This window comes from Sodalis sp. dw_96 (assembly GCF_018449575.1).
In the GTDB taxonomy this organism is placed as follows: domain Bacteria; phylum Pseudomonadota; class Gammaproteobacteria; order Enterobacterales; family Enterobacteriaceae; genus Acerihabitans.
In genome coordinates this window covers 1-115343 of sequence record NZ_JAAVUT010000003.1, presented here as the reverse complement: position 1 = coordinate 115343, position 115343 = coordinate 1, and the positions used below count along the sequence as shown (strand labels likewise).

The following is a 115343-nucleotide window of genomic DNA, read 5'->3' as shown; positions in this document are numbered from 1 at the left end:
CCGCCCACCATGATTTTGTAATAGCCCGGCGCCTGGGTATTGACCAGCGGAACGGTTGCCGTGTCGGCATCCGGGGCCAGCACCACTGCGGCCAACAAGACAGCGGCGCGGGTAAGGTTTTTTATCGTCATGTTCTTTTCTCCGGCATAGATGTCAGCAGCCTGATTAATAGCATACAAATATGCTGACATCATGACGAATCAATATCCTGCCCGCACCCTCAGTCGCTTTTCTGAACGGCATCACCTTTTTTGTCGGGGATCAAACTTCGGCGGCGCACTCTTCCGCCAGCAGTCTCGCCAACAGATTTTGACCTGTAATCAGCTGCGCCGCGGTAGCGATATCCGGCGCCAGCCAGCGATCCACCGTATAGGGCGCGATATGTTCGCGCAACAGAGACCATGCGCGGACGGTGCCGGCGCCGCATTTTTCCGGCCCGATAAATTCCAATGCCTGCGCCGCCAGCAGGTATTCGATAGCCAATATCTGCGTGAGGTTTTGCAAAGCGCGATCCAGCTTCAGCGCCGCGCCGGTACCCATGCTCAGATGATCTTCCTGCAAGCCGGAGGTGACAAAATTATCCACCACCGCCGGCTGCGCCAGCTGACGATTCTCGCCGGTGAGTGCGGCCGCCACATATTGCGCTATCATCATGCCGGAGTTGACGCCGGGTTCACTGACCAAAAACGGCGGTAAACCGCTCACCAGCGGATTCACCAGCCGATCGATACGCCGTTCCGCCACACCGCCCAATTCCGCTACCGCCACCGCCAGCAGATCGGCGGCCATCGCCACTGATTCGCCGTGGGGATTGGCTTGTGATACCACCCGGAAATTCTCAGGCGTACCCAGCACCAGCGGGTTATCGGTGGCGGAGTTAAGCTCGATGGAGATATGCCGCGCGGCATGGTCGATTTGATCGCGGCAGGCGCCGTGGATTTGCGGGATGGAACGCAGGCTGAGCGCATCCTGGGTACGCAGGTTAACACTCTCCGCTATGTTTTTACTGTGGCGAAGTATAAAACGCAGATGGATACCCACCTGCTGCATGCCGGGATGAGGCTTTAGGGCCAGGATTTCCGCATCCAGGGCATTGGCCTGACCCCGCAACGCCTCAAAGCTCATGGCGCCGATAACATCGGCCCAATCCGCCAGACGCACGATGTCATCCAGCGCCAGACTGCTTAGACCGGTCATGCAAGGCGTGCCGTTCACCAGGCACAGGCCGTCTTTGGCCCCGAGTGTCGGCGGCGTCAGCCCCGCCGCCGACTGCGCTTCGGCCGCGCCGCACCGGCGACCGTCATAGTCCACCTCCCCCATCCCCGTCAGCGCCAGGCCGATATGGGCCATATGGGTCAGATACCCCACCGAACCCTGGGACGGCACCAAGGGGGTGATATGCTGATTGAGCAGATCCATCAGCGCCGTCACCACCTCGCGCCGGATGCCGGACTTGCCCTGGCTGTAGTTGGCGATAGCGGCGCAGATGATGGCGCGGGTCTGCTCGTTGCGCAGCGCCGGGCCGACGCCGCAGGCATGGCTCAGCAAGGTATTGCTGGATAGCGTAGCCAGCTGATCCTCCCGCAGCACCACGTTGCATAACGCGCCGAGGCCGGTATTGATACCGTAGGCGCGCTCGCCGGTCGCCACCACCCGATCGACGATGGCCCGTGCGTTATCAATACGCGCCCAGGCGGTATCCGATAGGGCAAGCACCGCGCCGCGGCGGGCTATGGCGGTCAGATCGCGCCAGCTTAGCGGCCCATCGCCGTAAACAATCGTTTTGGGTAATGCCATAAACCGCTCCTGGTGTTTAACCGCTCTGGATGAAAACGGAGAACGTCGATATTAACCCGTTCGCTCCCCCGCCCCCCGCGAATATCCAACGCCCGTTAATGATGGCTGGAGATAAATTGACGGAAACGCTCGGAGCCCTGCTGGGTAAACATCGCCTCCGGCGTACCCTGCGCCTCGATATAACCCTGGTGCATAAAGACCACCCGGTTCGAGACGCCGCGGGCAAAGCCCATTTCATGGGTCACCACCAGCATGGTCCTGCCCTCTTCCGCCAGGGCACGCATGACCTTAAGCACCTCCCCCACCAGTTCAGGGTCCAGGGCGGAAGTGGGCTCGTCGAACAGCATCACTTCCGGATCCATCGCCAACGCGCGGGCAATAGCGACGCGCTGCTGCTGGCCCCCGGACAGCTGCGACGGATAATATTCCCGCCGGTCATACAGCCCCACTTTCGCCAGCAGGCGTTCGGCCTGTTCCAGGCACTGTTTGCGCGGCTTTTTCAATACATGCAGCGGGCCTTCCATGACGTTTTGCAGCGCCGTCATATGCGACCACAGATTGAAACTCTGAAAAACCATGCCCAACCGGGCGCGGATGCTGTCAATCTGGCGCCGGTCGGCGGGGAATTGTCCTCCCGACTCGTGGCGCTTCATGCGGATGGTTTCACCGCCGATGGCTACAGTGCCCTCGTCGGGAATCTCCAGCAGGTTGATGCAGCGCAGAAAGGTGCTTTTACCGGAGCCGCTGGCGCCCAGTATTGAAATAACCTCTCCTTGCCGGGCATCCAGCGAGATGCCCTTAAGCACCTGCTGGTCGCCGAAAGATTTACGAATATCAATCATCGACAGGGTAATGGGGGCGGGTTTGTTCATTCTCTCTCCCTTAGCAGGGTATCACTATTATTGGGCAGCATGGGACGGGGACGCAAATGGTGGGAAAGCCGTTTTTCCCAAGCGGCGAACAGGCGTACCAGGATAAAATTCAGCAGCAGATAAATCACCGCCGCACAGACAAACACCTCCATCGTCCGGTAGGTGCGCTGAATAATCTGCTGCGCCACGCCGGTAACGTCCCAGACGGTCACCAGACTGGCCAGCGCGGTGGATTTCACCAGTAAAATCGCTTCGGTGGAATAGGCCGGCAGGGCGTAACGCAGGGCAATGGGACCGACAATCCGGCGAATCAGCACCCAGCGCGACATGCCGTTCGCCAGTCCGGCTTCGATTTGTCCATGGGGGATGGACAGCAGGCCGCCACGGATAATCTCGGCGGTATAGCCGGCGGTGCACAGCGCCAGCGCCAGCACCGCGCAGGAATAAGGGGAACGCAAGATCGGCCAGAACACGCTTTCCCGCACCAGGGAGAACTGTCCCAGGCCGTAATAAAGCAGGAACATCTGAATCAGCAGCGGCGAGCCGCGAAACACCATCATATAGCCGCGGGCAAAATAGCTCAGTACCGGATAACGGCTAACGCGCAGCGTCACTATCACCAGCGACAACAGCCCCCCCAGGATAAAAGAACAGATAAACAGTCCCAGGGTGGTGGGCAGCGCCGCCAGCAGCTTGAGCATGGTATCGCTGAGAAAAGCAACATCAATCATTTTCGTATCCCCGACTGGAATATGGCTTAACGGGAAGCAAAAGGCGTTTTCCCCGATCGGCCGAAGCGTTTCTCCGCGCGGTTGATTAACGGGTTCGACAGACCGGTCAACACCAGATAACACAGGCCGCCGATAATATAGAACGTGAAATAGTGCCGGGTAGATCCTGCCGCCACCTGGCTGGCTCGCATCAGCTCGACGATACCGGTCACTGAAACCAAGGCCGAATCCTTCAGGCTCATTTGCCAGACATTCGCCAGGCCCGGCAGTGAATAGCGCAGCACCTGCGGCAGCAAAATCCGCCGTAACACGCAGGCTTTACTCATTCCCATGGCATATGCGGCTTCCAGCTCCCCCGACGAAACCGCCATCACCGCGCCGCGATACACTTCCCCTTGATAGGCGCCGGAAATCATGCCGATGGCCAGGGCGCCAATCAGGAATGCCGGAATTTCAATATAGCCGTCCGCGCCGAAAAACCGGCCGATCATGGTTAAAAAGCCCGATCCGCCGAAATAAAAAAGATAGATAATCAGCAGTTCCGGAATACCGCGGAATATCACCGAATACCCGTCGCCGAAAAATCGCCACAACCGCCGGCGCGACAGCTTGGCGCCGGCGACCCAGGCGCCGAACACGGCGCCCACCAGCAGCGCGGCGAAAGTCAGGCCCAGCGTGGTCAGGGCAGCCACCAACATCATGCCGCTCCAGCCCTCACTCGAGAATCCCAGCATTTCCAACATGTTCACCGCCCCTTTTGATATTATCGTTGAATCAATCCCGGCTGCGATTTATGGCTCAACGCCCGGGGCTAAATCAAGCCCGGTTGCGCTTTACGGCTTAACGCCCTGGCCGTAACCTGTCCTTTAGGGCGTCACATCGGTTTTAAACCATTTTTCGCTAAGTTTTTTCACTGTACCGTCCGCCAGGGCGGTTTTAATCGCCACATCGAACTTGGCTTTCAAATCCTGATCGCTCTTACGGATACCCAGGGCTTCGCCCTGACCCCAGATCGGACCGGCGATTTTCGGCCCGTCAAAACCGAGATCCTTGTTCTCCGGCCTGGCCATGATGGAGGTAAAAAAGGTCACGTCATCAAATACCGCATCGATACGGCCCGCCTGTAGATCAAGAATAGCGTCCGCCGACGCGTTGTATTCCCGCACCGTGGCGATATCCTTGAAATATTGATCGATAAACGGCGTGTACACAGTGCCTGAGGCGATACCGATAGTTTTGCCTTTCAGCGCGGCGCGTAAGCCGGCAATGGCGGGATTAATGGTGGCGGGATCGTTGGTCAGTTTGATAATGGCGTGATCGCCGGTGGTTTCCGGCAAGATTTTCCCGCCCACTGAAACAAAACTGGCGGCGGTGGCGGCGTAGGGCACGGTAAAATCAATGACTTTTTGACGATCCGGGGTGATAACGATGGCATCCATCAACACATCGAACTTGCCCGCCTGCAGACCGGCTATCATGCCGTCCCAGTTTTGCACCACCAGCTTGCACTGTATTTGCATCCGTTCACACAGTACCGTCATCAACTCCGGTTCAAAGCCGCTCAGCTTGCCGCCGGGCAACGTCAGGTTCCAGGGCTCGTAGCTGCCCTCGGTGGCGATGGTGACGGATTTCCACTCTTTCCCCTGCGCGGGCAAGGCCGCAAGAATTGCCGCCCCCAGAACGCTGGCCACTAACATACCGGTAAAGCGATGATGATATTTCATAGCGCGGATTCCCTTATAAGAAGATTGATTCTGTACATGTATATACAAGACCAAGCAATTAAAGGGCCAATACCGCAGGGAATGAAAAGAAAGATTGTACCGGCGTTGCATCGCCGGCCGAGGGGATAAAACAACGAATTGCCATACGCCATAACGCAAATGGCGCTCATTTTGGTGCAGTGTTGAATAGCCCGGCACCAATGTGAAGCAAAAGCGCCTCATGGCACGCTAGGCCCGCCATCACCGAACCTGAAACGAGCTGGTCAAAGCATGCTGGTTGAAGGGATCGCGTGTTAAAGGGAGAGCGCGCCAATGAGGTCGAATCGGGCGTGGTTTTTCCGCCCGACCGAGCGCCTCATGGCACGCTAGGCCCGCCATCACCGAACCTGAAACGAGCTGGTCAAAGCATGCTGGTTGAAGGGATCGCGTGTTAAAGGGAGAGCGCGCCGATGAGGTCGAATCGGGCGTGGTTTTTCCGCCCGACCGAGTGCCTCATGTCACGCTAGGCCCGCCACCGAACCTGAAGCGAGCTGGTCAAAGCATGCTGGTTGAAGGGATCGCGTGTTAAAGGGAGAGCGCGCCGATGAGGTCGAATCGGGCGTGGTTTTTCCGCCCGACCGAGTGCCTCATGGCACGCTAGGCCCGCCACCGAACCTGAAGCGAGCTGGTCAAAGCATGCTGGTTGAAGGGATCGCGTGTTAAAGGGAGAGCGCGCCATATCGGACGCTTCCCTCAGCTCATCTGCCGATCGTCAACGTAACGACGCTTATCCGGCGGCGGCGGAAAATACTGATATAGCCAGGTCTCGCTCAGGGCGGTCACGCCGGTGCGCAAAAACATCCGCAATTCCACCGGATCGGTCTTGTCGTTGTCCGGTATCCAGTCAAACAGAATACGGTAACCGTCCATGGGTTCGACAAACAGTATCTCGATATTATCTATCTTGCCGGCGGAAGCATTAATCACCGGCTCAATGCCCTTGGGCGCCGCCGCTTTAATGTCGCCGCCGACAAAATCGATGGCAAAACGGCGGGCCCATTTTTCAGGATAATGCTCCCCCGGCGCCCAGCCTTCCGGAAAACCGCCCATGCCGGTGCGGGTAGCCACGACACGCGCCATCGGACTGCTCACCGGCGGTTCGCCGCTCCAGTAAAGACGGTAGCGATAGGTATATTCCCGCCCCGCCACGATAGGCTCGGCCGGCTGCCAGAAACAAACGATATTATCCAGGGTCTCACCGGTTGTCGGGATCTCCATCAGATTCACCGTGCCTTTGCCCCAATCGCCCACCGGCTCCACCCACAGGCTGGGCCGCTTATTGTACCAGCCGATAACATCCTGATAATCGTTAAAATCATGGTCAAGCTGCAGCAGACCGAACCCTTTGGGATTCTCATCCACAAAAGAATTGAATTGCAGCTTCTGCGGGTTATTCAACGGTCGGCATATCCACTCGCCGTTGCCCCGCCACATTGCCAGCCGATCGGAATCGTGGATTTGCGGATGGATGGTATCGCAGGTCCGACGTTCGTTGGTGCCGCAGCTGAACATACTGGTGATCGGAGTGATGCCCAACTGTTTGATGGCGGTGCGGGGATGGATATGCTTCTCGATATCCATCACCACCCGCTCGGCCTGGCAATCGATAACAAAACGATAGGCGCCTGTGGCGCTGGGGCTATCGAGCAGTGCGTAGACGGTAAAAACCGTATCCGTCGCTGCCGGCCGATCAAACCAGAAAGCGACAAAATCGGGGAACTCTTCCGGTTGGCCGGCATAGGTATCGATAGCCAGGCCGCGGGCCGACAGCCCGTACTGGTAGGTATCGTCAACCGCCCTGAAATAGCTGGCGCCGAGGAAAGAGACCACGTCGCGGCGGGTCAGCTCCGGGGCTTTGTTCACCTTGAAACCGGCAAATCCCAGATTGTCCCGGCCGACAAGCTGCGCGGTATCCACCCCGGCATGGTGGTAATTAAACAGCTCCGGCCGAAAATGGATTTCCCGGGCCTGATGTGACGCGGGATCGACGGAATACATCCGCACCCGCCGTTTAAACCCCATACCCACATGGAACAAATGCACATCAAGCTGACGACCGCCTATATCGTGCCAAAGAGAATGACTGGCATCGTACTGAATATCGTTGTAAGCCTGCGGCGTCAGTTCCGCCAGGGTTTTAGGCAGTTCCGCCGGCGGACCGCCGAAGGGTTGGCGAGACAAGTCCACCGCCATGGTTTGTAACAGGGAGAAGTTGAAAGGAGTGGCGCTGCCGTCGGCAATCTCCCCTGCGGCCAGCGCCGAGCGCATAAAAAACGCCGTCGAACCTGTGGTGCCGCAATAGGCGGCCAACGCGAGTGACGCTTTAATAAACTTTCTTCGTTCCATGCCGGAAAAGGTTCCTGTGCTGGCGATGTGTTATTCACATGGAGCCGTTTGCCTGTCGGCGGCACACTTGACAGCGGGCGCGAAACTCCAGTGCGATTCGAAATTGTTGTTCATCGGCCGCGGCGAAAAGGCCGGGCGCCAATGGCAACCTAAAAAGTTTAAGTCAATATCCGTTAACTGCAACGGCATCCGCCGGCGGCGGCAAACACGGTTTCCGGCACACAGCCCCCTAAGAAGGCAAATAACCGGCCAAGGCGCGGCTCTCGGCGCCAACATATTGAATTATCAATTTAATCCGGCAATATCTCTTTAAGCCTGCATAGGCTATTCAGGTAATATATTGCGAAATAGATCACATTTTACCATCATCGCGCCTAATTGATAAAAATGTTTTAGTCCGCTATGGCACGGGCAGCTCAGCTTACCGAATCCTTCCGATAATTTTTGAAAGGGCAGCGGGCGCTACCCTGAAATGCAATTCTGATTTATTCTGAAAATCCACATTTCTTTCAGGGTAAAATACGTGTCCGTTCCAGAGATAGTTATCGACGATGCCGCCGAGGCAGATATGGCCGCCATACGGGAAATCTACGCCTGGCATGTAATTAACGGTATCGCTTCCTTTGAAACCGAACCGCCGAGCCTTGACGTCATGCTGGCCCGGCGGACGTCTGTTTTGGAAAAAGGCTTGCCCTGGCTGGCGGCGAAACAAGACGGGCAGGTGCTGGGTTACTGCTATCTGGGCTTATATCGCACGCGCTATGCCTACCGGTTTACCGTGGAAGATTCGGTGTATATCCACCCTGATCTCGGGGGACAAGGCATAGGTTCCCGGCTGTTGGCCGACGTCATCAAACGGGCGGAACGGGGGGGATGGCGCCAGATGCTGGCCATCATCGGCAACAGCGAAAATACGGGCTCAATCCGGTTGCATGAGAAACTCGGCTTCAGTCAAACCGGCATCATGACCGCGGTGGGGTTCAAGCATGGCCGCTGGATCGACACCTTATTGATGCAACGCACGCTGGGGGACGGTCAAACCACCCTGCCCGGACACTAAGGAGATCGTCGAGTAGCCATCTTCATCGCACGGTCGGGTCAAGGACTTCCGCCGCCGCCGCGGGCGCGGGCGGAGAGCTTTCGAAGATCATCTTCTGCGGCATCGATAGCGCGATGCCCGCTTCCCGCAGCCGTTTAAGCATCTCGAACAGCAGATCGCTTTTGACATTGGCGACAATGCGCGGGCTGTTGACAAACCCCGTGACGCTCAGCACGATGCCGTTGGAACTCAATTGACTGAAAGTCACCGACGGCATCGGCGCGTCCAGGATCAGCTCATGATCGCGATAGGTCTCCAACAACAGGTTGCGCACCTGTTCGGGATCGATATCCAGCGGGAAGGTCAGCAGGATGGTGACCACCCCCTGGGCATTGCCCATGGTGGCGTTACGCACATTTTGCGAGATAAACTGGGAATTCGGGACAATCACCGTGGACCTATCCCCCAGCTGGATTTCAGTGGCGCGGACATTGATACGCCGGATATCCCCTTCGATACCGCTGATGGTAATCAAATCCCCCACCTTCACCGGGCGTTCAATCAGCAGGATCAAACCGGAGATGAAATTCTTCACGATTTCCTGCAGGCCGAAACCGATACCCACCGACAAGGCGCTGACTATCCAGGCCAGATTGTTCCACTGAATGCCAAGGGTCGACAGCGTCAGCAAGGCAATCAGGATATACCCCATATTGCTGAACAAAATCACCAGCGACGCCCGCATGCCGGTTTCCATCTTGGTTTTCGGCAGAAAATCCTTATCCAGCCAGCGTCGCGCCGAGCGCAGGACATAAATGCCGATCGCCAGGAAAATCAGGGCGTTCATGACATGGGCCGGGACGATATTCAGTTTTTCCAGCCCCTTGCCTCCCCACATATCCACCGCCTTGTCAAACAGCGACATCGGCGTGGTGGAACCGAAGGTACCGTTCAGTAAGGCCACCGCCGCCAGCAGAATCAGCACGGTTTTACCGATGGCGGACAGCAGGGTGGCGGCCTGCTCCAGATGGCGGTCATCAAGGCCCAGGGAGTGTTTGATGCGCTGCCCCACCACCGTGTGGGGTGAAAACAGGCTCTCGCACAGATCCACCACCAGATGGATCAGCATGTAGAGGCAGGCGAGGACCACCCCTACCCATACCAGTTCATAGCTCAGAAACCGCGCCAGGGCGATATAACCGATTAATAGCGACAGCAGTATACCGATGGAGACCACCGTGGTGCTCAAATGGATTAAACCCGCCACCGTGGAACGCGCCTCGGGTTGCCCCCCTTCGGCCATCATCTTGCGGCGCACCCGGTTGGTGCGCAGCGCCGCCATCGCGGCGGTTAACGCCACCAGCAGCGATAAAATACCGTTGCCGAAAATCGTGGTGGCCAGGCTGGTGCCCACCATGCGGTTCATTTGCTCCACCGCGCCAAAAATCAAAATAAACGCGGCCAGCATCGGCGGCAGCGAGCGCATGGCCAGCGCCACCGGATCGGCGATGGTGGCCAGACGCCAGGACGGACGCTGGTTTGACAGGAACGCCCGCCCCAGTCCGGCGATTAACGCGGAAAACAAAGTCAGGTGAAATAATTCATCGGCAAAATCCTGCACCTGCTGCGGTACATCGGGATGGCGGGTAAACAGCAAATAAATCATCTGGGCCCCCACCCCCACCGACAATACCGTGGCCATGGCGGTGGAGCACGCCAGGAAACTGCGCCGCAGCCGCCCCTCGGGCAAGACATTAATGCTGAACCACCCCAACGGTTTATCCAGCAGACGGGAACCAAATGCCCAGATGATCAAGGCCAGCGCCAAAAATATTCCGGAACCCAAGCGCCATCCCGGCTCCCAGGCCGCCTGCCAGGCATCTGTGACGTCTTGAAAAAAATCGTCCAGCCGGTCCTTGTCTTCAGGCTGGGTAACAAACAAAGGCGACCAGAAACCGGGGGAAAGAATGCTGCCGGAATTCAAGGCCATCTGGGTCCGCAGGGCGTTACGACGGATATCGACGATTTGTGCCGCGAGGATGGCCGCGCTCTTGCTGATGGTTTTGGCATGCTCTACCTGCGCATCCACCATGGCCTTGTGGGCGTTCAAAACGGTTCGCTGCTGGGCGACGACGGCGGTTTCCGGCATCGCGCCGGCGGCCGGCGGCGGCCCCAGGATGGCCAGCTGAGCCTGGATCTGGGCTTGCTCCGGCTGCAGGGCGGTAGCCAACGCATCGGCATCGGCAGCCAGCTTAAGGGTGTCGTCGTTTAACTCCCTCAGCTGATTGTCCATGGTGGCGGTGGAGACTTTCTGCTTCATACCGTCAAGTTGTTTTTGCAGCTTGACCAGTTCAACGGCGGCATTGATTTTTACCGGCGCGGCCGGAGAGCTGTCCGACGTTTGATCGGCTGCCATGACGGGAGCAAGGGAGGAAAGCGTCGTTGCCGTGAACACCAGCAACAGCGAGGAGAATAAGAGCCGTACAAATCTACTCATAGAATGATTTATTCCGAAAATCAATGATATCGAGGCCGCTACGCCGGATGATCCCATCCTGCCGGTAACTGGGCAATAATTGTTTTATCCGCCAGACCTGTCGGCTTTTACCACGCTACCGTAGGTGACCGGCTAATATTACACTTATTCATAAAAAACGTTACAACAACCACACCTTCTGCGTTACAGGTAAGTTAACAAGCTTATAGTATTACTATTCATTAATAACAGAAGAGGTTATCGTCATGAGTGATTTCATTTTTTCATCTCCCGGCAAATATGTTCAAGGCCGGGGCGTCCTGGATGAGTTAGGGAAATATCTCTCTTCCATAGGAAGTAGCGCTCTGTTAATCGCTGACGATATCGTATGGGAAATTACCGGCAAACGCGTTAAGACTTCTCTTGAACGTGCTGATATCGGTTGCCGTTATGAACGTTTCAACGGCGAGGCCTCCGGTAACGAAATTGTTCGCCTTGCCGGCATTGCCCGCGACGCCCGGACCGATATCGTCGTCGGACTGGGGGGCGGAAAAACGCTGGATACGGCAAAAGCGGTGGCGGACGAGTTGAAACAGCGGGTGGTGATAGTTCCCACCGTGGCCTCCACCGATGCGCCTTGTAGCGCCCTTTCGGTGATTTATACTGATCAAGGGGTGTTCGAAACCTATCGTTTTTACAACAAGAATCCCGATCTGGTCTTGGTGGATACCGAAGTCTGCGCCCAGGCGCCGGTTCGCCTGTTCGCTTCCGGCATCGCCGACGGCCTGGCAACGTTTGTGGAAGCACAGGCGGTCAAGCGCACCAATGCGCTTTCCATGGTGGGGGGCAAGCCCACCATAGCCGGTATGGCCATTGCCGAGGCTTGTGAAAAAACGCTGCTGGCTTACGGCTATAGCGCCTATAAAGCGGTTGAACAGCATGTGGTGACGCCGGCGGTTGAAGCGGTGGTTGAAGCCAATACCCTGCTCTCCGGCCTGGGGTTTGAAAACGGCGGCCTGGCGGGAGCCCATGCCATTCATAATGGCTTCACCGCCGTTAAAGGCGATATTCATCACCTGACCCACGGAGAAAAGGTGGCCTACGGCACTCTGACTCATATGATGCTTGAGCAGCGGCCGGATGAAGAAATCGCTCGCTATATCCGGTTTTATCGGCTGATAAAAATGCCCACTACTTTAAAAGATATTCATTTAGAAAACGAAACCTATGAGAATCTGGTTAAAATCGGTGAACTGGCCTGCGCCGAAGGAGATACGTTAAGGAACCTTAATGTCAACCTCACCGCCGGGGAAGTGGCTGACGCCTTGATTGCGGTGAACGCCTTCAGTCAATCCGTCAGGGATTGACTGAAGGCGCTGTTACGGCGGCGCTGTTTGTTGCCAGGCGGTTGCCTGGCGGCTTGCCCGTCAGGACATCTCGGCCTATGCCCATAGCCGCCGGGCGAATAAGGCGGCCCTCTCATTATCCATCCCCGGCGCCGCGCGCCGGTCTAAGCCGTTTACAGACTGTATAGATGACCAAACAGACCGAACTGAAAAGCATTAAACGGGTGGCCCTGCTGTTATTGACCTGTGCCGCGGGTGTATTTATCGCGACCCTGTTTATTCCGCCCGGTTTCTGGCGCGATGGCGTCAAGGCGGTTGCCGAAGCATCGATGGTGGGCGCCATGGCCGACTGGTTTGCCGTCGTTGCCCTGTTCAGACGGGTGCCGATCCCGTTTATCGCCGCCCATACCGCCGTTATCCCCCGCAATAAAAATAAAATTGCCGATAACCTGGGAATATTCATACAGGAAAAATTCCTCGATACCGCTTCCCTGGTGGAGCTTATCAGACGTCAGGATCCGGCGCGGACCATTGCCGGCTGGCTAGCGGACCCTGTCAACGCCCACCGCCTGGGACGCCAGCTCTTACAGGTGATGCGCGGTTTTCTCGACTTCACCGATGACCGGCGTATCCAGGCTTTTATCCGCAACGCCCTTGATGCCGTTATTGATAAAATCGATTTGTCCGCCACCGTCGGCGCCATACTGGACAGCCTGACCAAAGACGGCCGGCATCAGGATTTATTGGACGCGGGACTGCGTCAACTGATTACACTGCTCAACAAACCTTCAACCCGCACCCTTATCGCCAATCAGATAATACAGTGGCTTAAGCGCGAGCATCCGCTTAAAGAGAAGGTCCTACCCACGGAATGGCTCGGAGAATACAGCGCCACCGCCGTGGCCGATGCGGTAAATACCTGGCTCGATGAGATTGGTCGCGACCGCGGCCATGAGCTGCGACTCCGTTTCGATCGGCTGGTGTTACGGCTTATCCAGCGACTGAAACAGGATCCCGCCGCCGCACGCCGGGCGGAGGAAATCAAGCTCTACCTGAAAAACGATGCCGTGTTGAATACGTATATCAGCGGCTTATGGAACGATTTGCGCGGCTGGCTCAAAGAAGATTTGGATCGGCCGGACTCGGTCTTGCACGGCAAGGCGGCGGAGGCGGGCCTATGGATGAGCCAGGCGCTGGCGCGGGATGAAGGACTCCGCGCCTCGCTGAATCAGCATCTTGAGCAGGCGGCCCTGCGCATGGCCCCCGATTTTTCGGCGTTTCTTACCCGGCATATCAGCGATACGGTAAAAAGCTGGGACGCGCGGGATATGTCGCAACAAATCGAACTCAATATCGGCAAGGATCTGCAGTTTATCCGCATCAACGGCACGCTGGTGGGCGGTTTCATCGGTTTAGGACTGTATCTGCTATCGCAATTACCCATCCTGCCGGCCCTAGCGCGCCTCTGGCTGCAAAAGCCCTAAACGGCGTAAATGCTCTAAATTCTTTGGCAAGCGGCTTTTTGTTAATACTATTTTAAATACACTTACACTGCCTTTTTATTATCAAGATGTTTCAATAAAGCCCCAACCGCCGCCATAAATAGTTTCTGACCAGCAAGTCGTCATTATAAACGATTATCAATCCCGTACCGAAATATTATTTTATTGGAGATATTATCTTGAACAATACCATTGATTCTCGCGATAGTTATTTAAAAAATAAATGCGATATTACCTTTAAAGAAAATAATGTACTATTAAATATAGGAAATCATTATAACAAATTAAATAACATCCAAAATCAACATGACGTCCATTTTTCATCAAGTCAAGGATCGGCTTTTCAAAGGCAGCCTGGCGAAGATGATCCGTATGAAAACGCCGATGAAAAAGCGAGGGCGGACCGATTATTCGACTGCGTGGGATTATTTAAAAAAAATTCTGAAAGCTTCTCCTCCGCGGCGCCTGGAAAGAACATCGCCATCACGATCGCCGATAAATGCCTTAATATACTCACGAGAAAAATTATTCTGCCGAACGGCTATTCCATTTATGTCGGTGTGGTGGCCGATCGGTGGGTTATCTCCGACGGCGAACTATATCATATTGACGACCTCGTCCGCCCGCCAGACACCTGGCTCGACAATATGGCCTATTTGCTCCACCAACTCGCAGGGGTATTCCAAGGATGCGACGCGGCACGAATTTTCTCCATGGCGCCCCGCGCCATGCCCGCGCCGAACGCGGCATTGTTCAAGGCGTCCCAACACTTAACCCCGCATGGACATTCGCGACCCATACCGGCTCGCGTTCCGGACATAAGAGCGCAGATTATTGACTCCGCCCCGCTGTATCCCTCATCCTGGTTTTTGCCGGGCGCTCAGGGGGCAAGGGTAGGCATAGCCGGTTCGGCAATGCTATCTCCTTGGTTTCGGTTGTCAAAAAACTCGCCATCAGCCGCCTTAAAACGACAGCCCCGCAATGCCGATACGGCCACAAGCGAGCTGCCTTCCGCCCCGCAGTTACTGTTCCAGCGATCAATAACAGAAGTTGGATTTGATAAATCCAAGTTTATATGTGAGACAAATTTGCATATTGCAAATCATGCCGCCAGGGAGTTATATGCAGCCATAAAACAAGAATTTATTTCTCTGACCAGAGAAAAAATCTATACCCTGGGGTGGATGTCGGAGTTAAACGTTTATTTATATGATAAATTATCTGAAATATATAACGATGCGACTTACCTCAATAATAAAATTCAGTTTGCTGACATTATCATGATTAAAAAAAATGTTGAAAAAAACATTGATGAATGTATAAGTTCCAATATTAAAAAAACTACGGAAGAAAATTTTATCAAAGATAATTTCAGCGAACAGAGGACAATAGTTGATTTTTTTCCATACTTTACACAGCAACTTGAACAGGCCATGAGTGGAATTGATTTCAAAACATTTCGCGAGCTGATAGATTTTAAGAATGGCATATCCTATGCCGATGCCAAAAAAAATTTGCTGCAGCTTATCAAAGAATCTCCAACGGACAACGCAACGATATACAAAGATCAACTTTACATGCTGGGTATCATGCAGCAAGCCCAGCATACATATGAAAAATTATTAGTCAGCGACTCAATACCTTTGATAGACAGGCTTATCTATTTCAATCTTCGAGAAATATATCTTGCCATACTCGACGAGCATCCCAATCACCTTAAGAGGATCATCATTAAACGTTTTTATTATAATATATTTGAGTATAGCAGGAATAACGGACTTAGCATTCAAGGCAATTATCTCATCACGCCTGGAGAACTGACTGAGTATAGAAGTCTTTTTGACCGGTCGGAGCCGCCGCTAACCGAAGAGGAAATCGCCGAGCTGGTGGCCAACCAGATCGTGGATTATATTCACGGTAGCGATAAGTATCATCCCCATATCGATCGTTTAAATAGCGACATTGAATTCTATCGCATTCATCCGGTCAACAGCTCAAGGGTTCCAAATTGGCAAGATACCAGCATCCAGCCTTACAAAGATACCTTGCACTCACTTGATAAAAGCGTGGAAACCAATCTTGGGCGGATTGAGAATCCCTATTATCAACAGAATCCACAATGGATAAACAAACTCGTTGATCAAGTAAAATACGATAAGGAATGTATTTTACTCCTGAGCTTTCTTGAAAAGCTGCAAAGCTATCTTATTGCCATCGTTGATGAACATCAGCACGAACGGGTCATGTTAGGCAGTAACTCGGGCGAACAGCGGCTGGCGGAAGCGAAAATTCAGGCCATGATAATGGCATTCCCCGGTGATACGCGCCAGATGTCCCATCAGGACATTCTCACTCAGTATTTTGCCCGCGTTACCTCAGGGGATGTTGAACTGCTGTTGCGAGCGGCCATCTATTGGTACATAGATTATCATAATATTGGGCCAACGCGGCTAAGCGGGTTGAATTCTTTATTTATCATCAAGCAATTCCACGAGGCTAAAAAGCAGATTGCCCTGGCCTTCGAGACTCGTTCCGCTGAGAACTTCAAAAAAATATTCGAGTTGAAAACGTCAAGCGAATTTGATTCGGCTAAGGAATTTTATGATCAATTCATTCACTACAAGGATTATTCCTTACAGCAGGAAGCCCGGCAGTTTACCTATAAAACCATCTCCCGATCTGAATTGGATTATATGGATATGATCTATCCACCCAAAGAGGTTTACACCTTTAAAATTTTCTCTAGAAATTATGTGGCAAATTCTTTGGCCCCCAATACGGACATTTATTCTCCAAATAATAATTTCGGTACTTTTTCTTTAATTAAAACCTACAGCCATAAAATTATTATTGCCTGCAATCTTTTTAGCGCACCGTTTATCAAGGCGATCTCTTTAAGCGAGGGGAACGCGCTCTTGAAGCGCATAATACGTGAACATAAAAAAACCAATTTTAATCTTAATTGGATTAATCGTCATAAAATCCCCGTCGCGGCCGATGATTTATTAATGCTTTTTGATATTCAATACGTCAAATCAAAATTAAGCATGTCGCCGTTGAATCTTTTCCTGATTGAGCCAGAGGAGTTAATTACCAGTTTGCCTAAGCCGGATTATGTTCTGGTGGCGGGTGACGAGAAGGAAGAATACAAGACGTTAATAGATTTAATGGATTTTTGGAATACACAAATGTTGAAAGAGATAGTAGATCAGTTAAAAATATCATTAAGAGAAAAAAAGTGGTGGCAGGAACTTCTTGCACTAATACCGTTTTATGAGATTTTATGGAAATATTGGAATGATGCCGGCAACAAATTTAATGGTATTGAAATTATATTTGACACCTTTGATCTTGCAATAATGTTAGGGCAATTAACCACCAGCGCGGCCAAAGGCACGGGGGTGATATATAAACGATTATTGGATATCGCAGATATTGATACCCTGCCAGTAAAACAATTGAATCGTGTTATCTCACAAAAACTGGTGGAAGAACTGCCTTACATAGCAAGGAAAAGTTCTGGCTCTATCGTTAATAGCCTTTTCGGATATTTAAATCCATTACCGATACATGCTATTTTCTCAAGAAAAATAAAGAGCCATTTTTCAGAAAACATGACGACCATGATTACCTGGATGAGCAATTTCATCTTGAACAACATGGAACAAAAAATGACAAAATTTATTCAATGGTCTTCTGATATTGATAAAAATTTATTATCACAAATGAATAATGATGGCACTTTTACCCTGAATCAAGGGCAAGGTACCACACAGAATTTCATAGAGATAGACGACTATTTTTTTCAGGTTATCTGGGATGCTGCAGTAAAATCTTGGCGCGTGGTTAAACCCACCGAAGTCATGAATTTAAATTACGCAGTGCCAATGTATAAAAATGAAAAAGGTAAGTGGACTGCCAGCTATTTCTTAGATGGAGATCGATTTTCTCTTACAACCCGTTCCGGTCGCCGGACGAGACATGTCCATGAAGAGATTGACGTTCTGAAAATGGAGCCATTGAGGTCTATTACACTTCCTAAAGACAACTATAAAGATAATAAATGGATATATATTTTAATGTTGGAACTTATGATCAATGATTATACCCCATATATGGAAAGCTTATTTACTAATAGCAGTGATATGAGTAAAATGCTATCCGACTTTGTCACCTGCCTCATCAATGAATCTAAATTCCGGGAAGTATTCGCTCGTGAGACCGAGGATGACATCAATATGCACTTAGCCCATTTTGTTGCCGGGTTGAGAGAGGGCGGGGGCGTGCACGCCGCCTATCGTATGTTGCGCTTATGGCGAAATGAACACGACAGATCCCCGGTGGATCATATTGTCATCATCTTGAAGATCGATAAGAATGATTATATCGTCGATATGATGCACCTTCGCCCCTACGGGGCCGGGCTTGTTACGGAACGACAGGTTTTCAATGAACCAGAGTGGGCTCTTTTGATTAAAAAGGATATTAGCAATGACTTCCCCCTGATAAAATATAAGGACTTTATAAAAATAAATTCCGCTATCGCCTTTCCCTATCGCGAGGCGGGACATCCCGGAAGATACGTTAAAAGCGCATTATTATTGCGGGAACCCATATGGTATAAAACCGCAGTGATTAAATATCACTATCGATATGTCAAAAAAGCGCTGCCCTCCGCCTATGAATCCCCTTCTATTTTGTCAGCGGCACGGACCATGATTTTTTCATATGATCATCTTTATAGCACACAAAAAAAATATAATTTGAATATAACCTTCCCTTTTTTGATTCTAAACGAAGCAAAATTACTGGATGCGTGGGAATCGGAAGAGATTCAGCAGAAGGTCACACTGGCCCTAGGCCAGAATTATCCTACCCAGGGGTATATGTCCTCAATGGTTGAGATCATCGACAGCATCGAACTGTTAAAAATAAAGCCCGGAAAATTGCTGGGTATATTTTACGAAGAGGTTTTTTTAATCCATTTATTGCTCAGCGTGGGGGACGGTCGCTTCGCCGGCGTAGGCAATAATTTATTCAATCCTCAGTTCGATGCCGGGCCTTCTATCATATTGGCTGAAGAAATGGGCACTTTTGCCGACGGCAAGCTCACGGTGAGAGACACACACGAGCAATATAGCGTGATAGCGGGAAATCCCGTTAACGCGCCGGTAAATGAAACCGTAATGTCAGATAGATTCGCCCTGCAAACCGTGGTCTACCCTTCAGCGGATGAGGGGGAAAACGCTGGGGCAATATCCTATGCCGCGCGGGAAAGCATTCTGACACAGGATAACTGGACTTTGGCAGTGTCGCCAGACAACGAGAAGGTGCTGACGTTAAAAATGGAGGCCGTCGCCCATAATCTTTATCCTGTCTATAGCCGGGAAATGTCGCATATTATCCGCGGATTACTCTATGCCAATAGCCGGCTTCCCGACCTGGCGGATGTGCTATCTATAGAATTCATCACTCTCTTTGACGGTTTTGCAGTGGTTTCACACCGGGGACAAATCCTGGCCGATGACCTGCGTCTGGACATTCAATTGAATCCCTATCTAAAAACAGACAGTATAATGCAACGCCACCCACAATGGTTTACCCGCTTCTCGCCGGCGACTGACACATCCGAGGCTTCAGTGCACGCCCTGGATACCCCCCCGGGGGTTAAAGAAGGCGATCGGGGACATAAAAAAATAAAATGCCTCGCCGATATGGTGGAAATGCTTATCACGGTGAGAAAATCGCTAAATAGTGCCCGCATCAAACGAAACGTAAATTTATTACCCGCCATTTTCAGCGATCTTGCGCGGCTTGTCATTCGCGATATGAATTTTTATGATTTTACCGGGCAGTATCAGCATCAGCTGGATAAAGAATCAGAAGAGAAGATATATCATATATTGCGTGAATATCAGGATTATATTTCGGAAGGAGATGAATATTACCTGCAGTGTTATTTTGATATCCTGCTTTCCGTTGAGCAATTCCGGCGCATGGCTGAATCCATTTACCCCATGCCGCTGACAACCCCTAACGAAACGCTGCCGTTATGGCCATACATAAATTGAATGTTCACACCTAGGGAGCGTTCAACGCCCTGATTTCAGGGCATGACGCCCGGACATTCCTCTATGACCGGGCCATTGCCATGCGGGCAACCTGAGTCCTATTTGCTGTTAAAACACGCTGCCGCTAAACCAAGCCTTGGCCCATCGCGGAAAAAAACATTGTCACGTTAGCGTGGATGAGCGTTTTTTTAAAGTAATCACCATTTTTATGATCTAATAATCATGCATATTATTAATATGGTATATAAGTTTATTGAATATAGTTATGAGTTAAATAACTAAAAATCAATGTTATATGCATAGATCTTATAAATGCAACTTATTTACCACTTCACCCAGACGGCGCTTTCCACCGGCAAAATGCGATTTTGTTTGGCTATACGCGGTGTTAACGACAGCCCATGAATAAAGGCAGCATTGTGACATTTGAAGAATTGTTAAACTCTCTGGCTCTTGATACGCATTTAGATATTCGTGATGCAACAAAAAGTGGCGGATGCACCATTCGTTTTGATCAGCATATCAACATCACACTGGAACGTCATGATAAATGGGTTTATCTGTTCTCTCCCGTCATGTCGATACTTAATTCTTTGCCTGAGGATTTTTTCTCATCTTTGCTGCAAATCCATCTTTTTGGCCTTGCAACACATCATTGCTGGTTTGGCTATGACGCGGGAGGGCAGCGGGTTTTATTATTCTATCCGCTGGATCTCGAGTCAAGCACTTCGGAAACTGCCATGGACCGTATTGAAACCTTTGTAGACCAAGTACAGTATTGGCAAGAGAATTTACCGAATATCGCCAGTGCATTGAAACCTCCCCAGGAAGCGCGGATGGTGGCGGAACGTTTTAAAAGGAAATGGTAGATGAAAAGCGTGTCAATTCCCGCTTTCGGCATGCGAATAGCGGCATATGCAATTATTGATAAACGTAATAATCTCAATAGGCTGGTCAACCGTATATCCGGAGGCTCAGTCAATAGAGATACCTTGGCCAAGAAAATAGTCTCGGATATGATTACGCTGGGACAAGACGTCGTCGTTAATAGTGAACTATTAGGGAAGCGCAGCGCCGACATTGTTAATTTGAGTCGTAGCGTAACGTTTGATAATACCTTTCAGCAGGTGGAAGCAGGCGTTGCACCGCTTATTAAGTTAATCATGCAATCGAAAGGCCACTCTGTATTCGCTCAACGGGTGGCATCGGATATTATGTCATTCCTTGGTCCCTCTTTGCTGAAAGACCATGCCTTGGAAAGAGTCTTGGCGGCGTTGGCAAAACAAGAGGGAGGTGAAAATGTTCTTAAACTCGCTCTGGATAACGTTCTCTCGGGTTTTACCGGAGGGAAGATTCTCTCGTCCCCGCTCATGTCAGCCCTGAAACGCGCCATATTGGATAATACTGAATTTCAGGAAACATCTTATCTGCATACTATGGCGGCCTGGAAACTGCACCAGTTCCTTACGCCCGATTCCACGTTATTGCCCGACCCTCCCCTGGGATTGACACTCGCGGAAACGGCCATCGAGACCGGTATTTTTGTTGCTACCGAGGCCTGTCGGCAATTGGATAATCTGCAAAAGGCATTGAACATAACACCGGGAACTCAAAAAGCCACCGATCTCTTCACCGAATGTTGGCCCAGTGATTTAGCGGTTGCCGAAAATATCACGGCCAAGAATTTTGCCAATATTGTTATTGCGGCCAAAGCGACAAATCAGGAAAACATTCTTGACACTCACCTTGCCGCGTTACCGGACGGCGTACGCACCGCGTTACAACAGCAATGCAATGCGCTGAGGGGTTTTTTGGCCCGATTGCCGGCTGCGGAAATCAAGGTCGCACAAAATTGGTCCGGAGGCCTGGAGTTCATCATCTTGGACCAGACGAGTCGCCACCCGCCCTCCGCTGATTTAATAAAATATGGTGAGGAACTCAAGGTTCCGGTTCATATGCCGGCGGAACATGAGGGAACCATGTTTGATGAATCCTTCCTGAATGCTTTCAAGTCAGGCATCGATTTCAATATTGATGATAGCCAGCAGGGTTATACTCAGTGGATCAGGGATTTCGGTGCCAGAACAATTTATACGGCCAAAAGCCATCTCGGGTATCAGGGTGAGTTCACGGAGCACCAGAAGCAACAATTGCATAAGCTGTCGTTGATGGTTGATGGCAATCCCATGAGTATGTTGGCAATGACCCGATATTTAATCCCGGACAGCATTGCACATTCACTGGAGGATCGGCTATTAAATCAGTTTGAGCGCCAACTACCCGATCTCGTTTATGCCGATAATTTATGGATGAAAATAGACAAGCCCAAAGTGAGCTTTAGCGTCGATAAGGATAATACGGTCAATATCAACGCTACGCTTACCTGGCCGATATCGCACTACGGCCGGACCACCGAGGTGCTGCGGCCGGTTGAGGAAAATGCCGGAAGCATTACTTCCACCGTTCAAATCCGTCTGTTATGCAATGAAAAAGGTGTTGAGAATCAAGATATAATTATCAAAGATACCCGTATTGATTTAAAAGACAAATGGACAGTTGAGGCCTCGCCTAACCTCACCCTGACCGCCGGTCATGACTCCATGCCGTTAGAGTTGCAGGAGAGTTCTGCTTAAACCACACAACCCACTCCCATTCCCACTAGAATGCCGTTCAAGAAAGAACGGCATTAGACAATAACCGAGTTGGCGATTATTCACTTCTGAGCGGTGTAAGCAGGTCTTCCAGTCCGATACGCCGGAACAGTTCGGCGCGTACCCGGTCCGCCACGCCGTTTACCACTTCACAACCATCCTGTGAGGGGTCGATATGGCTGCGGAAGGGACGCGTGCCGAACGGCATATCCACCACCCGCACGATGGCTTTCGCCACCTCGGCGACATCGGCATCGGCCGGTTCCAGGGATGAAAGCCCCTTCAGGCTTTGTTCCGCCAATCCGGCATAAGGCCCCTGGTGATACTCCTCGGCGCGGGCCTGGTCGGCAGGAGAGCCTGAGTGGGCGAAATGGTTCGTGCCTTTAGTGAAGGCCCCCGGTACGATAATATTGGTTTCAATACCCCAGCGGCTCAGCTCGGAAGCGTAGGAAACGGCCAGTGAATCCATAGCCGCCTTGGCGGCAAAGTACGGCGACAGGTAAGGCGGAGTACCGCCGCGGGCGCTGCTGGAGGAGATCCAGACCACCAGCCCCCGTCCCTGCTTGCGCAACTGCGGCAGGGCGGCACGGTTTACCCGCTGGGTACTGAGTACGTTGATATCATACAGTTGGGCAAATTGTTCCGGGGTAAACGCTTCCGCCGGGCCGAAAGACATATGCCCGGCATTGTGGATAACCACATCCAGACGCCCGCAATCATTGATGATGTGGGTTATGCCGGCTTCAACCGAGGCGTCGGAAGCGACATCCAGTTCCACCGCCCGCAAATCCACACTGTTCTCGGAAGCGTAACGTTTGACGTCGTCCACCTGCGGCGCGTTACGCCCGGTTGTTTCACGCATACCCGCGTAAACGGTATGGCCGGCGTCGGCCAAGGCGCGTGCGGTGAGGGCGCCGAAACCGCTGGAAGCGCCGGTAATAACGATGACATTTTTCATGATGTTACCTGCGTATAGTAGGAAAATTCTGGAAATTTAAATCAAGCCGCCATTGGCACGTAATACCTGGCCGTTGATCCAGCTGCCGTCGGGGCCTGACAGGAAGGCCACTACGGCGGCAATATCTTCCGGCGTACCTAATCTTTCCAGCGGCGCCATTTTGGCCATGCGATCGATCACTTCCTGGGGTTTACCTTGTAAAAACAGATCGGTGCCGGTGGGTCCGGGAGCCACGGCGTTGACATTAATGGAGCGGCCACGCAGCTCTTTGGCCAGGATAGCGGTCAGGGTTTCCACCGCCGCTTTGGTGGCGGCATAAACGCCATAGGTTTCCAGCCGCAGACCCACTACGCTTGTGGAAAAGTTGACGATGCTGCCGCCGTTGCGCAGGCGACGGGACGCTTCGCGCATGCCGTTAAAGGTGCCTTTGAGATTGATGGCCATTTGACGGTCGAACAGGTCGTCGCTGCTGTCGGCCAGGCTGCTCAGATTCATGATGCCGGCATTATTCACCAGGATATCCACGCCGCCAAAAGCCTCATCCGCCCGGTCAAACAGTTTGGTAAAGGTCGCCGGGTCGCTGACGTCCCCCTGGGCGCTCAGGGCACGGCCGCCGGACTGTTCGATGCGGTTCACCAGCGCATCCGCTTCGGCCTGCTGACGGGAATAATTGATGATAACGACATGGCCGTCACGGGCCAGGCGTTGCGCGACCGCGGCGCCGATGCCTCTTGATGCGCCGGTGATTATGGCCACCCGCTCCGTTGATTGATTCATGTTGTTCTCCTGCCTTTTTTACGGCCGCACACCATTATGGGCCGGTAGAAACAGTATGGACCTTTTTATTAGCCGGATAATCGCCTATTATTCGTCAACACCATGCGAAAATAGCGAACAATACCTTGGACAGATACGATGCGATGAAGATCTTTACGCGGGTAGTGGAGCAGCGCAGTTTTACCCTGGCGGCGCAGGACTTGAGGGTTCCCCGTTCTACCGCCACCGATGCGATAAAACAGCTGGAGGCCCGGCTTAAGGTACGTTTGCTGCACCGTACTACCCGCCATGTCAACCCGACGCTGGACGGTGAAGCCTACTATCAGCGCTGCCTGATGATCCTGGCGGCGGTGGAAGATGCGGAGACCGCCTTTGCCGGCGCCAAACCCAAGGGCCTGTTGCGGGTGGACGTGCACGGCACCCTGGCCCGTCATTTTTTGTTGCCGGGTCTGCCGGCTTTTTTGCAACAGTATCCCGACATCGAGTTTTTTATGAGCGAGGGGGATCGGCTGGTGGATTTGGTTCGGGAGGGGATAGATTGCGTACTGCGGGTCGGCAAACTTAAAGACAGCGACATGGTGGCGCGGCGCTTGGGGGAACTGGCGGAAATCACCTGTGCCGCGCCGGAATATGTCAAACGCTATGGCCGGCCGGCATCACCGACGGATTTGGACGGACATCAAATGGTGGGCTTTCGCTCCTCGGCCACCGGCGCACTGATGCCGCTGGAGTTCAGCGCCGGCGGCGTATCCCGACCCTACCTGCTGCCCGCGGCGGTATCCGTCACCGGTGCGGAGAGCATGGTGACGGCGGCACGGCTGGGATTGGGTATTATCCAGGTACCCCGTTACCATGTCAGCGACGATCTGGCCCGCGGCACCCTGGTGCCTTTACTAACGGACTTTACCTCGTCATCCATACCGGTATCGGTGCTTTACCCCCGCAATCGCCAGCTCTCCCCCCGGGTGCGGGTGTTTATCGACTGGCTCGGGCAGGAGTTCGCCAGACGCAATATTTGACTCGATATCTGGGCCGCGTCATTGGCTAAACCGGTTCAAGCCTCCTCAACCCAGACCCGCATTTCGCCCTCACCACGGTTGGCCCAGCAGAAATAGGGGATAAACAGCAACGGTCGCGGCCGGCGCCGGGGGAGCTCGCCGTCATAGCGATAGAGCGGCTGTTGTCCGGCATCGGCATCTTGCAAACCATCCCCCGCGGCCTGGATCACTATTTTCCCGGTCAATATCCCCTCGCCGGGCACCAGGGAAAAATCGGTACCGGCGGCCAAACGCAGTTGATGTAAATTAGCGCCGTTATCGGCCTGTTCAAGGCAGTACACCAAGGGTCCTCGTTGCAAGGCGACCTTGCCCAGGTTCTGGCGCACCAGCGGATTGCTTCTGACCCGGCGCACCGGCATCGGCAAGCTCAACTGGATGCTGTCCCCTTCCCCCCAGGTCCGGGTGAAATAGGCATATCCCTGGCGAGAGCGAATCTCTACCGGCTCGCCGTTCAATACCGCGCTTGGCGCCGGGCACCAGCCCGGCAAACGCAGCGCCAGGGTGAACGCCGACGGAGAGGGAGAGGCCACCGTCAGTTGAATCTGGTCGTCCCAGGGATAGTTACCGGTTTGACGCAACGTCAGGGACCCTTCTCCCACCGGTACCGTGACTTCGCTGCCGATATAGAGATTAACAAACAGGGTATCCTCGGTTTGGCTATAAATATAATTGCCGAGCGAGCCCAGCAGCCGTGCAATATTGGGCGGACAGCAGGCACAGCCGAACCACTGCTGACGTTCCGGTTTAACATGATCGTAAATATGGTTGCATTTTATGGCGCCTGGATGGACCTCCAGCGGGTTGACGTAAAAAAAGTGTTTGCCGTCTAAGGCCATACCCGCCAATACGGTGTTGTAGAGCGCCCGCTCCATGACATCGGCATACTGGCCGTCGGCCTCCATTTGCAGCATGCGCCGGGCGAACATCATCATACCGATGGAGGCGCAGCTTTCCGTGTAGGCGGTGTCATTGGGCAGATCATAATCCGAGGTAAAGGCCTCGCCGTGGCTTTGGGCGCCGATAGCGCCGGTGATGTACATTTGGCGCCGGGTCATATCGTCCCATAAACGACGGCATGCGCGGCGTTTATCCTCATCCCCGCCGATGCGCGCCAGATGGGCGACGCCGGCCAGCAGATAAACAAATCTCACCGCATGGCCCACCGCCGTTTCCTGCAGCGCAATGGGCTTATGCGCCTGGCTGTAAGCCTTGTCTTTCACCATCCAGGCGGTGCCGTAATTTTGCCAATAAGATGTGCGGCCGCGACGTTCATATTCAAGATCATAAAAATGGGGTTCGGTGCCGCGCTGCTCGATAAAATAGCGTGCCAGGGAGAGATAACGCGTATTGGCGGTGGCGTCATACAATTCCATCAGCGCCAGTTCGATTTCCGGATGGCCCGGATAGCCTTGCAGCTGCTGCGGACCGGGGCCGAAAACCCGATTGATATGATCCGCCAGGTCGCAGACCACGTTGAGCAAACGGGTTTTCCCGGTGGCGCGATAGTAGGCGACACCGGCTTCAATCATGTGCCCCGCGCAATAGAGCTCATGGCATTCCGCCAGATTGGTCCATCGCTGTTCCGGCGCTTTAACGGTGAAATAGGTGTTTAGGTAGCCGTCGGGCTGCTGCGCGGCGGCAATCAGCTCAATGGTTTCATCGGCGGTGTGTTCCAACTGCGCATCCGGCTGCTGGCAAAGCATCCAGGCCACCGCCTCCAGCCATTTCGCCACATCGCTGTCCTGGAATACCATGCCGTAAAACTCTCCCTGGCTGCGCCCGGCCGCAATGCGGAAATTTTCAATCGCATGGCTGGGTTCCGCGTCGGCGACGCGATCGTTTAGCGCCTCCCACTGATAGGGCAACACCACATCCCTGACCAGTCGCTGATAACCCAGCCAAAAGGGATCCGTCAGCTTGAGGTGATGCAGGTCGATTTCGGATGTTTTTTCCATCTTTGATTCCTTACTCAACGTTTATGACAACTGACGATCCCGCAGATCGCTGGATATACGGGCCATGCTGGTATTATCCAGCCGGCAATAGCGCAGCGCCACCGCCAGTAATAAATGAAATATCGCCGGCAGGAAGGTTTCCATCATCCGGATGCCGTGCAGCGACGCGGGCGTTTGATTACCGATGCCGGGGGTATAGGCCACCAAAATAAAGACCAGGCTGATAATACCGGCGCTGGAGGCCCAGGAGAGTTTGATAAAAAACAGGTTAAAGGCGAAGCTCATGCCGGAAGAACGAATACGGGTTTTCCAGAAACCATAATCATCGGCAAACGCCATCAGGGAGAAATGCAGCGTCAGGGTAAAACCGAGGATGATATCGTTAATGAAAATGACCGCCAGCCAAAGGGTTTGATAGCGTGGCCCGGTGGGAATAAACCACATCAGGATACCCAAGACCGCCAGTATGATGTTGGTGTAATAATAAAGTTTGACCGTATCAATACGCCGGGATAAACCGTTGATGATCACGGCGCCGATAATGGACGCCACCGTGACGGCGGTGAAAAACAGCGACGCATAGCCGGACCCGCCGTGCAGCACATAGGTAATGAAATACATATAGCCGCCGCCGCGAATATTGAAGACATTTATCAGCAGAAAAGACATCAGCAGCATCAGCAGCAACTGGTCGTTTTGACGCAGCCCCCGCAAATGTTCCCGTGGTGAAAACTTACCCATTACGGTTAAGGGAACCCGTTCACGCACCCAGAAAAAGCAGCATAAAAACATAGCTACCGCAATAATGCACAATACCGCCACCCCGCGTTGGTAGCCCTGGGCGTTATTGCCGTCCCCCAAGCTCGCCACCAGCCAGGGTAATCCCACGGAAACCAGGAATCCGGCGATACCGCACAGCACGAAACGCCAGGCCTGGCAGGAGATCACCTCGCGATGGACGCCGGTCATGGTATTGATAAGCGCGCAATACGGAACATTGATGGCGGTATAACTCATGGAAAGCAGGAGATACGTGGCGAAGGCCCAGAGGATTTTGGCATTGGGGCCGACCTCCGGCACCGTAAAGGTCAGCACGCCGATGATGCCGATGGGCAGCGCAATCCATAGCTGCCAGGGACGAAAACGACCCCATCGGCTGACGGTCCGGTCCGCCACCACCCCCATCAGGGGATCGGATACGGCGTCCACCACCCGCAGCACAATAAACATCGTCCCCACCAGCGCGGGGGTGAGGCCGAAAATGTCGGTATAAAAGAATGTCAGGAAATTCATGATAAGGCAGGTTATTACGGTGCCCCCCGCATCGCCCAAACCATAACCGATTTTTTCGCGGATGGATAAATAACCGCCGGCGGTGATGGCCTGGTCGGCATTATTTGGTAGAGAGGTGGTTGTCATTATTTTCTCCTCGCCGATATACCCGTCATCTTTCACGTTACAGGTGCGTTGGCTTGCCGAAAGGGTTGAGAAATTGAACAGGCAATATATAAATATTTTTTATTGTTCCTACGATTAAAAGTCGCACACTAACCCTGTGGCAACAAGGTGTGGAAAAGGCAGAAAAAAGGTACGATTCCGACATGAATTTAAATTTGTGAAGCAGATCAATAGTGCGGACAGATGGGCTGACATACCTGGTGATATTTGCTAAGGTTAACAAAGTCAACGACTAAAGTAACTAATTATGCTAGAAATATCAGTTGATTATCCCATAAGGATTGAAAACGGCGGCCTGTTTATTTCACGGGGGTTAGGCCATCATCCCACTCGCATCCTGGAATCCTATGAATTGATTTTCATAGAACAGGGGATATTAGCGATTTGTGAGGACCAGCATGATTTTTATGTCAAAGCCGGCGAATCACTCCTGTTATGGCCGGGCAGAAAACATGGTGGGATCGGCAATTTTCCACCGGATTTAAAATTTTACTGGCTGCATTTCGGTATTATCGCCGCCGGTTCCGCGATACGGGAAGCCCTAAAATTACCCATACCGCAATACAGTAAAATACGCGATCCTCATCGGTTTATTACGCTGTTCAGACTGTTCCTCAGCGAACAGGAGAACCGTTCACCCGCTTCCTCATTGGAATTAATTCTGCTGTTACTGTTGCAGCAGGTGGCGGACGGCTGGACCGAAAGCACTGAACCGGCGGAGCCGGGTATGGCATTGGCCTGGAAGGCGCAACAGTTGATCGGCACACAGTTTCATTTGCCTCTCACCGCCTCGGGGTTGGCGGCACAATTATTCTGCAACGCCGATTACCTCGGGCGGGTATTTAAAATGACCTTCCGAATGACCCTCACCGAGGCCATTCATCGGCGACGCATCGGCAACGCCGAAAAGATGCTGGTGGCCGACTGCGGCGCCATTGCCGATATTGCAAAACGCTGTGGATTTCAGGATGTTGCCTACTTCCGGCGTCTGTTTCGCCGTCTTACCGGTTTAACCCCGCTGGAATACAAAAAACGCTACTGCAAGGAACATATCAATTCGGACATTTAGATTCTATTATCCTCATCCTCCACCAGCATCAGTCCGGCCCGTAAGCCCATTGCCACATTCGGGTTGGGGAAAAGCACCCACTCCCTGGCTTCCTGGACCCGATATTCACGCCCCGTCTCCTTTGCCAACAATTCGCCCCGGTTAAAAACGGTAAAATTCAGGGCGTCGGCGGGGATAGTCAAGGCGAAGTCCGCCTGGGTACGGTCAATCTGCTGGCTAACCCGGTATTTCTTCATAGGGGGCCCGAGACGCTCGGGTAATCGCCCGCCGTTGATAAGCGCCCGCAAAGCGGCTTGGACACGGCTGAATTGATCCAGGTCATTTGCGCCGAACGGCAGTGCCTTGCCCAGTTCCAGCGTGACGCTGGCGGCGGAAAATTGCGTGCTGCTGTAATGGGTAAAGGTGGAACCGGCGGCGCGATGCCTGACCAGGGCGTCCAACTCAGCGGCGTTGAGCCAGTGGAGCAGTGCGGGGTCATCGCCGGCGGGCTGATAGGGCAGTAATCCGAAACGTACGTGATACGATCCCCGAATCGCCGTATGCAGATCCAGGTGCCAGCGGGCGCGGTCCTCTGGCCGAAAGAACCGGCCGAGATGCCCTTGCAACAGCTGGCAGCGTAAGGTTTCGTTATTCTCCGCCATGGTCGCGCCCTTGTGGAGTACCGGGCCGGCATACCGAGGATCTGGTTGCGCGTCGGTGCGCCGCGAAAGGCCCTGGTCTTTTTTTACCGCGAGGTCCTGGCCGGCGGCAGGAACCTCACCGCAGGTTTTGTCCCTGGTAGCGCCGCCGGCGAACAGCCGGTTCATATCGTAATCAAGATAACGTTTTCCGGCCCGCAGCGCCTGCGGGTTGCCGAATATCACCAGTAAACGCGGTGCCAGCGGCATTCGTCCGGCCATGAGCTCCGCCAACAGAATGTTGACGAGCTCCACCGGCGCGGTTTCATTACCGTGAACACCGGCGGACAACACCAGGGACATCTGTGCCGCTCGGCGAGGCAATAGCTGGATAACCCCTTCGTCCAGCCATTCCCAGGTTAGCCACGGCGTTTCTCCCCGATGCTCAATCGGCGGGTGGCCGGCCAGCGTCAAGGCAAGAAAGTCAGCATCAGTCAATGAAACCTCCCCTGTTCAATCAGACGTCTTTTTAAAGCTCAGGCCCGGCGTCAGGGTTTCCGGCAGGGTCAACAGTTCGCTTTCCAGCGAGGCCATGGGCCAGGCGCAGTAATCCGCCGCATAATAGGCGCCGGGACGGTGATTGCCTGAGGCGCCTATTCCGCCAAAAGGCGCATTGCTGGCGGCTCCGGTTAGAGGTTTGTTCCAGTTGACAATCCCGGCACGGGCCTCCAGCAGAAGCTGTTCGAACTGCCGGCGATCGGGGGAAATCAACCCCATGGACAGGCCGAAACGAGTATGGTTCGCCAGGGCAATGGCCTCATCAAACCGGTCATAACGAATAACCGTCAACAACGGACCGAAATACTCCTCATCGGGGACATCCGCCATCCCGCTGATATCGATAATGCCCGGTGACAGCAGGCTGCTGTCGGGCAGCAGATGCGTCATTAACAGCAGCGGCTTGCCGCCGAGCGCCTGGAGCCGTTGTTGCGTGAACAGCAGGTTGGTGGCCGCGGTGGTCGTTATCAGGCCGCCCATGAAGGGCGGCGGCGTGCTGTCCCAAGGACCGACACGCAATGTCCCGCTCACCTCCACCAGACGGCGCAACAGCGCATCCCCCTCGGCCCCGCGCCTCACCAGCAGGCGACGGGCGCAGGTGCAGCGCTGGCCGGCGGAAATAAACGCGGACTGGATAATCACATTTACCGCCGCGTCCACGTCCTGCGCCTGTTCCACAATCAGCGCATTGTTGCCGCCCATCTCCAGCGCGAGCATTTTTTCCGGCCGGCCGCCCATATATTTGTGAAACCGATAACCGGTCGTGGCGCTGCCGGTAAACAGCACCCCGTCGATTTCACCGCTCATGCCCAGCGCCGCGCCGGTATCCGGCCCACCTTGCACCAGGTTGATCACTCCCGGCGGCAGCTCCGCTTGCTGCCATAACCGTACCTGGAACTCGGCAGTCATGGGCGTATGTTCGCTGGGCTTGAACACCAGGGTATTACCCGCCAGCAGCGCGGGGACGATATGGCCGTTGGGAAGATGTCCCGGGAAATTGTAGGGACCGAACACCGCCATGACGCCATGGGGACGGTGGCGTAGCGTGGCCCGGCCGTCGGCCATGGGCGTATCGCTTTCACCGGTACGGACCCGGTAGGCTTGTACTGAAATGGCCACCTTGTTGATCATGGACTGCACTTCTGTCTGGCTCTCCCAAAGAGGCTTGCTGGTTTCCTGGGAAATAATGGTGGCCAGTTCATCTTTATGCTGTGTCAGCAGCGCGGCAAAACGCTCAAGAAAACGGATCCGCTCAGTCAGCGGCAACCGGGCCCAGCCGGGAAACGCGGCACGGGCGGCTTGGCAGGCGGCCTCCACCTCTGACTCATCCGCTTCCTCACCTATCCATAAATGCTTACCGGAGACCGGGCAGCTTTTACTTAATAGCATGCCGTGACCATACAGCCAGTTACCGTTGATAAAGTGAGTCATGGGTATTTCTCCTTGGCGATTGAATGACCGCTGTTTATATTACCGCCGCGAGAACAGCGGCCTCCCGTCAGAGAGTATCCTACCTTGATGATAGGGCCGGAACGTTGACAAATGTCCCAACGGCTATGCCCTCTTGCTAACATGCCATGGGTCTGCCTGCGCAAAGAAGCGACGCTTAGAGCGCCCATAGCGAACACACCGGTTATAGGCTCAGTGCGCCACCCGCTTCAGCTCGTCATCGGAAAGACCGGTCACTTCCTTAATCATGATAAAGTCCAGGCCGCGCATAAAAAGCTGCCGTGCGACCTCTTGTTTACCTTCTTTTTTACCTTCTCTTTTACCTTCTCTTTTACCTTCCAGCCTACCCTCATCTTTCAATTGCTGCGCTATGGTCATCATTTCTTCTTTCTCCAAAAAAAGCGGCGCTTGTTCCGTTAATTTATCAATTAATAACTGGCTATCGAGTGTTTTACCCGTCTGCAAGATATAGCTAAACAGACTCTTGCGCAGCTCATGAGAAGGTTGCCAATGGTTTATCAGGATGCCGAGATCCTCCACCAACGTCCCTATATCCCGGATACGGATATGTTTTAGCACCAATTCCAGCATGGCAACCCGACCGTGAGTCTTGATTTCATCATCCGACATCATGGAGAGATCGATTACCGGAAATGGGCAGTTGTATACCTGTCGGGCTAATGCATTGTTGTCAAAACAATCAAACCAGTCGTTTTTGTAGGGATAACCTTTTCGGGTTCCATGATAAAACAGCAGCGGCACCACCACCGGCAAAACTTTATTCCCCATATCGAGATGCTGCTGCATGGCCGCCAGACTGTAACGCATCAAACGAAAGGCCATCATTTTTTGCGGGCTGCTTTGGTGTTCAATCAAACAATAGATATAACCCTTGCCTCGTCGGGTCCGCACCGAATACAACATATCCGAGCAGTGATGGCGCATATTGGGGTCTATAAAAGAGCCTGAACACAATGAGAGTGTATTAAAATTGCACTGTTGGCGTAAAGAGGGCGGCAAATGATTATTAAAAAAATCTCGAGCAACGGCGATTTCGCCAAGAAATTTCTTGAATAAAGCATCATGATGAGAATAATTTATTATCATATAGGATATCCTTATCACTAATTTTATATTAATAAGAAAGGTTAATTAATCAAAAAAAGAGATTATCTACGAATTATGCCAAACATCATAACGAGCCTAAATAATAAGTCGAACAAAAAAAGCAGCTCGATACAGCAAATAAATTTCGTATTAAACCGTATATTAGATGTTATTCATTTAAACTATACCCTCTTACCTGACGGCACAGCATTGTCGCAAAAACGCCTATCAATGATATTAATCCCATAGAATACACCGGCCGGCGGATGTCCCGCCGGGCCGGTCGTATTCACACTGACTATCGCCTTCAGGGGGCGGCTTTTATCGGCGGCTTGATGCGAAACCAGGCGGCGTAAAGCGCGGGCAGGAAAATCAGCGTCAGTACCGTACCGCCTACGGTGCCGCCGATAAGGGTAAACGCCAGCGAACCCCAAAAGACCGAAAAGGTCAGCGGGATAAACGCCAGTACCGCCGCCAGCGCCGTCAGGATCACCGGGCGCGCCCGCTGCACCGTGGCCTCCACCACCGCATCATAGGGGGTCAGTCCTTCATGCTGATTACTGTGTATCTGGCCGATGAGGATCAGGGTATTGCGCATGATAATCCCCGCCAGCCCGATCAGGCCCAGAATGGTATTGAACCCGAACGGCTGGTTAAACAGCAATAGCGTCGGCACCACCCCCACCAACGCCAGCGGCGCGGTGAGCAGCACCATGGCCATGGCGGACAGCGAACGCACCTGGAAAATAATCACGATCATCATCAGGATCAGCATTAACGGGAAAATAGCGGCCAGGGCGGTGTTGGCCTTGCCCGCCTCCTCCAGCGCGGCGCCGGTTTCGATGCGGTAACCCACGGGAAGTTTTGCCACGATCGGCTGTAGGCTTTTGATGATTTGCAGCGCCACTTCCGGCGGCTGTTGGCCGTCGGCGATATCCCCCCGCACGGTGATGGCGGTCATGCGGTCCCGGCGATGAATAATCGGATCCTCCATGCGGATATCCACAGCACCGATTTGTTCCAGGGGTATCCGCTGCCCCTGGCTGCCGGTGAGGGTAAAGTCCTTAAGCTTTGCCGGGTCCAGCCTTTCGCCGCCGGCGCTACGGGCTACCACTTCGACGGTGCGAATATCCTCGCGAACCTGGGTTACCGACACCCCGTTCAGTAAAAATTGCAGCTGTTGCGCGGCGTCTTGCGAACTGAGGCCGAAGGATTGCAATCGATCCTGATCCAGCACGAAATGGACGTTGGGCACCCGCTCGCCCCAGTCGGTATTCACCTGTCGCATATAGGCGTTATCCAGCATCACCCGCCGGACCTGGCGGGCAATGCCCCGCACGGTTTCACGATCCGTGCCCATGACCCGGAACGCCACCGGAAACGGCGAGTAGGGACCGAATACCAGCTGCGTCACCCGCACCCGCGCCTCGGGGGCCAATCCGTCCGCCACCGCCTGCCGCGCATGGTATTTCAGCGTTTCCCGGGCCTGTTCATTGTCGGTAAGCACCACGATCTTGGCGAAGGAGGGATCGGGCAATTCCGGCGACATCGCCAGGTAGAATCGCGGCGCGCCCTGGCCGATGTAGGAGGTGACCAGTTTGGCTTCCGGCTGCCGCTCCAGCCACTCCTCCACTTTAGCCGTCGCCGCGCTGGTGGCTTCGATGGCGCTGCCTTCCGGCAACTGCACTTCCAATAACACTTCCGGCCGGTCGGAGACGGGAAAAAACTGCTGTTTCACCGCCCCCAGGCCGAAAAACGCCACCAGGAAAAACACGCCCACCGCCAGCACCACCTTCTTGTTATGGGCCACCGCCCGGGCAATCAGGGAGCGTAGCTGTTTATAACGGGGCGTACCGTATATCGCCCCGTGCCCGCCCGGAATAGGCTTGATGTCAGGCAATAACTTCACGCCGAGATAGGGCGTAAACGCCCCCGCCACCAGCCATGAGGTAAGCAGGGCAAAGGCCACGATCCAGAAGATATTGCCGGCGTATTCACCGGCGCTGGAGGCGGCGAAGCCCACCGGCATCAGGCCGATGGAGGTCACCAACGCCCCGGCCAGGCGGGGCGACGCGGTGCTGACCCAGGCCTGGCCGGAGGCGTGGATCCGATCAAACCCCTCCTCCATGCGCACCACCATGGTTTCAATGACGATGATGGCGTCGTCCACCAGCAGGCCCAGAGCCAATATCAGCGCGCCGAGGGTAATGCGGTCGAAGTCGCGACCGGTGGCCAGCATAATCACAAATACCCCGGCCAGGGTCAGCGGCACCGCCGCCGCCACCACAATCCCCACCCGCCAGCCGAGGCTTATCAGGCTGACGGTTATCACTACCGCCAGGGCGACGAAAAATTTCAACATGAATTCGTTGTAGGATTCCTTGATATTCACCGCCTGATCGGTGACTTTGGCGAACGTCAGGCCTAACGGCATCCCGGCGGAGATGGCCGCCGCTTCGTTCTCCAGCGCCTTGCCCAGCACCAGCCCGTTATAGCGATCGCGCATCACGATACCGAGCAACAGCGCCGGTTCGCCCTGATTGCGGATCAAATAGGTGGAGGGATCTTCATAACCACGCTTTACGTCGGCCACATCGGAAAGCTTCAGCGTCCGACCGGCGGCAACGATGGGGGTATCGCGGATTTTTTGCAGACTGTTGAACGCCCCGTCCAGTCGAATCTGGATTTGCGGTCCGTCGGCATCGATGGAACCCGCCGGCGTCACGCTGTTTTGCGCATTCAGGGCGGTAAAAATATCCCGGGCGGAGACACCGAGAGTCGCCAGACGGGCATAAGAAAACTCGACGAATATCCGCTCGGGCCGCTCGCCGATAATATTGACTTTTTTGACTCCCGGCACGCCCAGCAGGCGCTGGCGCAGGGTTTCCGCCTGGCGCACCAATAAGCGCGGCGGTTCTCCCCGGGCTTTCAGGGCATAGAGTGCAAAGGTGACATCGGCGTATTCGTCGTTAATGGTAGGGCCGATAACACCCACCGGCAGATTGGCGGCCTCATCGCCGAGCTTCTTGCGCGCCTGGTAGAACTCCTCCTGAACCTCCGACGGAGGCGTGGAGTCTTTCAATGTGAGGGTGGTAAAGGCCAAACCGGGCCGGGTATAGGTTTCAGTCCGGTCATACCATTTTAATTCCTGCATCCGCTTTTCCAGCGGTTCGGCAACCTGATCCTGCATTTCCTGCGCGGTGGCGCCGGGCCAGGCGGTAACCACCGTCATGACCTTGATGGTAAATACCGGATCTTCCGCTCGCCCCAATTTCAGGAAAGCGAAGGCGCCGGCGGCGGAAATCGCGACGATGAGAAACAGCGTGACTGCCCGCTCGCGTACCGCCAGGGCGGAGAGATTAAATCCGCTCATTTCACCGCCCCGCCATTATCGGCCAGGCGCACGGCTTCGTCCTGATGCAGTAAATGAGCGCCGAGGGTGACAAAACGATCGCCGGGTTTTAAGCCGTCGGAGAGGATAGCGCTCTCTTCCGTCAAGCCGGAGAGCCGAACGGCCCGCCAGACCGTTTTGGGTTTGTCCCCCGCCACCAGCCAGACGCCGGGGCCTTGTCCTTCATCGTACACCGCGCCCAGCGGCACGCTCACCAATCCGTCGGCGCCGGGATCGGGCAGTTCAACGGTGACGGTAGCGCCAAGAGGTGCGGTAACCATAGCGCCTGTCAGCACATAACGGGCTTCAAAGGTGCGGGTCTGCGGATCGGCGGCATCGGATAACTGGCGCAGCCGCGCCGCGCCGGTCATGGGACGGTCGCCATATAAACTGGCCTGGCCGATGGAATCAAGGGGGGGCCGTTGTGTTTCCGGCAGATACACCACCGCTTCCCGCGGGCCGGCGTGGGCCAGCTTCACCACCGTTTGTCCGGCGGTGACCACCTGCCCCGGTTCGGCCAGGGTCTCCATCACCACCCCGTCGTCATCGGCGGTCAGCACCGAATAACCGGCCTGGTGACGGGCGACATCCTCCTGAGCCTGCGCCGCGCTGAGCTGTGCGCGGGCCGAATCGGCGGCGGCCTTGGCCTGATCATAGGCGGAGGCGGAAACCACCCCTTTCGCCACCAGCGTCCGGTAGCGTCGTTCGTCAGCGGAGGTTTGCGCCGCCAGCGCCCTGGCGGCGGTCACCGCGCCGGTTTGCGCTTCGGCGGCCAGGGTTAAATCAGCGGGGTCGATTTGCATCAACGGCTGGCCGCGTTTTACCGTCGCGCCGGTGTCCACCAGACGCCGCACCACCTTACCGGCGACACGAAAACCCAGGTCGCTTTGCACCCTGGCCACCACGGTGCCGGTATAGGCTTTTTCAGCGTGATTAAATTGATCCACCACGGCGGTGCGCACCAGTGGCGACTCGGTACGGGGATCCGGTTGCTCGGCCGGACCGCAGGCGGTCAATCCCAACGACAGGGGGACGGCAATAACAGCCAGGAAGAGGGAACGATTGCGGAACATGATAATCCTCCGGAAAAACGGAAGAGTCAGTCTGACATCTAGTGACCAAATATGTCAATGGTCACTTAATGCGATCAAGCATTACAATTAATCAATGTAAAAATCGTCTTGGAGAATCGATATAGCTCACTCATGGATTAAATCGGCGTGATCAATGCGTCGCCAAACTTCGCAGTATCAGTTGGATAAGATCATCGATGGCGGCGGGAATGCCGTCAAGTTTATGCTGCAATAATAAGGGGTTAACAAAAGATTCCATAGCCAGGAATATGGCGCGGCACTGATCATCAAGGGGGGTCCGTACCTCGAATTCCCCCGTTTCCCGTCCCTGGCGCAGAATATTTTTCAGCAGTTCCCGCACCTGCCGCTCATATTCCTGGGATGAAGGCCATTTTTCCCCGGTGGAGTATATGACGATGTCATACAGGCGCCGATCGGAGAAAAACAGATCGGTGCTGCCGGCGGCGATGGTGCTAAACAAGATGCGCAGGCCTTCGGCGGCGGTAGCGCTTTCAACAAGCGCTTCCCGCACCTTGTCCAGCAGGCTGTTGAGGCATTGATGGCAGATGGCCTCGCCAATGGCCTGTTTCGATTCGAAAAATTTATAAATATAGGCCTTGGAGAAACCGATGGCCTTTGCCAGATCCGATACGGTGGTTTTGCCGTAGCCGTAGTAGCTGAAATGCTCATCGGCGGCCAGCAGAATCTGATCGCGAATACTATGGTCCGCCGGCCCCCGGGGCCCGGCATGAGGGGATGCTTTTATATTCATGGACGCATTATACACTGTGTGTGAAACAAAAAAGGAAAGGCATCTTCCGGCCGCGACGGCCTGGATACTGACCTCGCGCCGAAAACGGCTAAGCTATAGTTAAGCATACACTCTTCATATTTGACGGCATATGCGCCCATTCAGTTAATCAGATGAGGACATCCGCAGCATGACTGAACGACCTAAGACCGACGCGGCGCGGCGTATTGGCGATCACGGCATTATCGGCGATTTACGCACCTGCGCGTTAATCGCCGTCGATGGCACCATAGATTATTTTTGCTGGCCCGATCTGGACAGTCCCTCGATATTTACCGCGCTGCTTGACAACGATAAGGCCGGTATTTTCAGTTTATCTCCCGATTGGCCCGACGCTCGCCGCCAACAGATCTACCTGCCGGATACCAATATCCTGCAAACCCGCTGGCTGGACGACCTTGGCGTGGCGGAAGTGACCGATTATATGCCGATCTGCGACGATCCACGCAAAATGCCGCGGATCATCCGCCGTTTGACCGTGTTGCAAGGTGAGGCGAATTTTGCTCTACGCTGTGAGCCGGTTCATGACTATGCCCGCGCCGCCACACGCGCCTGCCATCACGGAGACGCGGTGGATTTCAGCGCGCCGGGTCAGCCGGTCTTGCGTCTGGCGGGCGGGGTACCGCTGCACATCGAGGACAACGCCGCGGTGGCCCGCTTTATTCTCAAGGCCGGGGAATCCCTGGAGTTCGTTTTCGGCTGTGCCGAGGATGAGCGCGTGGCGGCCGGGGACAATCTGGCCGGTTTCACCGCCACCCTGCGCTATTGGCGGGCCTGGTGCGCCGCCAGCAATTACCAGGGCCGCTGGCGGGAGATGGTGAACCGTTCAGCCCTGGCGCTTAAACTGCTTACCTCCCATCGCCACGGTTCCATTGCCGCCGCCGCCACCTTCGGACTGCCGGAACATCTGGGGGGCGAACGCAACTGGGATTATCGCGCCTCCTGGATTCGCGATGCCTCGTTCAGCGTTTATGCGCTGATGCGCCTGGGTTATACCGAGGAGGCCGCCTCATTTATCAAGTGGGTCGGCCGCTGCCTGGAGCACAGCCAGTTCCAGCCCGATAAGCTGCAGGTGATGTATCGGCTGGACAGCGAAACCGATTTGCCGGAGGAGGATTTGCCCCATCTGTCCGGTTATGCCGGCTCAACGCCGGTGCGCATCGGCAACCAGGCTTACCGGCAGGTGCAGCTGGACATCTATGGCGAACTGATGGACGCGGTGTATCTGGCCAATAAATACGGCGAAGCCATATCCCATCGCGGCTGGGAGCATATCAGCAAGATGATCGATCATGTCAGTCAAAACTGGAACCAGGCGGATGCCGGCATCTGGGAAATGCGCGGCGAACCCCGGCACTTTCTGCACTCGCGTCTGATGTGCTGGGTGGCCATCGACCGCGCCCTGCGGCTGGCGGCGAAACGATCCCTGCCGATGTCTTATGAGCGTTGGGATCAGGCCCGCACGGCAATTCGCGAGGACATCTGGACCCATTTCTGGAATAAGGAACTGGGCCATTTTACCGCCACCCGCCACGGGCGCGATTTGGATGCGTCCATGCTGCTGATGCCGCTGTTCCGGTTCGTCGGCGCCACCGACCCCGACTGGCTGGCTACCCTGGATGCCATTAAACATTCCCTGGTGCAAGACGGGCTGGTACGGCGCTATAACAACGCCGACACCCCCTCCGATCCGCTGCCCGGCGATGAGGGCGCGTTCGCCGCCTGCTCCTTTTGGTACGTGGAGTGCCTGGCTCGCGCCGATCGCCTGGAAGAGGCGCATTTTGAATTTGAAAAGCTGCTCAGCTACGCCAACCCCCTCGGGCTGTATGCCGAGGAGTTCGATCGACGGGGTTATGCACTGGGCAATACGCCCCAGGCGCTGACCCACCTGGCGCTGATCAGCGCGGCATTCTTCCTGGAGCGCAAGCTGAACGGCGGCGAACCGCTCTGGCAGCCTTGAGCCGCTGATGGCCCCTTATGGGACGGTGTGGCTGATTTGCATCTCAAGGGTCAGGGATTCTCCCGGCGCCAGAATAGCCAGTCCGGGCAGCCCCGGCAAATTATGGGCATTCACCGGGTGGGTTTGCGGCTCAAGGCAAATAAAATCGCTGTCGGCGGGCTGATAAACCATCAATATATCGGCGGTACTGCTCAGGGTTACGGTGGAACCGTCATGGGTATCATGGAGCGTCGCCCTACCTCGCCAGCCGGAAAAGGCATTGTTGATCCACCCCTTTCCCGGGACGCGGGGGGAGGAAAAATCCCACCCGGCGGGCATGGTATCCCGCCACTCCGCCGGCAGGTGATGTTCCCGCTCCGGCCAATAGCCGTTTCCCTGGAACCACAGCGTCGTGGCGGGAGTTTTGGTAAAAAAGGGATGGAACCCCAATCCGAAGGGAAAGGGCTGGTCGTCGGTATTGGTGATGCTCAGGGTGGCCAGCAACGCCTCGCCCTGTAGCTGATAGCACAGCCGGGCATCATACTTGCAGACCCCGGACAGTGCGGACTCCAGCGCCAGGGTGACCGAGTCAGGCTGCTGTTGCACCAGGGTCCAGAGCCGCAGCCAGCCGTCGCCGTGCAGGAAAAAGCGCTCATCATAAGGCGACGAAGGCAACTTTACCCTCTGCCCCCGCCAGTCAAAAGCGTTGCCTTCCACGCGGTTCGCCATGGGCAGCATGGGAAACAGGGCGCACTCCCCCGGCGCCGCCAGGGAGTTTTTCGTCGTACGCAGAATATTTACGCTGTCCGAAGTAACGAGGTTTAACAACGCGGCCCCCTGCAGTCTGCACTGCAGGGAGAGTCCGGCATTATTTAGCGTGATTATGTGCATAATCCAGCTCCGCCTGATCGCCGAAGCGCTGTTCAAGCGCCTCCAGGGTGACGCCTTTGGTTTCCGGCACTTTGCGCCAGATGAAGGCAAACCCGGCCAGGCATATGATGCCGTAGAGCAGGAAACTGCCCGAGGCTCCCAGCGCGGCGTTCAGCAGCGGGAAGGTATAGGTCAGCAGGAAACAGGCCACCCAAAGGGAGAAGGTTCCCACCGCCATGGCCATACCCCGTACCCGGTTGGGAAAGATTTCCGATAGCAATACCCAGGTGACGGGCGCCAGGGTCAGGGCATAGATGGCGATGGCCACCAAAACCAACAACAACACCGGCATACCCATGATGCCGAACGCATAGGCGGCGGCAATCAGGGCATAAATCACCGTCAGCCCCAGTGATCCCAGCAGCATCAGCTTGCGGCGGCCGAGCTTGTCCACCAGCGGCAGGGCGATAATGGTAAAAATAAGATTGATTAGGCCGGTGGCCACAATGGACTTCAGCGTATCGTTGATATCAAAGCCGGCGGAAGCAAAGATCTCCTGGGCATAGTTAAAGATGACGTTAATGCCGCACCACTGCTGAAATACCGCCAGCACGATACCGATAATCATCACCGGACGGACCCGGCGGGCGAACAACTGCGGCAACCGCACCCGACGGACATCGTCCGCATCCATGGACTGGCGAATCTCCGCCAGCATCCTGTGGGCATAGTCGGCGCTGCCGATTTTGGCCAGCACCTTTTCCGCCTTCTCGAAGCGGCCTACTTTTACCAGCCAGCGCGGGGATTCCGGCACCATAAACAGCAGAACCAAAAACGCCACCGCCGGTACCGCGCCTGAGCCGAACATCCAGCGCCAGCCCATTTGACCGTTCCAGGACTGCGCAATGGCCGCCATGCTTGCATGGGCGGTCACCGGCTCGGCTATCATGAGATTCACCAACTGGGCGGCCAGCACGCCGATGACTATGGTCAGCTGATTCACCGCCACAAAGGTACCGCGCTTTTCCGCCGGACTGACTTCGGCGATGTACATGGGGGATAATGCCGACGCCAGCCCGATGCCGATACCGCCGATAATCCGGAAAATCACGAAGACCTCAAAGTTATGCGCCGTGGCCGCGCCCCAGGCCGACGCGGTAAACATCACCGCCGCCAGCAGCAGCGGCAGTTTACGGCCGAAACGATCGGAAAGCGTGCCGGAGATAATGGCCCCCGCCACGCAGCCGGCCAGGGCGGAACTCATCGCCCAGCCGGACTGGGCCGGACTGGTGATACCGAAATAGGCTTCATAAAACGGCTTGGCGCCGCCTATCACTACCCAGTCATAACCGAATAACAGACCGCCGCAGGCGGCCACCAGACAAATTGACCAAACATAGGCAAGATTGAGCTGACTCGTGCGTTTCATACGACCACCCTATTGGTTTTGTGGGGAGCAGTCCTGCATCTCTTTGGCCAGCATCGCCGCCAACACCGAGAATATCTGCGCTTTATCATGGTTGGGATTACGTGCCAGCAAGGCGGCGCATTGCTGTTGCCAGCGGACGCCGTCTTCCAGCCCCAGATAAGCCAGGGCGCTGACAAATAGGCAATGTTGCTCATGGTTTTGCTGCGGATCGCTGTCCAGCACCACCAGGTCGGGGAGAGATACCGCAAAGAAATCCGTGCCCACCGGCCGGTTTATGGCCTTCGTCGACCAGTCCAGCATCCGGGTGAAAATTTCCCGTGCCTGCGGCTGTTGCCCCAGCCGCATCAATGCCGCACCCTGGTAGAACAGATAGTCCACCGGCTGATCGTTGTAATAACGGCTTTCATTGATATCGCTGTTGCCCCGCGCCGCGCGCTGAAAATACTCACGGGCCTGTTGATTTTGCGCTGAACGGGCTGCGCACACCCCCTGCCAAAAAGAAATGTCATTGTCGGTTTGCCCCACCAGGCGGCCTTCCCCGAGGTTCGGCGGATAATGCAGCGCCGCATCCAGGCTCTCCATGGCGGCCTGCGTCCGCCCGTCCGCCAGCAGGGCATGCGCTTGGCGCAGTTGCGTTATCACATACTGGGCGGTCACTTTGCCCTCGCCCCCTTCCCAGGGGTGGAAAGCGTGGGTACGCAGCAGCTCTTGCGCTTTTTCCGGTTGCCCCAGCTGATTGTATAAACCCAGCAGTTCGGCAATCAGATCGTCCCGTTTAAGCGCCACCGACAAATGAGCCGACAGTAAAGTCAGCCGCTCAGCCGGTTGGACGCCGCAGAGCTTGCGCAGGTGATCCCATTCAAACAACAGTCGCGCATCCGTGGGCGCCAAGGTAAAGGCCTGCTGGAAACAGCGCTCGGCCTGAGCCAGGTCACGCCGCTTGTTGAAATAAAACACCGCCAGATCGCGCCAGGCGCCGGCAAAAGAGGGTTGTAGCTCCAGGCAGCGCTGCCAGCAGGCAACCGCCCGCTCATAGCTGCGTTTGCTGTAATGGAAACAGCCCAACAGGTAATGGGCGAAATAACACTCCGGCACCTGTTCCAGCATGGCCGCTTCCGCCAGTTGATTGGGAAAGCGCACCCATCGGCTGAAGTTATCCCGTGCCCGCCCGAGCAACGCCAGATATTGTGCTTGGGGAACGCTGTCTTTCAGCAGTACGGCGCGTAAATAAACCGGCAGGGTTTCCTGGCTGTCCAGCAGCTCAAGCACCGTCAGGGCCTCCTGCCGAAGGCCGAACGACAACAGGGTGTTGGCGATAGCCAGGGCGTTCATGCCCCGGCCGCCGGTGACCCGCCGCAGTTCATCCAGGAATTCCGGCCGGTTATCAAACAGGTAGCGCAAGGCGAACAGGACATAGTGCAGCGGGTAGGTCTGTAATTGCATGTCTATATAAGCCAGACTGTCCGCCAGGCGGCCGCTGCGCTGAAGCATCGCCGCCCGCAGCGCCAGCAGGCCGTAGTGAGCGCCGTTGCTCAGTAAGCCCTGATCGGCGAAGGCCAGCGCTTGCCGCCACAAACGCCGCCGGGCGGCGATACGTCCCAGGCCGAAAAAACCGCCCTCCTTGCCGTTGCCGCTCCAGGTGGCACGATAAAAATCTTCATAGGCGTCCTCCCATTGCTCCAAACGCTCATGGGCGCAGGCGCGGATCAGGCTGGCGCCGCCGTCACGGGGATTTTTATTCAGCCGGTGTCCGCGCGCCAGCGCCGTATCGGCATAGTCAATAGCCCGCCGGTATTCGGCGCGGTTGTATTCTTTCACCGCCAGCGCCAGATTGCAGCGGTAATCGCCGGCATCCAGCGCCAGGCCGCGCTGATAATAATCGTCCGCCCCCTGGCCGGCATGGTTGTATTGATCAAGATGCTGACCGATGAACCAGGCTTCGTCGGCGCTGTTGATATCGGCGGCGGGACGCGGAGGCACGGCGGGAGACGGTAATGGCGCGTCCGTGACGTGATGTTCCAGATAATCGAGCACCATATTGCCCTGATTATCCAGCAGTTCGATGGACAGTCGACCGGGAAAATCCCCGGCAAAATCCTGCTGAACCGCCTGGGCGGGAGTGAGATTAACGGCGGTCTCAAACAGCGGCCCAGACTGTCCTTCGACGCGAATAACCAGGCGATACTCATGCAGTGTCGTCACCGCATACACCCCCCAGGTCAGCCCGGTAGCGGTGCGTTCCAGCTTCAGGGCGGCGTCGGTACTGGCGTTTTGCACCATGCCCAAAGTGTTATAGGGCAAGAAATTCTGCACAAAGCGTTTTTCTTCCCCCGCGTCCAGCCAGGTGAAGTCAGGCTGATTATCGGTGTACACGCCGGTCATCAATTCGATATAAGGCCCGTTGGCGTCGGTGAGGTTGCGATCCCAGGCGCGGCCGAACTCGCAGTTGCCCCAAGTCCACTGTTTCTTGCCGGGGGAGACGTGATGATCGGCGATATGCAGTAATCCCCCCTGCTCGTTATGACTGTAGGCGCCGACAAAATCGTAATCCGACTTGTAGGCCATATAAGAAGTGGGCACCGGGATATTCTTATAGCGGGAAATATCCACCCCGGCGGAATAGTCCACTTTATAGTAGGTGCCGGTGGCAATGGGGAAGGTGGAAACATCCCGTTTGCCGTGGTCGAATACCGCCGTCACATCCGGGGGAAAGACGCTTTGATGATCGTCACCTCCTTTTACCGCCGGATTGGCCCACCACAAAAACGGCCGCGGCGTATCGTTGCCGTTGAAAATTCTCGCGCTGATTTCAATCAACGCCCGGTCCGGATACAGGGTAAAACCGGTCATCACCTGCAGCCCGCGCATGGGTTCGATTTCTCCCAGCCAAATCGTACAGGCGCCGTCTTCACCGGTTTGCAGCCGGAAATCCACCGGCATGTAGGTGGTGGGCCGGTGATGCTGCGGCCAGTTGAACTCGATGCCGCCGGAAATCCAGGGTCCGAGCAGCCCCACCAGCGCCGGTTTGATCACCTCGTTGTGATAAATAAAATCACGCTGCCTGATTTTGTCATAGGCCCGCTGGATACGCCCCCCAAGCTCAGGCAGCAGCATGACCCGCAGGTAATCATTTTCCAGCCAAAGCGCCTGATACTCCCGCGGCGATTTCTCCCCGGTCAGGGTATCAATCACGCCATAGGGATACACCGCGCCGGAAGACCCTTGGTAAACCCGATGCTCCAGAAACATCGGATGGGTATCCTGTTCACCGGTCCGGTAGGTGGGAATCGAGACGCTTTCCTGCCACACCCTCACTGCACCTGCCATATCCGCCTCACTCAATCTTTTGATTAAAAATTTCAGTAGGGGCAGTATAAAGAACAATATCTAGCCTATATTCGTGAAGCTTCACGCATTACAGTTAAGTGAGTTTAGTGAATGAGCCTATTCGGTATTAACAATCAATTCATGCGCAGCCATAACAAGTCGGTGATAATCAGCCATTTATACCGGGAGAAAACCGCCAGTAAATCCACCTTGGCGCGCCTGAGCCAGTTGAGCATCCCGGCGGTGAGCAATATCCTCGACGAGCTGTTAGCGGAGGGCTACCTGAACCGTTCAACGGTGAATTTACATACCCGGGGCAATAACGGCGGCAGCTATCAGATAGCGGCTCGCGGAAATATCCTGTGCCTGAATATTTCGCCGTTTCTGATTGAAAGCGTGCTGACGGACGGACTGGTACGCCCGCTGCAGCCCCTGCAACGCCTCAAAACACAGATCATGACACCGCAACAGCTGCAGCAGGAGATTGAACGTCAGTACCACCATGACCGGCAATACGATCCCCAGACCCCACTGCGTATCGCGCTGTCGGTACACGGCCAGGTCAATCCCCGCACCGGCGTTTCGGAGAGAATGCCCCAGGCGGTATGGCACGAACCTATTGAGCTGCGTTATCTCCTGGAAGAAAAGCTGGGCACCCGGCTGCTGCTGGACAATGACTGCGTCATGCTGGCCCTGGCGGAGAAGTGGCAAAATCCCGCCAGCGCCAATGATTTTTGCGTTATCAATCTCGATTACGGCATCGGTTCGTCATTTGTTATCGATAGGGAGATTTATCGCGGTAATCTGTTCGGCAGCGGCCAGATCGGCCATACGATTATCGATCCCGATGGGACGGCCTGCCCCTGCGGACGCTACGGCTGCCTGGAAACCATCGCGTCGCTTTCGTCGCTGAAAAAACGCGCTCGCATGCAGTTGAAAATGACCCCTGACAGCAACCTGGAACAGACCCCCATCGACACCGCCTGGTTAATCCGTGAATTCCACGGCGGCAACCCCGAGGTACGCCTGATGGTGAATAATGCGGCGCGGGCCGTCGGCCTTAGCCTGTATAATTTTCTGAATGTGCTGAATATCAATCATATTTATCTTTACGGCCGCAGCTGCAAGTTCGGCGCCGACTGGCTGAACATTATCCATGAACAGACCCACTACAATCCCTTCGATGGCGGCAACACTACGCGGGAGAACGCTACGCAAATCGTCGTGGGCAGCCTGACCCGACAGCAGCAGGTGATGGGCATCGGCTTTCTGTATGCAGAAGATATTTTGAAAAACGGCCTGTTTCAAAAAGCAGAGGCAGCGGCGAAATAAGCAGGTCCGCCAGCACCAATCGTGCAACGAGCCTGTTAAAGGGAGACCGCGCCAATGGGGTCGAATCGGGCGTGGTTTTCCCGCCCGACCGAGCGCCACATGGCACGGTAGGCCCGCCAGCACCGATCATGCAACGAACCTGTTAAAGGGAGACCGCGCCAATGGGGTCGAATCGGGCGTGGTTTTCCCGCCCGACCGAGCGCCACATGGCACGGTAGGCCCGCCAGCACCGATCGTGCAACGAACCTGTTAAAGGGAGACCGCGCCGACAACGGGCGCGGTCAGTATCTTTTTGCCGCCACCCCAGTCAGCGCTTACTCACCTCACTCCGGCAACAGCCCGATAAACGTGGTTTTCTTACGCGGTCCGGTCATCAACGGCTCCAGCAGCTCCACGCAGCGTAAATAGTGCGGGGTCTTTTTGTGCGCCGCCACCGCCAGCTCATCTCGATAGGCTTCATAGATGTAAAAACGGTGCGGCAACTGTTCGTCCCGCAGCACGTCAAACCGCAGATTGCCCGGTTCCCGTATGGAACCCAGATGGTTCTGCCGGAACACCGCCAGAAACTCCTCCACCCGATCCGGTTTGACATTGATTTCCACCAGCGTCACATGCATCTTCACCCTCTCACGAATGTTGTTCGCTTAAAAACAGTTGATAGGCCCGTTCGGCGTTTTCACCCCGATGGACCACCGCCCGCACCGCTTTCAGCATAGCCACCGGCGCGGCGGACTGAAAAATATTGCGCCCCATGTCCACCCCGGAGGCGCCCTGGTCGATGGCGCGATAACACATCTCCAGCGCATCCCGCTCCGGCAGTTTTTTACCGCCGGCGATAACAATAGGTACCGGACAGCCCGCCGCCACCCGCTCAAAACCGGTATCGGTATAGTAGGTTTTGATGATTTGCGCCCCAATCTCTGCGGCGATGCGCGTCGCCAGGGAGAAATAGCGCTGATCCCGCGCCATGTCCTTACCCACCCCGGTCACCGCCATGGTTGGCATGCCGTAGCGGGTACCCTGATCCACCAGCTGGATGATATTTTTTATGGACTGATGCTCGTATTCGCTGCCGATATAGACCTGGGCCGCCATAGCCGCCACGTTCAATCGCAGCGCGTCCTCGATACACACCGCCACCGCCTCGTTGGACAGCTCGCCGAGGATAGAGTTGGCGCCGGAAGCGCGCAGCACCACCGGCTTGTTCACCGCCGGCGAAACCACGCTGCGTAAAATACCCCGCGTGCACATCAACACATCGGTATGGGCGAACAGCGGCGCGATATGCAGATCGATCCGCTCAAGCCCGGTAGTCGGACCCTGGAAGTACCCATGATCGAATGCCAGCATCACCGTATGGCCGGATTCAGGGTTGAAAATCCGCGCCAGCCGCGACTGCATCCCCCAATCCAGCGCCCCGCTCCCTTTGAGGAAAAACGGCGCAACCCGTTGCGCCACGCCGATGCCGAAGTCTTTACCGTCTTTGATATCATCTAAATCAGCCATGATAACAGCCTCCCAAGTACCGATTAAAAGTCGTATTTACCTATATTGTTTTTGTCGAACGACGCCCGCTGCGACAGCGGATCCAGTTGGGACGGCGTGCCCTGGTTGACATAAATTGAACGGCATTCCGGTTTGGAGCCGGAATCCCAGGTAAGCACCTTTACGCCGCGCTGCATGGCGCGTTTCAACGCCGAGCAAAGACCGTCCGGCGACACCGCCGACACGATGATGTCGTTATAACCCTGGCTGGCAAAATGTGTGTTTAACCGGACCTGGCCGGAGACGCCCGGTTCGGTGGGGCCTTCATAGGCGACGGTCGCCTCCGGCTCGTCCCCGGCCGCAAAGGCGCCGTTGCCGCCGCTGGTGAAAAGACCCACCGCCGCCAGCTTTGGATTTAACACAATGCTTTCTGCGGCCAAGGCCCCGGCAAGGCAGGCTGACGCCAGACCGAGCGCCGCCGCGAATATCACCTTGCGCCGGATTTTGGTAGCCATGTTAATTCTCCATCGGCCATGGAAAGTTGTTTATAAAGACAACCGCAGGCGCAGCCGGCGGCTAGCGGCAGTGGTTGCGTCATATCCCCCATGACCAAAATGAACAAATGAATTTAAAATTCAAAATTGTTCATAATCCTAGCCGGGGTGATATAATAAAAACGCTAAATTGATCACATTTCATTCATGTACATAATCATTGTCGTATGGGGAAATAAGGTCATCACGTTTTTGCAGGGCCGGTCACAGTTCACTTTCCACGTAAACTGAACAATTGAATATAATTTTAATAAGTGTTCTCTATGAATAAAAATAGTCGTGAAATGAAGGGGCTCGAAAATTTCAACCCAGCGGACAACGGCATGGCTGAACCGGAATTGTTGGCGCGCATTGCCTGGTTCTATTACCACGATGGCTTGACCCAGGGAGAAATCGGCGATCAGCTTGGTCTGACGCGGCTTAAAGTGTCGCGCCTGCTGGAGAAGGGCCGCCAATCAGGAGTGATCCGCGTGCAGATCAACTCCCGTTACGAAGGCTGCCTGGAACTGGAAAATCTGCTGCTGGAGCGGTTCAATCTACAGCATGTGCGGGTACTGCCGGCATTGCCGCAGCGGGAGATCAACCGGCGCATCGGCGTGGGCGCGGCCCAGGTTATCATGACCCATTTACAGCCTCAGCAGCTGCTGGCGGTGGGTTTTGGCGAGACCGCCATGAGCACCCTCCAGCATTTGAGCGGTTTTATCAGCTCGCAGCAGGTACGGCTGGTGACGCTGTCCGGCGGCGTCGGCCCTTATATGACCGGCATCGGCCAGCTGGACGCCGCCTGCAGCGTCAGCATTATTCCGGCGCCGCTGCGCGCTTCCTCCGCCGAGGTCGCCGCCATATTCCGCCGGGAGCCCAGCGTACATGACGTCATGCTGACCGCCTGCGCCGCCGATATCGCGGTGGTGGGCATCGGTGCGCTGAACCAAAAACGCGACGCCACCATTTTGCGTTCCGGCTATATCAGCGAAGGGGAACAGCAGCTGTTCGGCCGCAAAGGCGCGGTGGGAGACATCCTCGGTTATTTCCTGCAGCGCAACGGTGAACTGGCTGAATCCATGCCGATTCACCAGGAGCTTATCGGCGTGTCATTACCGGATTTAACGAATATTCCGCAGGTAATAGGGGTGGCGGGCGGCGCGGAAAAAGCCGAAGCGATCCTGGCGGCCCTGGCGGGCAAACATATTAATGCATTAATTACCGAGGAAAGCACCGTACGGGCCATGCTGGCTTTGCTTTAACTCAACCGGGATTACCGGTGCCGCCGGGTGAAATCATACCGGTTATGACGGGCCATCGGTTCTGATTCCACCGCGCGCTTCGGCGCCGCTGACACAGAGATAATGACAATGACAACACTCTGTACCCCTGCTCCACCCGCCGCTGACTCCGGCTATCTTATGGCGCTGGATGCCGGCACCGGCAGTTTCCGTGCGGTGATTTTTGATACCGCGGGCAGCCAGCTGGCGGTCGGCCAGGCTGAATGGCAGCATCTGGCGGATCCGCACATCCCCGGCTCCATGGCATTCGATCTGGAAAAAAACTGGCAACTGGTATGCAACTGCATCCAGCGGGCCTTAACCGCCGCCGCCATTGACCCCCGGCAAATTCACGCCGTGGCCGCCTGTTCAATGCGCGAGGGCATCGTGCTCTACGATCGCCAGGGTAAGCCCATCTGGGCCTGCGCCAATGTCGATGCCCGCGCCAGCCGGGAAGTCAGTGAACTGAAAGAGCTGCACGATAACGGTTTTGAACGGGAAGTCTATCAATGCTCGGGACAAACCCTGGCCCTCAGCGCCATGCCGCGCCTATTATGGCTGGCGCACCACCGGCCGGATGTCTATCGCCGGGCGACGACGCTCACCATGATCAGCGACTGGCTGGCCTATATGCTCAGCGGTGAGCTGGCGGTGGATCCCTCCAATGCCGGCACCACCGGCATGCTCAGTCTGGCAAGCCGGGACTGGCAGCGCAGCCTGCTGGATATGGCCGGTCTGCGGGCCGATTTATTGTCCCCGGTTCGGGAAACCGGCACCGTGCTGGGCGCGGTGACCCTGGCAGCGGCTCATGCCTGCGGGCTGGCGGCCGGCACACCGGTCGTTATGGGGGGCGGCGACGTCCAGCTCGGCAGTCTGGGGCTGGGCATTGTCCGGCCGGGACAAACGGCGGTGCTGGGGGGTACTTTTTGGCAGCAGGTGGTGAATTTACCCGCCGCCATAACCGATCCGGAGATGAACATCCGCGTGAATCCCCATGTGATCCCGGGCATGGTGCAAGCGGAATCCATCAGCTTTTTCACCGGCCTGACCATGCGCTGGTTTCGCGACGCCTTTTGCGGCGAAGAGAAGCTCATTGCCGAGCGGATGGGTGTGGATGCCTACAGCCTTCTGGAGGACATGGCCGCCCGCGTACCGGCCGGCTCTTACGGCGTCATGCCGATCTTCTCCGATGCCATGCGTTTTAAGACCTGGTATCACGCCGCCCCCTCTTTTATCAATCTCTCCATTGATCCGGAGCGCTGCAATAAACAAACCTTGTTTCGCGCCCTTGAGGAAAACGCCGCCATCGTCTCCGCCTGCAACCTGGAACAGATTGCCCTTTTCTCCGGCGTCCAGCCCCCGTCGGTAGTGTTTGCCGGCGGCGGATCCAAAGGCAAATTATGGTGTCAGATCCTGAGCGATGTCACCGGCCTGACGGTGAAGGTCCCGGAAGTGAAAGAAGCCACCGCCCTGGGCTGCGCCATCGCCGCCGGTGTCGGCGCCGGTATTTATCCTTCCCTGGCGGAAACCGGCGAACGCCTGGTGCGCTGGCAGCGGGAGTATCAGCCGAATGCGGAAAATCACCAGCTCTATCGCCAAATGAAAGCCAGCTGGCAGGCGGTATACGCCGATCAGCTGGGACTGGTGGATGAAGGTTTGACCACCTCGATGTGGAAAGCGCCAGGCCTGTGATCGGTATCGCTTAACGCTCGCAATGAGGCGGCACCCAATCCGGCCGCGGTACCGGCATGTCAAACGAAGACGCGGACACCTATTCACAGCAGGCGACCACGATAAAACCGTCGAGCCGATATGTCTGCTTATTTATAAATAGATCCCGACTAAAACCGCCTGTCCCCTTAGCAAAATATTTCTATGTTATTTTTGGCAACCGCTCACGTAAATAACAACATTGCCTAATGTTTTTTAGCAGGTAATATAAACATAAACTCTTGAAAGCACACTCTAAGCGATATTACATAAAACAGAAAGCTTCTTAAATCAAGAAAATAAGGAGATTTTATGACCTTAACACTCATTTGCAGCGAACTTATCACCAAAATACTCGCGCTAATGAGATTATTTCCATTGCCAGTGTTAGTGCCTGTCTCCTGAACATTACCGTCATACTGACATTAGATTCTGTGATAGATGACCCGTTACTGGTGGAGTGACGAATTTTCTGCCAATTGGCTTGCCGATAAAAAGATTGAGACAGGTAAAATATTCCCAGTCCGGCATGGCAACATCACTTTAGCGAATGAGCGATACCTATAGTCTAGCTATTTCAGCACGTCATAGACTAGAAAAAAGCACCGCCAACCTACTTTAATGTATAGGGGAAGTTATAATTTAAACCAAATTTCGTCGAAGAGGCCAATTCAGCAAATCACTATAGTCACTGGAGGAATTTTATGGCACTTCAACCACCAATTTTACCTCAGCTTATAAATGAAACCATTACCACGGCAAGAATATCAGCGGATAGCGGCATCAAGGTCTATATCCCTTCGTACGGAAATTTGAGAGTGGATGACATCATCAGTATATATTTCAATAGTGTCTTAGTCGTTGATTATAGAATTACAGAGGTGGATGTTTTACCTCAACAATTTCTTATCCCCGGCAACTCCGCTATGTTAGGTAACAATATTATGCAATATACAGCCACAGATAGAGTGGGAAATACAACTTCATCCGATCCGTTACCGTTCACTGTCGTTCAAAGCGCTTCCGTAAGTGACTATGTTTTGTCTGCACAAATCATTAGGAATGGCGCCAATGCGGATGGGCATGACCAAAACCAAATTATCTACATTCTTAGCAGCTTGACGGGTCAGTCGGTATCAGATAAGTTTATTACTTTTGCGCACTACGATTCCGGCGGCGTTAATCTTAGCGCTCCCTACGGCCAGACAAGTAACGCTGGCCTCTTTAATTTATTTATCACTAGTAGCATTAACGAAAATGTTTTAATTGTTGCCACACTGAGCAGCGACAATACGGTGACCAATTCTGAAGTGTTGAGTTTCGTTGAAGCGCCTATCACTTATAGTCTGTCCGCCACGGTTGTGGTTAATAACCAGCCCGCGAACGGCCAAGGCTATAATCTGGTGGTGGCAAAACTGGTGAATAGCCTAACGCAGGCAGGAATTGGCGGTCGGTCGTTGCAGGTTTACGTCGGTGGCGCCGCCAACTATCCCAATGCCGTCATCACCAATGAAATGGGTGAGGCCAGTATATATATTTCCACTACTAACCCTGGGTCGATGAACGTCATTATTTCTCTTCAATCTGACTATACCGTTCAAACAAATTTAGACATAAATTTCATTCCCAGCTACCCCATTACTTTCCCTCCGTATGAAGTATGGGTAGGAGAGTATGTTCCAGTGAGTACATTATTTGGGCCGATATATTTTCAACAAGGACATGTGTATGAAGTATCACTCAGCCGGACGTATAATTTTATTTGGGATTGTGGCGTAAATTATGCTCATATATATTCAGGGGCGGGTACTATTTGCGCATCAGGTCGGCCAACGGACTTTTTATTCCTTGGCGATGGTTTCTCATATCTAAAACCGCTTAAAACCGGTTCTGGCGCCGACTTTTATTCCCGATATGCACCCTATTACAATGCTGCAAATTCAGGATATACCCTAGTGACTGTAGTTGACCATGGGCCAACTGATAGCACATTCTCCATACCCGCGATACTCGGCAAACAAGGAAATGTGTTGTTAGAACATTCAGATAATGCGGAATCGCCCAATCCAGCTGGAAACGTCACGCCGGAGATTGCTTATGAACCCACTGACTACTGGGTTTAGGATTTAGTTGCAACTATGGGTATTGTGTGCCAATGGTTGGCACACAATACCCAAGGGTTTATAGTAAAAGAGTAATTTGATAACATTATTATAAAGATGTTATTTTTGGCAACTTCTCACGTAAATAACAATATTGCCTAGTATTTTTTAGCAGTTAATATAACTATAAACTCTTGAAAGCACACTTCAAGCGAAATTACATAAAATGAAAAAATTTTTAATTAATCATAGCAAATATGAAGTTAAGGAGATTATATGCCATCAGCATATCCATGTACTCAGCCTCTAGCCGGCTTGGCCCCTCCGCTGGTTCCGCAGGTTTTTAATGGCGTGATACACACTATTCAAATAGATCTTGCCGGCGGTCTTTACATACAAGTCCCCCCCTATCCTGACCAAGCTATTAATGACATTATCCATGTATTTTTATCTGATGTAGAATATCCTGTAGTCAGTTTTATTATACAAACACTCCCGGGCTTGCCCAGAACCTTTTTAATACCCCCTAGCTTAGTGACGGTGGGGCCGTATTTTACATTTTATGCAGCAATTGATGAGTCCGGCAATCAGGCGGCATCTCCGAGAGTCGATTTTAATATTGTTCAAAGCGCGCGGGTGAATAACTTCCTCGCAATCACGATCATTAATAATGGCGCGACGGCCGACGGCGTTTCGGAAAATCTTGTTAAAGCCACATTATATAACCCGATGTTGATACCCGTGGCCGGAGAACTATTACAAATTTCGGTTAGCGGCCCGGCCCAGTATCCTTCTATTATCACCACTGATGCCTCGGGCGCAGCTTATATCCCAATTACCAGCACAGTGGCCGGCCCTATGACCGTGACCGCCAGTCTGGCATCGGATCCCACGATAAGTATCTCTACACAAATTGAATTCCAGGCTTTCAATCAGTCAGTTTGTCGTTGAATGGGAATAAGCAAAAGATAACCAGCCCGGCAGGATTATACTCTTTTAAGTATTGCATAAGCTGTATATTTTTGCCGGACTGTCTTTTATAGCCGGCATCAGTTCGAATTTATATAATGGCCACATTACCTTTACATGCCATAACTTAAAGCAAGAGCTGGCTGGCCCACTCAAATTTTATAACACCAAGGAGTTTATATGGTCCTCAGTCCTCCCATTTTCCCCCAAGCTATAAGGGGGAGGATAACCACCGCACAGATTGCCGAGGCCAATGGGATCATCGTGGAGATTCCTGTCAATAGCAGTTTCTCAGAGGGCGATTTGATCAGGCTTCAATTTAATGCCCGTATATACGAACGCTTCATTTCAGAGGAAGATGGACAACCGGTAATTTTTCTTGTAGCGGATGTCTTCTCTCATTTGGGGAATAATACGGCGTATTATACCGTTGTCGAGCCCAGCGGACGTGAAACCCGTTCGCTTCCGGCAAAAGTATTTATTTCAATAACGCTTGAAGCTGACGATGATGTCGTCAATACTCATTAAGCGTGGCATGGGGTAGCCCCGACCGGCTCTATAACTCCATATCTATAAATATTATCGCCACCGGCTAAGAATTTCTCCTTTCAACTGATGCTCTTGCCCTGGACCCATGTTGCAATGACCTTGGCGAAACGTTTGCCGAGGTCATCACCCGCCCTATTTTGAATGTCGACAAGCTGAATCGCCAATGAGAAGCACTGGACACATACTGGCATATGCCCCTATCCTAACCCCATGCTGTTTCACTTATTTGCGACAAACGAGAAGGATAACATCATGCGTATGCTGGTTGTAGGGGCAGGGGCCACCGGCGGTTATTTTGGCGGCCGGCTGGCGTTGGCGGGACGGGACGTGACATTTTTGGTACGGGGAAAACGCGCCGCGGCGCTGCGTTCCGAAGGCATGGAAATTATCACCCCGTCAGGTCTGCTGAAGTTGCAACCGCAGATCGTGGAAGCCGGGGAAATCACCCGACCCTATGATGTCATTTTAATTGCGGTAAAAGCCTTCGCCCTGGGATCGGTATTGGAAGCCCTTGCGCCGGCGGTGGGTGAAAACACCTTGATTATGCCCATCCTCAACGGCATGAAGCATCTGGAAGTGCTGACGGAACGTTTCGGTAAAAACGTTGTTATCGGCGGCCTGTGCAAAATAGCCGGCACGCTTGACGAGAGAGGAAGAATCGTCCAGCTCAGCCCGCTGCATGAGATGACCTATGGTGAACTGGACGGCTCGGCCTCTGAGCGCATCACCCGGTTGGATCGCTTATTTCAAAACGCCGGCTTTAATGCCCGGCTCTCGCTGAACATTATCAGCGAAATGTGGGAAAAATGGCTGCTGCTGGCAAGCCTTGGGGCCATTACCTGCCTGATGCGCGGCAATATCGGCCAGGTGGCCTCGGCGCCGGGGGGCGACGAATTCGCCCGTGCGGTAATAGACGAAGTGTTGGCGGTATTGGTTTCGGTGGGTTATATCCGGCGGGAGGAGTATCTACAGCAGACTATCGGCCTGTTGACGCAAAAAGAGTCGGTGCAGACCTCATCCATGTATCGCGACCTGATGCAGGGGTATGAAATAGAAGCGGATCAGGTGATAGGCGATTTGGTAAGCATTGCCGGCCGTGGGGGATTGTCCGTCCCGCTGCTGAGAGCGACCTCTGTCAACTTGTCCGTTTACCGGGCCGCACGGGACAACATTTGAGGACTCGGCGTCGCCCGGCGGCGCCGGGCGTCTGAACCCCCTAAAGGGTAAAACCGTCCTTTTTCACCCCCAGCGCCAACAGCTGTTGCTGAAGTGCCGCCGGTAATTCGTCGAACCAGTGTTGCTCCTCACCGGGCAGCGGCAATACATGGCCGTATTCAATCATATCTCCCGCCTCGAGATTGCAGAGATAAATCCAGATGCGGCTGGGGTCGACGCCGGCGATACGGGCAACGTCCCGCAATATGGACTGCATTAATCCGGCCCGCTGCTCTGCGCTACGTCCTGCGCGAATGTCGCCCCGGATCCACAGATGATCCCCCTGCGGTTCGCCGCCGAGAAATAGGGTGCTATTTTCACGTTCTTCAATCACCACCTGCACAAAATAGGCCGGCGCGCCGGTGGCCTCATGATGTGCGCGGGTGATGCTTTGCGCCATCAGAGCCTTTTGCCCTGCTGATAATAATTGTTTTGGAATCGAACACACATAAGTCGGCATATATCACTCCTCATGGACTAATTTACTGGCATATGCCAATATACTCCCGACCGGATCTCAATGCTGGAGTAAAAAATGCCGTCCACCAAAAAACCTCCCTCGGAAAAACATCCCATGGCAACACTAGGCGATGGCGCTCTTCAAACGTCCCCCGGGGAAACCAATGCGGGCGGCAAGGTGTTACATCCCTGCCATGCCACCGCCCTGCGCAAGGCGACACGCCGTTTATCGCAGCTTTATGACGCGGCGCTGGCACCCTGCGGCCTGCGCTCAACCCAACGCTCGATACTTCGCCATATCCACGACGCCGGCGAACTGACCATGGGGGATTTGGCGGATATACTGGTATTGGACCGTTCGGCGTTAAACCATAACCTCAAACCGCTGGAGCGCGACGGACTGGTCCAGGTGAGGGTTGCCCTGAAAGATAAACGCAGCCGCCGGGTGAGGCTTACCCCGGCGGGGCGGGAAAAACTGGCGGCGTCGCAACCCCTCTGGCGAGAGGCGCAACGGCGTTTTGAGGCCATTATTCCCGTTGGCCAAACCACGGAATTAATATCTATCCTGGCGGAAATCTCATCGCCGGAGTTTGCGGAGACCTTTATCGCGTCACCAGGGGTAAATCGCGCATGACCTGCATTATCGAGAAGAGCTGATCGCTAAAGAAATAAAGCGCCAGCGTTCCGAAAGCCAATAGAAAAAAAATTCCAAATATCATATTTATTGTAAAGGAATGTAGCGAAGAATTAATAGATTCCAATAATTTCAATTCTTGCCTCCTTGAAGCCAGCGACGTCTCTATTCTTTGCAATGACAAGGCTATTTGTTCAAGGGTTGCCTCGCCATCAGCGTCTTTTTCTTCTGCTCTATGCTTCACCTCGAGTAAAACCGGTCGTGCAATCATCATGGCGGCCATCCCTTTGAATAGGGTGTCGACCCTGTCATAGGCACTCATTGCGGTGCAAAAAATAATGGACAGGGCAGCAGGAAAATAAATATGCAAGAAACTTTACCGGTGGATATTGGCTCTCCCCGGACCTGATAAGGTTGGTGTTTTTTTCGGCTGAATTCAACCCGGCAAATGGAAAATGACAAAAATATATTCCAATTATATGATTTATATCAGTTTAATTATTTTTACAAAAACATCGAATAAAATCCCTCAATGGCGTGTTTACTCAGTATGCAAACCAAATGAATAGGATGATAGTATGTCAGTGGATTCCATCGCTCCAATGAATACCGAAAAACCCTTTTATGATAAATTAACGTTAACCCTGCATTGGGTAACGGCGCTGATAGTCATTTTTCTTTTTGCCAGCTCACAGATTTGGGAACAGCTTGAACGCGGGACGTTTTGGCGAAAGACATTACAATCACTGCATATTTCTTTCGGTATCACGTTAGCGGCAATTATTATTATTCGCCTTATTTGGCGCGCCACCGCCGGGAAAAAATTACCCGCCGCCTCTTCATCACTGTTCATGCACCGTGTCGCCAAATTAACCCACTGGGCATTATATCTGTTATTAATCGCACAGATCACCCTGGGCTTTCTTTTTCGCTGGGCGCAGGGCGAGCCTTTTATGTTTTTCGGCTTCTTTACCGTGCCGGACATATTCAGCATTGATCCCATGCTGCGCCATACCTTCGGCATGCTGCATTTCTATACCGCCTGGACCATCATTATTCTGGCCGGCCTGCATGCCTGCGCGGCCTTGTTTCACCACTACGTATTGCGTGACGACACGCTGCGAAGAATGATACCGCCGACTAAATAACGCCGTCCGCTTGCCGGCCACGGGCTTGCGCCGGCAAATTTTCCTGATTCATCAGCCCCACCCTACCATAAGAGGAATCGCCACCATGTTTACTCCGATGACGCCCAATGCCGCATTCAAACAATCCCGGCTGCTGATTGGCGGCGCCCTGCTGCTGATATCCGGCCTGAGCCATGCCATGGGGGATAATTCGTCCACCACCCCCACCTGCCCCAAAGGACAGATTTACGATTCGCGCACCAAATCCTGCATGGTGGATAAAGGCGGCATGATCTCCGACGCCGACCGCACCCGCTACGCCTATACTCTGGCGAAAGCCAAGCGTTATCAGGAGGCTCTGGCGGTACTGGATACGTTAAAACAGCCCAATACCGCCCAGGCCTGGAACTATCGTGGCTACGCCACCCGCAAACTCGGCCGTACCGACGAAGGCATTGGTTATTACCAACGGGCGATCGCCCTCGATCCTCATTATGCCCTGGTCCGGGAATACCTGGGGGAAGCCTGGATGATCAAGGGCAGGCCCGATTTAGCCAAAGCGCAACTGGCCACCATAAAAACTCTGTGCGGCACCGGTTGTGAAGCTTACCGCGATTTGTCCGAAGCCATTAAAGGCCATCCCGAATCCTGACGGGTCCGGGGAATAAACATGACGTTATGGCATCTACATTAACCGGTCCTTGTATTCTGGAAAAAGCTATTCCTATAATCTGCCGAGACACTGAATCAGGGCAGGAGATTGCTATCATCGATACCCATGATATCCGCGGCGAGTTGGGGCACTATTTGACGCGCCTATGGCGCTACGGCATGGTGTTGTCCCGCAAACCGGATATAGCCGATGATTTGGTGCAGTCCACCTGTGTGAGGGCGCTGGAGCGTGCCGGTCAATTCACCGTCGGCACCGCGCTGGACCGCTGGCTTTTCTCGATTCTGCATTCCATCTGGATCAACGAGATCCGTTCGCGGCAGATTCGTCAGGGACAAGGATTTGTCGATATAGACGAGGCGATGGCGGAAAACGATCAGGGAGACTCGGAATCCACTGTCTGGGCGAACCAAATCATGGCCCGCGTCAACCAATTGCCGGAGGCGCAGCGGAATGCGGTCTTTTTGGTCTATGTGGAAGGGTTTACCTATCAGGAAGCGGCGCAAACCCTGTCCGTGCCCATCGGAACCATTATGAGCCGGCTGGCCGCCGCCAGGCTGACGCTGGCAAAATATGCCGACATTTCATCAGCCAACCCACAGGTGGAGGGAGACAGGATATGACGCAACATCCCTCAGCCCCCACCCTAACCGATGAACTGTTGGTGGCTTATCTGGATAATGAATTGGATGCCGACCGGCGCCGGCAGGTTGAACAACAGCTAAGCGACTATCCGCAGCTCGCCGAACGGCTGGCGTTGCTGGACCGGGCCAGCCTGCCCTTTAGCGCGGCTTACGCCGGTATGCTGCAACAGGCGCCGGCAGCGCGGTTGCAGGCTCGCCTGGATGGTCTGGCGAGCGCAGACAACCCGAGCGGCGTGGACAGACCGGCTAGCTCTGGTGTTTCGGGCAAATTGACACAGGCAAAGCCGTCGGACGCCGGGCGCGGCATCAGCCGCAGAAATATTATTGCGGCGACGTTAGCCGGCCTGGCGGTGGGTTCCCTCGGCGGGCGGTTGTCTTTCGGGCTGTTCGCACCCGCGGGGCGTCAGGATAACTGGCGGGATCTGGTGGCGGAATATATGTCGCTGTATACCGACGAGACTTTCGCTGATACGGCGACATCGCCGGACCTGCGGCAACGGCAGTTAAACACCGTAGGCGCCAAACTGGGCCTTACCCTGGATCCCGGCCGGCTCAGCTTACCGGGTGCCGAGCTGAAATTCGCCCGGTTATTGAGTTACGACAGTCAGCCCATAGCGCAAATTGCCTATCTGGACGAAAGGCACGGGCCGCTGGCGTTGTGCATTACCCGCGTCGGCAATGGCGGCCGGGAAGAGGATCCGGAAAGCGAAGTACTGCGCGGGATGAACGTGGTGTATTGGACCCGGGGCGGCCACCGTTATATGCTGATTGGCCATAACCCGGCCACCGATCTGAACGCACTGGCCAAAAAACTGATGGCGGTATCATAACGCCTTAAAACCGGCAATGCGGCGATGCGCTGCCGGCATCCCGTAAAAAAGCCTGCCGGCGTATGAAGCATATTGGTGAAGGATTGGCACAGGAACAACGACGCGATTCAGTCCATGGAACGGTTTAATAAATAACCGCCCATGGGCATCGTTAAAAACAGCGGGTAGGCATGAGTTGCCCGGTTCAAACTTCTTCGGCCACCGCCACCGGCACCGGCTGTAAGCGGTCGGCGCTCAGCGTCACCAGATGCGGCCATACCGCCATCAGCGTGGAGACGATAAGATCCAGATCCTCCTGCGTGGCGCCATCGCGCGCCTGTACCGACATGCCTTGCAGGGTGCCGGCCAGATATTTTGCCAGCGCCGGCACCGGCACATTGGCGGATAAATCCCCCTGCGCCTGACGGGCGTACAGGAAATCCTTCAGGGTATTTTCCTGTAAATGATGGCGGCATTTCAACATCTGCGCCACTTCTTCGGACGATGCGGACAGCGCAGCCGAGGTACAAATGATAAAACAGCCCGACGGCAGGCTCTTATCAGTAAACATCGAGGCGGCCGCGCGGAAAAAGTTTTCCACCGCCTCGGCGACGGTACAATCCGGACGGGAGAGCAGCGCTTTGCCCTTCTCGGCGAATTTGATGACATAACGCTCCACCGCCGCCCGGAACAACCCTTCTTTATTACCGAACTCGGCATACAGGGTCGGCGCCTTGGCCCCGGTGGCCTCCACCAAATCGGACATAGAGGTAGCTTCATAGCCATGACGCCAGAACATCTCCAGCGCCTTATCCAGAGCGGTATCACGGTCAAACTGTTTCGGACGCCCGCGACCCTTCTTCAGACATGCCGCTATTTGCTCTGTGCTCATAACTATCCTCGTATTCGGTGGAGTGGCAGATAATAATTAACGTCCACTATAAAAAAACTTGTTACCGCTGTCGAGAGAGTTTTCCGAATAATGTAAGCATTGTTTTCAACATTGATAACCCGCGCTCGCATCCCCGGCTTTGACAAAAAAAACCGCGACTCCCCGCCGGATCGCGGACGCTTTGTTTTAGTTGAGATTAATGACCTTATGCCACTGGTTAACGAACAGCATACGGGCCGGCATCATCACCCTAAGTGCCGGAGGCATCAATTTGGAGAGGGCCGACACGACACCGTAAACGCGCGGGAACGGCGCATAAGGTCCGGATGACGCGGCCGGCGGTTGCAACAACGCCATAAACGCACGGGAAGGGTTCATCCGGCTCCAACGTGACCGTTCTATCGCACGCACGATATTGCCAGCGGAGACCTGGTTTTTAATATAGAGGTATAGCTCCCGGCGACAAAATATTGCCCGACGCTGAAGGGACGAAAGACTCCTTAGGTAGTTTTAGACATACTATTATTCTATAATATAATGAATATAACCAAATATGATTAATTATGGATAGTCTCGCCCATCGTTAAACAAACCGCATTTGAGGTACATCAACCCCCTTTAGTTCAATTTTTTCACGAGCTTTTTTCGACATTACTCATTATTATCTGACATCGAGACACGTTGTTACCGCTTTTATCTTATCGTTGAACCATGATAATTCCGCGGAGCGCAAAAAACTATAACCCTACTACATAATAAGTAATGTGGATATTTTCAAATAAGGATGAAATAATGAAAAAGCTTTGTTTAGCGCTGATAGCCTGCGCCACCCTGGGAACAACCGTAAACGCTGTAGCCGACAGTAACCATACGGTTTCAATGGGTTACGCACAGAGTAAGATTGAAGATGGCCCTACCCTTAAAGGAGTAAATGCAAAGTATCGCTTTGAATGGGATAGCCCTGTCAGCATCATTTCTTCATTGACCTATATGGGTGCAAGCAGTACCGAAGAAGAACGCCATGGAAGGTATAGTGTTTTTAAAAAATCAAAAGATAAATATCTAAGCCTGTCGGCGGGTCCGGCCTATCGCTTTAATGAATTTATCAGTCTTTATGGCTTAATTGGCGCTAATTTTAATAGATACTCTGATAATACCTGGTCTGTAAAACATCCTAATAATGTCAAAAGGGATCAGGATAGTAGCAAAGAAAGAAATGTAGGATTCATGTATGGCACCGGTATCCAAATTAACCCGCGCCATGATATCTCCGTGGATATCGGCTATGAAGGCTCAAGTGCGAAAAACAGCGGCGGGGACAGATATTCCATCAACGGCTTTAACATCGGCGTCGGTTATCGGTTCTGATTGATCCCTATAGTGCTCCCTCGTTATCGATTAATCCGCATTCAGGTCGGCCATGGCCGGCCTGAATGCGGATCTCGCCTATAACAGCGGAAAAGCCAGTTTACACCGTACGTGCAACAAAACTGTTAAAGGGAGACCGTGTTTGCTGAGGCCGGGTCGAAGCGGGCGTGGTTTTTCCGCCCGCCCGAGCGCCCCACAGCAGGGTAGGCCCGCTTACACCGTACGTGCAACAAGCCTGTTAAAGTGAGACCGTGTTGATGGGGTCGAAGCGGGCGTGGTTCTTCCGCCAGCCTCGAGCGCCCCACAGCACGGTAAGCCCGCTTACACCGAACGTGCAACAAGCCTGTTAAAGGAGACCGTGCTGATGGGTCGAACCTAAAACAACGTATAGGCAACCATGCCCACCAGCGCGCCGGTGGTGCCGAGAATGGTTTCCATCAGGGTCCAGGTTTTCAGGGTTTGCAGTTCCGTGGCGCCGGTCAGCTTGCCGAACAGCCAAAATCCCGCGTCGTTAACATGGCTGCAAACAATAGAACCGCCGCCGATACACACCGACAGTGCGGCCAGCTGCGCGCCGTTCAGGCCAAGACCGGTGATAACCGGCATCACCAGGCCAACGGTGGTTAAACAAGCTACGGTAGCCGATCCTTGAATGATACGGATGGCCGCCGCCAGCACAAAGCAGGCCACGGCGATAGGCAAGCCGGTGCCGATCAGGGCATTACCCAACGCCGGGCCCACGCCGGAATCCACCAGCACCTGTTTAAAGACCCCGCCGGCGCCGGTCACCAGCAGAATAATCCCCGCCGGTTGCAGCGCCGCGGAGCAGATCCCCATCACCTTATCTTTACTCATGCCCTGCCGGTACGCCAGGCCGTAGATAGCCACCAGGCAAGCCAGCAAAATGGCGATAAACGGATGACCCACCAATTCCATCCAGCGGTAAAGCGTCGACCCTTGGGCGACAAAACGCACCCCGATGGTTTTTAATCCCACCAGGATCAGCGGGAATAACACCAGCGATACGCTGAAGCCAAAGGAGGGCAAGGCGTCGGTTTTTAATGCCGGCGCGGCAATGTCTTCCGGCATTGGAATGGTCACATACCGGCTGATAATGCTGCCGAACAGCGGCCCGGCCACCAGCATACCGGGTATGGCCGCCGCCAGGCCGATGGCAATCATCCAGCCATAATCCGCATGCATCTGCGACGCCAGCAGCATCGGCGTCGGCCCGGGCAATAAAAACGCCGCCGCGGCAGCCACACCGGCAAATAACGGCACCAGCAGCTTCACCAAATTGTCGCCGGTACGGCGGGCAACGGCAAACACCACGCCAATCAACAGCATGACCGCCACCTCAAAAAACAGCGGCAACGCACAAATAAGCCCGACGATGCCGAGGGCCAGGAACGCCCGCCGTTCACCAAAGCTCTTGATCATCTTGGTGGCAATTTGATCCAGCGCGCCGGTTTCATGCAGGACTTTACCAAACATCGATCCCAGCGCGACGACAATGGCCAGAAAGCCCAAAGTACCTCCCATGCCCGCCTGCATGGTATCGGCGATTTTCTCCAGCGGCATACCGGAGAAAATACCGGTGCCGACGGACACCAGCAGCAAAGCGACAAAAGCGTGCATACGCGCTTTCATCACCAGGAAAAGTAATATCAGCACCGAGCCGATAGCGGTGATAACCAGAGTCAAGGTACTCATCATGCGTTATCCCGTCCGGCGTTAACACGCCCGTTAGCTGGAGTCCGCGGGAATTTCAACGCCGGGACATTATGTTTTTTTATGCTTGGTTCAAACACCTGTTCACTCCACTGGAATAAAACGTCGTACGCCTTGTTCCGTTATCGTTCAATTGACCTGTACCAGGCGAGTTTGGATCTCAACCGGCAAACAGATATGTTACCGGTAACAATACTCCAGCCGGTCCGGCTAAAACGCAAGAAATTAGATATACATCACACAAAATTTGTGATGCACCTCGAAAAATTAGCTTTATCTCACACTTTTTTTGTAAAGAGTTCGTTCCGGTATAATCACCAACCGACAGTATTTTTTCAGCATTGGGTGGTGGGAATGGCGTAAGGGAAGAGAACCCGTCTCTGGGGGACGAAGGGAAAATGCTATAAAAGAAGAATATAGAGGTTGTGATTAAGTTAATCGTCAGTAAATAAACTGAATTAAATAAGTGAGCTTTATCTATTTTATATTAAATTAATTATATTGTAATAATTATGTGGGTGAGAATCAGTTTTCCATGATATCGGCCTCCGGCATAGGCGATAAAAACCACGCAATATTAATATTATTAATTAATTACCAGACTAACTATTTGCGGGATATTTCCGTCACGTCGGTCATTGGCAAAAGTGCCAACCAAGGTTGAAAAACAAACATCAAAATGAGCCGCCACGCCGGCAGCTCAATTCAATGAGTCCCCGGCGCCGAGAGCACATAAAATAGTCACTATTTATAGCGGATTTCTTAAAAGCCTTAGGTTTCGCCGTCAACCATGATTGGCCACAGCAGAGCAGGAGGTGGAAATAGAAATGGGAAGGGGAGCGGATTCACCATCATGCTCCAAATGCTGCAGCGCTTGAAACACCTCAAGGGGCGCAATATTCACCACATTGTGATCCGGGGCCGCCAGCAGGATATAGGGCACCTGCCAGGGCGCCCAGCATACCGGGTCGCTATCGCCGAACAGGGCGACGATACTTTTACCCAGCCCCGCGGCAATATGCATGGCGCCGCCATCGCTGGTCACCACCCGCCCGCAGAGCTCCATGGCGCCGATGAGCTCTTCAAGCGTTCGGGTAGGGATAGGTATCAGGCACGGCAGATTACAGGCCGCGACAATACGCGCGGCCATGGTATCGTCGCCGGGGTGAGTGGGATTGTCCGCGGCCCCGGGGGACCACAGCAGGATAATCTGGCAGGGTCCCATGGCGGCCACCATCTGCGCCAAAGCGATGAAGTTGGCTTCCGGCCAGCGCTGTAAAACCCGGCGGGCACTGATCTGCAAGCCCAGGATCGGCAATCGGTTATCAACGCCGTATTGTTGAGCCAGGGTGGCGACTTTGGTCGGGTCGGCGAACAGGTGAAGCGGGCCGGCGACGGCCTGGATGCCCAAAGGAGCCAGCATACGATGGAAAAGCTGTACCAGATGCTCGGTATGCGGGGCGGGCAGCGGCACCAATTCGGTTATGGCCGGATGGGGGTCGACGCCCAGTGCGATGACCTTCGGCGCACCTGACATGATGCACCATTTGAGAAAGCGTTTGTCCCACCGGCTCTTGGCGATAATGGCGATATCATAATGAATACGCCTGATATTCCAGATAATATGCAAACGGTGCAAAAAAATTCTGAGAAGGGACTCACCCCGGGCTCGATGATGACTTTTTTTATAAATATAAACCCGCCTTATGTCGGGATTACCGGTTAATATTGCTGCATTGTAACTATTGGCTACTACATCCACTGTGTATCCCCCGTTAGCCAACGCTTTTATTAACGGGGTGGTTAACAACGTGTCGCCGATATTATCCCGACAAACCACCAGAGCTCTCATGCTAAGTCTCCGCTTACGCTTATATATTAGATTCGGCTTGTCGTTAAATAATAAGACTCACTGAGGGCCGACCGGCCAATGCCCCTGGCTGGAGATATGACAGCCACCTTAATAAAGGGTTCATTGCTGCTGAAAATAGACTTTTGCCGACCTGAACCCGCAGCGTAAACGAAGCAGCCAGGGGCAGAATGTGATAAGCGCATCAGAGTGAAAATATCCGCCGGCCCGGTCGCGATAACCTCACCAACCCGGCGTTTTAGCGGCCATGGCGTTCAGCGCACGCTAACGGCCCAGCCGGGGTCTAAGTCAAAACCGAAGTCAATGTCTGGGCCAGCCTGGGCCGTGGCTACACTCTGCCTGACCCCGCGCCGCCGGCCACTATTCTGCACTATACTATTTTTTTGATTATTTGAGCAAAAAACGATCCAGCCGCTGATGCAGCTGACTGTTTTCCTGTTTCAGACGCTTGATTTCATCCAGCAGGCCCACCGCCAGCGCGATGCCGGGCCAGTCAAGCTCCAGCTCCTGTCGCAAACGCTGCGCCCGTTTGATCTCATGCAGGGCCGCGGGCTCGAAACGCCAATTATCGTCGGAGTCATCTTGCGGCGTAATAATGCCCAGCCCCACCACTTCAAACAGTTCGTCCCGGGAAATACTGGCATATTGACAAAACTCGGTAATTTCCAGAGTTACCCTAACGTCGGTCATGACCTGTCACTCCCATTCCGCACGAGGATTAAATGCACAATGCGCGGCGATTTCAGCCCACAGCTTACGCGCCTGCTCGTCGGCCTGCTGCGGCATCACCACCTTGATAAGGGCATACAAATCGCCGGTGCCCTGCTTGTTTACCAGCCCCTTGCCTTTAATGCGCAGCTGCTGACCGGTCTGGCTGTTGGGGGGAACGGTAAGGGTTATCTTGCCGGTCAGCGTCGGAACCGTGACCTTGGCGCCGAGCGCCGCTTCCCAAGGAGCCAGGGGTAAGGTCACCAACAGGTTATTACCGTCGATATCAAACAGCGGGTGCGGCGCGATGCGAATAATCAGGTAAACATCGCCGCTGGGACCGCCGCCGCTGCCGGCGGGTCCCTGCCCTTTGATTCGGATACGATCGCCATCGCCGACTCCGGCGGGGATTTTGACCTTCAGCGTTTTGGCCACCGGTTGCCCCAGACGGCCATGTTCCACCTGTCCCGGAAGCTGGAAACTGATGGTGCGCTGATGTTCCTCCAGGGTTTCCTCAAGGAAAATCGCCACCTCGATTTCCACATCCTGGCCGCGACGGGCCGCCCGCCCGCGCTGCGAAGTAAAAGTCTGGCCCTGGCCGCCAAACACCGACTCGAAGAAATCGGAGAAATCCCGCTGCTGGAAATCACCGGCCCCCTCGGCGTTACCGCCGCGGCCGCTTGGCTGCCAGCCCGGCGGCGCTTCAAAACGGCCGCCCTGCCCGTATTTTCGCAAGTCGTCATACTCGGCGCGGCGGGCGGTATCCTTCAACACCTCGTAAGCTTCCGCAACATCCTTGAAACGGCTTTCAGCGTTAGGTTCGGTACTGACATCGGGATGGTATTTACGGGCCAGACGGCGATAGGCGGTTTTGATTGTTTTGATATCGGCATCGGGCTCGACGCCCAATGCGGCATAATAGTCTTTAAAGTCCATACAGCTCTCTACCGCCATGTTTTTAAGGGATGATGCGCGGGTTTATAACACCGCTGACGGAAATATCTGCAATGCATTTAACTTTAGCACTTCAATCCTGGTGTTAAAAGCCCGTCCGTCTCGGTTAATTCACTCAATAACCCTGAACCGCCAAACCGTTTAACAGGGGGCGACCATAGAACTCAATACGCAGCTTAAAAATACTGTCAACAGGGATAAATACGCTGGTAATTGTGATGCGCCTATCACAAATACGCCGTTAGCAGCAGGAAAGTGTATATCTTTAGCCGCCATGACCTCACGGTGTGCGGCAATAGGGTTCCATGGTAGCACTTCGCCCGGCCATTCGCCGTTGTTGAGTCGTCTACGGAGCTTACCATGTCATTGTCTGGAGAATATCAAACACCCGCCGCCATCATCCCGGCTCCGGGCAACGCCCGGTTTTTAAACCTGTTTATCTCTTTCACCGCCGCCATGGCCGGGCTACTGTTCGGGCTGGATATCGGCGTTATCGCCGGCGCATTACCGCTGATTACCGCGCATTTTTCCCTGAGCAATCAATTGCAGGAGTGGATAGTCAGCAGCATGATGCTGGGCGCCGCGCTGGGAGCATTGGCCAATGGCTGGTTTTCCTCACGTCTCGGACGCAAATACAGCCTGATGATCGGCGCGGTGCTGTTTATTTTCGGCTCCGTCGGTTCGGCGTTGGCCCAGTCGCCGGAATACCTGCTGCTCAGCCGGGTGGTCCTGGGGTTCGCCATCGGCATCGCCTCCTACACCGCCCCACTCTATCTGTCGGAAATGGCCACCGAATCGGTGCGGGGAAAACTGATCGCCATGTACCAGCTTATGGTGACGCTGGGCATACTGCTGGCCTTTTTATCCGATACCGCCTTCAGCGCCAGCGGTAATTGGCGCGCTATGCTAGGCGTGCTGTGCCTGCCGGCGATTATTCTGCTGGCGGCGGTGTTTTTCCTGCCGAACAGCCCGCGCTGGCTGGCGTCCAAGGGACGGCATATCGAGGCGGAAAAAGTGCTGCGGATGCTGCGCGATACGTCGGAAAAAGCGCGCCAGGAGCTGAACGACATCCGCGAGAGCCTCAAACTGAAACAGAATGGCTGGGGCTTGTTCAAGAGCAACAGCAACGTGCGGCGCGCGGTGTTCCTCGGTATGTTGTTACAGGCCATGCAGCAGTTCACCGGGATGAATATCATCATGTATTACGCGCCGAAAATATTCAGCCTGGCCGGGTTTACCAGTACCTTCCAGCAAATGATCGCCACGGTGGTGGTGGGATTGACCTTTGTGCTGGCGACATTTATCGCCATCGGCATGGTGGACAAAGCCGGCCGTAAGCCGGCGCTGAAAATCGGCTTTACGGTAATCGCCGTCGGAACGCTAATGCTGGGAATCTGCCTGCAACTGATTAATGACGGTAATCATTCTGCAGGCATTTCGTATCTGTCGGTGGGCATGACCATGATGTGTATCGCCGGTTATGCCATGAGCGCCGCGCCGGTGGTCTGGATCCTGTGCTCAGAAATCCAGCCGCTGAAAAGCCGCGACTTCGGCATTACCTGTTCCACCACCACCAATTGGGTGGCCAATATGATTATCGGCGCCACTTTCCTGACGATGATGAACCTTATCGGCGCCGCCGCAACCTTCTGGTGTTACACCGCGTTGAACGTGCTGTTCGTGGTCATTACCTATGTGTTGATCCCGGAGACCAAAAACATCACTCTGGAAAAAATCGAACGCAACCTGATGTCAGGTAAAAAGCTGCGGCATATCGGTCAGTAGGCGTTAGCATGAGTGCAGGTCCGGCATATCGGCAACAGGATTCGTTGAGGTTACAGGGTCCGGCATATCCTTAGCACGGCCTCAGGTCCGGCCACAGCGGCCGCACGGCTTCCATCAGGGAGGCCGTACCGGCCGCCACGGACATATAGCGGATATTGCCGTCCCGGAAGGCATGGGTGACCTCCAGTCCGGCCTCGGCGCAAATAACCAGGCCGCCGGCGATGTCCCACAGCGTGGTACGTCGCTGCAAATGGCCGTCAACCAGACCCTTGGCCGCAAATACCATGCCCACCGTGGTGCAGCGATAACATTCCACCGACCACTCCGCCCGGCGCAGGCCTTGATAAAAGGCCGCCGCGTCCGTCAGCCGGTCATCGGCGCTGTCGCCGAGGGACACCATCTTCACTTCGGCAAAGCGACTATCACGGGCAAAGGGCCGCCCCTGGCTAAATACGCCTTGGCCGGTTTCAGCGGCCAGCAGCTCGTTGAGCACCGGCAGCGCCACCACCCCCATCACCGGTTTTTGCCCCTCCAGCAGGCCGAGGGAAACACCCCATAACGGCGAGCCGCGTAAAAAATTCGCCGTGCCGTCAATGGGATCGATAACCCAGCTGGCCGCCTGGCCCAGCTCGCCCCCCAGCTCTTCGCCGACGACGTTATCGGCGGGAAAATGCTGTTGCAGGCGATCGCGGATCAATCGCTCCACCGCCATATCGGCCTCGGAAACAAAATCCTGGCTGCGTTTGCTGTTAAGCTGAAGCCCGGCCCGACGTGAAAAATGCCATAAAGCCAGCTCAGCCGCTTCGGCGACGATTTGGCCGGCGATGGCCAAACGATGAGAGGGTAACGGGTTCATGATGCTCCTGGTGTTTCAAAAGCCCCGTTCCGGTGCCGGGGCCGACATGGCGTGACTCTCAACATAGTCCGGCCCGCTGAAAACATCCATTGGATTAGGCCCGCGCCCGGGATTTAAAACTTTCCAGCATCACGGCGATGATAATAATCGCCCCTTTCACCACCTGCTGGTTATAGCCGGAGATATTCATGAGGTTCATCAGGTTGGAGATGATGCTTAGGATCAGCACGCCGATAATGGTATTCACCACCGTCCCCTTGCCCCCCGCCAGGCTGGCGCCGCCCACCACCACCGCCGCGATGACGTCCAGTTCAAAGCCGATGGACATTACCGGCGATCCGACCCCGGTCCGGGTGGACGCCAGCACACCCGCCAGGCCGCAGGCCAGTCCGCTTAAGGCATACACGGCGAATTTATACCAATCCACCCGCACGCCGGCAAAGCGCGTGGCCGTTTCATTGGAACCGATGGAAATCACCAGGCGTCCGAACACCGTATACTGGTAAACGAAATGGGCGATCAGGGCAAAAGCGATAAAGACGTAGACCGGCAACGGCAGTCCGAACAAATAACCGGTACCAAAATTGACGTAGGACACATCGTCGATAAATATGGGTTGCCCCTTGGACACGATCAGCGCCAAACCGCGGGCGATGGTCATCATGGCCAGGGTGGAAATAAACGGCGCGATATTAAAAAAGGTCACCAGACAACCGGCGGCGGCCCCGACGAGGGTGGCGATACCCACACCCGCCACGATGGCCGGCAAAACGCCGATTTCCGGAATCAACAGCGCCACCGCCACCGACACCAGGGCCATAATCGACCCCACCGATAAATCGATACCGCCGGTGAGAATAACGAACAGCATGCCGATAGCCGCCAGCCCCAGCGGCACGCTTTGCCTAAGGACATTGGTAATGTTTTCCGGGCTGTAAAACCGGTCGGATAAAAAATTGGCGACAATCAGCATGACAAAAAACACCAACAACGTAGAGTTATTGGAGAAAAATTTCAGCACTTTGGCCCGCAGGGCGAAACCCGTCGATGCAGTGGAATGGGTTACCGTTTCCATAATCTTTCCTCATTTACGCTAAAGCACGTTTAGGTATGGCGAATCTCATGATGTTTTCTTCGGTGATTTGAGGGCCCTGCAATTCGGTGGTTATGGATCCTTCGCTCATGACATACACCCGATGGGCGAGGGAAATAACCTCAATCATTTCGGAAGAAATAACAATAATGGCATAGCCCTTTTTCGCTAACTCATGGATGACGTTATAGATTTCCACCTTGGCGCCGACGTCGACCCCGCGGGTGGGCTCATCAAGAATCAGCAAATCACAATCGGTATTCAGCCATTTGGCGATAACCACTTTTTGCTGGTTGCCGCCGCTAAGACTGGATATGGGATCTTCGATAGACCCCAATTTAATCGCCAACCGTTGCCGGGATTTCTCGCTGAAGGATTTTTCATTACGGTAATTGATAATGCCGAATTTATAACAAACACGTTTTAAACTGGACAAGGTCATATTTTCCCGAATGGGGCGGGATAAAATCGCTCCTTGCTCTTTTCTGTTTTCCGGTACCAATCCGATACCTTGCCGCATGGCATCGGCGGGATGTTTGATGTTGATTTCCTTGCCGTTTTTGAACACTTTACCGCTGCTCATCCGGTCGAGACCGAACAGGCAGCGCGATATTTCCGTACGGCCGGAGCCCACCAATCCCGCCAGGCCGACGATTTCACCCTTTCTGGCGATAAGGTTGATATCATTGAGCAATGATTTGGTGGACATACCCCGTACTTCCAGGATCACCTCTTCCCCCGGACTGTTTTTCGCCGGGTAAAGATTTTCGAATTTACGGCCCACCATGCTGGAAATGATGTCCTCTTCCGTGCAGGTTTTAGGGTCCAGATCGGTGACGGTTTCGCCGTCTTTAATCACGGTAATCGCATCGGCGATGGCAAATATTTCATCGAGCCGGTGGGATATATACAGGATGGTGACGCCTTGTCCCTTCAGCAGTTTCAACTGGCTGAATAAAATATCGATTTCCCGGCTTGATAATACCGCCGAGGGTTCGTCCAGGATCAATATCTTGACATCCCTGGCCAAGGATTTGGCAATTTCCACCATTTGCTGATATGCCACGCTCAAACTGCCGAGACGGGCAGTGGGCGGTATTTGGAAACCCAGATTCGACAGCACACGGCCGGCCTTCTGGTTCATTTTTTTCCAATTGATAAAAAGACCGCCAAAACCCAGATCGCCGAGGAAGATATTTTCCGCCACGGTCAGATCCGGTGAGAGGGCCAGTTCCTGATAAATAATGCCGATGTTATTTTCCCGGCTTTGCTTCGGCGAAGTGAAGTGGACTTCTTTGCCATTGATGGCAATGGTGCCGCTGTCCTTGATATAGATACCGGAAAGTATCTTCATCAGCGTCGATTTACCGGCGCCGTTTTCACCGACGATGGCGTGAATAGTGCCATGCTTCACCTTCAGGTCTATATTTTTCAGCGCATGGACGCCGCCGAAACTTTTTTTCACGTTATCGATAACGACCGCATACTGGTCCATGACAACACCTCTTTTTCAGCCCCCCTCATGACAAGGGGGGACGGCTTTAGAAAAGCGACTTGGGATCGTAGACTTGTTTAACGTTATCTTTGTTAATCATGATGGTGGGGGTATAGACATAGTCCGGGAAATCCTTATTGCCGGCGGCATATTTGGCGATAACCCCCAGGGCGGTATCCGTCAGGGTATTGGGATTATTGGCGGCGGTAGCCTGCAAGTCGCCGCGTTCGATGGCTTCCAGGCCTTTTTTGTAGCCGTCATGGGCATAGACCTTGACATCCTGCAGCCTGTTGGCGGCTTTCAGGGAGAGTATTGCGCCAAGGGCCATATCGTCCATTTCGCTGTAAACGCAGTTGATCTTGTTGCCTTGGGCGACAATGATATCTTCCATGGCTTTCTGGGCGCCCTGCTGATCCCAGTTGCCCCAGCCCTGGCTGACGATGGTGAGATTGGTCTGGTTATATTTCCTGAGCTGGGCTTCCATGACGCCGCGGACAAAATTGGTGCGCCGGGCTTCACCCACCAGATTGCCTTGATTGCCGCTGATGACGACGCAGTTCATCGGCTTATTGCCGAATTGCTGTACCGCATACTCGCCGATCTCGATATTGTCTTTGGCATTATTGGCCTGTACCCGGGTAATGACCGGCGCGTCGAGGGAGATATCACTGTCCAGGATAACGGTGGGTATGCCCGCGCGTTTAGCGATCTGCGTAATGCGCATACCGGCTTCCGGATCCTGCGGATTTAGCACCAGGTAATTAATCCCTTGGGAAATCATATCCTCCACATCGGAGATTTGTTTGTTCAAATCCCCACGGGCATCGGTGGTGATCAAATCGTATCCGCGCTCTTTGGCGTGAATCTTCATATACTCAGTCAGGCCGTTAAAGAAGGCGCCGTTCAGGGTCCGGTTGGCAAAACCCACCTTGATTTTATCCGCGGCGTGAGCCGATACCGTCACCGTTGCCAAAGCCAACAGAAGACTCATGAATACTTTTTTCATTAAAATCCTTCCTTTTGTTTGTTACGTTGGGTAGAGGTCACTTCGTAAGACTGATGTTCTTTTCTGCTTATAAAACGTTTGTAGGGGCCAGCGCTCTCGCCGCCACCTGCTGCTGATAAAACAGGCGGTAGCGTTTCAAACGGCTTTCCAATTGTCCGGCGCGTCCGGCGTCGGCGTCAAAACGGGCATGCACCTCCGGTTTGCGACACACGTCAGCTTCGATGCCGCCCGCCGCCAGCCAGCCCAGCCGGGCGGCGCCCAATGCGCCGCCCGCCGCGCCGTCCCGGTGCGTGACCACCGGAATCTTTACCACGTCGGCGATCAGCTGCGCCCACCACGGACTCCTGGCGCCGCCGCCGATCAGGGAGAATTGACTGATACGGCTGCCCGCCTGCTTCATCACTTCCAGCCCGTCATCCAGACCGAACGCCACCCCTTCCAGCACCGCATAGGCCAGCGCGGCGCGTTCCGTTGAATGGGTCAGCCCGTGGAACGAGCCGCTGGCAATGGGATCGTTATGAGGCGTACGTTCGCCGGACAGATAAGGCAAAAATATCGGCGCCCGGTTTTGCTCCTCGAGGCTCAGCGCGGCCACCTCCTCCAGCAGGGCGGTTTCATGGGTGCCGAGAATCTGGCATAACCAGCGCAGGGCGCTGGCGGCGGTGAGCATAACGCTCATCTGATGCCAACGACCCGGCAGGGCGTGGCAAAAGGCGTGTACCGCCGACTGCGGATTGGGACGGAATTTTTCATTCACGGCGAAAATCACGCCTGAGGTGCCCAGCGAAATAAAGGCGTCGCCGTTATTCACCGCGCCGATACCCACCGCGCTGGCGGCGTTGTCACCGCCGCCGCCGGCGATCACCACCTGCTCCGACAGGCCCCACGCCCTCGCCACGTCGGCCTTAAGGCAGGCGGACGGCGCCGATCCCTCCACCAGCGACGGCATATTGTCCCGGCTCAGCCCGCAGGCCGCCAGGATTGAGTCGGACCAGTCCCGCTTGGCGACGTCCAGCCACAGGGTGCCGGCGGCGTCGGACATATCGGAGACCTTTTCGCCGCTCATCAACAGCCGCAGGTAGTCCTTGGGCAACAGCACGGTGTGCACGGCGGCAAAAACAGCCGGCTCATGTTCGGCGACCCACAGCAATTTAGGCGCGGTAAATCCCGGCATGGCCAGGTTGCCGGCAACCTCATGTAGCTCCGGCGCCAGCCGGGTCAGCAATGTGCACTCCTGTGCGCTGCGTGTGTCGTTCCATAAAATAGCGGGGCGCAGGACCCGATCGTGCTGGTCGAGCAATACCGCGCCATGCATCTGGCCGGAAAGCCCGATGCCGCGAATCCCGGTCCAAAGATCCGGGTGGCTGGCGCGCAGCCGTCCCACCGCCAGGTTGGTGGCGGACCACCACTGGCCGGGATCCTGTTCGGACCAGTGAGGATGGGGACGCTGCACCGTCAGGGGCTCCCCTTCGCCGGCCACCAGCTTGCCGGCGTCGTCGATAATGACGATTTTTATCTCCGAAGTGCCTAAATCAATACCGAGATACATAATGGATCCCCTTGATTAATGGGTGGCTGCCAGCCGTGTAGTCGCCTTGACCCAGCTATCCAGCCGGGCGACGGTATCCCTTAACAGCTGTTCGAATTCCGCCTTGCCGGCCAGGGGGCCGAACATCTTGCCGTCGCGGGCATACTGCCCCAGCGGATCGGCGGACGTGAACATGGCGTGGACAGCGGCTTCGTCCAGGATCCCGTCCTGATAGGCATAAGGCAGCTCCCCTTCATGCCAGCGCCGCATAAAGATAAAGAACAGCGCCGGCAGGACCGCGGTGGCTTTTGGCTGCTGGCCGCGCTGGTAGCACTCGAGCAGGGTGGGGGTAATAAAGCCCGGTATTTTGGAAAAACCGTCGGCGGCCACCCGTTGGTTGGTATCGCGGATATAGGGATTGCTGAACCTGTCCAGCACCACATCGCGATATTGGGCCAAATCAAGGGGGCTTGGCGTTAGGGAAGGGATGACATCCTGGGTGACATAATCGTATGCCATCTGCCTGATGGCATCGGTACCGGTGCTTTCGTGAATATAGCTTTGGCCGATTAACGTGCCGGCCCAGGCAATACAGCTATGACTGGCGTTCAGGATACGGATCTTGGCCTCCTCATAGGGCACCACCGTCTCCACCATCTCAACGCCGACGTTTTCCAATGCCGGACGACCGGCGGCAAAATGGTCTTCCACCACCCATTGGATAAAGGATTCACCCATCACCGGCACCCGGTCGTCCATCTTCAGCGCCTGCTTGACGCGACCCGCGATATCCGGCGACGGACGGGGAGTAATCCGGTCCACCATGGTATTGGGGGTGGTGGTATGGGCCTTGAACCAGGCCAGCAGTTCGTTTTCTCCGCGCAGGGTGAGAAATTCGGCCAGGCCGTCGCGGAACCGTTCGCCGTTATGGCGGACATTATCGCAGCTGAGCAATGTGACGCTGCCGGTATCCTGGGCACGCCGGGTTTGCAGAATACGGGCAATGGTGCCGTAAATGGTGCGGGCGCCGCCGTTGAGATCCGCCTGGATATCCGGGTTGGTTTGATCGAGTTTAAAATGCGTATCCAGGTAATACCCACCTTCGGTGACGGTAAAAGAGATGATGCGGGTATCCGCGGCCGCGCCTTGCGCCACCAGCGCCGTCAGCTGTTCGTCCCAGGGAATGACCTTGCGGATGGAGGTGATCTTTTCATACTGGCGCTCACCAGCCGGTGTCACGGTTTCCAGTGCGTATTCCCCCTTCTGGGCTGTCAATGCTTCCAGCAGCGGTTTGGCGTCGTCGCGAATATTGCCCAGGGCGATGGACCAACGTTGGTCGCCCTGCACCAGCAGGCGGTGCAAATACCAGGCCTGATGGGCGCGATGGAATGAGCCGGCGCCGATATGCATCCAGAAAAAGTGGTTAAGAGTGGACATAACTTATCGTACCTCGCAGAGAGTGGATGAGCATAAGCTCACAAAACGGGTAATTGCTTAGATGGAAAGCTTAATCGAAGAATAGCCCACTAAATGAGCTTTAGCTCACATATCAAAAATGATTGATTTACGGGGCGGGACCAGGGCGGGTATATTTCATTCACAAATACAATATGAGTGTGAAGATGAGTAAAAGCTTCCGAAAACTGGATCAGGCCGCGCGGGCCGCCTGGATGTATTACGTCGCGGGCAAGACGCAACATGAAATCGCCGACGTGCTGGGCGTATCGCGCCAGGCGGCGCAGCGCCTGGTGGCCCTGGCGTCTGAAAACGGCCTGGTTCGGGTGAACATTACCCATCCTGTGGCTGAATGTACCGCCCTGTCGGAACGTCTGGCCCAACGCTTCAATTTAACGGTTTGTCAGGTGGTGCCCTCAGGCGGCATGGAAACGGACAGCATCAGCAGCATGATTGCGGTGGCGGGCGCCGAAGTGATGATGCAGTTTGCCGAACAAGAACAGCCTAAGATCATGGCGGTCGGCTCCGGACGCGCGCTGCGGGCCACTATAAATGAAATGGCCCAATTGGATCGTCCCCAGCATAGCTGCGTCTCGATGATTGGCGCCATTGCCTCGGACGGTTCCTGTACCCGTTATGACGTGCCGTTATGGATGGCGGAAAAAACCCAGGGCAAGTATTTTATCCTGCCGGCGCCGCTGTTCGCCGATAGCCTGACGGACAAAGAGCTATGGTGTAATCACCGCATTTACCGCATGGTCTCCGATAAAGCGGCGCAGGCGGATGTGACCTTTATCGGTATCGGCCAGCTGAATTATCACTGCCCGTTGCATACCGACGGTTTTATCACCGACGACGAGGTGGAACGTCTTACACAGGCGGGCGTGGTGGCGGAAATTATCGGTCATTTTATCGGCGCCGACGGACTTAGGGTAGTCAGCGAAATGGATGACCGGCTCACCAGCGTCTCCATGCGGCCACACCCCGATAAACCGGTTATCGCTTTCGCCGGCGGCAGTGAAAAATTCCAGGCCATTCAGGCGGTATTAACCGGCGGCTGGGTCAACGGCCTGGTGACCGATGAGGAAACGGCGATGAAACTCCTGGCCGAGGCAGTCTGAGTGTCCCGCGAAGGCCGGCTGACCACGACCATCCAACGCATCGGCACGCTGGGTCCGTTTTGATGTCTCATCGTTGATTGAAATATAGTTGCATGATACAACTATACTCCCTGCCCTTTCATGGAAGCCGCCATGTCCGCCGCCCTCCTTGATGCCATCCGTGTCGCCTCCCGTCGGCTGGTGCGCGAATTCGGCTTTATGCGCCCCACCCTGGCCGGCTCCGATCTCTCCCCCTCATCGGTGCATGCACTGGTTGAAATCGGCAGCCGCGGAGCGATGACGGCGGCGGAGCTTTCCGAGGTGCTCCAGCTGGAAAAATCCAGCGTCAGCAGGATGTTGCGCAAATTTATTGCCCACGGACAGCTTTGTGCGGGCGTCAGCCCACGGGACGGGCGGTCAAAAACCCTCACCCTGACCCGGAAAGGCCGGGATACACTGGCGGCCATCGATGCTTACGCCCGCGCGCAGGTGGCGGGGGCGCTGGAAAAACTTCCTGCCGACGCCCAGGGTAAAGTCCTGCACGGCCTGTCAAACTATGCTGACGCCCTTGAAGCTTACCGCCGCGGGTCCGTTGCACCGGTGCCCGCCGTCAGTATAGAAAGCGGATACCGCCCGGGCGCCATCGGTCGGACGGTGGAAATGCACGCCAGTTATTACTCGCGCACGGTAGGTTTCGGGGCCTTTTTTGAAAGCAACGTTGCCGCCGGCATGGCGGAATTCGTCAGTCGGCTTGATCATCCCCGCAATCAGATTTGGCTGGCCTTAGAGGACGGCAATATCATCGGTACCATCGCCATTGACGGTGAGGACCTGGCCGTTGGCCGCGCTCATCTACGCTGGTTTATTGTGGAAGACGGACGGCGCGGCGGGGGCGTGGGAAAAACACTATTAGCCGCCGCCCTGGCGTTTTGCGACCGGGCGGGTTTTGCCGAAACCGGGCTGTGGACCTTCAGCGGGCTGGACGCCGCCAGACGGCTTTACGAGGCGGCGGGTTTTGTCCTGACGGAAGAATCTACCGGCACTCAGTGGGGCAAAGAGATGACGGAGCAATGTTTTATCCGGGCCGGCGGAAATGTTGCGCCAAACGAACCTTGAGGTAATGCCCTAGGGCTTCCGGCAGTGAATGAATCAAGACGGCGTGCATGCCGCCGTAAGCTTCGCCCGCACGCTCCAATCCGATCCTATCCTTAGACATATTTCCGTAAAGCTTAGCCGTTGTTCGCATTTTGTTTTATTTTTGCTCCGCCCTTTCCCGCCGGCGTCCCGCGCTGCACCGCTCTGCGCGTGAAGGCCGTTTTATTTTATCCTTCTCTAACGCTATACGGCTGTACATCCTGACGTCCAAATAGCAGATTATATTACCTATTAGCATATAAAGTAGTTATTTGTTCTTTAAATTCCTCTCTGTTTCGGCCCTATTATCCGGCAAAAGCCCCTTTCGGCGTCCAACAGGGAGACCGTTATGCCATTACCCGATTCCGTGCTCGATTTGATCGGTAATACGCCGACCATGGAACTCAAGCAGCTGGACAGCGGCCCTTGCCGCTTATTTCTGAAACTGGAAAACCAAAACCCCGGGGGGTCCATTAAAGACCGGGTGGCGCTGTCGATGATTGAGCAGGCGGAGCTTGAGGGCGTGCTGACGCCGGGGGGCACCATTATCGAGGCCACCGCCGGCAATACCGGACTGGGTCTGGCGCTGGTGGCGGCTCAGAAGGGCTACCGGTTAATGCTGGTGGTGCCGGATAAAATGAGCCGCGAGAAAATTTTTCATCTACGGGCGCTGGGGGCAAAAGTCGTGCTGACCCGTTCCGATGTGGGCAAGGGCCATCCCGCCTATTATCAGGATTATGCCCGCCGGCTGGCTCAAGAGACCCCCGGGGCGTTTTATATTGATCAATTCAATAACCCCGCCAATCCCCTGGCCCATTACCGCACCACCGCTCCGGAACTGTGGCAGCAGATGGACGGGCAGATAGACGCCATTGTGGTGGGCGTCGGATCCGGCGGCACGCTGGGGGGACTGCGGCGTTTTTTTGCCGAAGTGTCGCCCCGTACCGAATTCATCCTGGCGGATCCGGCGGGATCGGTATTGGCGGATCGGGTTGAGCACGGCACCCTGCCCGCCGCCGGCAGCTGGCTGGTGGAGGGCATCGGCGAAGATTTTATTCCGCCCCTCAGCCAGGTGGAACAGCTGACCAAGGCCTACCGCATCAGTGACGGCGAGTCTTTCGATACCGCCCGCGACCTGCTGCTTAAAGAAGGCATCCTGGCAGGCTCCTCCACCGGGACGCTGCTGGCGGCGGCGTTGCGCTATTGCCGGGAGCAGCGAACGCCCAAGCGGGTGGCGACGTTCGCCTGCGACAGCGGTAATAAATACCTGTCCAAGATGTTTAACGATGACTGGCTGCGGCAGCAGGGATTACGGCAGCGGCCCGCCACCGGCGATCTGCGCGATTTTATCGCCTTTCGCCACGACGAGGGGGCGACGGTCTCCGCCCTGACCGACGACACCCTGGCCACCGCCCACGCCCGTATGCGCCTGTACGATATCTCCCAACTGCCGGTGCTGGATCAGGGCCGGCTGGTGGGACTGATAGACGAGTGGGACATCCTGACGCGGGTACGGGCGGATGCGAGCCGGTTCGCCCTGCCGGTGTCGGATGCCATGACCGGCGAGGTATTTACCCTGTCGAAAGAAGCCGACGAAGCCACCCTGTTGAAGACCTTCGCCCGGGGACATGTGGCGGTGGTCATGGACGGCGAACAATTTCTGGGCCTGATTACCCGCGCCGATGTCTTAAACACCTGGCGCAACCGCATTCACTCATAAGGATAAACCATGACCGACATAGCGACCCTCGCCGTTCACAGCGGCTATACTCCGGACGCCACCGGCGCGGTAATGCCGCCGATTTACGCCACTTCCACCTTTGCCCAAACCGCGCCGGGGGAACACAGCGGTTATGAGTATTCACGCAGCGGCAATCCCACCCGCCACGCCCTGGAACAGGCTATCGCCCAACTGGAGGGGGGCAGGACCGGATTCGCCTTCGCCTCCGGACTGGCGGCCTGCGCCACGGTGCTTGAGCTGCTGGACCACGGCAGCCATGTGGTGGCGGTGGATGACGTTTACGGCGGCACCTACCGGCTGTTGGAAAAAGTGCGCAGCCGCAGCGCCGGCTTGCGTATCAGTTGGGTCAAACCCCAGGATCCCGCCGCGCTGGAGCGGGCCATCGAGCCGCAGACCCGAATGATCTGGGTGGAAACCCCCACCAATCCCCTGCTGAAGCTGGCGGATCTGGCGGCCATCGCCGCTATCGCCCGGCGCCATAATCTGATAAGCGTCGCTGATAACACCTTTGCCTCGCCGGTCTTGCAGCAGCCGCTAACACTGGGGTTCGATATCGTGGTGCACTCCGCCACCAAATACATCAACGGCCACTCTGATGTGGTGGCCGGGCTGGCGGTGGTGGGGGATAATCCGGCCCTGGCGGAGCAACTGGCCTTTTTACAGAACGCCGTCGGCGGCGTGCTTGATCCCTTCAGCAGCTTTTTGACCCTGCGGGGCATACGTACCCTGGCGTTGCGTATGGCGCGCCATAGCGAAAGCGCGCAACGCATTGCCGAATGGCTCGCACGGCGGCCGGAAATCGTGGCGGTGTATTATCCCGGCCTGTCCGACCATCCGCAGCACGACCTGGCCCGCCGGCAGATGCGCGGCACCGGCGGCATGATCTCCCTTCGTCTGCGGGGCGATGACGACAGCGCCGCCAAACGATTTATCGGCGGTCTTAATCTGTTCACCCTGGCGGAAAGCCTGGGGGGCGTTGAAAGCCTGGTGAGCCAGCCTTTCACCATGACCCATGCCTCGATTCCATTGGAGCAGCGCCTGGCCAACGGCATCACGCCGCAGCTGGTGCGCCTGTCGGTGGGTATCGAGGATGCCGGCGATTTGATTGAGGATCTCGGCCGGGGACTGGCGATACTGTAGCGTTAGCCGGTAAGTTCGCTGCTGGTGTCAGGCAAATTTGTTGCGCACGATGTCGGCGTAATAACGCTCCGCCACATCGGGATGGGATCGCAGGCGCCCCTTCAGATAGTTCCAGCCGACGTCCCGCAGCAATGGATTCAGGGGGTCGCTGGCCGGTCCCCGCGCCTGGGCGGCCAGGTCGGAAGGCAGTTTAAATACAGGCACCACCGCATCCAGTCGCGCGCCGAGAAAGAAGGCGATGGAGAGCCGATCCCGGTCCGAGGGAGGCGAGACCACCCGGTGGACCGTGGCGCGCAGATAACCGTTGGTGGCTAGCTCGAGCAGTTCGCCGATATTCACCACAAAGGTGCCGGCCACGGGTTCGGCATCCAGCCAATGGTTTTCCTCCACCTCTACCTGCAGGCCCTTTTGCCGGTCCTGCAACAGGAAGCTCAGGAAACCGGAATCTTTATGGGCACCGACCCCTTGGGTGCTGCCGGTGTGATCCCGTCCGGGATAACGGATCAGTTTGATGTGTTCGTTCGGCTTATCCCCATACAGGGTGTCGAAAGCCTGCTCAGGCAGCGACAACGCTTGGGCAAAAGCGCGCAACAGGCGCAGGGACATGGCGGTCATCTCGTTTTGCCAGCGCAGCAGAACGGGTTTCAAGGCCGGGATCCCGTCGGGCCATTGATTAGGGCCTTGCAGCCGGGTCCAGCCGGGTGACTGTGGGGTTTGCGGCAACGGCTCGCGCTCCGCGCCGATATCGAACTGCTCGCGCCAGTCGGGCTGTCCGCGGGTCAACTCGGCGGCGGCACGGTTATAGCCGCGGAAATGGGGGGAATTCACCATGGCCACCGACTGCTTTTGGGCGTCGGGCAGGGCAAAAAATTCACGGGATAATTGTTGAACCCGAGTCAGCAACTGCGTATCGACGCCGTGGCCGGTCAGGTAGAAGAAACCGATATCACGCGCCGCGTGGCGCAGTTCGGCGAGAAAAGCGTTACGTTCCGCCGGGCTATGCTCCAGCCGGGACAGATCCAATAGCGGTAAAGACGTGGTACTCATAGGCTGCTCCGTTGATCTTTGTTGGTTCCGGGGGAAGGACACAAGATGCCGCGCAGCAACAACAGTATTCAGTCATGATTCACTCCGATGAAAGGCCGGGTTACCCGAAAAATTTTATTTTCGCAGCCGTGGATTAATGTTTAAAAATTATCACCAGGCCCTCTCCTGCGCCCAATACCGTTACGTTCTATCTTATTTCCGCCCCTGCTATACCCGTCATTCAGGTAACCCAATCTTTCAACCCGGTTTGCTATCCTTGCCATGCTTGGGATATAAATCATACATAGATCACATTTTTAACATCACCAACCTAAGAAGGTCTGAGCATGAAAATAGTGAATCGGGTATTACTCACCAACGACGATGGCTTCGATGCGCCGGGACTGGCATTACTGGCCCAGGCGGCGGAGGAAATTGCCGAGGAAGTCTGGATCGTGGCGCCGTCCCAGGACAAAAGCGGGGTCGCCAACTCCCTGAGCATGCGCGCGCCGGTACGGGTGGTAAACCGGGGCGTACGGCATTTTGCGGTTTACGGTACGCCGGCTGACTGCGTGGCATTCGCCATTCGCCAGGCGATGAAGGATACCCCGCCGGATCTGGTGCTGTCGGGTATCAATAACGGCTCCAACCTGGGATTTGAAACCCTGTTGTCCGGTACGGTGGGCGCGGCCACCACCGGCATGCTGCTGGGTATTCCCTCCATTGCGCTGAGCCAGAACCGGGATCCGGATAACGAGGTGAATTGGGACAGCGCCCGCCGCCATGTGGTGAAGACCCTGCGGCAGTTGTTGCAGCATCCTTGGGATAAGCAGGTCTGCCTGAACGTGAATTTCCCGGATATCGCGGCGGACAAGGTCAAGGGCATTCGGGTAACCGCCCAGGGTATGGGCAAGGTGGACGGTCTGACGGTTGACGCCACCCGTGACCCCCATGGCGAAGACTATTTCTGGATACGGGTGCAGCACGGCCGGCTGGACCGCCCGGCAAACAGCGAACTGAAGCTTAACGAAGAAGGCTATATCTCGGTGTCTCCGCTGACCTTTGAACGGACCCAAACCAATGAATACCAACGCCTCGGCGCGCTCTACAGCCAGGATTTCTAGGGGGTCGGAAGCATGCCTTATCCCTGGAATTCCCAGCGGATACACCGGCCGTCAAACCGGCGACATCTCTTTTATTATGTGGGCCAACATCTCAACCGCCCGGGCTTGCCGGTCATTCCATTCATATGAAATGTTGAAGCGGAAGTAATTATTATAGAGACCACCGGCGGAAAACATCCTGCCCGGGGCGATACTGATTTTTTGCCGCAACGACCGGCGATACAGCTCGGTGGCGTCCACACCCGGCGGCAGCTCAATCCACAGGAAATAACCGCTGTGGGAGTCATTGATACGCACCTCGGGCAGCAGGCGATGCAAGGCTTGCCGGTAGCTGTTTTTACGCTGCTCCAGCAGCCGGCGCATCCGCCGCAGGTGACTGTCATAGCCGCGTGTGGAGAGATAATTCGCCAGCGCCAGCTGCATCGGCGCGCTGGCGGATAAGGTGCTCATCAGCTGTAATCGCTGGATCCTGCCGGCCATCTCACCGGCAGCCACCCAGCCAATCCGGAAACCCGCCACCAGGCATTTGGAAAACGACGAACAGTGCATCGCCATGCCCTGCATATCATAGGCTTTGGCCGGCAGGGGTTTATGGGTACCGAAATAGAGCTCGTGGTAAACATCGTCTTCTATCAAATAGACGTTATGGCGCTGCAACAGCGCCACCAACTGCCGTTTTTTCTCGTCGGACAGGGTGCAGCCCAAGGGATTCTGGCCGTTGGTCATTACCCAGCAGGCTTTGACCGGATAGTCGTTGAGCGCCTGTTCCAGCGCCGCAAGATCGATGCCGAATCGCGGATGGGCGGCAACGGCCAGGGCTTTCAACTGCAACCGTTCCAACGCCTGAAGCGCGCCGTAGAATGCCGGGTTTTCCACAATGACCCAGTCCCCGGGGCGGGTGACCGCCTGCAGGCTCAGGTTCAGCGCCTCCATCGCGCCGGCGGTAATGACGATTTCATCCGGCGAAATCCGCATGCCTTGTAAGGCATAACGCCGGGCAATGGTGTTACGCAACGTCTCGTTGCCGGGGGGCAGATTATCCACTACGCGCAGGGCGCTGATGGAATGGGCGACCCGGGACAGGGATCGGATCAATTGCTGCCGGGGGAATAAGCCGGGATCGGGAAATGCCGAACCGAAGGGCACGATGTCAGGATCCCGGCCGGCCTGCAGCATCTCGAAAATAAAGTCATTGATATCCACCGATTCGGCGGGCTGAAGCCGCTGATGCGCCGCCGGCTGCGTAAGAAACTCGACCTTCGGCGCCACATAATATCCGGACTGTGGACGGGAAACGATCCAGCCCTGGCTTTCCAGGATCTGGTAGGCGCGCATCACGGTCATCAGGCTGATACCGGAACTTGCCGCCTGTTCACGCAGCGAGGGCAGCTTCCCCCCGGCCTGCCAGATATTGGCGCTAATCTGTTCGCGCAGCCGCTGAACCAGCGTCTCATATTTGCTCGGCACCGACGGCCCTCCTGTTATAGACCGCGTGGATTTACCCGCGCTGCGGGCTTCCGTCCTGTTCAATAATCTTGAATTTCCCCGGCGGCGGCGGTGGGAAATATCACCTCGGACAGGCCACTGTTATAGCATAAATCAGGCTTTCTGTTACTGTTATGCTCCCACTCGACCCTCTATGATCCGAACGGAGGATAACCCCAGCCGGTTATCAGACATTCAGCCGTTAGCGCGAGGTTCGTCATGTTCGGGGTAGATGCTTTCCACCTTGCCAGAATTCAGTTTGCCTTTACGGTGTCTTTCCACATTATCTTCCCGGCCATTACCATCGGACTGGCCAGTTATCTGGCGGTGCTGGAGGGTTTATGGCTGAAAACCGGCGATGATGACTATCGCAGCCTTTATCACTTCTGGTCGAAGGTGTTCGCCGTCAATTTCGGCATGGGGGTGGTGTCGGGGCTGGTGATGGCTTACCAGTTCGGCACCAACTGGAGCGGTTTTTCCCAATTCGCCGGCAGTATCACCGGACCGCTGCTGACTTACGAGGTCCTGACGGCGTTTTTTCTCGAGGCCGGCTTTCTCGGCGTCATGCTGTTCGGCTGGCAGCGGGTGGGCAACGGCCTGCACTTCTTTGCCACCTGCATGGTGGCGCTGGGCACGCTGATCTCCACCTTCTGGATCCTGGCCTCCAACAGCTGGATGCAAACCCCGCAGGGGTATATCGTCCAGCAGGGGCAGGTGGTGCCGGTGAACTGGTTCGAGGTCATTTTTAATCCCTCGTTCCCCTACCGGCTGCTGCACATGACTACCGGCGCCTTCCTGGCCAGCGCACTGTTCGTCGGCGCATCGGCCGCCTGGCACCTGCTGCGGGGCAACGACACCCCGGCCATACGGAAAATGCTGTCCATGGCGATGTGGATGCTGGTGTTGATCGCGCCGATCCAGGCGGCGATCGGCGATATGCACGGGCTGAACACCCTGCAATACCAGCCGGCTAAAATCGCCGCCATCGAAGGGCACTGGGAAAATGTGCCCGGCCAGGCGACTCCGCTGATTCTGGCGGGACTGCCCGATATGTCGGCGGAAAAAACCCGCTATGCGCTGGAAATCCCCTACCTCGGCAGCCTGATCCTGACCCATAGCCTGCAACGGCAGGTGCCGGCGCTCAAAAATTTTGCCAAAGAGGACCGGCCAAATTCCACGATTGTTTTCTGGTCATTCCGCATTATGGCCGGCCTGGGCATGCTGATGATTCTGCTGGGGCTGTCAAGCCTCTGGCTGCGCCGTCGGCAGAGGCTGTACCGTTCACGGATATTTCTGCGCTTCGCCCTGCTGATGGGACCGGCGGGATTGGTGGCCGTCCTGGCGGGCTGGGTGACTACCGAGGTCGGCCGGCAACCCTGGGTGGTATACGGCGTGCTCCGTACCAAAGATGCGGTTTCCGCCCATGGCTCGCTGCATATGAGCCTCAGTTTACTGGCGTTTGTCCTGATTTACTCTTCGGTATTCGGCGTGGGCTACGGCTATATGATGCGGCTGATACGTCAAGGCCCCCACTATGGTAAAGAGCAAATGGGAGAGAGAAAATAACATGGGTATCGATCTGCCGGTCATCTGGTTTGTGATAATCATTTTCGCCACGCTGATGTATATCGTCATGGACGGTTTCGATCTGGGCATCGGCATACTGTTTTTCATGACCCGGGACCGGCCGGCCCGCGATCAGATGATCAATAGCGTGGCGCCGGTGTGGGATGGTAATGAAACCTGGCTGGTGCTGGGAGGGGCCGCGCTGTTCGGCGCGTTTCCCTTGGCCTACTCGGTGATTATCGACGCGCTGTCGATCCCCTTGACCCTGATGCTATTTGCCCTGATTTTTCGCGGCGTCGCCTTTGAATTCCGTTTCAGGGGCTCCCTCGCCCATCGGTCTTTCTGGGATTGCTCCTTTATGCTGGGTTCCCTAGCGGGCACCTTTTGCCAAGGCGTGGTGGTGGGGGCCTTTATCCAGGGATTTCCAGTGGAGGGCCGGCGATACGCCGGCGCGGCGTTTGACTGGTTAACGCCGTTTTGCCTGTTTTGCGGACTGGGTCTGGTGGCGGCCTATACCCTGCTGGGCTGTACCTGGTTGATTATGAAGACTGAACATGATCTGCAGCGGCATATGTACCGGCTGGCAAAGCCCCTGTTATTGGCGCTGCTGACGGTGATATTGGTGATTAGCCTGTGGACGCCCCTGGCGCACCCGGCCATCGCCCGGCGCTGGTTGGTACTGCCCAATCTGTTTTATTTCCTGCCGGTGCCCGTGCTGGTGCTGCTTTGCGCCGGGTGGCTGTGGCGGGGAATCAAGCGCCGGGCCGATATCTCGCCGTTCATGATGACCTTGATACTGATTTTTCTCGGTTTCACCGGGCTGGGCATCAGTATCTGGCCTTACATCATCCCGCCGTCCATCGATATCCGGGCCGCCTCGGCTCCGGCGCAAAGCCAGGGATTTATGCTGGTGGGCGCCCTGCTGATCATTCCGGTGATCCTGGTGTACACTTTCTGGAGCTATTTTGTCTTCCGGGGAAAAATCAATCCGCACGAGGGATACCATTGAAATGGCGACGGCTGTTATGGCTGCTGACGCTGTGGGCGGCCAGCGTGCTGGCATTGGGGGTGGTTGCCGGCCTGTTCCGGCTGCTGATGACCGCGGCCGGTATGAGAACTCACTGAGATAACCTGGACCGCTTAGCCGAAATCATGCCAAGCCGCTGAATGCCGCGTCCCTCACCGGCTATCGTATTAACATTATGCGGCGTTACTGTCCGCCAATCCGGATCGGCTATCGCTCCAGTTCTGGTAAAAGCGCTGCAAAATCAGCAGCGGCCACTCCGGCTCCGCCAGTGAGTGCAGGCTGGCCAATTGTTCTTGTGCGCCGCTCCGGGTGCTATGGCGCAAACAGCTCGCCATCAATGACCGGCTGAATTCGGGATGGAACTGCAGCGAAAATGTTTGCTGACTGTAGCGGATAATCTGGCAATCGTCCCGGGGCGAGACGGCCAATACCTGTGCCTCGGCGGGAGGACGCAGCACGGTTTGGAGATGAGACAGCCAGACGGCAAACTGCCCCGGCAGACCTTCCAGCAGCGGATCGTCGTCGGTTCGGGCGGTGATGCGCACCTGTTGCAATCCCCCCTCCCAGCCGCGCGGATTATCGGCAACCACGCCCCCCAGCGCATAAGCGATGAGCTGATGTCCGTAGCAAATCCCCAGTAACGGCAGCTCCAGGGCATGAATCCCGCGGATCCAGGCGGCGGTGATCTCGCTCCAGGGAGCATGATCGGTGACCATTGACCAGGATCCGGTAATGATGGCCGCCGAAATCCGATCCGGATCGGGCAACCGATCGCCGCGATAGGGACGGATCAATACATATTCATGGGATTTCAGCCCTAGTCTGTCAACAAACCACTGGTACTGCTCCCCCACCTCGGCGGCAATCGCCGCCGGTGGTTCTCCCATCTGGACAATCGCCAGCGGCGCGTAAAAGGGTAAGTCCATTGCTGATTCCAATTCTTATGCTGATTTGATTTCCGGCGGGATCAAAACCGATCGCGCCACAACGTCATGCCAACTGAGGCCGGCTACAGCGTTAACGCCGGTTCATCATACTATTATGCCCGCCCCGGCGCTTTCAGGTCCACCGGCGATCGAGGTTTTTCCATGCTATTTAATGATGACCTTAGCAAGAAAAATGCTAATTGCTCATATACGCCGGGTACCCGGCGTGCATGCGGTTGGGTTCGATCAACCGAGGGATTGCCCCTGCTCGAGTTTCCTGATGAGCTCCACCCGCCGTTGATGCCGGCCGCCTTCAAACTCGGCGGACAGCCATGCGTCAACGATCATTTTTGCCAGTTCGCCGCCAACCACGCGGGAGCCGAAGGCCAATATATTGGTATTGTTATGTTGGCGTGAGAGCTTGGCCGAATAAGGCTCGCTGCACGCCACGGCGCGTATACCCGCCACTTTATTGGCGGCGATGGAGATGCCGATGCCCGAACCGCAGATCAGGATGCCCAGATCCGCTTCATGATTCACCACCGCATCGGCAACCAACTTGGCATAAAGGGGATAATCAGTGCGCTCCGACGAATAGGTGCCTTTATCAATGACGGAAATACCCTTGGATTCGAGATGGCCGATGATCTCCGGCTTTAATAACCAACCCACATGATCGCAACCAATGGCAATTTTCATCATTCGCTCACCTTAATCCCTTCCTGGGCTACTATTCGGATAGGGATGAATCGTCGGATAATGCCCCTGAACCGAGAGACATTCCAGGGGCGCATGTTTATATAAACCAAACATTATAATAAAATACTTAATATAATATTATAATACTGTGAAGTTATGCTACTCACGTCTATTAGCAGAGTTAGATCGTCACGCACCACAACATGCCTATAATGCCTCCGATTTTATGGCATAAAGCGGCAAAACGCAAGGGAATCGCTCACGAGTTCATAGCCGAAAACAGCGGACCGCACCGATCCGGCGGTTTACTATGGCCGAGCTTATCTTCACGATTTATATTATTTTCATAAATATTTCGTTATGGTCGAGGATATCATCTTCTTTCGTGCCACGGCATGATGGCTTTATCACCGGTCGGTTTGCTATAACTGGCAACCTTGACCTATTACGGAGGGCAGTAAATGGTGGATCTGATCAATAACGAAAATGCTTTGGCGATTGGCGCAAAAATAAAGATGTCGCTCTCGCTGCTCAATACAACGGAACGCGGGATCGCCGAGTGGCTCATCACCAAAGGCAACGTGAACAAACAAACCAGTATTAAACACGTCGCTTCGTCATTGAATGTTTCGGAACCCCTTATCGTAAAAGTGGCTAAAAAGCTGGGATATACCGGTTTCCGCGAATTACGCCGGGCGTTATGGACCTATTTTGCTTCTTTACCCTTTGATAAAGAAGAGGAAATTTCTGAGGATGACAGCATCGAGCTTGTGCTGGATAAAATTTTTAATAATTCCATCAATGCGTTAAAAGAAGCGCAATCCGTCGCTGACCCGACGGTTATTACCGAAGCATCGAGATTAATACTGCTGGCCGGGCATGTGACGCTGTTTGGCGTAGGCGGATCGGCCACGGTATGCCTGGATTTTGAACACAAGTTATTGCGCATCGGCATCCTCAGTCATTCCTATAACGATTATCACCTGATGCTCATGGTGGCCTGTCAGCTTAGCGAAGGGGATGTGATAATTGTTATTTCACAGTCCGGAGACACCCGCGAGCTGCTCCAGGCCGTGCAGGTAGCGAAAGAACGGGGCGCCAAAATCATCTGTATCACCAACGACAACGTTTCCCTTCTGTCGCAATTATCCGATTTATCCATTTTCAGCCCCGCCCGTGGCGGCCCGTTATTGGGCCAAAATGCCGTAGCCCGTATCATCCAGCTTAATTTGCTCGATACGCTGTTTATTGCCCTTATTTTGCAGGACTATCACGGGGCGAAAGAAAAACTGGAACGGAGCATCGAAATCGTCAAACCTTTACATGGCAAAGGATAAACAACTGAATAGGAAGGCTCAATGAACGATCTCTTTTCTTTGCGGAATAAAACGGTATTAATCACCGGTTCCGCGCGGGGTATAGGTTTTATTCTGGCCCGGGGATTGGCGCAATATGGCGCTGACGTCATTATCAACGGCACCACCGCCGAGGGTACGGATAAAGCGGTGCATGAACTGCGGGAGCAGGGTTATACCGCTTATTCAATGCCGTTTGACGTAACCGACGGCGACGCGGTAAAGGACGCTATCCAGCGCATTGAATCCACTATCGGTGCCATTAATGTACTGATAAACAATGCCGGTATCCAGCGGCGCCATCCCTTTACCGAATTTCCGGAGCAGGAGTGGGATGAAGTTATTGCGGTAAACCAAAAGTCGGTATTTCTGGTTTCCCAGGCAGTCGCCCGCTATATGATGAAACGAAACCGCGGTAAAATCATCAATATCGGCTCGATGCAAAGCGAACTGGGCCGGGATACCATCACGCCTTATGCCGCGTCAAAAGGCGCCGTAAAAATGCTCACCCGCGGGATGTGCGTTGAGCTGGCCCGTTATAATATTCAGGTAAACGGTATTGCCCCCGGCTATTTCAGCACCGACATGACCAAAGCCCTGGTGGAAGATGAAGCCTTTACCGCCTGGCTGACCAAACGCACCCCCGCCGCCCGCTGGGGCGATCCGCAGGAACTTGTCGGCGCGGCGGTGTTTCTCGCGGCTAAAGCCTCTGATTTTGTCAACGGACATCTGCTGTTTGTGGATGGCGGCATGCGCGTGGCGGTCTGATTGATTACCCCATGGTTAAAACAAGGGAGGGCTAAATACGCCGATTACGGACCGCGTTTAATTTCAGAGCGCCGACCTACAGACTTACCATGATGGCCCGGGAACATGATGTGGCGGGAACATGATGCGCCGGGAAAATAATGCGCACGTCCCGTCCGGTTTACGCCTGGCGGTCGCAAGGCTTCACCGGCTGGTATCGGTCCGTGCGCTATCCTTATTTAATTTGTGCTTAAGGCCACTGCTTCCCTGTACTTTTCATTCTCCATGGTTACGCCGGCGAGAAAGTGCTGGAGTTCACGAATTCGATAACCGGACGCGGCCCCGGCGTGATTATCGATCTTGGGACCGGCGCCATTACCTCCGGCAAATGCCTGCGCAATATGGCCGGTACCGTTATTCCGCCGGCGGGTGTTTCCCCCTGTTGCCCGTTAGCGGGTATAATCATCCCAAGGACGCCGGTGGACCTCCCGGGCGTAACTACGTAACCACATCACTACATGACTACAGCGGCGCGATAACGCATGAGCGAATTGACTTATCTGCAGGGATACCCGGAACATCTGCTGACGCAGGTGCGGCAACTGATAAGCGAGCAACGCCTGGGACAGGTATTGCAACAGCGCTACCCCGGGGCCCATAACATCACCAGCGACAAAGCGCTCTATCTGTATGTCGTTGAGTTGAAAAATGCCTATTTGCGGAATGCGCCGTCGGTGGACAAAGTGGCCTGGGACAGCAAGATTCACGTGTTAAAAAACGCCCTCGGCCTACATACCGCCGTATCGCGCATCCAGGGGTCCAAACTCAAGGCCAAGGCGGAAATCCGTATTGCCACGGTATTCAAAAGAGCGCCCGCCGATCTGCTGCGAATGATCACCGTGCATGAATTGGCGCATTTGAAAGAAAAGCAGCATGACAAGGCATTTTATCAGTTGTGCTGTCATATGGAGCCCCGCTATCACCAGCTCGAGTTCGATACCCGCCTTTGGTTGACCCACCTCGCGCTGGCCGATGAGGAAAGCCGCGACTGATTTCTGGGCCGTATAAGCTACAGAGAACGAACACCTGCCAATATAGCCATCAGGAGGTTTATCTTGTCTGAGCGTTTCGACGGTTCACTGAAATTAATTATCGACCGGGGTCGGCATGCATCATCCCCGGCGGTATAAGGTTGTGCTATTGTCGTTATCCGTTTTGAAAAACTGATAACCCGATGAAAAATAATATATACGCTCCAGATAGGGTCATTACCGAGGCCGACCGGGTCCTGGGATGGCGGGACTTCTTTTCGTTATGGTTCTCCTTGGGTATCGGCCTGGCGGTGCTACAGGCCGGCGCCGTGCTGTCCCCCGGACTGGGCATGGTGAATTCGCTGTATGCCGTCACGCTCGGTTCGCTGCTGGGATGCCTTCTGCTGGCGCTGGCCGGGGTCATTGGTTTCGACACCGGGCGTTCATCCATGGCTTCCATGGCCTTCAGCCTCGGTAAGACCGGCGCCTCGGTACCGGCGTTGCTGAACCTGCTGCAATTGATAGGCTGGGGCGCCTTCGAGATTGTCATGATGCGCGATGCGGCGTCGTTATTGGCGGCGCGGGCGTGGGGCAGCCAGAGTATCTGGGCCGATGCCACCCTTTGGACATGGCTGTTCGGCATCGGCGCCACCGCCATCGCCCTAGGGGGGCCGCTAGCGTTTATCCGGCTGGTGTTACGGCGTTGGGGAATTTATTTGCTGCTTATCGCCTGTGCGTGGCTAAGCCTGTCGTTATGGCGGCACGGCGATATTCAACGGCTGGCGGCGACTACAGGCAACGGCAGCCTGCCGTTTGCCGCCGGCTGCGATATTGTTATCTCCATGGCGCTGTCCTGGCTGCCGCTGATTGGTGATTACACCCGTTTTGGCAAAAGCGCCCGGCAAAGTTTTCTCGGCACTCTCGGCGGTTATCTGCTGGGCAGCCTGTGGATGATGGCTCTCGGCGGGGCTTATGCCCTGGCGTATGCGGGCAACGGCGATGCCAACGCGCTATTGGTGGCGTTGTCCGGCGCCGCCATGGGTATCCCGCTGTTGCTGATCCTGATTGACGAAAATGAAAACGCCTTCGCCGACATCCATTCGGCGGCATTGTCCTCGGCGCTGTTCATCCCGCGCCAGGTAAGGCCTTTGACCTTAATCATCGGGATCGTTTGTACCCTCATCGCCTGGCAGGTGCCGCTGTCTCAATACGAAAACTTTCTGTTGCTTATCGGGTCGGTCTTTTCGCCGTTATTCGGCGTGGTGCTGGCGGAGCATTTCCTGATTCGCCGCCGTCGCCGTCTGACTCCCGGCGCCGGTTTGTCCTGGCGGGCATTCGTCGCCTGGATAGTCGGTATCGTGGTTTATCAGCTGCTGGTGCGTGACTTTCCCCAGGTAGGCGCCACGCTGCCGTCGCTGGTGATTTCCGGGTTGCTGCATCTTGGCTTGGCCCGGCGTGCAGAATTTAATAGCGCTCGTTAGAAAAACATTGACGGCGCCGGACGGTGGCCCTAGTTTGATAGCGGTTATACGTTGGCGCCAGCGGGCGCGCTTCTCTTTTTTTATCTGTTCGATTACCCTAAGAAGGTTTTTATGGTTACCCCGGCACAACAAAACATCAGCTTTTACCAGGCCTCGGTGCCTGTTTTTATCCGCATGTTGACGAATTTGTCATCCCTGCTGGCTAACGCGGCGACCCATGTACAGGAACAGAACATCGAGCCGTCAGAGTGGATCAACGCGCGGCTGGCCCCGGATATGTTCACCCTGGCAAGACAGGTTCAATCCGCCAGCGACGCGGCCAAAGCCGGCGCTGCCCGATTGGCTGGCTGCGAAGTGCCCAGCTTCCCGGATACCGAAACCACTTTTGACGAACTGCAGGCGCGTATCGCCAAGACCCTGACTTTCCTGGGTAATTTGCAGCCGGAGCAGTTCGTGCACAGCGGCGAGCGTCCCATCGTCATGAATATGCGCGGCAGTGAAAAAACCTTCACCGGCTATGACTACCTGTTCCAACTGGCGTTTCCGAATTTGTTTTTCCATGTCACCACCGCCTATGACATCATGCGTCACCTGGGCCTGGCCATTGGTAAAAAAGATTACTTAGGGTCCATCTAATAAGAAGCACATAACAAAAACGCCGGCAAAATGTGCATCATTTTGTCGGCGTTTCGTTAAGTTGGTGTTTGAGGGGAGGCAACTTACCTCCCTGGCGCTTTAACAGCTTATGGCTACATTTTAACAATAGCGTGCAATCCATTATTCGTAAATTTCAGCGGTGCCGCGCATTTCGTTATTACCGGTCACCGAGGTAATGCGAAACGATCTGGCGCCGGCCTGAGCGGCTTTTTCCGCCAGCTGATTTTCAATGGAGGTCACGTCATGGCCACCGGTGACGGTGATTACACCCACTTGCTGCTGTTCGGCCGGAGCAGAGCTTACCAGGTCGGCGGCGAAGCTGCCGAATGACAGTGTGCTCAATGCAATGGCGGCGATGGTGTATTTTACGTTGTTCATTTTCACGGTCTCTCTTTAAAGTGTGTGTTTGAAATACCGATAGCGATATCGTTATTTCATGCAGATGTTTTTTTTCAGCGGGCGGGGATATATTCCCCCGCCGGGGTTATTTGTTTACGCTGTTATATAATGCTATTTATTTATTACTGCCTGTTTATTGATGGCTAACGGCGCTTATTGATAAATTTCAGCGGTACCGTGCATTTCGTTATTACCGGTCACCGAGATAATACGGAATGATTTGGCGCCGGACTGGGCGGCTTTATCCGCCAGCTGGCTTTGGATTGAGGTCACGTCATGGCCGCCGTTAACGCTTATCACGCCAACTGACTGCTGCTGCGCCGGGGCCGAGCTTACCAGGTCGGCGGCGAAGCTGCCGAATGACAGGGTGCCCAGTGCAATGGCGGCGATGGTGTATTTTACGTTTTTCATTTTCACGGTCTCTCTTTAAAGTGTGTGTTTGAAATACCGATAGCGATATCGTTATTTCATGCAGATGATTTTATTCAGCGGACGGGGATATATTTCCCCGCCGGGGCTATTTGTTTACGCTGCTAATACGTTACTGCTTATTTATTACTGCTTGTTTATTGCTGTTTATTGCTGTTTATTGGTGGCTAACGGCGCTTATTGATAAATTTCAGCGGTGCCGTGCATTTCATTATTACCGGTAACCGAGATAATACGGAATGATTTGGCGCCGGACTGGGCGGCTTTATCAGCCAGCTGACTTTCAATGGAGGTCACGTCGTGACCGCCGTTGACGCTGATAACGCCCACTGACTGCTGCTGCGCCGGAGCTGCGTTTACCAGGTCGGCGGCGAAGCTACCGAATGACAGGGTGCTCAGTGCAATGGCGGCGATGGCGTATTTTACGTTTTTCATGATGTTGGCTCTCTGGTAAGTAAAGGATTTTTTCTCTTTGACGTTAATTTCTTAACGTTCGATAACTAAATACTAATCCTCTCGGCTCAGGGGATCAACTCTTTTTTATTATCGATCGTTAATTTAATATATAACTTCCTAAAATTATTGAGAAAAAAACTTTAAAATTTTCTTCATTCGATCTTGACGCGCCAGGAAAATCACCCTTTTATTAACATTCGTTAATTATATAGGGGAGACAGCCTGATGGGAAGCGGGAATCCTTCAATAGCCTCATTGGCAACCCGGTTTGGACCGGGCGGAGATGGCGGTCAGATTGAGAAAGCAGCGTCTTATACCGGTCAGAGTTGCCGGTCAAACCGAGAAAACGGCGTTTTATACCGGGCCAGATTCCCGGTCAAACCGAGAAAACGACGTCTTATACCGGTCAGTGTTGCCGGTCAAACCGAGGGTCGGCGACAGCCGTCTTGAGAGGCCTCAGCAGGGATAAAGATCAAGATTCCGTCAGGCGTTTAAGCAGCGTAATAGCATCGGCAAGCTGTTCAAGCTCATGGGGGGCAAAATGATTGCTGATGGCATGGAACAGCCAATCTTCACGGGCCGCGCGGCCGGCCTTTATTATCTCGCGGCAGCGCTCGCTCAGGGATAACAGCGTTTGTCGGCCGTCGGAGGGATCCGGCGTGCCGCTTATCATACCGGCGGCTTCCAACGTCGCCACCGTGGCGCCCATGGACTGCGGGCGTACGCCCTCCGCCTTGGCGAGAGTAGTGACGGTGGCGGGGCCTTCTCGTTCCAAACGCAAAATAACCGATTTTTGCGACCAGGTATAATCCCCGGGTTGCGCCTGTTCACGCAATCGCCGGCTCAAATTGCCGATCAGCAGCCGTAGCTCTCCCGCCATGGCCACGGCGCTGGTTTCGGGTTCGCGCTGTTTATTGTCCATCATTCCCCTGGTCGCCCAATTGCCCGCTAAAAGACTACTGTAACAAATTACGCGGCTAATCGAAAAACTTTAGGACCGGCTGCCCCGGGGCGTGCCCAATCGCCGTTCAATGGCGCTGGAGGCGATTTGCAGCAGGATAACCATAACCACGTAAAACAGCGCCGCCAAAAGATAGGCCTGAAGATTGAGGAAGGTGGCCGAGGCAACCATCTGCGCGTTACGCATCAGTTCGGTCACGCCGATGACCGAGGCCAGGGAGGTTCCCTTGAGCACAATGATAAACTCGTTGCATAACGGCGGGAACGCCACCCGCAAGGCCTGCGGCAGGATAATGCGCCGCATGGCCTGCGGATAGGTCATGCCGATGGAGCGGGCGGCCTCCATCTGTTCACTGTGGATGGAGGTGATGCTGGCGCGGATGATTTCAGCGGTGTAGGCGCCGGCGTTGACCGCAAAGGCCAGGGTGGCGGCGAACAGGCGATTATCCAGCGGACTCAGCAGTTTTATCAATAACGGACTGCCGGCCTGACTGGCCCAGGCCGGCAGTCCGAAATACACCAGATAGAGTAATACCAGAGGCGGCACACCCCGAAACAGCGTCACATACCCCAGGCACAGCAAACGCAGCGGGGTACGACGGGATAACCGGCCCAAGGCCACCAGCAGACCTATCAGCAATGCCCCGATCATGGCGAAAACCGTTAGGGCAAGCCCCACCAGGGCGCCTTTTAAATAAAGCGGCGAATACGCCACCATAAAGTCCATCATTGCTCGGGCCATCCCCTTATTAACGATTCGACGATACGACAAGTCAGCGGCTCAGCGGCTCGATGACGAACAGGCTCCCGGGACGGTGTCAATGCGGCGATCCATCGCTATACCTATTTTGACGCGCTGGATGCCAGAAACGCCTCGATACGAACGCTCGGCGGCTGTTCAAAGAATTGCCGGGCCGGGAGATCCGCGATAATGCTCCCTTGTTCCATAAACACAATACGGTCGGCAACATCCCGGGCAAAACGCAGCTCATGGGTGACCATCAGCATAGTGCGCCCCTCTTCGCTCAGGCGCCGCATCACCGCCAGCACCTCACCCACCAGTTCGGGATCCAGCGCCGACGTCACCTCGTCAAACAGCAGCACTTCGGGCTCCATGCACAACGCCCGCGCAATGCCCACCCGCTGCTGCTGACCGCCGGAAAGCCAGGCGGGGTAGGCTTGGGCCTTATCCACCAGACCCACCGACGTCAATACCGCCATGGCCCGCGCCACCGCCTCCCCACGGTGCTGGCGAAGAACCCGAACGGGTCCTTCGATCAGGTTCTCCAGCACGCTCAGGTGCGGGAACAGCGCAAAGCGCTGAAACACCATGCCGGTCTTGCGGCGCATGCGGCTGATATTGGCATCGCTGTCTTCAATGCGCCGTTTACCCCCCTGCCGGTAACCGATTTGCTCGCCCCTGATCAGCACGCTGCCGCTGTCATAATCGTTGAGAAAATTCACGCATCGCAGCAGGGTGGTTTTGCCCGCGCCGCTGGGACCGATGATGGCGACGGTTTCACCCCGGGCGATATCCAGGGAGATATCCTTCAGGACCGGAACGCCGTGGAACGATTTGCACAACCCGGTGATTCGCAGCACCGGCATCTTATCGTTGCCCGGCGGCACCTCCGTCATATCAGGCATCTGGCGACCTCATAACCATTAAATACACCCATTGGCGTCTGTGCCGTGTTAACTGGCACCCCATCGCCTCGGAAAATCCCGCCGCCTGGTGCCGATGCCCACCGGAAATCGGGCGCTTCGTTAAGACGCTGTCCCCGGCGGACGCCCGGCTTATTTCGGCACGTTATCGGCGTTGCCGAACCACTTGACGGCGATGGCGGCCAGGGTGCCGTCCGCTTTCATCTTGTCAATGGCGGTATTGACCTGCTTCAATCCGGCGGTGTCCTGCTTGCGCAGCGCCACGCCGTTCAGTTTGACGTCATTGGTCAGCGGCTGTTTCACCACCGCCAATTTACCGGCGTATTGGCTGGCGACGATGTAAGTCCCGTTAACGCTTTCCACCGCCACCACATCGATACGGCCGAGCATCAAATCATTATAGGCATCCACCACGGTGTTGTAGGTGGTAGGGGTGACATCCTTCATGGACTGCAGCGCCGTGGCGGCGGCGGTATTGACCATCACCCCGACTCTCAGTTTCCCCAGATTGGCGGCGGTGAGCCGTTCATGGCCGGAATGGGCTTTTACCACCAGGACAATCGTTTGCGTCATGATCGGTTCAGAGAATGCCACCACTTTTTTGCGATCGTCGCTGATCACCAGATTGGTGATGGCGTCGATCTTGCCCCCTTGCAGCGCGGGGATAATGCCGTCCCACGCCATGCCTTCATAGGATACCGGCACACCCATGTGTTTGCCGAGGGCGGCGGCGAAGTCGGCGTCAAACCCCACCAGCTTGCCCGACGGATCCTGGAAGGAGATCGGCCGATAGCTCGGATCGGCGGCAACGCGCAGCTTGGTGAAACCTTCAGCCCCCTGGACGGACCAGGCGGAGACGCTTAATGTGGCGGCGAGTACCATCAGTGCCGCGCCGTGCTTTACAGAAAATCTCATTCGGTATCTCCTCGGGGTGCATGGTTGTCAAACAGTTTGGGGGTGGATATTTATGGATAAGGCTCGGGTACCGGGCAAGACTTCCACCCGATCCCCGGGTCCGATAAGCGTCAGGGTATCGAACTGTTCGATAACCAACGGGCCGGTGGCACGCCAGCTTTCCGGCAGTTCGGTTCTTTGGTAGACCGGGCAATCGACGCACTCCTCCGCGCTGAGCCAGACCTGGCGCCGAGCCGTCGGTTCGCCGGTCTGGGCCGATGCCATGGCCACTTCGCCGGCGGCAGGCCGCGGCCGGCTGATTTTCAGCCGCAGATTCAGTAATTCCACCGGCAGGGTCTCGGAGGCATGGCCGTAACGCTGCTGGTGTTCCGCTAAAAATGCCGTCCGGCTGGCGGCCAGCCCTTCGGCGTCGGCGCTGGGCAACGCCACGGTCAGGGCATGGGATTGTCCCTGATAGCGTAAATCCGCCGACCAGGCGATAACCACATCCTCCGGCATAAAGCCATCGGCGGCGGCCCGCGCCAGCAAGGCATCCACCATCTCGCCGGTTAACGCCGCCAGTTCGGCGACATTGATGGCGGATAAGGTACGCAGCCAGGTACGCTGGGCGTCATAGGCGATATCCACCGAGAGGATGCCGTGAGCGGAAAATACGCCGGAATAATAGGGGATCAACACCCGGGGGATATCCAGCGCACGGGCCACATCCACCGCGTGCAGCGGACCGGCGCCGCCGAAGGCAATCAAGGTCATATGGCGCGGATCGTGGCCCCGTTCCACCGACATGGCCCGGATGGCGCGCACAATGTTGGCGGTGGCGATTTGCAAAATACCCTGGGCCGCCCGTTGCCAGCTCAGGCCCAGGGGGGCGGCGATATGCTGTCCAATGGCGGCCACGGCGGCATCCCGATCCAGGACAAAATCACCGCCGAGCATGCTGCGCACCCCGAGCCGGTTTAACGCCACATGGGCGTCGGTCACCGTCGGCCGGGTGCCGCCGCGGCCATAACAGGCCGGACCCGGCGTCGATCCGGCGCTCTGGGGGCCGACCTTGAGGGATCCGGTACGATCCAGATAGGCAATGGAACCGCCGCCGGCGCCGATGGTTTCAATTTCCGCCGAGGCCACCGCCACCGGATATCCGCCGATGGTTCGTTCATCGGTGACCGGAATGGCGCCGCCGCGCAGCAGCGCGATATCCGAACTGGTACCGCCGATATCCAGCGTCAGGGCCTCGCCGAGACCGTGGCGGGCCGACAGCTCCAATGCCCCCACAGCACCCCCCGCCGGGCCGGACATGGCGCATTTCACCGGAAAACGACGCGCTTCGGCAAAGGTCAGACAGCCGCCGGCGGAACCCATGACAAAGGTCCGCGCCGGTCCATTGTCTTTCAGCGTTTCGAGACCACTTAGAAACTGTGCCATCACCGGCATGGTGGCGGCATTCAGCACCGTGGCGGTGGTGCGCTCGTACTCGCGAAATACCGGCAAAACCTCGGACGAGAGTGATATGGGCACACCAAGCCCCGCCAGCTTCTCGCCGATCCGCCGTTCGTGTTCCGGGTTGACGAACGAAAACAGCAAACTCACCGCCACCGCCTCCACCCGCGCTTCCCGCAGGCGTTCTATGCAGCTGTCCAGCGCCGCTTCATTCAGGGGTTTCAGCACCTGGCCCTGGTAATCGAGGCGTTCCGGCACCTCAAGGCGCAAATTCCGGGGCGCCACCACCGGCGCGCGCCTGACGTGGAGATCGTAGGATGAGGGCCGCGTCATGCGGGCGATTTCCAGCACATCGCGAAATCCTTCGGTGGTCAACAGGGCGGTTTTTGCCAGCGCGCCTTCAAGCAGAGCATTGGTCACCACCGTCGTGCCCACCACCGCCGCCTCGATATCGGCGGCGCGGGCGCCCATTTCAACCGCCAGGGCGTCCAGGGCCGCCAGAATATCGTTGCCCTGATCCCCTTTGCGATGCAGAACCTTGGCGATGCGGGTTTCTCCGGAGGCGGGGTTGCTGACCACCACATCAATAAAGGTGCCGCCGACATCCACGGCTGCCAATAAACCGGTCATGCTTGCTTCTCCTGTGCCTGAAAGCTCGCCCCATGGCCGCCATAGCCATAAATCCTGTCCTGCTCCGCCGCCTTGGGGTCCCGCTCGGCGGGCAGGCCGTATCCGCCGCCGCCGGCGGTTTCCACTTCTATCAGCGTATCCGCCGGGGCTGAAAGTTCGCTAAAACCGGTAATGTGCCGCGGCTTGGCCTCCGGCGGGGTCACGGTGATGCGCGTCGGCGTGCCGGCGGTACCGCCCAGCAAACCGTCCGGTCCGCGGGTGGGCATGCTGACCTGAAAGGAACAGCGCACCGGCGTAAGAATCTGGAAGGTGCGGCGCAGGCCTAGCCCCCCGCGCTGACGTCCCTGCCCCGCCGACCCCTCCACCAGCTCATAGCGCAGGATGCGCACCGGCAGGCTCATTTCCAGCACTTCCACCGGCGTATCGTGTAAATTGGCCACCGGCGGGATCATGCCGCTTTCGCCATCCGCCACCTGGCTGGCGCCTGAGCCGCCCCCCAGCGCCTCGCCATAGGCGAATAACCGGCCGGTGCGCGGATTTGGGCCGCCGAAGGAAAACACCCCGCCGCCGCCGGTTCCCGCCAGCACCAGCTCCGGCGAAAACGCCGACAGTGCGTTCATCAAGGCTTCGAACGTATGGTAGGACACCTGGGTGGCGGCGGAAATGGCCGCCGGGAAACGGGGATTAAGGATTGATCCCTCCGGGATGGTGATATTCAGCGCGCGATACATGCCGGCGTTGGCCGGGATGCCCTGCGCCAGGGTAATACGCACCGCCATATACACGCAGGCCAGGGTATTGGCCAGACAGGAATTGAACGGGCTCTCGGTCTGCGGCCCGCTGCCGGTGAAGTCGATGTTCAGAACGTCATTGTCCTTGCTGACGGCCACCCGTAGCGGAATCATCACGCCGCCGAAATCGGCCTGGGCCTCGCCGTTCCACACCTGCCGCGGAAGCGCGGCGATACAGGCGCGGGTGGTCTGTTCCGAAAGCCGGATGATTTCCGCCATGGCGAACCGCAGTTGAGCCATATCATAGCGCCGCGCCAATTCGTCAATACGGTTTTGCGCTACCCGGATGGTGGCAATCTGCGCGCCCAGATCCGCCATGCGCTCCTCGGGCAGACGCGAGTTCGCGGCAATCAGGGTCAGCAGATTCTTATCCACCGCACCGGCGGCGGCCAGCTTGACCGGCGGGATACGCAGGCCTTCGTGGAAAATCTCGGTGGCGGTGGCCGGCATGCTGCGCGGCGTCAGCCCGCCCACGTCGGTGTGGTGCGCCATACTGGCGGCGAAGCCCACCATCTCGCCTCCGGCGAACAGCGGCCCGGCGACGATAAAATCCGGCAGATGATTGGCGCCATAATAAGGATCGTTAACCAGGAAAGCATCACCCGGTACCATCTCCCCCACCGGATACGCGGCCAGGATATGACGCAAGGCCCCCGCCATAACGCCCAGGTGGATGGGAATATGCTCCGCCTGGATGGCAATATCGCCATTCACATCATAGACGCTGCACGAGCAGTCCCGTCGTTCTTTGATATTGGGGGAATGGCTGGAGCGCACCAGAGACTCCGCCATTTCATCACAAATAGAATGGAAAGCGTGACGAACCAGCTCGATTGCGATGGGGTCCAACGGCGCTGCAAGGCTCATTGCGAATTCTGCCCGTGAGAAATATTGTATTTAACGTTCTAACATAGTAAAAAAGTGTTCAGCAACAAGAATAGGATTCACATATATGAACGAAGTGAAAAGCGCGGTGCGGGTGCTGGAAGTGCTTGAATTATTGACCCAATGGGAGAAACCACTCTCACTGAAAGAAGTTGTTGACGAATTGGGCTATCCGAAGAGCAGTACCCATAATCTGCTGGCCACCCTGGTGTCACGGGGCTATGCGGTACGCGACGAGACGGACCGTTATCAGCTCAACAGCGCCTTTCGAGAGGGCCCGGGCTGGATTTGCGGACCGGAAGCGCGCCTGAGCGAAATGGCACTGCCAGTCATGCGCGAACTGCGGGATCGGTGCGGCGAAACCATTATGCTGGGCGTACTCAACGGCGAAGGCCGTCTGAAAACCCTGGAGCGTTGTAGCGGCACGCAACCGGTACGCTATGAATCTCCCCTCGGCAGCTGTCTGCCGTCTTATTGCACCGCCATGGGACGCGCGCTGCTGGCGGCGCGAGACGACGCACAAATCGATAATTACCTGTCCAGGGAACGTATCGTGCAGTACACCCGGCATACCCTGGTGGACCGCGAACAGATCAAAGCGCATATCCTCAAGGCCCGCCGGGAGGGTTACGCCGTATCCGATCAGGAGATCGATATCGGCGGTTCGGGGGTGGCTGCGCCGGTGCTTAACGGCAAAGGCGAAACCGTGGCGGCATTGAATATCGCGGCGATTTCCAGCCGCTTCAGCGAAAACAGAGAGGCGCTGATTGCTGAAGTGAAACATAACGCCGGCTTACTGAGCAGCCGGTTGGGATGGCATTAATTCTTCTTGAAGATTATCCAAATCATTGTCTAACCATGCCGACATCTTTATGATGCTGCGGCCTGGCTGCGTGATGGAATGATTTTCATTGAAGCACGGCCGTTGGGAGGATGAATTCTTTTTTTCTTTTTAAATTACCGAGGACTTATGCACACCACTAAGTTGGCGAACCCCGGCCCGTTGGGATTGATGGGTTTTGGCATGACCACCGTATTGCTTAATCTGCATAACGCGGGTTTTTTCCCTTTAACGTCCATCATTATCAGTATGGGGATTTTTTACGGCGGCATAGCGCAAATGATTGCCGGTATCATGGAGTACAAACAGGGTAATACCTTCGGCATGACGGCGTTTACCTCCTATGGCGCGTTCTGGCTCAGCCTGGTGGGTATTCTGGTCCTGCCGCGCATGGGCCTTGCCGACCCCACCGATGAAGTGTTCCTCGGCGTATATCTGGCGCTGTGGGGCGTGTTCACGCTGTTTATGTTTTTCGCCACCCTGGCCGCCAGCCGCGCACTGCAGGTGGTTTTCGCCAGCCTGACGCTATTGTTCGCCTTATTGGCCATCGGTGATATCACCGCCAACAAGCCGCTGCTGGTCATCGCCGGCTACGTCGGGCTGTTCTGCGGCGCCAGCGCTATTTACCTGGCTATGGCCGAGGTCATCAACGAGCAGCTCGGCCGCAAAATCCTGCCGGTGGGCTGAATAATTCGGGGGCCCTTGGCAGTTAGGCCCGCGATCACTGAGCGTGCAACGAACCTGTTAAAGGGAGAGCGCGCCAATGAGGTCGAATCGGGCATGGTTTTTCTGCCCGACCGAGTGCCTCATGGCACGCTAGGCCCGCGATCGCCGGGCGTGCAACGAACCTGTTAAAGGGAGAGCGCGCCAATGAGGTCGAATCGGGCATGGTTTTTCTGCCCGACCGAGTGCCTGGCACGCTAGGCCCGCGATCATCGAACGTGCAACGAACCTGTTAAAGGGATCCCGCGCCCTATACCTGATACCCAATCATCGTCAGCATACTCTTCACCTGCGTCACCGCCTCCTGACGCTCCCCCACTCCCAGCTTCTGGTACAAATTACGGATATGGGTTTTGATGGTGGTGGAAGCCACATCCAGCTCGCCGGCAATCTGATTATTGCTGTAGCCGGAATAAATCAAGCCCAGCACCTGCCATTCACGCTGGGTCAGCGGGCTGATGCGGATAAGCTCCGGGACCTGCGGATGCTGCAATAATTGATGAACGAACTCCTCGTCGAAATGGGCGAACTTATGCCGGTGATGGGCATTGATATCGCGCAAAATACGCTGAGTGCGCTGCTGCTCCAGCTCAGGCAGGATGCCCAATTGCAGCAGTTGGCGTAACTGCACCGCCATCGTTTCCCCTTCAATCACGAAATGACTGATGAACCCGGTACGATTGGCCAAGGTCAGCGCCTCCATCAGCACGCTCTGGGCTTCGCTTTTACGGCCGGTATGCCAATAGATAAGATTGTTCAGCAGCAGATTACGGTTAAGGTCGCTCACCAGTTGCAGCGCCCGCGCGTTATCGTTCAATTCATCCAGCACCACTTCCGCCTCATCGAACTGACCGAGCAGAATTTGAGCACGGGCGATATTGCGCCATTGCCCCTGGAGAAAATGGTTATCGACACAATCCGGTTTAACCGTCTGATTAAGCCAGTTGGCGGCGGCGACGGTATCGCCCGTCATCTGCCAATAAATCACCCGGGGCCTATCGGCATTTGTTATCCAGTCGCTGTGGTACTGCCCGCTGCTGATCAGATTATCGCACCGTTGCAACAAGCGGCGGGCATCGTCCACATCGCCCCTCGCCAGCGCGCATTTCGCCAGCAGCGCCAGACATTGCAACTGCTGCTGCGGCTGGGCGCCCACCAGCACGTTCAGTCCGGCCTTGGCGGCCAGCTCCGCATCTTCAAGGCGCGCCCAGGACCAAAGCAATTGAGCGCGCAGGCGCAGGAGAAATTCATGCATAGGCAATTGCTCAAGATGCTGCTCCCCCACCAGCTTGAACGCTTTATCCTGAATATCGTACGCCGCCTGCAAATAGCCCTGGGCAATTAATATTTCGCTTTGCTGCAACAGTGCCCACAAGGCGTAGTGATACACTTCGTGCTGCCGGGCCATCCGGTCGGTTTGCTGCATCATGGCCAAGGCATGGGTCAACCGCCCTTTGCAATGGGCGACCTCCCCCGTCACCGACGTGGCGACAATGCGACCGTAAAAACTGGAAAGAGGCAAATAACGCAACGCTTCGGCGGCCAAGACCTCCGCCTGGTCGGTATGGCCGGTGTTTATCGCCACCTGCGCCAGCAGCGCGTTGAACTCCGCCTGCAGCATCGGATTGATTTCCACATTACGGGCCGACATTTGCGCTTTATCCTGGGCGAGCATATCCGCCACCTCGGTGCAGCGATGCTGGCTTTGGGCCAGCCAGCCCTTAAGCAACACCAGCCTGGGACGGGTAATCAACTCGTCATAGGGCACATGTTTCAGGCAGCGATCCAGTAGCGCCAGCTCACCGTGGTTGAATAGCCGCCAACCGTTGTCCAACAGAATCCGGCATATCATCTCGCGGTCCCCTGCGGATATGGCGTGGTGGATAGCCTCCGCCGGATAGCCCAGGATCAGCCAGCCTTCGGCGGCGCTGCGGTGGATAGCGGGCAGTTCCGCGGCCAATTCCCATAAACAGCGCTGTCGCAGAAAATTGGCGAACAGCGGATGAAAACAGAACCATTCGCCGGAATCATCCATACGCTGAATAAACAAGCCCTGATGCTCGGTCTGCTCCAGTCGATGCTGGCCGTTATCCTCGCCGGTCAGCTTGCCAATCAGCGCATCGTTCATGGAACGTAGCACCGAGCAGCGCAGCAGAAAACGCCGGGTTGATTCATCCACCCGATCCAGCACCTCATCCACCAGATAATCGGCAAGATGACCGGCATTAATGCCCGATAGCCGCTTCGCTGTCTTACAGGCGGGCGTATCGGATTGGCGTGAGGAGAGCACGATCAGTTGCAAGGCCGTTGCCCAACCGGCTACCTCATCGCACAAACGATTACTGTCGGGAGGTTCAATAGGCATTCCCAGCCGGCAATCGAAAAAGCGCTTGGCTTCCTCGTGGGTGAAAGCCAATTGCTGACTGCCTATTTCCAGCAACTGTTCCCGCACCCGCAGATTGGCGATGCCCAAAGAGGGTAAATTACGCGATAGCACGATCAGCTTGAGGTTATCCGGCTGATTACGCAGCAGAAACCGCATGGACTCATGAATAAGTTCATTGGTAATCAGGTGATAATCATCGATCACCAGGAATATCGGTCTGGACCAGTCGGATAAATCCACCGACAGCTGGGTGAATAGCGTCGTTAGGGTGGCATATTGATGTTTGTGCGCCAGCGCCTCGCTGCGCTGGCAGTGGCCGCCAGTTGCCTGTTGGAATGCCGCAATCAGGTAACTGGCGAATCGCTCGGGCTCATTATCGCTTTCATCCAGGGAATACCAGCCTAAATCCTGCTTCGCCGCCGCCCACTGCGCCACCAGCGTCGTTTTGCCATAGCCGGCGGGACTGGTGACCAGGGCCAGGCGGTAATTAGCCGCCGCGGAAAGTCTATCTAACAAGCGTTGCCGAACAACCGTATTTTGCAGCCTGGCAGGCCGTCTGAGTTTTGAGGGGATCAGCATTTTTTTTATTATCCAGAGGTAAGAAATGGTGAAAAAAAGTTCAAATTTATTGTTTGTGCAAAGTAAAGATTATGTAAGTATTTATTACTACAGGTTTATCTATTTCCTGCTCCGGTAAATTGCGCACGGTCACAAATTTCACTACGCCTTATCGCTCATCCCTGATTATTTTCCCGCTGGAGGATGAGAAATACCCAGGCCTTACGCTAGGTTAGCCATTGAAGCATCGGTACCGCCTGTGCCGCCAGGCAGGGGAGGAAGCACTGTATCCGGCAGGCAATCAGGCCGGAGGGGATGAGCATGGAAGATATCGGATCAAAATCACTCTCAGCCAATGCCGGCATCGCCGCCGATTACATTGATGCCCTCGGTCAGCGGCAAACTATTTCCCCCCATACGATACAGCGATTGCAAGAGGCCATGGAGGATGCCGCCGAATCCGGCGCGTCCCCCGCCGCCCCGCTGCCGCCGGTACTGGTATACCGGCAAAACACCCCCTACCGGGACGGCCCCGATGACCGTTACTGGCTGATGCCCGGCGGACAGGGCCGCTTTCGCTGGTGGCTGCACACCGAACAGGGCCGTATCCATCATGGAAAAGCCGTTGCCGGGGAACGGCTCTCGCTGCCGGTGTCCCTGCCGCCGGGCTACCATCGCCTGACCTTGAACCAGGACGGCCGGGAGTGGCATTGCCGGATAATCGTCGCCCCCAGGCGCTGTTATGAACCCGGCGAACTGCAGCAGCAGCGCAAGCTGTGGGGCACCTGCGTTCAGCTCTATACCCTGCGATCCGGGAGCAATTGGGGCATCGGCGATACCGGCGATTTAAAACGGCTCATCCGGGAAATCGCCGGGCGCGGGGGATCGTTTGTCGGCCTGAATCCTATCCATGCCCTGTACCCGAGCCTGCCGGACAATGCCAGCCCTTACAGTCCTTCATCCAGGCGCTGGCTCAATATCCTCTATATCGACGTGAGCGACGTGGAGGATTTTCAACTCAGTCCGTCAGCACGTTTGTGGCGAAGCCGCAAGGAGACTGAGCAGGCTCTGGAACAAGCCCGATCCTGCCCGCAGGTGGACTACCGGCGTGTGGCGGCGTTGAAGTTAACGGCGCTGCGTCTGGCCTGGCAACAATTCAACCGGCGCGCCGTGGACGATACCCGCCGACGAGACTTCGAAGAGTTTGTAAGCCGCGGCGGGGACAGCCTGCGCTATCAGGGCATCTTCGATGCGCTGCAGGGGCATCTTAGCGCCTGTGATAACGGGAACGGGAATTGGCAGGTATGGCCGCAACAGTACCGTGATGCCCGCGGCCCCGCCGTAGAGGAATTTTGCCGCCGTTCGTCCCGGGAGATCGCGTTTTATCTATGGCTGCAATGGCTGGCGGATCGGCAATTCAACGACTGTTTCGCCTTATGCCGCACCTTGGGGATGCCTCTCGGGCTATACCGGGATCTGGCGGTGGGGGTCAGCGACGGCGGGGCGGAAACCTGGAGCGAGCCGGCGCTGTATTGCCTGCGGGCCTCGGTGGGGGCACCGCCGGATATGCTCGGCCCGCAAGGCCAGAATTGGGGCCTGGCGCCGATGTCGCCCCATGAAATGGCGGTCCGCGGCTACCAGCCGTTTATCGATTTGTTGCGGGCCAATATGCGCGGCTGCGGCGCGCTGCGTATCGATCACGTCATGTCGCTGCTGCGCCTGTGGTGGATCCCTCTGGGGGATAACGCCGGACAGGGTGCGTATATCCATTATCCTGTGGACGATCTGCTGGCTATCCTGGCACTGGAGAGCCAGCGCAATCACTGCATGGTCATCGGGGAAGATCTCGGTACCGTGCCGCGGGAAATTGTCAGCCGCCTGCTTCAAAGCGGTGTCTACTCCTATAAGGTGCTGTACTTCGAGCGGGACGGAAGCCATGTTTTCCGTTCGCCGTCCCACTACCCGCCCCAATCCATGGCCACCCTTACCACCCATGATTTGCCGACGCTGCGCGGTTACTGGGGCGGTGATGATTTGCGGCTCGGCCGGGCCTTGGGGCTGTATCCCGACGACGGCATACTGGCGTTCCTGCACCAGGACCGCCGGCTGGCGCGGCAAGGATTGCTTGATGCTCTGCACCGCCAGGGCAGTGTGCCCGAACGTACCCGGCGCCAGGCTGACCGTCTGAAGATGTCGCCGGTGCTTAACCGCGGAATGCACCGGTTTCTCGCCGACAGCGCCAGCGCTCTGCTAGGATTGCAGCCGGAAGATTGGCTGGATATGGCGGAGCCGGTGAATGTTCCCGGCACCAGCGATGAATACCCCAACTGGCGCCGAAAACTGTCCCGTTCACTCGACGAAATCTTCGCCGACAGAAGCGTTAACCGCCTGCTAAGAGAGATCAACCTGCGTCGCGGCAAAGCGGGATAACAGACCAAAAAAAGGGCGACCCCATGAGGTCGCCGAAGACACAGCACACAGACACAGATATACCCCTCATACTTCAAGCTGCAGGTGCGTTGGCTTTCCTCGCTCACCCCAGTCACTTACCCAAGTAAGCTCCTGGGGATTCGCTGCGTGGCCGCCTTCCTGCAACTCGAATTATTTAGGGTATTGATACAACAATTACCGCAATAGTGGCGTTAGCCTTTAATTCCCCCGGCGGTCAGCCCGCTCACCAGGAAGCGTTGGGCCAATAAAAACAATAGGGTGATGGGCAGGGCCGAGAGCACCGCCGCCGCCGCAAAATCCCCCCACAGATAGTTTTGCGGACTGAGGTATTGCTGCATCCCCACCGCCAGGGTATAGCTGTTGACGTCCCGCAGGAGCAGCGAGGCCACCGGCACTTCGGTCACCGCCGCGATAAACGACAACACAAAAACCACCGCCAGTATGGGCACCGATAACGGCAGCAATATCAGCCGGAAGGCCTGCCAGGGCGTTGCCCCGTCAAGGGCCGCCGCTTCCTCGAGTGAACCGTCGATGGTGTTGAAATAGCCCTTGATGGTCCAGACATGCAGCGCCACACCGCCCATATAGGCAAAGATCACGCCGCCATGGGTATTCAGGCCGATAAACGGTAGGTATTGCCCCAGGCGATCAAACAAGGCGTATAGCGCCACCAGCGACAGCACCGCCGGAAACATCTGAAAGATTAGCATGCCTTTGAGCAGGGCGTTTTTACCGCAAAAGCGCATGCGGGCAAACGCGTAGGCGCTGGTGGTGGACAACGCCAGGATCCCAACCGCGGTGATAGAAGCCACTTTCACCGAATTCCACAGCCACAGCAGTACCGGGAAGGGCGGCGGCGTCAGGCTGCCGTCCTGGTGATGTACCGTGAAACCCAGCGCCAGACGCCAATGCTCCAGGGAGATATGTTCAGGAATCAGACTGCCGGTGGAAAAATTGCCGGCCCGCAGTGAAATGGCCACCACCATCAGCAGCGGGAAAATAATCAGGGCGATAAATCCCAGCAGGATCAGATGGGTCACAGCCAGACGCAGGTAATGGGATCGGGATTGAACAATGGCCATGGGTGCGTCTCCTTAATCAAAATTCATTCTGCCGGCTTTCAGGTTGAGCACCGCCAGGCCGCCCACCAGCAGAAATATCAGGGTGGCGATGGCCGCCGCCAGGCCAAAATCCTGCCCGCCGCCGCCTTCAAAGGCGATCCGGTAGGTATAGCTCACCAACAGGTCGGTATAACCGGCCGGCGTGGTGGTGCCGATGCGATCCGGCCCGCCGTTGGTTAACAATTGAATCAGGACAAAATTGTTAAAATTGAAGGCGAAGCTGGCAATCATCAGCGGCGTCAGGGGTTTAATCAGCAGCGGCAGGGTAATCAGGAAAAAGTTCTGAAAAGGCCCGGCGCCGTCCATTGCCGAGGCTTCATATAAATCGTCCTGGATGGATTTCAGCAATCCCATGCACAGGATCATCATGTAGGGGTAACCCAGCCAGCTATTGACCACCACCAGCATCAGCCGGGCCAGCGCCGGATTGTTGAACCAGGCCGGCTGGATCCCGAACAGGGCCTGTAGCATCAGGTTGATCTCGCCGAAACTCTGGTTGAATAATCCTTTGAAAATCAAGATAGAGATAAACGACGGTACGGCATAGGGCAGTATCAGCAGCAAACGGTAAACAGCCCGGCCTCTCAATGCCTCCCATTGCACCACGCAGGCCAATACCATGCCGATGGCCACGGTGGCCAGTACCGTGAGAAATGAAAAAAGCAGCGTCCAGACGAAAATTGCCAGGAAGGGCTGGCGGATGCCCTGATCTTCCAATACCCGCAGGAAATTTTTCCAGCCTACTGATACCGTGTAACCAGGGCTGAGTCTATCGTCGCCGAATTCGCCGTCGGCCCTCGTCACCTGATAGAAACCCGTTGTCGGGTTCGGCCGATAAACCTTGCCGGTGCCGCTGTCGCTCAGGCTTTGTCCCGCTCCCGGGATATAGAGGGGCTGCAACCGGGAAAATTGCCTTAACGAGCTCATACGTAACCGGGCGCCGTCGGGAAGTTGCAGGGTCAAACCGCCAAGCTCCTGGCGATGCCGGGTGATGCTGCGCAGCGTGCCTCGTTCTCCCGCCGGTGGCCCATCGGCCCGGGATAAAGGCAGAGTCCTTTCCGCCCCGAGGGTAAAACTGAATGACGGCGTAACCAGTGTCCCGCCGCCATCGGGGTTGGTGAGCGCCAGGCGCCATTGGCCGCCGTCGGGATAGAGCGCGAAATCATAAGGCGTGCCGGACAGCAGTTGCCGGTCCAGCAGTACTCCCCGGGCGCGTTCAAAGGTCAATTGATGAACACTGCTGTAGTTGGTAAAGGCAATGGCTACGGTGCAGATCAGCGGAAACAGTACGAACAGGCCCATGCCCGCCGCGCCGGGAAAGACGTAGCGCCAGGCGTAAGCCCGCCGGTTGGTAAACAGATAGACGCCGGTGCCGGTCAGTATCAGCGTCACCATGGCAAACAGATACTCGCCCCGGGCATACATGGGTATTACCAGCCAGGCAATCAATAGCACCATGGCGGCCACCCATCCCCCTTTCACCCAGGGGTGTCGCCACCAATGTGTCTTCTCCCCGCCGGGCGGAGTCGGATCTATAGCTAGCATAACCCCCTCCTTAAACGGCGGACCGCCATGTCCATTGTACGTTCGGTGATCGCGGGCCTACCGTGCCATGAGGCGCTCGGTCGGGCGGAAAAACCACGCCCGATTCGACCTCATTGGCACGCTCTCCCTTTAACAGGTTCGTTGCACGATCGGTGATCGCGAGCCTACCGTGCCATGAGGCGCTCGGTCGGGCGGAAAACCACGCCC

General features: G+C 55.6%; 92 protein-coding genes and 2 pseudogenes (1 of these 94 running past the window's edge). 40 read left to right on the top strand and 54 right to left on the bottom strand.

Annotated elements, in window-relative coordinates:
- The 7 genes from HB631_RS05990 to HB631_RS05960 all read right to left on the bottom strand — a co-directional run.
- Positions 1-131, bottom strand: the start of a protein-coding gene (locus tag HB631_RS05990) for an MBL fold metallo-hydrolase (protein WP_213990248.1). It extends 838 nt beyond the left edge of the window; the window shows 131 of its 969 coding nt (coding positions 1-131); the start codon lies at positions 129-131; the stop codon falls past the left edge of the window.
- Between the two features lie 130 nt (positions 132-261).
- Complete coding sequence (gene hutH / locus HB631_RS05985) at positions 262-1797, bottom strand: histidine ammonia-lyase (protein WP_213990247.1); 1536 nt, start codon at positions 1795-1797, stop codon at positions 262-264.
- A 95-nt stretch (positions 1798-1892) separates the two neighbouring features.
- Positions 1893-2669 (bottom strand): ATP-binding cassette domain-containing protein, encoded by a 777-nt coding sequence (locus HB631_RS05980; protein WP_213990246.1) that lies wholly within the window; start codon positions 2667-2669, stop codon positions 1893-1895.
- The gene (locus HB631_RS05975) at positions 2666-3400 is read right to left on the bottom strand and encodes an ABC transporter permease subunit (RefSeq protein WP_213990245.1); all 735 of its coding nucleotides are present in this window, start codon (positions 3398-3400) and stop codon (positions 2666-2668) included. The genes HB631_RS05980 and HB631_RS05975 overlap by 4 nt, the downstream gene beginning before the upstream one ends.
- A gap of 26 nt (positions 3401-3426) precedes the next feature.
- Positions 3427-4143, bottom strand: a complete 717-nt coding sequence (locus HB631_RS05970; protein WP_213990244.1) for an ABC transporter permease subunit — start codon at positions 4141-4143, stop codon at positions 3427-3429.
- A 123-nt stretch (positions 4144-4266) separates the two neighbouring features.
- A complete protein-coding gene (locus HB631_RS05965) occupies positions 4267-5097 on the bottom strand; it encodes a transporter substrate-binding domain-containing protein (RefSeq protein ID WP_255556857.1) in 831 nt (276 codons plus the stop codon).
- A gap of 759 nt (positions 5098-5856) precedes the next feature.
- Positions 5857-7509: a glucan biosynthesis protein gene (locus tag HB631_RS05960; protein ID WP_213990242.1), complete on the bottom strand. Its 1653-nt coding sequence runs from the start codon at positions 7507-7509 to the stop codon at positions 5857-5859.
- A 523-nt stretch (positions 7510-8032) separates the two neighbouring features.
- On the opposite strand from HB631_RS05960, the gene HB631_RS05955 reads away from it, so the two are divergent.
- The gene (locus tag HB631_RS05955) at positions 8033-8569 is read left to right on the top strand and encodes an N-acetyltransferase family protein (protein ID WP_345945693.1); all 537 of its coding nucleotides are present in this window, start codon (positions 8033-8035) and stop codon (positions 8567-8569) included.
- 22 nt (positions 8570-8591) lie between these two features.
- Here HB631_RS05955 and HB631_RS05950 read toward each other — a convergent pair whose 3' ends face one another.
- Entirely contained in the window at positions 8592-11045 is a 2454-nt protein-coding gene (locus tag HB631_RS05950) for a DUF3772 domain-containing protein (protein ID WP_213990241.1), read from the bottom strand.
- A gap of 245 nt (positions 11046-11290) precedes the next feature.
- On the opposite strand from HB631_RS05950, the gene HB631_RS05945 reads away from it, so the two are divergent.
- The 5 genes from HB631_RS05945 (at position 11291) to HB631_RS05925 (ending at position 22576) form a co-directional block, all read left to right on the top strand.
- Positions 11291-12391, top strand: a complete 1101-nt coding sequence (locus tag HB631_RS05945) for a glycerol dehydrogenase (protein ID WP_213990240.1) — start codon at positions 11291-11293, stop codon at positions 12389-12391.
- A 167-nt stretch (positions 12392-12558) separates the two neighbouring features.
- The gene (locus tag HB631_RS05940; RefSeq protein ID WP_213990239.1) at positions 12559-13854 is read left to right on the top strand and encodes a DUF445 family protein; all 1296 of its coding nucleotides are present in this window, start codon (positions 12559-12561) and stop codon (positions 13852-13854) included.
- A 197-nt stretch (positions 13855-14051) separates the two neighbouring features.
- A complete protein-coding gene (locus HB631_RS05935; protein WP_213990238.1) occupies positions 14052-19943 on the top strand; it encodes a hypothetical protein in 5892 nt (1963 codons plus the stop codon).
- A gap of 401 nt (positions 19944-20344) precedes the next feature.
- Positions 20345-20812 carry a type III secretion system chaperone gene (locus HB631_RS05930; protein WP_213990237.1) on the top strand — a complete coding sequence of 156 codons (468 nt, stop codon included), beginning with the start codon at positions 20345-20347 and terminating at the stop codon, positions 20810-20812.
- Positions 20813-22576 carry a hypothetical protein gene (locus tag HB631_RS05925; RefSeq protein WP_213990236.1) on the top strand — a complete coding sequence of 588 codons (1764 nt, stop codon included), beginning with the start codon at positions 20813-20815 and terminating at the stop codon, positions 22574-22576.
- A gap of 76 nt (positions 22577-22652) precedes the next feature.
- Here the strand turns inward: HB631_RS05925 and HB631_RS05920 are convergent, their stop codons facing one another.
- Positions 22653-23552: an SDR family oxidoreductase gene (locus HB631_RS05920; protein WP_213990235.1), complete on the bottom strand. Its 900-nt coding sequence runs from the start codon at positions 23550-23552 to the stop codon at positions 22653-22655.
- Between the two features lie 36 nt (positions 23553-23588).
- Positions 23589-24329: an SDR family oxidoreductase gene (locus HB631_RS05915; RefSeq protein ID WP_213990234.1), complete on the bottom strand. Its 741-nt coding sequence runs from the start codon at positions 24327-24329 to the stop codon at positions 23589-23591.
- Positions 24330-24454: 125 nt separating this feature from the next.
- Between HB631_RS05915 and HB631_RS05910 the strand changes: the two genes are divergently transcribed.
- Positions 24455-25348: a LysR family transcriptional regulator gene (locus tag HB631_RS05910; RefSeq protein ID WP_213990232.1), complete on the top strand. Its 894-nt coding sequence runs from the start codon at positions 24455-24457 to the stop codon at positions 25346-25348.
- Between the two features lie 35 nt (positions 25349-25383).
- Here HB631_RS05910 and HB631_RS05905 read toward each other — a convergent pair whose 3' ends face one another.
- On the bottom strand, positions 25384-27342 hold the full coding sequence (locus HB631_RS05905; RefSeq protein WP_213990231.1) for a beta-L-arabinofuranosidase domain-containing protein: 1959 nt from the start codon (positions 27340-27342) through the stop codon (positions 25384-25386).
- Between the two features lie 21 nt (positions 27343-27363).
- Positions 27364-28761 (bottom strand): MFS transporter, encoded by a 1398-nt coding sequence (locus tag HB631_RS05900; RefSeq protein ID WP_213990230.1) that lies wholly within the window; start codon positions 28759-28761, stop codon positions 27364-27366.
- A 286-nt stretch (positions 28762-29047) separates the two neighbouring features.
- On the opposite strand from HB631_RS05900, the gene HB631_RS05895 reads away from it, so the two are divergent.
- Entirely contained in the window at positions 29048-29869 is an 822-nt protein-coding gene (locus HB631_RS05895; RefSeq protein WP_213990229.1) for an AraC family transcriptional regulator, read from the top strand.
- On the opposite strand, the gene HB631_RS05890 is transcribed toward HB631_RS05895, so the two are convergent.
- From HB631_RS05890 to HB631_RS05865, 6 genes are all read right to left on the bottom strand, one after another.
- Positions 29866-30984 carry a succinylglutamate desuccinylase gene (locus tag HB631_RS05890; RefSeq protein ID WP_255556838.1) on the bottom strand — a complete coding sequence of 373 codons (1119 nt, stop codon included), beginning with the start codon at positions 30982-30984 and terminating at the stop codon, positions 29866-29868. The genes HB631_RS05895 and HB631_RS05890 overlap by 4 nt on opposite strands.
- Positions 30985-30999: 15 nt before the next feature.
- The gene (astD, locus tag HB631_RS05885; RefSeq protein WP_213990228.1) at positions 31000-32475 is read right to left on the bottom strand and encodes a succinylglutamate-semialdehyde dehydrogenase; all 1476 of its coding nucleotides are present in this window, start codon (positions 32473-32475) and stop codon (positions 31000-31002) included.
- Between the two features lie 210 nt (positions 32476-32685).
- A complete protein-coding gene (locus tag HB631_RS05880; RefSeq protein WP_213990227.1) occupies positions 32686-33600 on the bottom strand; it encodes an Rpn family recombination-promoting nuclease/putative transposase in 915 nt (304 codons plus the stop codon).
- Positions 33601-33907: 307 nt separating this feature from the next.
- Positions 33908-36973 (bottom strand): efflux RND transporter permease subunit, encoded by a 3066-nt coding sequence (locus HB631_RS05875; RefSeq protein ID WP_213990226.1) that lies wholly within the window; start codon positions 36971-36973, stop codon positions 33908-33910.
- On the bottom strand, positions 36970-38064 hold the full coding sequence (locus HB631_RS05870; RefSeq protein ID WP_213990225.1) for an efflux RND transporter periplasmic adaptor subunit: 1095 nt from the start codon (positions 38062-38064) through the stop codon (positions 36970-36972). The genes HB631_RS05875 and HB631_RS05870 overlap by 4 nt, the downstream gene beginning before the upstream one ends.
- 151 nt (positions 38065-38215) lie before the next feature.
- On the bottom strand, positions 38216-38836 hold the full coding sequence (locus HB631_RS05865) for a TetR/AcrR family transcriptional regulator (RefSeq protein ID WP_213990224.1): 621 nt from the start codon (positions 38834-38836) through the stop codon (positions 38216-38218).
- A 169-nt stretch (positions 38837-39005) separates the two neighbouring features.
- Here HB631_RS05865 and HB631_RS05860 point away from each other — a divergent pair, with 169 nt between their 5' ends.
- On the top strand, positions 39006-40835 hold the full coding sequence (locus HB631_RS05860; RefSeq protein ID WP_213990223.1) for a glycoside hydrolase family 15 protein: 1830 nt from the start codon (positions 39006-39008) through the stop codon (positions 40833-40835).
- Positions 40836-40850: 15 nt separating this feature from the next.
- Here the strand turns inward: HB631_RS05860 and HB631_RS05855 are convergent, their stop codons facing one another.
- The 3 genes from HB631_RS05855 to HB631_RS05845 are packed head-to-tail and all read right to left on the bottom strand — an operon-like array spanning position 40851 to position 46440.
- On the bottom strand, positions 40851-41705 hold the full coding sequence (locus tag HB631_RS05855; protein WP_213990222.1) for an aldose 1-epimerase: 855 nt from the start codon (positions 41703-41705) through the stop codon (positions 40851-40853).
- Positions 41683-43113 carry a sugar porter family MFS transporter gene (locus HB631_RS05850; RefSeq protein ID WP_213990221.1) on the bottom strand — a complete coding sequence of 477 codons (1431 nt, stop codon included), beginning with the start codon at positions 43111-43113 and terminating at the stop codon, positions 41683-41685. Before HB631_RS05850 ends, HB631_RS05855 begins: the two co-directional genes overlap by 23 nt.
- 9 nt (positions 43114-43122) lie before the next feature.
- Positions 43123-46440 (bottom strand): DUF5107 domain-containing protein, encoded by a 3318-nt coding sequence (locus HB631_RS05845; protein ID WP_213990220.1) that lies wholly within the window; start codon positions 46438-46440, stop codon positions 43123-43125.
- 111 nt (positions 46441-46551) lie between these two features.
- Between HB631_RS05845 and HB631_RS05840 the strand changes: the two genes are divergently transcribed.
- Positions 46552-47772: an ROK family transcriptional regulator gene (locus HB631_RS05840; protein ID WP_213990219.1), complete on the top strand. Its 1221-nt coding sequence runs from the start codon at positions 46552-46554 to the stop codon at positions 47770-47772.
- A gap of 323 nt (positions 47773-48095) precedes the next feature.
- Here HB631_RS05840 and lsrG read toward each other — a convergent pair whose 3' ends face one another.
- The 3 genes and pseudogenes from lsrG to HB631_RS05825 form a co-directional block, all read right to left on the bottom strand.
- Positions 48096-48389, bottom strand: a complete 294-nt coding sequence (gene lsrG, locus HB631_RS05835; protein ID WP_213990218.1) for a (4S)-4-hydroxy-5-phosphonooxypentane-2,3-dione isomerase — start codon at positions 48387-48389, stop codon at positions 48096-48098.
- A 10-nt stretch (positions 48390-48399) separates the two neighbouring features.
- Entirely contained in the window at positions 48400-49278 is an 879-nt protein-coding gene (gene lsrF, locus HB631_RS05830) for a 3-hydroxy-5-phosphonooxypentane-2,4-dione thiolase (protein ID WP_213990217.1), read from the bottom strand.
- Between the two features lie 83 nt (positions 49279-49361).
- A pseudogene (locus HB631_RS05825) lies at positions 49362-49772 on the bottom strand (substrate-binding domain-containing protein); the annotation flags it as partial.
- Between the two features lie 302 nt (positions 49773-50074).
- On the opposite strand from HB631_RS05825, the gene lsrR reads away from it, so the two are divergent.
- The 6 genes from lsrR to HB631_RS05795 all read left to right on the top strand — a co-directional run bounded on the left by lsrR (position 50075) and on the right by HB631_RS05795 (position 57579).
- Positions 50075-51055 (top strand): transcriptional regulator LsrR, encoded by a 981-nt coding sequence (gene lsrR, locus HB631_RS05820; RefSeq protein ID WP_213990215.1) that lies wholly within the window; start codon positions 50075-50077, stop codon positions 51053-51055.
- Positions 51056-51163: 108 nt separating this feature from the next.
- On the top strand, positions 51164-52765 hold the full coding sequence (gene lsrK / locus HB631_RS05815; protein ID WP_213990542.1) for an autoinducer-2 kinase: 1602 nt from the start codon (positions 51164-51166) through the stop codon (positions 52763-52765).
- Positions 52766-53487: 722 nt separating this feature from the next.
- Positions 53488-54906: an Ig-like domain-containing protein gene (locus tag HB631_RS05810; RefSeq protein ID WP_213990214.1), complete on the top strand. Its 1419-nt coding sequence runs from the start codon at positions 53488-53490 to the stop codon at positions 54904-54906.
- 255 nt (positions 54907-55161) lie between these two features.
- Entirely contained in the window at positions 55162-55836 is a 675-nt protein-coding gene (locus HB631_RS05805; RefSeq protein WP_213990213.1) for an Ig-like domain-containing protein, read from the top strand.
- Between the two features lie 198 nt (positions 55837-56034).
- On the top strand, positions 56035-56382 hold the full coding sequence (locus HB631_RS05800) for a hypothetical protein (protein WP_213990212.1): 348 nt from the start codon (positions 56035-56037) through the stop codon (positions 56380-56382).
- Positions 56383-56655: 273 nt separating this feature from the next.
- Positions 56656-57579 (top strand): ketopantoate reductase family protein, encoded by a 924-nt coding sequence (locus HB631_RS05795; RefSeq protein WP_213990211.1) that lies wholly within the window; start codon positions 56656-56658, stop codon positions 57577-57579.
- Between the two features lie 40 nt (positions 57580-57619).
- Here HB631_RS05795 and HB631_RS05790 read toward each other — a convergent pair whose 3' ends face one another.
- Positions 57620-58078: a tautomerase family protein gene (locus HB631_RS05790; protein WP_213990210.1), complete on the bottom strand. Its 459-nt coding sequence runs from the start codon at positions 58076-58078 to the stop codon at positions 57620-57622.
- A gap of 75 nt (positions 58079-58153) precedes the next feature.
- On the opposite strand from HB631_RS05790, the gene HB631_RS05785 reads away from it, so the two are divergent.
- The gene (locus HB631_RS05785; protein WP_213990209.1) at positions 58154-58711 is read left to right on the top strand and encodes a MarR family winged helix-turn-helix transcriptional regulator; all 558 of its coding nucleotides are present in this window, start codon (positions 58154-58156) and stop codon (positions 58709-58711) included.
- Here HB631_RS05785 and HB631_RS05780 read toward each other — a convergent pair.
- The gene (locus HB631_RS05780) at positions 58680-59081 is read right to left on the bottom strand and encodes a hypothetical protein (RefSeq protein WP_213990208.1); all 402 of its coding nucleotides are present in this window, start codon (positions 59079-59081) and stop codon (positions 58680-58682) included. The two genes, HB631_RS05785 and HB631_RS05780, sit on opposite strands and share 32 nt — an antisense overlap.
- Positions 59082-59289: 208 nt before the next feature.
- On the opposite strand from HB631_RS05780, the gene HB631_RS05775 reads away from it, so the two are divergent.
- The 4 genes from HB631_RS05775 (at position 59290) to HB631_RS05760 (ending at position 61982) form a co-directional block, all read left to right on the top strand.
- Positions 59290-59859 carry a cytochrome b gene (locus HB631_RS05775; protein ID WP_255556836.1) on the top strand — a complete coding sequence of 190 codons (570 nt, stop codon included), beginning with the start codon at positions 59290-59292 and terminating at the stop codon, positions 59857-59859.
- Positions 59860-59956: 97 nt separating this feature from the next.
- Complete coding sequence (locus tag HB631_RS05770) at positions 59957-60490, top strand: tetratricopeptide repeat protein (protein WP_213990540.1); 534 nt, start codon at positions 59957-59959, stop codon at positions 60488-60490.
- Positions 60491-60516: 26 nt separating this feature from the next.
- Positions 60517-61131, top strand: coding sequence for a sigma-70 family RNA polymerase sigma factor (locus HB631_RS05765; RefSeq protein WP_213990207.1), 615 nt, complete (start codon positions 60517-60519; stop codon positions 61129-61131).
- The gene (locus HB631_RS05760; RefSeq protein WP_213990206.1) at positions 61128-61982 is read left to right on the top strand and encodes an anti-sigma factor; all 855 of its coding nucleotides are present in this window, start codon (positions 61128-61130) and stop codon (positions 61980-61982) included. Before HB631_RS05765 ends, HB631_RS05760 begins: the two co-directional genes overlap by 4 nt.
- Positions 61983-62166: 184 nt before the next feature.
- On the opposite strand, the gene HB631_RS05755 is transcribed toward HB631_RS05760, so the two are convergent.
- Positions 62167-62853: a TetR/AcrR family transcriptional regulator gene (locus tag HB631_RS05755; RefSeq protein WP_213990205.1), complete on the bottom strand. Its 687-nt coding sequence runs from the start codon at positions 62851-62853 to the stop codon at positions 62167-62169.
- Between the two features lie 186 nt (positions 62854-63039).
- Positions 63040-63231: a hypothetical protein gene (locus HB631_RS05750; protein WP_213990204.1), complete on the bottom strand. Its 192-nt coding sequence runs from the start codon at positions 63229-63231 to the stop codon at positions 63040-63042.
- Positions 63232-63645: 414 nt separating this feature from the next.
- Between HB631_RS05750 and HB631_RS05745 the strand changes: the two genes are divergently transcribed.
- Positions 63646-64221 carry an Ail/Lom family outer membrane beta-barrel protein gene (locus tag HB631_RS05745; protein ID WP_213990203.1) on the top strand — a complete coding sequence of 192 codons (576 nt, stop codon included), beginning with the start codon at positions 63646-63648 and terminating at the stop codon, positions 64219-64221.
- A gap of 375 nt (positions 64222-64596) precedes the next feature.
- Here the strand turns inward: HB631_RS05745 and gntU are convergent, their stop codons facing one another.
- From gntU to cbpA, 4 genes are all read right to left on the bottom strand, one after another.
- Positions 64597-65934 carry a gluconate transporter gene (gntU, locus tag HB631_RS05740; RefSeq protein WP_213990539.1) on the bottom strand — a complete coding sequence of 446 codons (1338 nt, stop codon included), beginning with the start codon at positions 65932-65934 and terminating at the stop codon, positions 64597-64599.
- Between the two features lie 802 nt (positions 65935-66736).
- The gene (locus HB631_RS05735) at positions 66737-67591 is read right to left on the bottom strand and encodes a glycosyltransferase family 9 protein (protein ID WP_213990202.1); all 855 of its coding nucleotides are present in this window, start codon (positions 67589-67591) and stop codon (positions 66737-66739) included.
- 618 nt (positions 67592-68209) lie between these two features.
- Complete coding sequence (locus HB631_RS05730; protein ID WP_213990201.1) at positions 68210-68512, bottom strand: chaperone modulator CbpM; 303 nt, start codon at positions 68510-68512, stop codon at positions 68210-68212.
- A 6-nt stretch (positions 68513-68518) separates the two neighbouring features.
- Complete coding sequence (gene cbpA, locus HB631_RS05725; protein ID WP_213990200.1) at positions 68519-69466, bottom strand: curved DNA-binding protein; 948 nt, start codon at positions 69464-69466, stop codon at positions 68519-68521.
- A gap of 378 nt (positions 69467-69844) precedes the next feature.
- On the opposite strand from cbpA, the gene HB631_RS05720 reads away from it, so the two are divergent.
- Complete coding sequence (locus tag HB631_RS05720; RefSeq protein WP_213990199.1) at positions 69845-71269, top strand: sugar porter family MFS transporter; 1425 nt, start codon at positions 69845-69847, stop codon at positions 71267-71269.
- Between the two features lie 70 nt (positions 71270-71339).
- Here the strand turns inward: HB631_RS05720 and HB631_RS05715 are convergent, their stop codons facing one another.
- From HB631_RS05715 to dalD, 6 genes are all read right to left on the bottom strand, one after another.
- Positions 71340-72125 (bottom strand): inositol monophosphatase family protein, encoded by a 786-nt coding sequence (locus tag HB631_RS05715; protein WP_213990198.1) that lies wholly within the window; start codon positions 72123-72125, stop codon positions 71340-71342.
- 94 nt (positions 72126-72219) lie between these two features.
- Positions 72220-73098 carry an ABC transporter permease gene (locus HB631_RS05710; protein WP_132927969.1) on the bottom strand — a complete coding sequence of 293 codons (879 nt, stop codon included), beginning with the start codon at positions 73096-73098 and terminating at the stop codon, positions 72220-72222.
- A 115-nt stretch (positions 73099-73213) separates the two neighbouring features.
- Complete coding sequence (locus HB631_RS05705; RefSeq protein WP_213990196.1) at positions 73214-74713, bottom strand: sugar ABC transporter ATP-binding protein; 1500 nt, start codon at positions 74711-74713, stop codon at positions 73214-73216.
- A 46-nt stretch (positions 74714-74759) separates the two neighbouring features.
- Positions 74760-75719: a substrate-binding domain-containing protein gene (locus HB631_RS05700; RefSeq protein ID WP_213990195.1), complete on the bottom strand. Its 960-nt coding sequence runs from the start codon at positions 75717-75719 to the stop codon at positions 74760-74762.
- Between the two features lie 67 nt (positions 75720-75786).
- Complete coding sequence (xylB, locus tag HB631_RS05695; RefSeq protein WP_213990194.1) at positions 75787-77268, bottom strand: xylulokinase; 1482 nt, start codon at positions 77266-77268, stop codon at positions 75787-75789.
- Between the two features lie 15 nt (positions 77269-77283).
- Entirely contained in the window at positions 77284-78684 is a 1401-nt protein-coding gene (dalD, locus tag HB631_RS05690) for a D-arabinitol 4-dehydrogenase (RefSeq protein WP_213990193.1), read from the bottom strand.
- Between the two features lie 185 nt (positions 78685-78869).
- On the opposite strand from dalD, the gene HB631_RS05685 reads away from it, so the two are divergent.
- The 4 genes from HB631_RS05685 (at position 78870) to HB631_RS05670 (ending at position 83817) form a co-directional block, all read left to right on the top strand.
- Entirely contained in the window at positions 78870-79823 is a 954-nt protein-coding gene (locus tag HB631_RS05685) for a sugar-binding transcriptional regulator (RefSeq protein WP_213990192.1), read from the top strand.
- A 132-nt stretch (positions 79824-79955) separates the two neighbouring features.
- Complete coding sequence (locus HB631_RS05680) at positions 79956-80918, top strand: helix-turn-helix domain-containing GNAT family N-acetyltransferase (protein WP_213990191.1); 963 nt, start codon at positions 79956-79958, stop codon at positions 80916-80918.
- A gap of 367 nt (positions 80919-81285) precedes the next feature.
- Complete coding sequence (locus tag HB631_RS05675; RefSeq protein ID WP_213990190.1) at positions 81286-82656, top strand: cystathionine beta-synthase; 1371 nt, start codon at positions 81286-81288, stop codon at positions 82654-82656.
- Between the two features lie 9 nt (positions 82657-82665).
- Positions 82666-83817, top strand: a complete 1152-nt coding sequence (locus tag HB631_RS05670; RefSeq protein ID WP_213990189.1) for a PLP-dependent aspartate aminotransferase family protein — start codon at positions 82666-82668, stop codon at positions 83815-83817.
- 27 nt (positions 83818-83844) lie between these two features.
- Here HB631_RS05670 and HB631_RS05665 read toward each other — a convergent pair whose 3' ends face one another.
- Positions 83845-84864 carry an isopenicillin N synthase family oxygenase gene (locus tag HB631_RS05665; RefSeq protein WP_213990188.1) on the bottom strand — a complete coding sequence of 340 codons (1020 nt, stop codon included), beginning with the start codon at positions 84862-84864 and terminating at the stop codon, positions 83845-83847.
- Between the two features lie 326 nt (positions 84865-85190).
- Between HB631_RS05665 and surE the strand changes: the two genes are divergently transcribed.
- Positions 85191-85967, top strand: coding sequence for a 5'/3'-nucleotidase SurE (gene surE, locus HB631_RS05660; RefSeq protein ID WP_213990187.1), 777 nt, complete (start codon positions 85191-85193; stop codon positions 85965-85967).
- A 51-nt stretch (positions 85968-86018) separates the two neighbouring features.
- Here the strand turns inward: surE and HB631_RS05655 are convergent, their stop codons facing one another.
- Complete coding sequence (locus tag HB631_RS05655; RefSeq protein WP_345945692.1) at positions 86019-87434, bottom strand: PLP-dependent aminotransferase family protein; 1416 nt, start codon at positions 87432-87434, stop codon at positions 86019-86021.
- A 237-nt stretch (positions 87435-87671) separates the two neighbouring features.
- Between HB631_RS05655 and HB631_RS05650 the strand changes: the two are divergent.
- From HB631_RS05650 to HB631_RS05640, 3 genes and pseudogenes are all read left to right on the top strand, one after another.
- Positions 87672-88982: pseudogene (locus HB631_RS05650) on the top strand (cytochrome ubiquinol oxidase subunit I); the annotation flags it as partial.
- A 37-nt stretch (positions 88983-89019) separates the two neighbouring features.
- Positions 89020-90027: a cytochrome d ubiquinol oxidase subunit II gene (cydB, locus tag HB631_RS05645; protein ID WP_213990536.1), complete on the top strand. Its 1008-nt coding sequence runs from the start codon at positions 89020-89022 to the stop codon at positions 90025-90027.
- Positions 90018-90143: a DUF2474 family protein gene (locus HB631_RS05640; protein WP_213990537.1), complete on the top strand. Its 126-nt coding sequence runs from the start codon at positions 90018-90020 to the stop codon at positions 90141-90143. Before cydB ends, HB631_RS05640 begins: the two co-directional genes overlap by 10 nt.
- Positions 90144-90218: 75 nt before the next feature.
- Here the strand turns inward: HB631_RS05640 and HB631_RS05635 are convergent, their stop codons facing one another.
- Together HB631_RS05635 and rpiB are read right to left on the bottom strand one after the other, a co-directional pair.
- Positions 90219-90971 (bottom strand): glutamine amidotransferase, encoded by a 753-nt coding sequence (locus HB631_RS05635; RefSeq protein ID WP_213990185.1) that lies wholly within the window; start codon positions 90969-90971, stop codon positions 90219-90221.
- A gap of 246 nt (positions 90972-91217) precedes the next feature.
- Entirely contained in the window at positions 91218-91673 is a 456-nt protein-coding gene (rpiB, locus tag HB631_RS05630; RefSeq protein WP_213990184.1) for a ribose 5-phosphate isomerase B, read from the bottom strand.
- 458 nt (positions 91674-92131) lie between these two features.
- Between rpiB and HB631_RS05625 the strand changes: the two genes are divergently transcribed.
- The 6 genes from HB631_RS05625 (at position 92132) to HB631_RS05600 (ending at position 96920) form a co-directional block, all read left to right on the top strand.
- Positions 92132-93007, top strand: coding sequence for an SIS domain-containing protein (locus tag HB631_RS05625; protein ID WP_213990183.1), 876 nt, complete (start codon positions 92132-92134; stop codon positions 93005-93007).
- 21 nt (positions 93008-93028) lie between these two features.
- Positions 93029-93793 (top strand): gluconate 5-dehydrogenase, encoded by a 765-nt coding sequence (gene idnO / locus HB631_RS05620; protein WP_213990182.1) that lies wholly within the window; start codon positions 93029-93031, stop codon positions 93791-93793.
- Between the two features lie 284 nt (positions 93794-94077).
- On the top strand, positions 94078-94278 hold the full coding sequence (locus HB631_RS05615; protein WP_213990181.1) for a hypothetical protein: 201 nt from the start codon (positions 94078-94080) through the stop codon (positions 94276-94278).
- A 36-nt stretch (positions 94279-94314) separates the two neighbouring features.
- Positions 94315-94824 (top strand): M48 family metallopeptidase, encoded by a 510-nt coding sequence (locus HB631_RS05610; RefSeq protein ID WP_213990180.1) that lies wholly within the window; start codon positions 94315-94317, stop codon positions 94822-94824.
- 182 nt (positions 94825-95006) lie between these two features.
- On the top strand, positions 95007-96284 hold the full coding sequence (cytX, locus tag HB631_RS05605; RefSeq protein ID WP_213990179.1) for a putative hydroxymethylpyrimidine transporter CytX: 1278 nt from the start codon (positions 95007-95009) through the stop codon (positions 96282-96284).
- A 111-nt stretch (positions 96285-96395) separates the two neighbouring features.
- The gene (locus tag HB631_RS05600; RefSeq protein ID WP_213990178.1) at positions 96396-96920 is read left to right on the top strand and encodes a DUF1993 domain-containing protein; all 525 of its coding nucleotides are present in this window, start codon (positions 96396-96398) and stop codon (positions 96918-96920) included.
- A 141-nt stretch (positions 96921-97061) separates the two neighbouring features.
- On the opposite strand, the gene HB631_RS05595 is transcribed toward HB631_RS05600, so the two are convergent.
- The 9 genes from HB631_RS05595 to HB631_RS05555 form a co-directional block, all read right to left on the bottom strand.
- Complete coding sequence (locus HB631_RS05595) at positions 97062-97319, bottom strand: YdgH/BhsA/McbA-like domain containing protein (RefSeq protein WP_213990177.1); 258 nt, start codon at positions 97317-97319, stop codon at positions 97062-97064.
- Positions 97320-97493: 174 nt separating this feature from the next.
- Positions 97494-97751 (bottom strand): YdgH/BhsA/McbA-like domain containing protein, encoded by a 258-nt coding sequence (locus HB631_RS05590; protein WP_213990176.1) that lies wholly within the window; start codon positions 97749-97751, stop codon positions 97494-97496.
- A gap of 195 nt (positions 97752-97946) precedes the next feature.
- Positions 97947-98204, bottom strand: a complete 258-nt coding sequence (locus tag HB631_RS05585) for a YdgH/BhsA/McbA-like domain containing protein (protein WP_213990175.1) — start codon at positions 98202-98204, stop codon at positions 97947-97949.
- A 493-nt stretch (positions 98205-98697) separates the two neighbouring features.
- Positions 98698-99150, bottom strand: coding sequence for a MarR family transcriptional regulator (locus tag HB631_RS05580; RefSeq protein WP_255556834.1), 453 nt, complete (start codon positions 99148-99150; stop codon positions 98698-98700).
- Positions 99151-99216: 66 nt separating this feature from the next.
- Positions 99217-99915, bottom strand: a complete 699-nt coding sequence (locus tag HB631_RS05575) for an amino acid ABC transporter permease (protein WP_213990174.1) — start codon at positions 99913-99915, stop codon at positions 99217-99219.
- A gap of 113 nt (positions 99916-100028) precedes the next feature.
- Positions 100029-100832: an amino acid ABC transporter ATP-binding protein gene (locus tag HB631_RS05570; protein ID WP_275955683.1), complete on the bottom strand. Its 804-nt coding sequence runs from the start codon at positions 100830-100832 to the stop codon at positions 100029-100031.
- A 150-nt stretch (positions 100833-100982) separates the two neighbouring features.
- Positions 100983-101765: an ABC transporter substrate-binding protein gene (locus HB631_RS05565; RefSeq protein ID WP_213990173.1), complete on the bottom strand. Its 783-nt coding sequence runs from the start codon at positions 101763-101765 to the stop codon at positions 100983-100985.
- Positions 101766-101792: 27 nt separating this feature from the next.
- The gene (locus HB631_RS05560; protein WP_213990172.1) at positions 101793-103835 is read right to left on the bottom strand and encodes a hydantoinase/oxoprolinase family protein; all 2043 of its coding nucleotides are present in this window, start codon (positions 103833-103835) and stop codon (positions 101793-101795) included.
- A complete protein-coding gene (locus tag HB631_RS05555) occupies positions 103832-105493 on the bottom strand; it encodes a hydantoinase B/oxoprolinase family protein (protein ID WP_213990171.1) in 1662 nt (553 codons plus the stop codon). Before HB631_RS05555 ends, HB631_RS05560 begins: the two co-directional genes overlap by 4 nt.
- Before the next feature lie 85 nt (positions 105494-105578).
- Here HB631_RS05555 and HB631_RS05550 point away from each other — a divergent pair, with 85 nt between their 5' ends.
- Both HB631_RS05550 and satP read left to right on the top strand, forming a co-directional pair.
- Positions 105579-106334, top strand: a complete 756-nt coding sequence (locus tag HB631_RS05550) for an IclR family transcriptional regulator (protein WP_213990170.1) — start codon at positions 105579-105581, stop codon at positions 106332-106334.
- A 147-nt stretch (positions 106335-106481) separates the two neighbouring features.
- Positions 106482-107039 carry an acetate uptake transporter gene (gene satP / locus HB631_RS05545; RefSeq protein WP_213990169.1) on the top strand — a complete coding sequence of 186 codons (558 nt, stop codon included), beginning with the start codon at positions 106482-106484 and terminating at the stop codon, positions 107037-107039.
- Positions 107040-107325: 286 nt separating this feature from the next.
- On the opposite strand, the gene malT is transcribed toward satP, so the two are convergent.
- Positions 107326-110040 (bottom strand): HTH-type transcriptional regulator MalT, encoded by a 2715-nt coding sequence (gene malT, locus HB631_RS05540; RefSeq protein ID WP_213990168.1) that lies wholly within the window; start codon positions 110038-110040, stop codon positions 107326-107328.
- 300 nt (positions 110041-110340) lie between these two features.
- Between malT and malQ the strand changes: the two genes are divergently transcribed.
- Positions 110341-112449, top strand: a complete 2109-nt coding sequence (malQ, locus tag HB631_RS05535) for a 4-alpha-glucanotransferase (RefSeq protein WP_213990167.1) — start codon at positions 110341-110343, stop codon at positions 112447-112449.
- A 212-nt stretch (positions 112450-112661) separates the two neighbouring features.
- Here malQ and malG read toward each other — a convergent pair whose 3' ends face one another.
- Entirely contained in the window at positions 112662-113552 is an 891-nt protein-coding gene (gene malG, locus HB631_RS05530; protein ID WP_213990166.1) for a maltose ABC transporter permease MalG, read from the bottom strand.
- Positions 113553-113564: 12 nt separating this feature from the next.
- On the bottom strand, positions 113565-115136 hold the full coding sequence (gene malF, locus HB631_RS05525; RefSeq protein WP_213990165.1) for a maltose ABC transporter permease MalF: 1572 nt from the start codon (positions 115134-115136) through the stop codon (positions 113565-113567).
- Positions 115137-115343: the final 207 nt, after the last annotated feature.

Bases quoted from the DNA above. Each gene is read 5' to 3' on its own strand.
- HB631_RS05755 (WP_213990205.1), bottom strand. From the start codon at position 62,853: ATGAGCACAGAGCAAATAGCGGCATGTCTGAAGAAGGGTCGCGGGCGT.
- HB631_RS05665 (WP_213990188.1), bottom strand. From the start codon at position 84,864: ATGAGTACCACGTCTTTACCGCTATTGGATCTGTCCCGGCTGGAGCAT.
- HB631_RS05670 (WP_213990189.1), top strand. From the start codon at position 82,666: ATGACCGACATAGCGACCCTCGCCGTTCACAGCGGCTATACTCCGGAC.
- HB631_RS05895 (WP_213990229.1), top strand. From the start codon at position 29,048: ATGCTAGAAATATCAGTTGATTATCCCATAAGGATTGAAAACGGCGGC.
- HB631_RS05715 (WP_213990198.1), bottom strand. From the start codon at position 72,125: ATGAACCCGTTACCCTCTCATCGTTTGGCCATCGCCGGCCAAATCGTC.
- cydB (WP_213990536.1), top strand. From the start codon at position 89,020: ATGGGTATCGATCTGCCGGTCATCTGGTTTGTGATAATCATTTTCGCC.
- HB631_RS05880 (WP_213990227.1), bottom strand. From the start codon at position 33,600: ATGATAATAAATTATTCTCATCATGATGCTTTATTCAAGAAATTTCTT.
- HB631_RS05915 (WP_213990234.1), bottom strand. From the start codon at position 24,329: ATGAATCAATCAACGGAGCGGGTGGCCATAATCACCGGCGCATCAAGA.
- HB631_RS05840 (WP_213990219.1), top strand. From the start codon at position 46,552: ATGAGCCTATTCGGTATTAACAATCAATTCATGCGCAGCCATAACAAG.
- HB631_RS05810 (WP_213990214.1), top strand. From the start codon at position 53,488: ATGGCACTTCAACCACCAATTTTACCTCAGCTTATAAATGAAACCATT.
- rpiB (WP_213990184.1), bottom strand. From the start codon at position 91,673: ATGATGAAAATTGCCATTGGTTGCGATCATGTGGGTTGGTTATTAAAG.
- HB631_RS05700 (WP_213990195.1), bottom strand. From the start codon at position 75,719: ATGAAAAAAGTATTCATGAGTCTTCTGTTGGCTTTGGCAACGGTGACG.
- HB631_RS05685 (WP_213990192.1), top strand. From the start codon at position 78,870: ATGAGTAAAAGCTTCCGAAAACTGGATCAGGCCGCGCGGGCCGCCTGG.
- malT (WP_213990168.1), bottom strand. From the start codon at position 110,040: ATGCTGATCCCCTCAAAACTCAGACGGCCTGCCAGGCTGCAAAATACG.
- HB631_RS05865 (WP_213990224.1), bottom strand. From the start codon at position 38,836: ATGAATATAAAAGCATCCCCTCATGCCGGGCCCCGGGGGCCGGCGGAC.
- malF (WP_213990165.1), bottom strand. From the start codon at position 115,136: ATGCTAGCTATAGATCCGACTCCGCCCGGCGGGGAGAAGACACATTGG.
- HB631_RS05675 (WP_213990190.1), top strand. From the start codon at position 81,286: ATGCCATTACCCGATTCCGTGCTCGATTTGATCGGTAATACGCCGACC.
- HB631_RS05760 (WP_213990206.1), top strand. From the start codon at position 61,128: ATGACGCAACATCCCTCAGCCCCCACCCTAACCGATGAACTGTTGGTG.
- HB631_RS05970 (WP_213990244.1), bottom strand. From the start codon at position 4,143: ATGTTGGAAATGCTGGGATTCTCGAGTGAGGGCTGGAGCGGCATGATG.
- HB631_RS05750 (WP_213990204.1), bottom strand. From the start codon at position 63,231: ATGAACCCTTCCCGTGCGTTTATGGCGTTGTTGCAACCGCCGGCCGCG.
- HB631_RS05940 (WP_213990239.1), top strand. From the start codon at position 12,559: ATGACCAAACAGACCGAACTGAAAAGCATTAAACGGGTGGCCCTGCTG.
- HB631_RS05785 (WP_213990209.1), top strand. From the start codon at position 58,154: ATGCCGTCCACCAAAAAACCTCCCTCGGAAAAACATCCCATGGCAACA.
- HB631_RS05680 (WP_213990191.1), top strand. From the start codon at position 79,956: ATGTCCGCCGCCCTCCTTGATGCCATCCGTGTCGCCTCCCGTCGGCTG.
- HB631_RS05950 (WP_213990241.1), bottom strand. From the start codon at position 11,045: ATGAGTAGATTTGTACGGCTCTTATTCTCCTCGCTGTTGCTGGTGTTC.
- HB631_RS05945 (WP_213990240.1), top strand. From the start codon at position 11,291: ATGAGTGATTTCATTTTTTCATCTCCCGGCAAATATGTTCAAGGCCGG.
- lsrF (WP_213990217.1), bottom strand. From the start codon at position 49,278: ATGGCTGATTTAGATGATATCAAAGACGGTAAAGACTTCGGCATCGGC.
- HB631_RS05555 (WP_213990171.1), bottom strand. From the start codon at position 105,493: ATGAGCCTTGCAGCGCCGTTGGACCCCATCGCAATCGAGCTGGTTCGT.
- HB631_RS05905 (WP_213990231.1), bottom strand. From the start codon at position 27,342: ATGGAAAAAACATCCGAAATCGACCTGCATCACCTCAAGCTGACGGAT.
- HB631_RS05920 (WP_213990235.1), bottom strand. From the start codon at position 23,552: ATGAAAAATGTCATCGTTATTACCGGCGCTTCCAGCGGTTTCGGCGCC.
- HB631_RS05875 (WP_213990226.1), bottom strand. From the start codon at position 36,973: ATGAGCGGATTTAATCTCTCCGCCCTGGCGGTACGCGAGCGGGCAGTC.
- HB631_RS05775 (WP_255556836.1), top strand. From the start codon at position 59,290: ATGTCAGTGGATTCCATCGCTCCAATGAATACCGAAAAACCCTTTTAT.
- HB631_RS05730 (WP_213990201.1), bottom strand. From the start codon at position 68,512: ATGACCGACGTTAGGGTAACTCTGGAAATTACCGAGTTTTGTCAATAT.
- HB631_RS05560 (WP_213990172.1), bottom strand. From the start codon at position 103,835: ATGACCGGTTTATTGGCAGCCGTGGATGTCGGCGGCACCTTTATTGAT.
- HB631_RS05625 (WP_213990183.1), top strand. From the start codon at position 92,132: ATGGTGGATCTGATCAATAACGAAAATGCTTTGGCGATTGGCGCAAAA.
- HB631_RS05705 (WP_213990196.1), bottom strand. From the start codon at position 74,713: ATGGACCAGTATGCGGTCGTTATCGATAACGTGAAAAAAAGTTTCGGC.
- HB631_RS05600 (WP_213990178.1), top strand. From the start codon at position 96,396: ATGGTTACCCCGGCACAACAAAACATCAGCTTTTACCAGGCCTCGGTG.
- HB631_RS05930 (WP_213990237.1), top strand. From the start codon at position 20,345: ATGAATAAAGGCAGCATTGTGACATTTGAAGAATTGTTAAACTCTCTG.
- cytX (WP_213990179.1), top strand. From the start codon at position 95,007: ATGAAAAATAATATATACGCTCCAGATAGGGTCATTACCGAGGCCGAC.
- hutH (WP_213990247.1), bottom strand. From the start codon at position 1,797: ATGGCATTACCCAAAACGATTGTTTACGGCGATGGGCCGCTAAGCTGG.
- xylB (WP_213990194.1), bottom strand. From the start codon at position 77,268: ATGTATCTCGGTATTGATTTAGGCACTTCGGAGATAAAAATCGTCATT.
- HB631_RS05850 (WP_213990221.1), bottom strand. From the start codon at position 43,113: ATGAAACGCACGAGTCAGCTCAATCTTGCCTATGTTTGGTCAATTTGT.
- HB631_RS05965 (WP_255556857.1), bottom strand. From the start codon at position 5,097: ATGTTAGTGGCCAGCGTTCTGGGGGCGGCAATTCTTGCGGCCTTGCCC.
- HB631_RS05595 (WP_213990177.1), bottom strand. From the start codon at position 97,319: ATGAACAACGTAAAATACACCATCGCCGCCATTGCATTGAGCACACTG.
- HB631_RS05900 (WP_213990230.1), bottom strand. From the start codon at position 28,761: ATGACAACCACCTCTCTACCAAATAATGCCGACCAGGCCATCACCGCC.
- HB631_RS05770 (WP_213990540.1), top strand. From the start codon at position 59,957: ATGACGCCCAATGCCGCATTCAAACAATCCCGGCTGCTGATTGGCGGC.
- HB631_RS05870 (WP_213990225.1), bottom strand. From the start codon at position 38,064: ATGTTCCGCAATCGTTCCCTCTTCCTGGCTGTTATTGCCGTCCCCCTG.
- HB631_RS05610 (WP_213990180.1), top strand. From the start codon at position 94,315: ATGAGCGAATTGACTTATCTGCAGGGATACCCGGAACATCTGCTGACG.
- HB631_RS05580 (WP_255556834.1), bottom strand. From the start codon at position 99,150: ATGATGGACAATAAACAGCGCGAACCCGAAACCAGCGCCGTGGCCATG.
- satP (WP_213990169.1), top strand. From the start codon at position 106,482: ATGCACACCACTAAGTTGGCGAACCCCGGCCCGTTGGGATTGATGGGT.
- HB631_RS05710 (WP_132927969.1), bottom strand. From the start codon at position 73,098: ATGCTGATTGTCGCCAATTTTTTATCCGACCGGTTTTACAGCCCGGAA.
- HB631_RS05790 (WP_213990210.1), bottom strand. From the start codon at position 58,078: ATGCCGACTTATGTGTGTTCGATTCCAAAACAATTATTATCAGCAGGG.
- HB631_RS05845 (WP_213990220.1), bottom strand. From the start codon at position 46,440: ATGGCAGGTGCAGTGAGGGTGTGGCAGGAAAGCGTCTCGATTCCCACC.
- HB631_RS05805 (WP_213990213.1), top strand. From the start codon at position 55,162: ATGCCATCAGCATATCCATGTACTCAGCCTCTAGCCGGCTTGGCCCCT.
- HB631_RS05765 (WP_213990207.1), top strand. From the start codon at position 60,517: ATGGCATCTACATTAACCGGTCCTTGTATTCTGGAAAAAGCTATTCCT.
- HB631_RS05585 (WP_213990175.1), bottom strand. From the start codon at position 98,204: ATGAAAAACGTAAAATACGCCATCGCCGCCATTGCACTGAGCACCCTG.
- lsrK (WP_213990542.1), top strand. From the start codon at position 51,164: ATGACAACACTCTGTACCCCTGCTCCACCCGCCGCTGACTCCGGCTAT.
- HB631_RS05860 (WP_213990223.1), top strand. From the start codon at position 39,006: ATGACTGAACGACCTAAGACCGACGCGGCGCGGCGTATTGGCGATCAC.
- HB631_RS05550 (WP_213990170.1), top strand. From the start codon at position 105,579: ATGAACGAAGTGAAAAGCGCGGTGCGGGTGCTGGAAGTGCTTGAATTA.
- HB631_RS05745 (WP_213990203.1), top strand. From the start codon at position 63,646: ATGAAAAAGCTTTGTTTAGCGCTGATAGCCTGCGCCACCCTGGGAACA.
- HB631_RS05960 (WP_213990242.1), bottom strand. From the start codon at position 7,509: ATGGAACGAAGAAAGTTTATTAAAGCGTCACTCGCGTTGGCCGCCTAT.
- HB631_RS05565 (WP_213990173.1), bottom strand. From the start codon at position 101,765: ATGAGATTTTCTGTAAAGCACGGCGCGGCACTGATGGTACTCGCCGCC.
- HB631_RS05590 (WP_213990176.1), bottom strand. From the start codon at position 97,751: ATGAAAAACGTAAAATACACCATCGCCGCCATTGCACTGGGCACCCTG.
- malG (WP_213990166.1), bottom strand. From the start codon at position 113,552: ATGGCCATTGTTCAATCCCGATCCCATTACCTGCGTCTGGCTGTGACC.
- astD (WP_213990228.1), bottom strand. From the start codon at position 32,475: ATGACTCACTTTATCAACGGTAACTGGCTGTATGGTCACGGCATGCTA.
- HB631_RS05925 (WP_213990236.1), top strand. From the start codon at position 20,813: ATGAAAAGCGTGTCAATTCCCGCTTTCGGCATGCGAATAGCGGCATAT.
- HB631_RS05980 (WP_213990246.1), bottom strand. From the start codon at position 2,669: ATGAACAAACCCGCCCCCATTACCCTGTCGATGATTGATATTCGTAAA.
- malQ (WP_213990167.1), top strand. From the start codon at position 110,341: ATGGAAGATATCGGATCAAAATCACTCTCAGCCAATGCCGGCATCGCC.
- HB631_RS05720 (WP_213990199.1), top strand. From the start codon at position 69,845: ATGTCATTGTCTGGAGAATATCAAACACCCGCCGCCATCATCCCGGCT.
- gntU (WP_213990539.1), bottom strand. From the start codon at position 65,934: ATGAGTACCTTGACTCTGGTTATCACCGCTATCGGCTCGGTGCTGATA.
- surE (WP_213990187.1), top strand. From the start codon at position 85,191: ATGAAAATAGTGAATCGGGTATTACTCACCAACGACGATGGCTTCGAT.
- HB631_RS05855 (WP_213990222.1), bottom strand. From the start codon at position 41,705: ATGCACATAATCACGCTAAATAATGCCGGACTCTCCCTGCAGTGCAGA.
- dalD (WP_213990193.1), bottom strand. From the start codon at position 78,684: ATGTCCACTCTTAACCACTTTTTCTGGATGCATATCGGCGCCGGCTCA.
- lsrR (WP_213990215.1), top strand. From the start codon at position 50,075: ATGAATAAAAATAGTCGTGAAATGAAGGGGCTCGAAAATTTCAACCCA.
- lsrG (WP_213990218.1), bottom strand. From the start codon at position 48,389: ATGCATGTGACGCTGGTGGAAATCAATGTCAAACCGGATCGGGTGGAG.
- HB631_RS05635 (WP_213990185.1), bottom strand. From the start codon at position 90,971: ATGGACTTACCCTTTTACGCGCCGCTGGCGATTGTCCAGATGGGAGAA.
- HB631_RS05575 (WP_213990174.1), bottom strand. From the start codon at position 99,915: ATGATGGACTTTATGGTGGCGTATTCGCCGCTTTATTTAAAAGGCGCC.
- HB631_RS05795 (WP_213990211.1), top strand. From the start codon at position 56,656: ATGCGTATGCTGGTTGTAGGGGCAGGGGCCACCGGCGGTTATTTTGGC.
- HB631_RS05800 (WP_213990212.1), top strand. From the start codon at position 56,035: ATGGTCCTCAGTCCTCCCATTTTCCCCCAAGCTATAAGGGGGAGGATA.
- HB631_RS05975 (WP_213990245.1), bottom strand. From the start codon at position 3,400: ATGATTGATGTTGCTTTTCTCAGCGATACCATGCTCAAGCTGCTGGCG.
- idnO (WP_213990182.1), top strand. From the start codon at position 93,029: ATGAACGATCTCTTTTCTTTGCGGAATAAAACGGTATTAATCACCGGT.
- cbpA (WP_213990200.1), bottom strand. From the start codon at position 69,466: ATGGACTTTAAAGACTATTATGCCGCATTGGGCGTCGAGCCCGATGCC.
- HB631_RS05570 (WP_275955683.1), bottom strand. From the start codon at position 100,832: ATGCCTGATATGACGGAGGTGCCGCCGGGCAACGATAAGATGCCGGTG.